The sequence below is a fragment of the Vasconcelosia minhoensis LEGE 07310 genome (genome assembly GCF_015207255.1).
Classification (GTDB): domain Bacteria; phylum Cyanobacteriota; class Cyanobacteriia; order Phormidesmidales; family Phormidesmidaceae; genus Vasconcelosia; species Vasconcelosia minhoensis.
The window spans coordinates 1-112,582 of the sequence record NZ_JADEXG010000002.1 but is presented as its reverse complement, the minus strand read 5'-3'; the positions used below and the strand labels follow the sequence as shown (position 1 = coordinate 112,582).

Genomic DNA, 112,582 nt, shown 5'->3' with positions numbered 1-112,582 from the left:
AAACCCAGCGCAATCGCCGGGAATTTCTCTATCAGGAGGGCGCGATTTCGAGAGAGCAGCTAGACGAATTTTCCTTCGGGGCAGAATCTCTGGAAGCGCGCCTAGATCAGGCCCGCAGCAATCTTCAAGAGCTGCAAAACGGCACTCGCCAGGAGCAAATTGTTGCCCAGCAGGCCCTGGTTCGACAGTTCGACGCCCAAATTGCCGATGTCGATGTCAATATCCGCAAAAGCACCCTGACTGCCCCCTTTGACGGCGTGATATCGACTCGCCAGGTAGACGAAGGCACGGTCGTTAACGCGGGCCAGTCCGTCATCCGTCTGGTCGAAAACGCAGCCCCGGAGGCCCGTATCGGTATGCCTAGCACCGCTGTCAACCGGCTCCAGATCGGGCTGGAGCAGACCCTTAGGCTGGGCGGCAAAACCTACCAGGCAACCGTGAACTCTATCCTGCCAGAGGTAGACCCGGACACGCGCACCCAGGTCGTTGTTTTTACCCTGGAATCATCGGCCATTCCCAGCCTCAGCCCAGGCCAGACTGCTCGGGTTGAGCTAACTGAAACCATTCCCACCGACGGCGTTTGGCTCCCCTCAGAGGCCCTAACCCAGGGCATTCGCGGACTCTGGACCAGCTACGTGATAGTCCCTTCAGAAAATGCTGACGAAGACATCTACACCGCAGAGCCCAAATCCGTCGAGATTCTACACCAAGCCGACAACCGCGTACTCGTTCGCGGCACTCTACAGCCCGGCGAACGCATTGTCGCCACCGGCGTCCACCGCCTGGTCCCCAACCAACAAGTCATCCCCCTCCACCCCTAAGCCATAGGGCATGGCAACCATGCCCCTACCCTATTGCCTTCCCATCACCCCATCACTCCCCTCCCCTCCCCATGGTCCGCCCCTTCTACCAAAACATCCGCCTCCTCATCCTCACCATCATCCTCATCCTCGGCTGGGGACTCTCCTCCTACCAGGGACTGCCCCGTCAAGAAGACCCTGAGCTAGTGGCCCGCACGGCTGTCGTGACAACCGCCTTTCCAGGGGCGAGTGCTGAGCGGGTCGAGGCTCTGGTCACGACCGTGCTGGAAGCAGAAATCGCCGAAATTGAAGAGGTTGACGTACTGTCTTCTACTTCGCGGGTAGGCTTCTCTATCGTCTCCGTCGAACTGGTTGACGCTGTCGAGAACGCCCAGCCGATCTGGTCGAAGGTGCGCGATCAGATGGATGATGCGGCAGCTCGGTTTCCACCAGGGGCAGCAGAACCGGAGCTGGAAGAAACCAATATGAAGGCGTACACCATCATCACGTCGCTCACCTGGAATCTACCCGACGCGCCCAACTACGCCGTGCTGCGCCGCTACGCCGAGGAGCTAGCGGTAATCATGCGGGGCGTAGAGGGCACCGAAGAGGTGGAATTTTTTGGCAGCCCCGATGAAGAGATTCTGGTAGAAATTGACGCGGCAGAGCTGGTGGGCGTCGGACTGTCGCCGCAGCAGCTGGCAAATCAGGTCAGCCTCAGCGATGCCAAAGTCAGCGCTGGACAGCTGCGCAGCCCGGATCGGAACATTGCCATGGAGGTGGAGAGTGAGCTAGAAACCCTAGAACAGATTCGCCAAATCCCCATTCAAACTGGCAATGGACAGTTCACCCGGCTTAGCGATATCGCCCGGGTAGAGCGCGGTGTCCGCTATCCCCTGACCGATCGGGCAATCATCAGCGGCAAGCCTGCGGTAGTAGTCGGCGTGATGATGAAATCGGGATTGCGCATTGACCAGTGGGCGGCAGAAATGCGGGGCGAAATTGAGGCGTTTCGCGATCGCGTTCCTCAGGGCGTCAGTCTCGATATCATCTTTGACCAGAGTGGCTATGTGGCAGACCGGATCAGCACCCTGCTGTCGAACTTGGTGATGGGTGCCGGGCTGGTGGTCGGCGTGACGCTGGTGTCGATGGGCTGGCGATCGGCGATTGTGGTAGGCGCTGCCTTACCGTTAAGCATCTTCGCCGTGTTTGGCTGGATGAGCGTCTTTGGCTTGCCCATTCACCAAATGTCGGTCACCGGGCTGATCATCGCCTTGGGTCTGCTGATTGACAACGCGATCGTTGTTGTCGATGAGATTCAGACGGAGATGCAGCACGGTGAGGACCCGCGCCATGCCGTCACCAAAACGGTGAAGTATCTACAGGTGCCGCTGTTTGCCTCAACGCTGACAACGGTAATGACGTTTTTACCGATTTACCTCCTGCCAGGGGGTGCAGGCGAGTTTGTCGGCTCTATTGCCTTAAGCGTGATTCTGTCACTGGTTTCTTCGCTAGTCATCTCCTTAACGGTGATTGCTGCCCTAGCGGGGCGCATGCTGGGCAATAGCACGCATCACTATGAAGCAGCCCGCCAAAAATCTCAGAAAAGCTGGCGCGACCAAATCGTGATGACGTTAATGAAGCCAGGTGCCTGGTGGAATGAGGGGATTTCGCTGCCGGGTCGGCCCTACCGCTGGTCGATCGGACGAGCTGTCGCACGACCCCGGCTGGCGATCGCGCTTTCCCTCTCTATTCCGCTGCTGGGCTTCATTCTGGCACAAACAATAGACAACCAGTTCTTCCCGCTGCTGGATCGCGATCAGTTTCACATCGAAGTAGAGCTGTCTTCGCAAACTGCCATTGAACAAACCGAAGCCAAGGTGATGCAGGCGCGGCAGGCAATTTTGGCGCATAAAAACGTGCAAAATGTCCACTGGTTCGTGGGCGAGAGCGTTCCCAAGTTTTACTACAACCTGACGGGCAGTCGCCAAAACCAGCCCTACTATGCCCAGGCCATGGTGCAGCTAAAGTCCGAAGACGGCGTGCAGGCCCTGGTACGGGAGCTTCAGGAAGAGCTGGATACGCTGCTGCCTGCGGCCCGGATCATCGTGCAAAAATTCCAGCAGGGACCGCCGTTTAATGCGCCCGTAGAAATGCGTATCTATGGCCCGGACCTCACCGAGCTACGTCGTCTCGGCATGGAAGTCCGAAAGATGATGACCACAATTCCCGACGTGATATCAGTGCGAGATGATCTAACGGAAGGTCGCCCGACGCTGAGCCTATCGGTGGACAACGAACAGGTGCAGCAGGCCGGGCTGAGCAATACAGCCATTGCCCAGCAGCTCGCCGCCTATTCTGAGGGGGTTACCGGCGGTGCTATTCTCGAATCTACCGAAAACTTGCCGGTGCGGATACGGCTCTCTAACCGCGATCGCGCCAGCCTGCAGGCCCTAGCTTCCCTCGATCTGCGTCCCGATCAGGCTCAGGACCGTGAATTTCGCCCGACTTCTGCCCTCGGCGAATTTGACCTGTTGCCCCAACTCGCCAGCATTGCCCGCCGCGAAGAGCAGCGGGTCAACACGGTACAGGCGTTCGTCACTTCTGGGGTGCTACCCGATACGGTGCTCACCGCCCTGCAAGAAAAGCTGGAAGCCGAGAATTTCCAACTTCCCTCCGGCTATCGCTATGAGTTTGGCGGCGAATATGCCGAGCGTCAAACGGCGGTAGGCAACCTGCTGCTGTACGTGCCGATTCTGGCGCTCATTATGGTAACGGCTTTGGTGCTGTCCCTGGGTTCCTTTCGACAGGCGGGCATCATTGCTGCGGTGGCCGTGGCTGCCATCGGCATGGCACTGTTTTCGCTGAAAATCTTCGACTCGCTGCTGGGCTTTATGGCCATCGTTGGCACGATGGGCCTAGTGGGCATCGCTATCAACGACTCCATCGTCGTGTTGAGCGCCTTCAATGAAGACCCAGCAGCGAGCCAAGGTGACCCTAGAGCGGTGCAGCAGGTGCTGCTCAAGGCGACTCGCCATGTTCTCACCACCACCGTGACCACGATAACGGGCTTCATTCCTCTATTGATGGGTGGCGACCCTTTTTGGCGACCCCTGGCGATCGCGATCGCCGGCGGCATTGGGGGTTCCTCGCTGCTGGCACTGTACTTCGTGCCGGCAGCCTATCTGCTGCTGTGCCATCGCAAAAAAACTTCAGCCTAATTGATTGACGTTGCTTTGGAGAAAGTCTCTTGTATTTTTCACTCTGGCGCTATCTGAGTCAGCCCATCGGGAATGACTCTCGTCCGTTCACTTTGAACCCTTGCCGATTCTGGCAGGCCTACAAATTGCAGCATCTAAAGCGCTGCTTGAACAATGTTTATTTAGAAGAATGCTGGAACACTGACTACGAAAAGTTTGTAGAAGCTCACCGCAGCTTTTGCGATCGCACTCATCTAGAAGAAGATCCGGTCTGGCTGATTGAGCGCTGCTGGCATAGTCAAGCTCGTTACTATCATCCCGATTACTTCGAAGATGGCTATCTCAAAGATATCTCTTTCTTTGACCGCGATTCATAGATAGCTTGACGGCCAGGCTCAGCTGCTAGGTCAATCTTTTCCCTATAGACAAACGTTGTATCACAAGGAGAAAATCCATGACTAATCAAACTGATGTTCTCGTGACCGGAGCCGGACCGACCGGCCTCACAGCTGCTGTCGAACTCGTACGACGCGACGTTAAGGTGCGCATTATCGAGCGCCGCAGCCAGCCTTCCACTCGGAGTAAAGCCCTCGTGATTCACGCCCGCACTCTAGAATTTATGGATATTTTGGGCGTGGCTGATGACATGGTGCGTCGAGGGTATACGTCCCCTGGCATTGACTTCAGTGCCAACGCTCAAAACCCACTGCGAGCAAATATGTATGGCCTCGATACTCGCTTTCCGTTTATCCTGATTCTGCCCCAGGCGGAGACAGAAGCTATTCTCGAACGTCGTTTGAATGAGCTGGGTGTTCAAGTTGAGCGGAATTGCAAGCTGACCCAGTTTACTGAAACTCAGGACGGCGTCCGAAGTACGGTTGAAAACGCCGACGGCAGTTCCTTCGAGATTGAGTCCCGCTATTTAGTGGGAGCCGACGGGGCTCACAGCATCGTCCGTAAAACCCTGGGTCTGCCGTTTGAAGGTGCTTCCTATGACTGGACAGCGTTTCTAGGCGATGTTCATCTCCATGGGCATCACGCTGAAGGCGGTACAGAGCAACATTCCAACGATCGCGGCTTAGCTTTTATTGTCCCCTTCGACGACGGCTCTCACCGCATTGTTACCATCGACCGCAAATATCAGGGCGACCCCAAAAAAAGCGATCTCTCCCTTGAAGAACTGCAAGAATCGATCAGCGCTATTTTAGAGAAGCCCGTTGAGCTCAGTGACCCAGTGTGGCTGACCCGCTGGGGCTCTTCCCTGCGGCTGGCATCTCAGTATCGAGTCGGGCGTGTCTTCCTCGGCGGCGATGCTACTCATACCCACAGTCCGGCTGGCGGTCAGGGATTGAATACCGGCGTCCAGGATGCCTTTAACCTGGGCTGGAAGCTGGGCCTCGTGGTTAAAGGTCAAGCTCCGGCTACGCTGCTGGATACCTACAATGCCGAACGGCATCCCATTGGCAAAAAGATATTGCGGACGAGCGATTTTCTCTTACGAAGCCTGCTGCTGCGTCAGCCGATACTGCGATCGCTGCGGGAGCTGCTCTTTCGCCTGCTGATTCCACTGCCGTTTGTCCAGCGCAGCCTAGCGCTCAATCTCTCAGGGCTGGGTATTCAATATGACACAGGCGATGGCGATATGACAGGTCAGCGTATCCCTGATATGGCCCTGATGACCGGTGAGCACGATATTGTTCGGCTTTATGAGCTGCTGCGCTTTCCAGGCTATACGCTACTGCTGTTCATTAACCCAGACCAGGCCCGGGCCACGCGTGGGGCTATTGACACCATCACGGGCTACAGCGATGATGGCCTGCGGCTGCACATAGTTCTAAATAATGGCCTGCCGGAGCTGCACCAGTTTGGGGCTAGCACCCTGGTAGACTATCGCGGTGATTTTGAGACTCGGCTAGGAGCCAAAACCGGGCGGGCGCTGCTGCTGCGGCCTGACGGCTATGTTGCTTTTGACCTGGATCAGTGGGATGAGGGCGCGATCGCTAATTCCTTAGAAGCCTGGAAGCAAAGCCTCTAGACTTCTCAACAAGCCCGCAACCAGCTAAATCATCCTTGATAACAGCTACGGGTGATACGCCCTAAGAAACACGTACACAGCACCATCGGCTACCCGGTCGATTTCCGACTGGGTAAACGACTGGCGAATATGGAACAGCTGCTTATGAAAAATATCGGCCCGGCAGAGCTGCTCAAACTGACTGGCCGCCAGCTCGATGTCGTCAATCTTTAGGTCGCCCCGCGCCACCGCGGCGGCTAAGAACTGAGCCAGACGGCGGACGCCTAGGTCTGGGCCGGAGTCAAAAAAGGTGCGGGCGAGATCCGGGAAGCGAGGCGTTTCGGCGGCGACCAGTCGAAAAATGCTGTGCATCGCGGGCGACGTCAGCAGCTTCGCAATATGCTGGGCAATTTCCCGCAGCGTTGACTCGGTATCCTCAGGATTTGAGATTTCAAAGATCTGGCTGATTTGCCTCTGACATTCGCCTTCGACAAACGCTCTGAATAGGGACTGCTTATCGGGAAAGTAGTTATATAGCGTTCCCTTAGAAACCCCGGCCCGCCTGACGATTTCATCGGTACTCGCACCCTCATAGCCGAGCTCTAAAAAGGCGGTCTTGGCCCCCTCTAAAATTTGACGGGCCTTTGGACTCTTCAGGTCTAGCGGGGTCTTGGCAATCATAAAAGCTAACTGAACCGTTCGGTCACCTTGACAACATCTGAAAGTAATGGTACCACAAGAGTAAATGACTGAACCGTTCGGTCATTTCGGGAAATAATCCGCTTTGGAGGAAAGACAAATGGCCAAGATAGACATCCTGATTGTAGGCGGTGGTCCCTCAGGGCTGATGGCAGCCTCACTGCTGGCAAACTACGGAATCAATATCCGGCTAATTGACAAGAAAGCCGCTTTCTCGGAGAACTCAAGGGCGCTAGTCATTCAGCCCCGCTCGCTAGAGCTGCTAGAGCAGATGGCCATTGTCGATAGCTTCCTGACCCAAGGACGCCGGGTTCGGGGGGGAGTGCTACACGAGCACAGCGGCAAGACCGAAATCAATATCTATGGCGCGGGGGACGGTAAAACGCGCTACAGCTTTGGTCTCATGCTTGAGCAGAGCGAGACGGAAAAGCTGCTCTATCAGCACTTACAGAGCTTGGGTCGCAGTCTGGAGTGGGAAACCGAGCTGACAGCGCTGCAGCAGGACGAGGCAGGCGTCCGAGCCGACCTAACGCGCTTCGATGGGGAAACGGAGACCGTCCAAGCCCGCTATGTGATTGCCGCCGACGGTGCCCACAGCCTAATTCGCAAGCAGGTCAATATGCCCTTTACCGGAAATACGGTCGAGGAAAGGTTTATGGTCATGGATGCCACGGTGAACGGAGAGGTGGGGGACGCGATCGCGCTCAACTTTAGTCGCAAAGGAGACATTGCTCTCTTCCCACTGCCAGCCGACCGGCGCTATCGAGTGATCAGCACCCTGCCGCCCGAATTCGGGGAGGAAGACCCCACCGCTGAGGACTTCTGCGATTTTGTGCACAACAATTTTCCGGGACATCCTGAAGTCAGCGACCCGGCTTGGTATACGTCCTACCGCATCCACAGCCGTAGCGTCGAACATTTCAGCAAAGGCCGTATTTTCTTTGTTGGTGATGCCGCCCACATCCATACCCCGGTTGGTGGCCAGGGTATGAACACCGGCCTGCAAGATGCCCACAATCTGGCCTGGAAGCTGGCGCTAGTGGTGAAAGGTGAGCTGTCCGAGAAGGCCCTCGACTCGTACCATGCCGAGCGCCACCCAGTTGCCCAAAAGCTGCTCAAAACAACCGACCAGATTTTTCAAACGATTAGTGAACAGGCCCCAATGGCCAACTTTATTCGAGCATACCTGTTTGCACCTCTAATCAAGCTAGTCACTCGCCTGCCGGGCGCACAGAAACAGCTCTTTCGGATCGTCAGTCAAACGGGTATTGACTACGATCGCGGCTGGTTAATTCAAGACAAAACTAAAGGGTTTCCCAAGGCTGCCCCCGAACCGGGTAAGCGATGGCCCTACGTCAGCTTTGTTCAAAAAGATAGAACCGTAAGCAGCTATACGCTCCTCGACTATGCCCACCATCATCTTTTTGTATGCACTCGTGAGGGCAATATTGAGCCTCTACTCAAGCTTAGGGAAGCGCTCGAAGCGACCTTTAGCCTCAAAGTCCATATTGTTACGCCCAACGCGCAGCCTAACACGCTAGGCTGTGACACTAAAACTCTCGCCAGGTTTCACGGACGCAATTCCACCGCCTACCTCGTTCGCCCTGATGCTTACCTAGCCCTTAGAACAAACGCGGTTGAGGCTGACGCCCTTCACCAAGCAGTTCAGAGCTATTTCGGTGTATCGCGGACTAAGACCGCTAGTCCCAAAACTACCGACCCAGCCCTGATGCTGCCAAGATAGCTGTAGACAGCGCCTTCCTACGCAATCTGAGATTGCGTAGGAGAACAACAGGCCCATGCTAACTCAGGTAGGGGCATTATTCACCAGGATCAGTTGCTGCCTGGGCGAGCCCATCTAGGACTCCGGCAATCCGGTCGAGCAGCTCATCGCAGCCTTCGACGCTGTGGCGCTGTTTCAAATAGGCAGGCTGGTTATAACCGAGCCAGACGCGATCCTGAGCATCCTGCCAGATCAGGGCCTTCTGCGGCAGATCGATTGCGACGGATTGCTGGCACTGCATCAGTGGCGTTCCCACGGCGGGATTGCCAAAAACAATCAGCTCGGTGGGCCGCAGTTCCAAATCTAAAGAACGCCCACAAACATCCCCAGCCAGCGTTGCCATTTCATAGCCTACCTTCAAAAGATTGCCCCCTAATTCTATGACCCCGGCTGTCGCGCAGGTGAGTCTTTGACCAGTTTAGGCAGGTTGCCAGGTGGGTCGCTGGTAGGTTTTGAGGAACTGCTCAATTTTTCTGAGGGCGCGATCGCAGCCATCCACGGCGGTGCTCGAAAGCGGGTCGCCCAGGTTGTAACGTTCGGTCGCAACCTGCAGCAGCCAGGACTGGGGATGACGTCCGTAGATCCTGCGGGTAAGATTCAGCAAGGCCCAGGGGCTACAGCTGTGGGTGCTGGAAGAAACCGTGTTGGGAACCTGGCTGCCTACTACAATCGGATCAAGTTGGACCGTTTGGGCACAGCGCTCCCCGCAGGCATCGACAAAAATCACGTATTCGGCTGCGGCAATGTCGGCGGCGAGCGCTGGCGTGAGCTGATGCACCGCTATCGGCTTAACCGATGGGAGCTGCCAGTCGGCCACAGCTTTGGCGACCTTGGGACCGACGGCATCGTCGCCGCGCTGCTCGTTCCCGTAGCCAATGACCAGAAAGCGGTATTGGGTAGAAACTTGAGCGGTTGCAGTAGGCATTGCAGTGAGCATGAGAAGCCTCCTAGAGAAATCGGTCTTCAGCTTCAGCATAAAAAGTAGATCTGAGGATCTTATGAAGCCTTGGGTCGGGTCGCTTTCCCAGCCCAGTCGCAGATCCGCAGATACTGGGGTGAAAAAAGCTCAGGGCATGGAATTGAACGATTTGATCCAGGTTCATGACATAGCCATCGAGTCGCGGCAGACGATGGTATTGAGCGAAACATTTTTACTGAAAGAACGCCAGCAGCGCCTGGAGCGTTTCGGCGGGGGCTTCTTCTGGGAGGAAATGGCCGCCGGGGATACTGTAACCCTGAACTTGGGACGCGCGATCGCGCCATACCTCCAGTACGTCATAGCAGCGCTCCATCGCCCCGGCCTGCCCCCAAAGCAGCAGCAGCGGGCATTGAATTTTCTGATCCTGGTCGGCTTCGTCGTGAGCTAGGTCAATGGTGGCAGCAGCCCGGTAGTCTTCGCAGGTGGCGTGGATCGTCTCGGGCTGGCGAAAGCAGCGCTGATACTCAGCCATGGCCTCGGGGCTAAAAGCTTCAAAGCGGGCACTCCAGCGACGCAGCTTGGCAGACAGGTAGTAGTCTGGGTCCTGGCCAATCAGGTATTCGGGAAAGCCATCGGGCTGGATCAGGAAAAACCAATGTTCATAGATCGTCGCCATCTGCTGATCGATCGTGTTGAAAACGTGGCGAGTCGGCACAATATCCAGCAGCGCCGCTCGGCTGACCCGCTGCGGATAGTCAAGCAGCAGCCGATGCAGAACCCGCCCGCCGCGATCGTGGCCGACTGCCCTAAACTGCTCAAAGCCAAGCTGCTGCATCACCGCCACCTGATCCGCTGCCATCCTGCGCTTGCCATAGGCCGCATGGGTCGAGTCGGCGGGTGGCTTGTCGCTATCGCCGTAGCCCCGCAGGTCGGTACAGACCACGGTGAAGCGCTGAGCGAGCTGAGGCGCGACCCGATGCCACATCACATGGGTTTGGGGATAGCCATGCAGTAGCAGCAGCGGCGGGCCGCTGCCGCCTACCCGCGCAAAGATGGTCGCCTCAGCGGTTTTAATCCGCTGGCTGATAAACCCCTCAAACATCTAGGCTTCGATAAACTGAAATAGAGCGGAGATCAGGCAATTGATTATAAGAGCTCATCTGGGTTAAGGAAAACTGCTATGAACGACGCTGATACCATTATTCGTCAGAGCCAGCTGCTGGGTCGCCTGGTAATGGACTATGACACCACCGAAGAAGTCGGCCAGGTGGAGCAGCTTTTAGTCGAGGTTAAATCGTCTCAGGTGAAGGGTCTAACCTGCAAATCGGGCTTTTGGGGCCGCAGCCAGCAGCGCTTCAGCTGGGAGCAGCTGAAGAATATTGGCCATGACGGAATTTTGGTAGAGGGGGAGCGTGACACCCCAGACCTGGACGCCGCCCAGCCCATGATTGGCCTGGAAGTCTGGACAGATGCCGGTGACCGAGTCGGCCACCTGATCGATTTTTGTCTGGATATTCGCACGGGAACCGTGACTCGCTACCTGTTTGCCGCTGAGCGCGACACCATCGAAGGGGTCTATGGCCTCTCGGCGGCGGCCTTGATTAGCGCTGGTCGCAAGCGAATTATGGTCGGGGCCGAAGCCATCGAGCAGGCCGAGCTCTACGCCGATGGCCTCGACCCAGCTACTGCCCAGTCCGAGTTTGACCCCACCGACTGGCGCTCCTTTGCCAAGGGTGCTCAGTCACTGGCCGAGCAGCTCCAGGCTCAGACCGAAAAACTCTCCCAGCAGAACCTGCCTGAACTAGCAGACCAGCTGCGTGAGAAAACTCAGCAGGTCAAAGACCAGATGCAGCAGCGGGTTTCTGAGGCAAAAGATCGCTTGCAGAGCAGTTCGTTTCAGCGGCCAGAACCCTTCTCTCCCAAAGCCTCAAAAGCAAAAGGAAACGCTAAAGAAACAATTGATATTGAAGCGTTTGAAGTTTGGGAAGATGACGAAGAGACTTCCTGACTCAGGCGGCAAAGCTTAGTCCCGCTGGCCCGGCAGCAGGATATTCAAAATTAGCGCGCAGAGGCCGCCGGTGGCGATGCCCGAGGCGAAAATGCTTTTCACGAGCTCGGGCATATTATCCAGCACGTCGGGCGCGAAGGTAACGCCCAGCCCCAGCCCGAGAGACGTGGCGAGGATAATTGACGATCGCTTATTAAAGTCAACCGTCGAGAGAATGCGGACGCCAGCTGCCGCGACGCTGCCGAACATAATAATCGTCGCACCGCCCAGCACCGGCTGTGGAATGGCCTGTAAAACGCCGCCAATCAGGGGAAATAGGCCGGAGATCAGAAAAATTCCGGCGATAAAAAAGCCAACGTAGCGGCTGCCAACGCCGGTCAGCTGAATCACCCCGTTGTTCTGGCTAAAGGTCGTGTTGGGAAAAGTGTTGAAACAGGCGGCAATCAGCGAATTGACGCCATCTCCCAAGACGCCGCCCTTAATCCGGCGGAAGTAGGTTTCGCCCTGAATCGGCTCGCCGGTAATGGCCGAGGTAGCCGTCAGGTCGCCAATCGATTCGATAGTCGTAATTAAAAAGAGAAAGGCAAAGGGGATAAAAGCAACTGGACTAAAGCCAAAGCCAAAGCTGAAGGGAATCGGAAATTCAAAGAACGACAGGTTGCTGAGGCTGCTCAGGTTCACGAGACCCATGAACAGCGCGACGACGTAGCCTACAATCAGGCCAATCGCAATCGAAGCCATGCGCAGAAACGGATTGCGAGCGCTGTTGAGGACGATGATAATCACCAGCACCAGTCCGGCCAGAAAGAGATTCTGAGGGCTGCCAAAGGTACCTGCCTCGCGGGCCGGAGCGCCGCCGCCAATCGCCGTGATGCCGACGTTGATTAAAGTTAGGCCAATCAGCGAGACGACAGTTCCGGTGACGAGTGGTGTAATCACCCGGCTGGCAAACTGAATCAATTGGCTAAAAATCATTTCGATCAAGGAGCCAAAAAAGCAGAGCCCAAACACCGTACCCAAGGCAGCCTCTGGCGACACACCCGCTGAGATCGCGGCACTCCCCGCCCCAATAATCGGTCCGATAAAGGCAAAACTGGTGCCCTGCACGCTGAGCAGCCCAGAGCCCACTGGCCCAATCCGCTTCGCCTGGATAAAGGTGGCGATGCCTGAGACAAACAGCGACATGCTGACCAAATAGGCCGTCGTCGCCGGCTGCAGGCCCAGGGCTCCACCCACAATCAGCGATGGGGTAACAATGCCAACAAACGACGCCAGCACATGCTGTAAAGCCGCAAAGATAGCCTCTCTCAACGGCGGTCTGGCGTCTAAGCCATAAATCAAATCGGAAGAAACGGCTGATGGGGAAGGCTTTTCCTCAGTTGCCGTGCTCGTTTGCCCGACTGCCTCTAACCGGAGTTCTTCATTTGTCATCGGCCTCATCCTCCCCCTCGGAGCGAAATTCAGGTCTATCTAGCTATGCAACCCGATGGTTGAGCCAAAAAAGTCTGAAGCTAGAGCTGTATGCCAAATTACCAAGAAAGGATTTTCGCTGATTGTTCGTCCTGAACAAATGAAGACCTGTTTATTTTTGGGAACTGTTCTCCCAGCTACTTTTTTTAAGCTTTCTATCCTGGTAGCTTAAAACCCGATTAAAGGATCATTAAAACGGTGTGAGGAAAACTTAATATGTCCATAACAGCGGTAGGGCAGCGGCTGAAGCCTCTGCCAAGCGCTTTAGCGTGGGTAATTTTAGCAGCTGGGCTAGCTTTAGCTGAGCGCGCGATCGCGGCTGAACCCATCTTCGAAAATTCAGCCAGCACTGCCTTTGGAACCGAGCTGTCTCCTCTGGACGCTGCCCTAGCAGCGGCTGGGAATGATTCAACAAAAGCTGATGCAGAAGCTGATTTTGCAGAAACGCTGACCAACACCGCACCGGCGGCGACCGAAACTGCGGTCCCAGTTCTAACAGTAGCCACCGATGCTCCCATTCAAGCGGTACCTGCCACCTCGTCTTTAGACGGTGCTCTGGCCCAGGTTACTAGCCTTTCCGAGCTGAGCGACGTGGCCCCCGGCGACTGGGTCTACACCGCCCTACAGCGGCTGGTTGAGGAATACGGCTGCCTAGAGGGATTTCCAGACCGCACCTATCGCGGCGATCGCGCCTTAGCCCGCTATGAGTTTGCCGCCGGGCTGAATGCCTGTCTAGACGTAGTCGTTCAGCTGATCGGTCCGGATGGCGACCTGGATACGATCCGCCGACTGCAAGAAGAATTTGCGGCTGAGCTGGCTGATATCCGGGGTCGGGTAGACATCGTTGAAGCCGACATAGCGGAGCTGGAGGCCAACCAGTTTTCGACCACCACCCGGCTCAGCGGCACCGTATTCGCCCATCTCGATGGTGCCTTTGCCGGTGGCGACGTCACTGCTGAGGGCCTCAATGTCTTCGCCGCAGGCGCCCGCGACCCGATTACGCTAGCGCCCGGCACCCGGGAAATTACCGACGATCCGGAAATTACCTTTAGCTACCTCACCTGGCTGAATCTCGATACCTCCTTCACCGGCTCCGACCGGCTCACCCTACAGCTGGCTGCGGGCAGCGGCAATGCCCCGGCCAATACGTTTGCTTCGGCGGGTCTGTTTAATACCTTTGGGGTGCCCTTTACCCTTCAGCAGGGCGGCAAGGCAGAAGACGCGGTCCTGCTGCGGGAAGCCTTTTACTCTTTTCCGGTCGGCGATCGGCTCTCCATTGTCATCGGGCCGAAAATTAACTGGTATCGGCATTTTGATAACAACCGCTTTACCTTTCTAGTGACCGGGGCCAATACCTTTAACTCCAGCGGCGGCACGCAGGTCAACACGCTGGATCGCGGCTCAGGGGTGATCGCCCAGTTGGACATTACTGACTGGCTCGACCTGCGAGTGGGCTATCTGTCTGAGGCCACCGAGTTTATTCGACGCACCAGCGCCGCTGCCGACCCCAGTCGCGGCATCTTTGGCGGCACAAATATGTTAACGGCCCAGATCGGCCTATATCCTACAGACGAACTAAACCTGAGATTTCTCTACACCCGCTCTGAGCTAGAAGCCAATCAGTCTGGGTTAGTCGGTGGGGCTCTCGGTGAGCCGCTCTATGGCCTGGCAGACGATGGCCTGGGCGGGCCGTTAGATGGCGCGACGGCTGATACTTTTTTGTTTAACTTTGACTGGCTGGTGATGGACTGGCTAGGGCTGTTTGGCCGCTACAGCTACGGCAGTACCGACCTTTCAGCGGCGACACCCGGGCGCGAAGCGGGCGATGTCAACGCGCAGGCCCTACAGCTCGGCGTGGCCTTGCCAGACCTGCTGAAGGAAGGGGCGCTGGCCACAATTTCCTACGTCCGGCCCTTTGCCCTGCTAGACGGCCGCCGATTCTTAGTTTCCGGCGGCGGCGATGGCGGCGTCCAGGAGGAACTGGAAATTTCCTACCGCTACCCGGTGACTCAAAACTTCGCCATCGTGCCCTCGTTCTACCTGATTCGCAATGTCAACAATTTCAGCGACAATCCTGACATTTTTGTATTCAATTTACAAACGCAGCTCTTCTTTTAGATGCTAACTTCTGTAGTGAGACGGGCTGGGCAGTCGCCAATGTTGAGCGGCAAGGGGTATCTATGGACAATCTGAAGGTTGTGATTGTAGGCGCGGGCATGGGTGGCCTGACGACCGCGATCGCGATGCGTCAGGCGGGCTACGAGGTCGAAATCTACGATCGCGTCAGCGAGCTGCGACCAGCGGGGGCGGGCATCTCGCTCTGGTCCAACGGCGTCAAGGTGCTCAACCGGCTGAAGCTGGGCAAAGAGATTGCCGAAATCGGCGGTCAGATGGACCGGATGACCTACGTTAGCAAGTCGGGTGAAACCCTGACCGACTTCAGCCTGCATCCGATTGTTGAGACGGTGGGGCAGCGACCCTACCCGGTCTCCCGGACGGACCTACAGCAAATGCTGTTGGACGCCTACGGAGCCGACCAGGTACAGCTCAACTCTAAATGCGTCGCGGTGGAGCAGGATGCCGACAGCGCCAACGCCATTTTTGAAGACGGGCGGCGGGCGACCGGCGATGTCGTGGTTGGGGCCGATGGCACCCATTCAATTATTCGCAGTCACGTGCTGGGCCAATCGGTTGAGCGGCGCTACGTGGGCTATGTCAACTGGAATGGGCTGGTGCCCGCTAGCCCTGACCTCGCGCCAAAAAATAGCTGGGTCATCTACGTTGGCGATCATCAGCGGGCTTCGATGATGCCGGTGGGGGGCGATCGCTTTTACTTTTTCTTTGACGTGCCGCTGCCCAAGGGGACTGAGAGTCAGGCCGAAACCTACCGGGAAGAGCTGGCAGGCTTTTTCAAGGGCTGGGCCGATCCCGTCCAAACCCTGATCCAGCGGCTCGACCCGGCTAAGACCAACCGGGTTGAAATTCACGACATCGAACCGCTGCCCGCCTTCGCTCGGGGACGGGTGGCCATTCTCGGGGACGCCAGCCACAGCACTGCTCCCGACTTGGGACAGGGCGGCTGCCAGGCGATGGAGGATGCCTGGGTGATGAGCAATGCCCTGCTGACGACTAACCTCGGCGTCGCAGATGCGCTCAAGCGCTACGAGGCAGCCCGCAAAGAACGCACCGCCGACGTGATTCGAAAAGCTCGCGAGCGCTCAAACATGACCCACGGCAAGGAGCCGCAGGAAACCCAGCAGTGGTATAAAGAATTAGAGCATGAAGACGGCACCACCATCATGGACGCCATTTCTAGAACCATTCTGAAAGGTCCGCTGCGGTAGGGCCATGGCCTACTCAATCAATGAAATTAACCAGATGAGTCAGGCGGAGTTCGTCTCGGCTTTTGGGGCAGTGTATGAAGAGACCCCCGCGATCGCGCGCCAGATCTGGTCAAAGCGCCCCTTTGCTGACGGCAGTGCGCTGCAACAGCAGATGGCCACCCACGTTAACCGCCTTCCCCTAAAACAGCAGCTCGCCCTCATTCGAGCCCATCCCGACCTGGGCAGCCAGGCCAAAATGGCGCCGGCATCAGTCCAGGAGCAGTCAGGACTCGGCCTAAATCGCCTCAGCGTACGCGAGTACGAGCGTTTCCAAGCCCTTAACCGAGCCTATAAAGACAAGTTTGGCTTCCCCTTCATCGCCTCGGTCAAGAACCACACCAAAGACAGCATCCTACATGCCTTCGAGCAGCGCCTCAGCCATTCCCCAGAAGAAGAAACCCTCAAGGCCCTAGCCGAAATCAACCAAATCGCCGCCTTTCGCCTAGCCGCTCTGGTCAAATCCCCAACCCCCTAAGACTCTGCCCTACCCCCTACCCTCTACTCACTACTGACTACCCTCCGCCCACACTCACTCCCCCACCCCATCACTCCATCACTCCATCACCCCTTCACCCCTCACCCCAATCTATGCTATACCTAGTAACTCACCCGGACGTATAGCTCAGTTGGTTAGAGCACTACGTTGACATCGTAGGGGTCACTGGTTCGAGTCCAGTTACGTCCATCTATATCATTAACCTCGATGAGCGAATTGCCTACGGGTCGCTGATTACCCAGTGCAATACTGCCAGACTTCAATAGCCTGATTGCAGTTCTAGATGGCTCTCATTCATGCGAACAATATAGACATGTGTAAAGATGCTAATCAGAAACCTGGTCTGGGCATAATTTACTACGGAAAGCTACTTAGGGATTGAGGTAGGCTTTCGATTGCTGAAATCGAGTGGATGGATGGTGGATGTAAGTCAGCTAGATTCAACTCGCCCCGAAAGGCAGCCCACGCATCTAACGGACTATCATGCCAAATATTTCGCTTACGAATTAACGAAACGCTGCTCGTCTGACAGGCTAGAGAAATTGGCTGGGACGTTTGCAGGGGCGCAGGTAGATATCAATCCCTACCAGGTTGACGCAGCACTTTTCGCCTTTAGTTCGACTTTGTCCAAGGGAGCCCTGCTGGCTGATGAAGTCGGGTTGGGTAAAACTATCGAAGCAGGGTTAGCAATTGCCCAAAAATGGGCTGAACGCGCCCGGCGGATTTTAGTGATTACGCCTTCGAATCTGCGTAAGCAGTGGCATCAGGAGCTGACTGAAAAGTTTTTCCTGCCCTGCACAATTTTAGAAACGAAGCTATATAAGGCAAAGGTAAAAGCAGGTAATACGCGTCCGTTTGATAGTGGAGAGTCAATTGTTATCTGCTCGTACCAATTTGCTCGCAATAAGGAGGTTGATGTAAGGAGTACACCTTGGGATCTGGTCGTGATTGATGAAGCCCACCGGCTACGAAATGTGTACAAGCCTACAAATGTCATTGCCAACACCATTAGGGACTCGCTTGAGGGACAGAAGCACGTAAAGGATCTGGAAAAGCAGCGAAATCAAAAGCGAAAATCGCTATTTGAAGCTCAGGATCAGGTCGATGAGCGCAGGGATGAGCTGATTGCCCAAATTGAAGGAAAACTGGAGCAGAAAAGCGAGCTTCAGTTTTTGTTTACAATCCAATGGAAATTAGTTTAAGGCTCTGAGGTACCTATGGCTGCTACTAATTTCAATACCAAGAATGACACTTACCGAAAGCTCATGGGTAATGGGTTAACTTACCGTATTCCGCCCTTCCAGCGGGACTATAGTTGGACAGAGGCGGAGTGGGAAGATCTCTGGCTAGATATTTTAGGCACGCTAGAGCCTGATGGAGAACCCGCCCACTATATGGGCTATCTGGTGCTGCAATCGCAAGACGATAAGACTTTTGATGTTATTGATGGGCAACAGCGGTTGACGACGCTCAGTCTGATCGTGCTGGCTACGTTGAAACACCTTCAGCGACTGATTGAAGCTGCCATAGAGCCAGAGCGAACAAAACAGCGCCTTGAGCAACTTAGACAGACCTATGTAGGGTATCTCGATCCGGTGACTCTGGTCCCTCGCGCCAAGCTTACCCTAAATCGCAATAACGATAATTATTATCAAACCTACCTGATCCCTCTGGTTGATCGGCTACCGCAGCGCGGATTTCGGGCATCGGAGCATAGTCTTCGCAAAGCTTTTTCCTGGTTTGATAAACGTTTAGGAGAGTATCTTCGTAAATCAGGTGAAACCGATCAGGGACGAGTGCTCGCTCAGTTTGTTGATCAGATGAGCGACAAGTTGTTTTTCACGGTGATTACTGTAACGGATGAATTAAATGCCTATCGGGTATTTGAAACCTTGAACGCTAGAGGGGTGCGACTTTCCTCGACCGACCTGCTAAAAAACTACCTGTTTTCGGTGCTGCACCGCCGTCAGCAGCATGAGCACGAGCTAAAGACTTTGGAAGATCGCTGGGAGTCAATGGTGGGGCGTTTGGGCAGCGAAAGCTTTCCAGATTTTCTACGGGTTCATTGGAATAGCCGTCATAGTTTTGTGCGGCAGGCAGAACTGTTCAAAACGATTCGCAGTCGGGTAACCACGCGGGAGCAGGTTTTTAACCTACTGCGGGAGATGGATGAGGATATTGATACCTATCTCGGGTTATCTGAGCCAGAGCTTTCCGCGTGGTCGCGCGAGGCTAAAGACGCGGCGGGGTATTTGCGGATGTTTAGCGTGCGGCAACCTTTCCCGTTGCTGCTAGCCGCGCGTAGGCAGTTTTCTGAGGCTGATTTTGAGACATTACTACGGGCTGGCGTCGTGTTTTCATTTCGGTATAACGTGATTGGTAGCCAACCGCCGAGCGAGCAAGAACGGGTCTACAATCAGGTAGCTCAAAGGCTATCTAAAGGCGAGTTCGCTAATCTGGCAGCCGTTCTGGGAGCGTTGACTAGCATTTATCTGGCGGATGAGCCATTCCGGGCGGCCTTTGCCGATAAGACTATCCGCACGACTCAGTCCAGAAATCGTCGCCTGGTACGCTACCTGCTCTGCCAGATTGAGCGCCATGTGAATGGACCAACTTACGATTTCGACAGCGATAGGTTTAACCTGGAGCATGTTTTGCCGCAAAACCCTGAGGTGGGCTGGGAGGCTTTTAGCGATGATGAAGCCGAGGCGATGGTTTATCGATTGGGAAATATGACTCTGTGTGAAACGAAGCTAAATCGGGATTTGAGCAATGCTGATTACAGCAGAAAACGTGAAGGCTACCAGCGTAGTAATTTTTTGCTGACTCAAAAAATTGCGGTCGAAAACGCAGACTGGACTCCCGAAAGGGTTGCCGCTCGCCAGAGTTGGATGGCAAAACAGGCTACGGCCATCTGGCGAATTCCTCAGCTTTCTGGATAACCTTTGAGGTTAGAAATTATCTGCCTACGACTTACAGTGTGAATCGCCACTTATTTTTGCATAGATTGGGGACTAGTAAGTACGAGGTAGACTAACAGGAGTTAGCAGGAGATGCGCTGGGATGGCTGGGCCAGTGGCAGGGATACAACCAGAGGTGCTCAAGTGGGCCAGGGCAACGGCGGGCTATTCCGTAGACGAGGCTGCTAAAAAGCTCAAGTGCGACCCTACTGAGTTAATAAATTGGGAAACGGGCAAAGCCGCCCCTACCTATGCTCAACTGGAAAAACTTGCCTATCTGCTGTACAGACGTCCGCTAGCACTTTTCTTTTTGCCTGAGCCTCCTCAGGAGCCCGACTTTAAGCAAGAGTTTTTATCTCTGTCAGAAGTAGAGCCGGAGCAACTTTCGCCCGATGCGCTGTATTTGCTCCGGCTGGCCTATGCGCTTCGGCTAACTTTGGCAGAATTGAACGATGGGATAAGCTCAGCTGAGCGCAGGCTATTCGAAGCTCTCAAAATTGCTGACCTTGGCTCAAAGCCCACCTAAGTTCCAAAGATGGGAAAGACCGCAGCTGACGTTTTGTGACAGGAATTGATCGACACATAAACTCAACGATGACCCGTAAGCAGAAACTCGAACTGACCTGGATTGGCAAAGACCATCGGCCTAAGCTAGGGCCGCGAATTTTGCTGGAAGACCCGAAGAAGTCTTACCATGCGGCCCATCGAGTATCAGAGAATGACAGCTTTGACAATCGGCTGATTTTTGGCGACAATCTGCTGGCGCTGAAGGCGCTGGAGGCGGAGTTTGCAGGCAAGATAAAATGTGTTTTATTGACTCGCCCTACAACACGGGAAGCGCATTTGAGCACTATGACGATGGCTTGGAGCATTCGATCTGGCTATCGATGATGAGAGACCGCCTGGAGATTATCCGCTACTCCACCGAGCGCGACTTCATCTACGTCACTACCCAAAATCTCAGCCACGACCAGCTCGCCCAGCTCGCCGACGAAGTTGGCAGCGATCTCACCCTGCTCATCCTCTGCATGGCCTTTCGCAGCAAAGCCGACTTTCCCAACCTAACCATCAAAAAAATTCCCAAACATGTTCTCTACCGCTGCGAATGGGGGCACGATGACTACAGCCTGAAAGTTGAAAACCTCCCCCAAGCCCCGCCCGAACCCGGCCAATTGCAGTTTGACCTGTAAAACCGCTATTGCCCAATCGACACCCCCAAAGGAGCCACCATGCAATCTGCCTTACACATCACAACCAAAGTGCTACCCGGAAATCGTATCGAAGTTCAGCTGCCATCCGGTTCGGAAGGGCAAAAGGTGGATATCTTTGTTGTCTTGCCAATGCCGGGCGTTTCCCCAGACCCGCAAGTCCGCGCTGCTCAGCTCGCCCAAATGGCCGCAGACCCCGATATTCAAGCAGAACTAGCTGATATTAATACTGAGTTTGCGATCGCTCAAATGGATGGACTTGATATTGAATGAGTATTCAGCGTGGGCAGATTTATTTTGTCAATCTCAATCCAGTTAGAGGACGAGAGCAGGCAGGATATAGACCTAGATAGCGGCTTTAAGCCTTTGCCAAACAGGTTCAATTGTAATCTACTCCTGCTTACGGGAATCATGACCAACATTATCCTTAACTTGCCCGATACGGCTTTTTCAGCCCTGCGCAAAACCCCAGATGAATTTGCTCAAGAAATGCGGGTCGCTGCCGCTGTCAAATGGTATGAGCTGGAGCAAATATCGCAGGGCAAAGCTGCTGAAATTGCCGGATTGACCCGTGCTGAATTTATTCAGGCCCTCTCCCGCTATCAGGTTTCTCCCTTTCAGTATACCGAGGCAGATCTTGATAGAGAGCTGAATTATGCAGACTAAAGATTTGGTAGTGAATGCGTCACCGCTGATTGCGCTCTTTAAAAGTCAGCTAGCTGACCTGTTACCACAGATGTTTGACCAAATCCGGGTTCCTCCAGCAGTTTTTCGGGAAGTAACTGCCTACAAAAATGATATTGCAGCTCAAGCTCTGCCTCATACTTCGTGGATATCTCAAACTGAAGCTGTTAATATTAGCTCCCTAGTGTTGGCTTGGGATCTAGGAGCCGGAGAATCAGAAGTTCTCAGCTATGCCATAGAGCACCCTACCTTTACGGCCATGATTGATGACGCCGCTGCAAGACGTTGCCCTGTTAGCTGTAATATCCCCACTCTTGGCACAGCTGGATTGACCGTGCTGGCTAAACGGAGAGGTTTAATTTCATCTGTTATGGAGCCTGTTCAGGCTCTACGGAATGCTGGACTGTGGCTATCAGACGATCTAATACGCCTCCTAAAGCAGAAAGCAGGAGAATAAGTCCTATGAATCGTCATGTTAATGCCATCGCAGGTCGCCTCAGCTTACGTCCTCCCCAGCGGGACTCTTTAGAAATTCTGGATCGCATCTGTGAAACAGACATTCCGCAGGTTGACAGGGAATAAAAGATGAGTGGTATGGCCTAAGCTAAAGCATTGCGCTTTCAGGGATGGAGTCAGCTATTGCGAATTGAGAATTTGGACCATTTGGGCTTAGTAGCTGGGCTGATAGATGAGCTAGGGCTAGTCGAACTCACCGATGAGCTGATAGAGCCGCATTGCCTGCAGCATGTGAGTGCAGGGCAAGTCGTCACAGCAAGGCTCTTAAACGCATTGGGCTTCATCAGCGCCCCCCTGCATTTGTTTAGCGAGTTTTTCGAGAGCAAAGCGCTGACGCTGAGCGGTTCGCTGGTCTCGTCTTCGACGGTCATTTTTCTTTAACGTGCCGATTATTCAGCTTTCAGGCGCGATCGCACCGATCGAGAGAATGCCGCCCTTCTTCCGCTTGCTGTCCTTCTTCGACCCGCTGCGGCACGATGTCAACATCGCCCGCAGCCTCATCCTCAAAGGCGTCGGCATAGAGGTGCTATTGCCAGAAGCTGTTGTACTGGCTGCTTTTAACCGGGCTGCTGCTGGGGATCAGCATCAATCGCTTCCGCGCCCAGCTGGAGTGAACCGACGGTTCTACCGGGAGGCCGTTTCCTGGTCGTCGTACATCGCCTGGAGGATGATACCGGGATCGACCCAGTCATTTTGATACTTGAGCCCCCAGTGCAGATGTGGGCCGGTGGTCCGACCGGTCATCCCGACTCGACCAATCCGCGCCCCAGCAGGCATGTCTTGCCCTTCCACAATGTGCAGTCCACCCTCCCGGTCCACAAAGGACCGACGTCTGCCCTCCTGAGTGACGTAGCCCTGCATATGGCAGTAAATATGCGTCCAGTCACCCGACTCAATCACTATCGACGTACCGCAGGCGCTGTCGTCAGAGACCTCAACCACGCGGCCCTCCCACCAGTTGCGAATATAGCTGCCCTGCGGCGCAGCAATATCCAAACCGTAGTGGAACTGCTCGCCGCCATAGGGCGACTGCCGGTAGCCAAAGGCCGAAGTATAGGCTTGAAAATTTTCGACGGGGAAAGAAGCTGAGCTCCAATAGGCCGTACCGGGACGGGCCGCAACCTGGGTTTCGGTCGTGGCTTTGGCGGCTTCCAGACGCAAGGCTTGAGGCGCTATCTGGTTCAGTCCCAAAGAGCCCAGGGAAAGCAGTCCGCCCGCCAGCATGACGCTGAAGAAGGTTCGCAGACCTGGCAGCGAAGGGGTTGGAGTCGGTTCTGAAGAGGTCTGATAGACCGAATATCGCTGCCAGTCGGAGGGGCGCTTCATACCTGAGGCTGAGTAAACATTGATGGCTAATGTACCCCAGATTGAGGTAAAAAGCACCGTGGAATCGCTGAAGATTTAATAAGTATTCTTAATTCGATCGCGCGGGCTTGAAAAAATTCTAAGCTCCGGGTTGACTAATTTTTAGCATTTGGCGACCGCCTTTTTGGAACTCATAGCTCACCGGCTGTATTTGCGCGTCAAAGCCTTGGAACGTGAATTCTTGAATAATGGGCTCAAGGTACGGCGATCGCTCACTGTTTAGCATTACCAGTGGAAAAATGCGGAGCTCCTGGGAGACTCGGAGGAGTTCTTGGATGGAGGCGAGGTGGAAATTCAGCGATCGCAGTTCCGAATACAGAAAAAGCAGATGAGAACAGAGACACAGCTCAAACTGTCCGTCGGCGAACGCTAGGCTGGGCAAAGCCTGACATTGATAGCGCCCTGCGGCTTTGCCCACTGCATAATCTGATAGAAACTTTTCCATCGTGGCCAGGCGTACCTGACCCAGCTCATCGGCGTCACGAAAGTCTTTCCAAACGTAGCGGTCTGCATTCTGCTTGACCTGAGAGATGACGGGCTCATAGGTGGCTTGGACCCGCTGCCTGATTTGCTCAGCCGAAAACTGGTAAATCGGGTCGATGGACGTCACCGCATAGCCCTGCTCAGTCATTTCAGCATTGAAGCTAGCCGGACCGTCACCGCAGCCAAGGATTTTGGTGTTTAGGTCTGCTTCAGACAGGGCAAACATCTTGCTGTATTCGGCCAGCGATCTGCCCCAGGGCACTAGTTCATCAAGTTTCATAATCGTTTACGGATCCTAAACCGCGTTCTCAGCCTGCATGGTGGGTTCGCAGCGGACTGGAAAGTTCACTGAATTGGCAATGAAGCAAAGGTGATGAGCCTGCTCGTGGAGCCGTTCTGCCTTTATCTGCTCACTGCCAGATGACACGGTTACTGCTGGCCTGAGTATGACTTCGCTGAATCGTCCGCTGCCGCTGTCAACTTCGACCATTGTGCCAACGGCCTGATCCTGGTAATCGACAACGATGACGGATGCCTCTGCGCAAAGGTGCAGATACCAGAGCATGTGGCAGCTCGACAGAGACGCAACCAGCAGCTCCTCGGGATTGTGCTTGGTTTTGTCGCCCCGAAAGGCGGGGTCTGCCGACCCGGTAATGACGGGCTTGCCTTCAATGCGAATTTCGTGCGATCGCGCATAGTCCCGGTAGCTAGCCGTCCCCTGTCCCGTATTGCCCGTCCACACAACCTGAACTGAATAGCGATGCGCCTTTTGACCTACCATCGAAATCACCGGATGTATCTCATTTTTACAGATACCCTATTTGCCCTCATCCCTCAACTCCTTCTCCCAAAAAGGGAGAAGGGGGGCCGGATTCAAAGTTCCTCTCCCGTTCTGGGAGAGAAATTTAGAGTGAGGGCAAGCGCTGGGGTTTTACATCATTATGCTGTGCTCAAATCAACTCTAAAATTAGCTCACTCTACCTGACAGTCATGTCCGAAAATGGCGAGACGGCTGACATGGCAGCTTCTACAATCAGGGAGTTGTGATATCTACCCGCCGACATGGCTACCCAGGACGCCGACTGCTGCTATCAGGCCGTGCTCACCCGAGATTCTCGCTTTGACGGGGTATTCTTCGTCGGCGTTGCCAGTACCGGCATTTACTGCCGCACGGTCTGCCATGCGAGAACGCCCCAGCGAAAAAACTGTACCTTTTATCCCAGTGCTGCCGCTGCTGAGCAGGCTGGCTTTCGACCCTGTTTGCTCTGCCGCCCAGAGCTAGCGCCTGGCCATGCCCGCATCGATGCGGCTGGTCGGCTGGCTGCGGCTGTCGCCCGGCGGATTGAGGCGGGCACATTTGTCGAGCAGCGGTTTGAGACGCTAGCTCAGGAACTGGGGGTCAGCCCGAGACACCTGCGCCGGGTAGTGCGTCAGGAGTTTGGCGTTGCGCCGATCCAGCTCTTGCAAACCCATCGGCTGCTGCTGGCCAAGCAGCTGCTGACGGATACTACGCTATCGATCGTGGATGTTGCCTACGCCAGCGGTTTCGGCAGCCTGCGCCGGTTTAATCGGCTGTTTCAAGAGCGCTATCGGCTACAGCCGACCCAGCTGAGAAAAAAGAAATCAGCGGTTGGGCAAGACTGCATTGTCAGTGAAGTGGCCTATCGCCCGCCGCTGGACTGGCAAGCCTTGTTGAGTTATCTAGCTGGGCGCGCGATAGCGGCTGTAGAAACGGTAGAAGCCAATCGCTACTGCCGTACGGTCCATATCGGTCAGCAGCGCGGCTGGCTCTCGGTTGAGCCCGCCAACAACCGAGCCGCCTTAAAAGTTGCGATTTCGGTCTCTCTGGTTCCCGTCCTGCTGTCTGTCCTGTCTCAGGTAAAGGCGCTGTTTGACCTGGCGGCTGAGCCCCAGCAGATTGCCGCCCATCTGGGAGCGATGGCGCAACAGCAGCCGGGGCTGCGAGTGCCGGGAGCCTTTGACAGCTTTGAAATTGCCGTTCGCACGATCATTGGGCAGCAGATTAGCGTTAAGGCAGCAACCACGCTGATGGGTCGATTTGTCGAAAGTTTTGGGGAACCGATGTCTACCCCCTCAGCCCAGCTCACTCGGCTGACGCCTACGGCTGAGCGGGTGGCTCAGGTAAAGGTCAGCGCGATCGCGTCCTTGGGAATTGTCGAAAAACGCGCCAAGACCATCATTGCCCTATCCCAGGCCATTGCTAATCAAACACTTTCGCTGGTGCCGGGAGGCGCCACCGAAAAAACCGTTTCCCAGCTACAAACGATTCCTGGAATCGGCCCCTGGACGGCCCAGTACATTGCGATGCGAGTGCTGGCTGACCCGGATGCTTTTCCCTATAGCGACTTAGGGATTCGGCAGGCGCTGGGTGAGACGAGTCCGCAGCGAATATTAGCGATCGCGGCTCCCTGGCAGCCCTGGCGTTCCTACGCCGTCATGCATCTGTGGAAATCCCTGGAGCGCAAGCCAGTTTCTGACGCTGTTCCTGTTCAATCTGCTCGCGCTACCGCATAGACCCATGATTTATTTCACGCTGTACGAAAGCCCGATTCAAACGCTGCGCCTCGTCTCCGATGGGCAATCGCTTACCGGCCTATACATGATGTCTGAGAAGCATCACTCTGTTCCTCAAACTGATTGGATAGAAGATGAATCTGCTGCTCCTTTCTCGGAGGTTAAACAGCAGCTGACGGCCTATTTCGCGGGTGGATTAACTCAGTTTGATCTGCCTTTACGGATGCAGGGGACGCCCTTTCAACGGCGAGTTTGGGACGCGCTCAACACAATTCCCTATGGCACAACAGCGACCTATGGCGAGCTAGCCCAGTCCATTGGCCAGCCTAACGCCTCCCGTGCGGTGGGGCTGGCCAATGGCCGCAATCCAGTCTCGATTATCGTACCCTGCCATCGAATCATCGGGGCCAACGGCAACCTCACCGGATATGGCGGCGGCATCGAACGCAAGCGATGGCTGCTCGACCACGAGCGCTGCATTCGGGCAAAGCAGCTGAGTCTTCCTGTATCCTATTGAGCAGTCTGACAGGCATCTGGCGGCGTCAGCGCGACGACGTGGGGCACGGGTCGAGACTCAAAGCCCATCAGAGATGCGCCCTTGTAGACCAGCGAGGTGCTGGCTCCGGAATCTAGCATGACGGCTGCTTGAAAGCCCAACTGTGCCAGCATTCGGCTGAGCGAGACTGAGTCAATTCGGGCGTGGCTCACCCCAACCACCGGCTGCCCCCACTGGTTTATTCCCCAGAAGGCGCGATGGCGAAGGGCGTCAAAGGCAAACAAATTTTTGAAGGTTGCCGCCGTTTGGGCCTCCTGTTCACGGACGAGCCAGGCTGCTCCCACAAAGACATCGGTAACCTCGGGCATCACCTGTTGAATGCCTGCTAGCGTATTGTGCTTCGCCGGTTCAAAGGCCACGAACTGGACGGTCTGTGGGCCGATTAAAACTAGGGGTCGTCCCTCCAGCTTGTTGACATCACCCGGATCGCTGGGCACAAACTTTCCCGTATTTTGACTCATGACGGGGCCAATCATTGTGTTTGAATCGAGATATTCCAAAGAGAAAAAGGCGCCATCTACCGCGGCAACCACTTCGGTATCAGCGACAATCTCAGCCACAGAATAGCGACTCTTCGCATGAATCGTCTGCGGCCGCCCGCCCGCTATCAGCGTCAGCGGAACGTCGTCTATCTCTAGCTCCATCCGCTGAATTGGGGCGTCAAATGTCAATGCAGGCGCTGTTCCTGGTAGCGGCGGCCCACCCCAGGCCGCTTCGGCCACCTCAGCCAGGCGATCCATACCAAAGCGCTCAATCGCCAGCAGATCCGCTGAGCTACCCGCATAGTCGCCGGAAACATTGTTCATCACAAAGCCGGCCACATAATCCGCAGCTTCGGCGGCGGCCACGACGCGCTCATCGTGGTTGCCTTCGGGATAGGTAAAATAGCGAATCGGCATTTCCAGCTTGTTATTGAGCCGTCGCTGAGAGGCTTCTAGCTCATAGCGCAGGTCGGTATCTGAGAGCGTTCTGAGGTCGCTGGGATGGGTGACGCTGTGGGATACAACCGTAATCAGCGGATGGTCAGCCATTTCTTGCAGCTGTTCCCAGGTCAAGGTGGAACGCCCAATAATTTTGCCGTCTAGCTTATCGGTAAAGACCGAAAAAGCACCCGGGTAGCGGTAGCGCTTCAGCAATGGGTAAACGTAGTCGTAATGGCTAGCGTAGCCATCGTCAAAGGTCAGGACGATTGGCTTGGGCGGCAGCGGTACGCCCGTCCGGAGATGAGCCACCAGCTGATCGAGGCTGATAGGCGTCAGGCCATTGTCTCGAATCATTCGGAAATCGGCTTCTAGCTGCGCCTGGGTCCTGTCGAAGAAGATTTCCTGCTCTGGTAGAACGTCGTGATACATCATCACGGGGACTTTGGCCAGCCGCGATCGCGCGTGCAGTTCAGGCCAGACGGCGGGCTGCAGGTAGGCGGCCAGGGTCGATTGCCAGAACGACATCTGGGCCTGGCTGCTGAGGCTGAGCTGCCTGATCCAGGTGGTAAGCTGCTGCTGCACGCCGGGCGGATCGGTGGGAGCCATCGGGCAAAGTTCGGGGACCGACGCGGTTGAGTCAGCATCCTCGGCCGACTGGCGATCGCTGACGGATGCGACCGGCGATAGTTCTATCGCTTTGGGCGCTGTTGGCGCTTTGGGCGCTGTGGGTGCGGCCCCGCTCCCACTCGCAATCAGCAGTCCTAGACCCAATCCTATTCCCACTAACCGAATGCCCATGCCGCTGCTCCTCGTCCCACAGAAACCCTATGCAGGCTATTCGGCCAGGGCTAAGACAGCAATAGCGGCAAATTAAGAATTGGCAGAAACCCGATTAAAACCAGGTTATCTCGGGACGAGAATGACGCTGAATAGCCCCAGGCCCGTATAGTATCGAACAGGGCCTTTAGGCTCGGCGTAGTAGATTCATTGTGACCGAGCAGTGGAATCGGTAGGGTGTGTAGCGGCTCTTGTAAATTAACGGTGTACCAATCGGACTTGAGGGATCGTTCGCTGTTACTGATAAGAATGTGATAGTCGCCTGCCGCCGCTGCGTCTAAGACAGGCATAGGCTGCCAGGCTCTGAGTCGCCCGACGGTGAGCTGAACCGTCAGGAATGCAAACCAGCAGCGAATTACCTTAGCAACATCAAGCCAGATCTAGCTCATCTAGATCCTGGACAGTACAAGCTTGCTCGACTTTCTAGGCCGTAAAGAGTCAGCAAATCGAGTTAAGCTAAAATGATATGGAACCGAATGATGAACAGGCTCAGGGACTTTATAGACTCTGCTACCGATTGACCAACGCGATTTATCCGGTTGGTAGTATAGAGCCATTGAGCTTGTCAGGATTGATGAGCGGACTGGTAACTTGTACCTGCTAGCTGGAGATAGCCTGGATTTAGAGGTTAAACCAACTGGAGGGTTTGAACCATGACAGAGGTTAATTTTAATACCATGGAACGCGATGATCTACGTCAGTACATTCTGACTCATCGGGATGACATGAACGCCTTTCGTCTTTATGTTGATCGCTCAAAATCATCGGGACGTATGATCACTATCAATCCTAGTGATCCCAATTGGGAGGATACTTTGGAGCAAAAGATTCAGAGAGCAACCTTGGGTGAGGCGTAAATTTTCAGAATTAATGACGGCATAGCCTTCAATCTCTCAGACTTTTGTTGATGAGTAGTGCTGTAGCCCATTCATGCTCTGGTTTTGCCAGGGGTGGGCTAGGCTCGCGGCTGTAGTCTACGACATAGTCGAACCCGCTGCGGTGGTAGACGGCATCGAACAAAGCCTGTAAGTTGAGCGTGGCCGATTCATTTTGACCGAGCAGTGGAATCGGTAGGGTGGGTAGCGGCTCCTGTAGGTCAATGGCGTACCAGTCAGCCTTAGGGCGACGTTCGCTGTTGCTGATCAGAACGCGATAGTCGCTTGCTGCTGCCGCGTCCAAGACGGGCATGGGCGGCCAGGCTCTGAGCAAATCGATCTCGACGAGATGAGTCAAGCTTGCTAAGACTTGCTGCCGCTTTTGGATATAGGTGGTTCGCCCCTCGCCAGGGCGTTTATTCACTGGCGACAGGATTTCAATTGCGGTGACTACCTGCCCGGTTTGCAGGTCTCGGATTTCTAGATAAGCCTGCTTGACCGGCTCTGATCTGGGCAAGGTGACTGTTTGGGGCTGACTGGTTGAGTCTTTATCTGCTGCTAGCGTAGCGACCTCGGGTTGTCCAGCCCGTTGGTGAATTGATACGTCAGGGATGCCGACCAGCAGCGAATTGCCATTTCCGCCCTGACCTAGCGAATTGATTTCATAGATTCGCTTTTCAATTGCAACCCGATATTTAGGCCGGACCTGGGGCACCAGCGTTTCGGCAATCAGCGTAATCAGCCAGTGATGCACCTCCGGCCAAAAATCCGGATGTTCAAGATACGGATCCATACCGGGAAAGGGGGAGGGCATAGCGGTCAACGGACCCTGAATGCGATAGCTCAATTGTAGGTCAGCAGCTGCCCAGCCGCAGTGTCAAAGCGCTGAGTTCAGGCTTTCAGACAGGGCGGAGCGAATGGCAGCGGGGTCGAGGGCGTGACCGATGACGACGAGCTTGGTCTGACGCGGTTCGTCGGTCTGCCAGGGGCGATCGTAGAACTGGTCAAACCGCTGGCCGACGCCCTGAAGCACAAGCCGCATCGGCTTCTCTGGCACGGCCACGAAGCCTTTGATGCGGTAGATTTCCTGCTCGGTGACCAGCTGCTTTAGCCGCTGGATCAGGTTTTTAGGGTCGAACTCTCGATCGAAGGTGAGCGGCACTGAGGTAATATCGTCATCGTGCTCGTGTTCCTCAACATCGTCGTGGTGGCTAGGACGAGATTCCAGATCATCTTCTACAGCGGCATTGAAGCCGAGCAGCAGGTCAGGCGCGATCGCGCCACTCTCACAGGGCACAAGCTTCACGCTGGCGGGTAGCTGGGGCTGTAACCAGGCTTTAACCCGGTCTAAGTCCGCATGGCTCATCCGGTCGGCCTTCGTCAACAAAACCAGGTCGGCGCAGCTGAGCTGATCTTCAAACAGTTCCTCAATCGGGGTTTCATGCTCTAGGCTGTCGTCGGCCTGACGCTGGGCTGTCAGCGCTTCCAGGTTACCCACCAGGTCGCCGTTGGCCAGGGCGGCTCCATCGACTACCGTGACGACACCGTCTACCGTAGCGCTGGTACGGATTTCGGGCCAGCGAAAGGCCTGCACCAGGGGTTTGGGCAGGGCCAGGCCAGAGGTCTCAATCACGATGCAGTCGATCTGGTCGCGGCGCTGGATCAGCGCCTGCATGGTAGGCAAAAATTCTTCCTGGACAGTGCAGCAGAGGCAGCCGTTGGTCAGTTCAACAATATTGTCACTCGCTGTTGAAGCAGTGTCTGCATCGTCGCAGACCTGGCAGTCTCGCAGCAGCTCGCCGTCAATACCGACCTCACCAAATTCGTTGACGATTACCGCAATCCGGCGGCCCTGCTGATTTTGCAGCAGATGGCGCACCAGCGTCGTCTTGCCCGCGCCGAGAAAGCCGGTGATGACCGTAACTGGAATCTTGTGCATTGGTTTAATCATCCGTACCGCGCGGATGTTTTGATGAATATGAGACGGCGGGCGTTCTGACTTTACAGCTGCGGGACAGTGCCGGACTTCCACCGAACTTTCCCCCTTAATCTAGAGGCTGACCCCTCCAGAACCGACTCAGAGGTGCTCATCGTAACATGGGGCCCGGGCGAGATTGTGTAGAGTTGTCTTAAGCAAATTAAGCCACCGCTGGCTGGGAGAGGTCCATGCTGCAAGCCGTCATTTTTGATCTGGATGGGACGTTGACCACTAGCGACAACATTCACTTTCAGGTCTGGAAAGCGGTCCTCGCAGACTACGCTATTGACCTGGATGAAGACCTCTACCGCCAGCGGATTAGCGGCCGGCAAAATCCGGCGATTGTGGCGGATCTGCTGCCCCAGCTCAGCCCGGCCGAGGGCGAACAGCTCAGTCAGGATAAAGAGGCAACCTTTCGGCAGCTGGCGGCAGATCAGCTCCAGCCCCTGCCCGGTGTTTTAAACTTAATTCAGTGGATTCAGGCTGAGGGGCTTAAAACCGCCGTCGTCACGAATGCGCCGCCAGACAATGCCCGGTTTATGCTGCAAGCCCTGGGCTTTAGCCAGACCTTCGACCGCGTGATCATCGCCGATGACCTGCCGCGCGGCAAGCCCGACCCGCTGCCCTATCAGGAGGCGCTGCGGCAGCTGGCGATCGCGGCTGACCAGGCGGTGGCCTTTGAAGACTCGCCCGCCGGCATTCGCTCGGCGCTGGGGGCGGGGCTGCTGACGGTGGGCATTGCCTCGACTCATGCAATCGCAGACTTGGAAGCGCTAGGGGTGAAATTTGCGATCGCGGATTTTACCGATTCCAGACTGCGGCAGCTAGGGCTGGGAGCCTAATTTCAAGGCCTAATTTAGGCAAGGTTCCTCATAAACTTGCGGGTTTTGTGTCGAAGTGTTACAAAAATATTAAGATAATTAAAGCAAAACACACGAGCCAGGTTTTTCTATGCTGAAAGCAGCGATTTTCGATCTCGACGGCACCTTGACCACGAGCGACGCCATTCATCTCCAAATCTGGAAGCAGATTTTCAAGTCGAATGGCCTGGCGATTGACGATGCTTTCTTCGAGGAGAATATTAGCGGCCGTCAGAACGACGATATTATTGCCGAGTATTTCCCGCACCTGAATGCCGCTGAGCGACATCAGTTTGGCGAAGATAAGGAAGCGATATTTTTCAAACTGGCCGCTGGGCAGCTGAAGCCCTTACCCGGGCTGTTCGATCTGCTGGACTGGATTCGAGTCAACCAGCTGAAGCTAGCGCTGGTGACCAATGCCCCGCGCCCCACTGCCCTGTTTATGCTAAAAGCACTGGGTCTGGCCGATGCCTTCGACCCGATTGTGATTGCCGGTGAGCTGCCCCGGGCCAAGCCCGACCCCATGGCCTATCGGCAGGCGCTGCGAAGGTTGGAGATCAAAGCCAGCCAGGCCGTCGTCTTTGAAGACTCCCCCGCAGGCATCCAGGCAGCGCTAGGGGCCGACATTCCGACCGTCGGGCTGACAACCACCCACAGCGCTGCGTCCTTGCTCAAGCGAGGCGTCAGCTTGGCCATCGACGACTTCACCGATGGGCGGCTGCTGGAGCATCTGGGCCTGTTTGGTCAGCCTCAGCTGGAAGTGCCCGTCTGCCAGGAGCGGTCTAGCGCTAGCGTATCGCCAACCTTAGTGCCCGTATGGTAGGCCGACAGTAAAACCTCGCTGGTTTTACCCCAGGCGATCGCGCCCGTCTGATCGATCCCAATCGCGCCGAAATCGCGCTGGCGCTGATGGGCTTCCGCAAAGGAACGCTGCATCGCCTCGGGCAGGCTGCTACCGTCGGTCACCCGCACCACGATGCGGGCCGCCAGGCACTCATCGATGATGTCTTCGCCGACGCCGGTGCAGCTAATGCCCGCGTCGGCGTTGGCGTAATTACCGGCGGGCATTGCTGAGTCACTGACTCGGCCAATTCGCTCTAGTCCCTTACCGCCGGTCGAAGTGCCCGCCGCCAGCTGACCGGCGCTGTCCAGGGCGACTACGCCGATGGTGCCATGGCGGTCGGGCTCGGGCGGTTCAGTCGGGTCGGTCTCGGCCACGACACTGGCCATCTCTCGGTGAAAATAGCCCTGGCGCTCCCGCATCCATTCCTGCAAGCGCCGCGTCGTCAGCGGGTCGAAGATCGGCAGCTGCAGCTCGCGAGCCAGCTCGGCTGCCCCATGATCAGAGAGAATGCGATCGCTCTGGCCCTGCAAGAACGCGGCCAGGTCAATGGGATGCTTAATCCGCGAGACGTTGATCACGCCGCTGAGCCGCTGGGCCGCGCCGTCCATCAGGGCGGCACTCATGCGAATCTGGCCGTCTGACTGGAGTACAGACCCCCGCCCGGCATTGAAGCGGGGATGATCTTCTAGCAGCTGACAGCCATAAATTACCGCTTCCCGGGCGGCGGCTCCGGACTCTAGCTTGCTGTATACTGCCATGACGATTTCATGCAGCGTCTCACGGACAATTTCAATTGCCGCCTGATCGTGAATGGCGCGTCCGGCTCCCCCATGGATAATCAGCTTGGGGCAAATCATTTTGGTAGACACTACATTCCTCTCCCGCAGAGCTACTCTGCGCTTGCTTCTCCGCGACGGCGTCGGCACCGCTCGGAACAATACTTTACATCGTCCCAGCAGCCCGCCCATTTTTTTCGCCAGGTGAACGGACGCTGACAAACCGGACAAACTTTGCTGGGCAGATCCGATTTAGAGCGCTGGCGAGCCATAGCTGGGCTAAATCTTGCTTAAAGAAATTGCTCCTTCTAAGTTACAAGGTCTGCTAGCGTTTGGGGCGAAAGCCTTGCAGTAGACTGTCATCATGTCTTTACATGCCTTTGATGCCATTCGGATTGTGCTGGTGGAGCCAGCGGGACCGCTAAATGTGGGCGCGATCGCGCGGGTGATGAAAAATTTTGGCCTCAGCCAGCTGGTGTTAGTCAACCCCCAGTGCGACCCGCTGGGGGAGGAGGCTCGGCGGATGGCCGTTCACGCTAGCGACCTGCTGGTACAGGCCCAATCGGTCAGCAGCCTGCCTGAAGCGCTGGCGGGCTGCCAGCAGGCGGTGGCGACAACTGCCCGCAGTCGTCATTTTGAAGCCCCGCTGCTGCCGCCCGCCGCTGGGCTAGCGCCGCTGCTGGCAACGCCTGCCGTGAGCGCTGCGATTATCTTTGGTCCCGAAGACCGGGGTCTGAGCAATCAGGAGCTGGTCTATGCCCAGCGGTTTATCCGGATCCCGTCGGATCAGGGGTATCCCGTACTCAATCTGGCCCAGGCCGTCGCGATTTGCTGCTACGAGCTGTATGGGCTGACCCTTCCCCAGATTCAAGATGACAGTGCACCTGACGCCGTAACCGCCGAAATCGAATCTTTTTTGCCGAAAACTTTGCCAAATTCGCCAAATTCTGATAAACAATCAGCAACCGCTGTATTAGATGAGCTGGAAGGGTTTTATCAGCAGCTCGAATCGGTGCTGCTGAAAATTGGGTACCTCTACCCCCATACCGCCGCCAGTCGAATGCGCAAATTCAGGCGGCTGCTCCACCGAGCGGCCCCCTCCTCTGGTGAAGTCGCCCTCCTCCGGGGTATCCTCCGCCAGGTTGAATGGGCCAGCCAGTCAGCCCCGACAACCCCTGACCCGCCCTAACTTGCCCTGATCCACGGCCCCCTTGACAGGCCTAACCTATTGGACAGTACCGAGATGCCAACAGATTCACAAATTTCATCGATGGCAGACACGAATAGTTCTTCTAGTGCGTCTACTCGTTCTAAGCGCGGCGGGGCTCAGTTTCCTCCACGCCCGGTCTCAGCGGCTGGGCAGCCCGAACTTAAGCCGTCCGCAGCTTCGGCCCGGCCTCAGGCTCGCTCTCAGGCCAATCCTCGGCGCAGTTCTCGATCCCCATCTAAGGCCCAGGGTCGTCGGTCCCGCTCGTCACGGCTGACACCTGGGGCGGCTACACCTGCTACAGCGGCAGCTCCGGGCCGCGGCGGCGGGCTCTTCGCCGGGCTGCTGCAGCGTCAGGGGTCAGACCGCCGCAGCCGTAAGGGGGCTGCGAAAACCGCAGGACAATCGCGGACTCATTTGAAGTCGGTACCCGAACCCCATGCGCTCAGCCGTAGCGCCGCTCAGGCATCTCCTTCAGCCCTGGTAAGGCCACCGCGTCAGCGCGCCAGCCGCGCCAGCTCGCGCCGATCCCTACCGAAGCTGCCGGCCCCCCTGATCTATACCATTTGGCTGATGGTGCTAGGAATGGGCGTCGCCGTCATTGCCGGTACCCTGCTCTCATGGCTCGAACCCGAGGCCAGCGATTCTGCCATTATTAACGGCCAGACGGCCTCTCGTACCGACTCCGCGCTCAGCACCCCTGAGCCCACCGTGCAGGAGCCGAAAACGCTGCCCCTGCTTCAGTCAGATACGTCGCTCAAAGCCAGCATTGAGGAGATAGCAGCCCTGTTCCCCGGCTTGGTGCAGGAAGTCTTTTTCATCGACCTGGACAGCGGTCAATATGTCGATATTGCGGGGGCCAAACCGACGCCAGCGGCGAGCACGATCAAGCTGCCGATTCTACTCGCTTTCTTTGAAGAGGTTGACGCCGGACGGATTAGCCTGAACCAAACGCTGGTTTTGCAAGCGTCTCAGATTGGCGGCGGCTCTGGCAACATCCAGGATATGTCGCCGGGCACTGAGTTCACAGCGCTAGAAGTGGCGAGTGCGATGATCATCACCAGCGATAACACCGCGACGAATATGATCATTGACCTGCTGGGAGGAGCCGAGGCACTTAACGCCCGATTCAAAGCCCAGGGCCTGACAGCAACCCAAATTCAGAATCCGCTGCCTGATTTGGAGGGCACTAACACGACCAGCCCTAAGGACCTGGTGCAGACGCTAGCGGTGATCAGCGAAGGTAAAACGCTGACAACAGCTGCCCGCGATCGCGTCCTCAATATTTTGCAGCGCACCGAGAGTAAGCGGCTGATTCCAACGGGTGTAGAGGTTGAAGGGGCCATCACTTACAACAAGACTGGGGATATTGCCCTGGCCCTAGGCGATGCTGCCCTGATCGACTTGCCCGATGGCAAACGCTATGCCCTGTCGGTTTTAGTCCAGCGCTCCGACAATGACGGTCGCGCCCGCGAGCTGATTCAGCGGGTCTCACAGCAGGTATTTCAAGCCGTGAACCAGCCCCTACCGGCGACGCCTGCCGCCGCAGAGGAGCCCGGTGAAGCCTTTATCGAATCCGAAAATTAGCGCCTCTCACCCAGTCAGTTCTACTCTCAATCGCTTTACCACAGTCACAATCTGAAAGCAACCCTTATGATGAAAGTTATCGCCTCGTCATGACCAAGCCCGCCTGCGCTGATACCATTGGGCCAGCATTTTGGGTTCAGAGTTCTCCTGGGTAATAATGAGGTGGTTTTGTCTCGCGAGCAGGATGACGGCGGCATGAACGCAGTTCTAGAATCGACTGACTCAGCGGTGAGGCAGCGGGCAGCTGCAGGCCATTTTCGCGCGATCGCGCTCTGGCTGAATCAGCCCCTGGTGCCGCAGCAAGTCTATGCGCAGGTTCAGGCCGACCGTCGGCCAGGCTGCCTCCAGATTCTAGTTGAGTTTGAGCGCCCGCCTCAGCCCGAGCGGCTAGTCAGGTTTCTATGCAGCCGCATTTGCCAGCTTCAGTCAGCGCTGATCGAGGGCATTCATGTGATCGCCCGCCCCGTGGGCCAGGCCGATATTCTCTGGCAGCGGCGGGTGCGGATTCGCCAGCAGACCCGGCCTGCTAACCCCGCGGGCGGATCGACAGTCGCCCGCCCTAAAGCCAGGTCAGCGTGGCTCTCTCTGGTTGAGTATAGGCCAGCCGGGCCGAGCCTTTACGCCGCGTTCCGACGGCTAGTCCGTGACCAGTTTAAATTTTTCCGAGCGGCTGTCCTCAGTGGAGCAGCAGCGACGGCCTTTTTATTAGGCTGCCTGACCGAGCTCATGCTGTCGGCTGAGCAGTCAGCGGCGACGGCTGAGAAGGCTACCCCAGCAGTCACAGACTGGGCGACCGAGGAGACCCGCGCCACCCACGTGGCCTTTAGTCACGACGCTGCGGCCAGCTCAGAGCCGACCGCTGAGCGCAGCAGTATCGTCGAAGCGGCCCTAGAGCCGGTAGCCGTTATTCCCTATGACGAGGTGCTGCACCCAGACGACCCGACGGTAACGCTGCTGTTTGGGGGCGAAGTCAGTCTGGAAGAGCTGGCTTCGATCACCCCTAGCCGAGCGCGCAGTCAGCGCGTTCCTATTCTGGCCAATATTGAAGCCTATCAGCTGGCCGATGTGGCTATGGTTGGCCTCGGCGACCCGCTGGCGACGGCGGGGACGTCTCTGCAAGAGGAGTTTCATAACCGGGGCCGGCCGCAGGCGGTGACCGCATTAAAAGCAGGGGGAGTAGATATTGTGGGAATCAACGGCGATCGCGCTTTAGACTACGGCGAGCAAGGGCTAGCCGAAACCCTAGACACGCTGGACCAAGCGGGCATTTACCGGGTAGGGGCTGGCCGCGATGGGCGTGAGGCTCGACGGCCCGAAATCTTGGATGTGAAGGGGCAGCGGGTAGCCTACCTGAGCTACAGCCCGGATTCGCCCATCGCCGCCCAGGCGGGCAAAGGCGGCGTCAATGACCAAGCACAGGCACAGGTGATAGCCGATATTCAGGCCCTGCGTCATCAGGTTGACTGGGTGATAGTCAACTATCGCTGGCGAGGCGAGCTAGCCGCGACGCCGGCAGACTGGCAAACTGACCTAGCGCGGGCCTCGGTGGATGCTGGAGCTGACCTAGTGGTGGGCTATCATGCCAGCCAGCTGCAGGGCGGAGAAATCTATCAGGACCGGCCGATTGTCTATTCCCTAGGTGACTTTATCTTTGCCGATGCGCCCCTAGATGACCACGATACCGCCGCGCTCAAAGTGTTGCTGCGGCACCGGCAAATGAAGCTTGAGTTTATCCCAATCAGCGTCCGTGATGCTCAGCCTCAGACCGCCACTGGCAAGCAAGCAGAGGGTATTCTCCAGCAGATTCGGCAGGCGTCTGAGTCGTTTCCCCAGCCGCTGGCCTTCCCCAAAATATTCGACGCTAAATCCTACCCAGCGCCGGCCGAGCTGCCAGTTTGGTCAGAGGAACCGACCGACTTTTCAGAACACCCTGACAACCAAGATTTTCCGCGAGGCTTTTCAGAACGCGACTTTACACCCCCCTCAGAGGCCGATTCATGGCCCTCAACATCCTGGGAGCAGGGGGCTTCTACTCCCTCACCGTGGGATGACGGCGAGTTCCAAAGCGAATTTCAAACTGAGCCTCAGGCTGAAGCTGGGGCCGAACGCCAGGCTGAATCCTGGCCTGACTTTCAGCCAGAGACAGAGGCTATTCCACAAGCTGAATCCGCCGATGGATTTAGCACTGCCGCGCCAGGGCTGGCAGACGCTTATCCGGAACTGCCAGACTGGGGACCTAAGCCTTCTGGCCAGGGTGAGGCGACGGCTGAGCCCTACCCTCCGGCGGCAGTAGACGCCTGGCAGGATAATCTGCCCGAGACCTGGCCCGAAATCAGTCCTGAAACCAGTCCCTTACGAGGACCGTCGCCTGCCCTCTATGGCCTTTCAGAAGACTCCCCTATCGATGAACCGACCGGCGGAGCTGGCTCAGCAGTCAACGCGATAGAAGATCCTTCCGAAGAAATTTCAACCGACATCTTTGAGGAGCCGCCCCGCTCGGGCTGGGGCCTGTTTAAGCGGCGACCCTAAACCCGCCTACAATAGGTCAGACCCCTACCAAAGGAGTTGCGCTGTGTACTCAATCGACACCCAAGCGGAGCAATTTGAGACCTATGTGCTGCGCGATCGCGACGCCGATGCCACCCTTAAGCTGGTCCCCGAGCGCGGTGGCCTAGTCACCCACTGGCAGCTGCAAGACCAGCAAATCCTATATTTTGACGCTGAGCGCTTCCGCGACCCGTCTCGCTCGGTACGCGGCGGCATTCCTATCCTCTTCCCAATTTGCGGCAACCTGCCCGACGATCGGTACAGCTACGCAGGCAAAACCTATCCCTTAAAGCAGCACGGCTTTGCCCGTGACCTGCCCTGGCAGGTCCGCGACCAAAATCTGGAAGACAGTGCTCAACTGACTTTGGCGTTGACCCACAGCGAACAGACCTACGCCGCCTATCCCTTCAAATTTGAACTGGTCTTTACCTACCGATTGCGGGGCAATACGCTCGAAATTGAGCAGCGCTATACCAACCATTCGGAACGGCCCATGCCCTTCTCAACCGGTCTTCATCCGTACTTTTGGGTCAATCACAAGCCCGGCCTCCAGCTCGACATTCCGGCGAGCCAATACCAGGATCAGATCGAAAAAACGAGGCATGCCTACAGCGGCGAGCTCGACTGGTCTCAGAATGAGATTGACATTGCCTTTCGGCCCATCAACGCTCAGCAGGCAGCGGCTTACGACCCGGAGCGTCAGCTTCAGCTGGTGCTGAGCTGGGATCAGGCTTACTCCACCGTGGTATTTTGGACCGTTTCTGGCAAAGACTATTTTTGCCTAGAGCCCTGGAGCGCGCCCCGCAATGCGCTTAACACGGGCACCGATCTGCTCACGCTAGCGCCTTCAGAAACCCGACGGATGACCGTCACGCTCACTACGAATCGCCGGTAGCCCCATCTTATAGGTACGGATATTACGGAATCACGGGGGTTAAAAAGTTCGTTCTTCTTGACAAGGCCGGCTGAGGTTCTATGATGGATTCAGGGATTATACCTGTAGCAAACGGCGCGGTTGACTCCGAAGATATACGGGGGATATCGGTAGTTCTTTGGCTAATAAGGTACAACCCAGGGGGCAGCTAACGCTTGCAAACCGCATCTATAGTCGTTTTTGCCCTGCTTAGGGAAGTCGTCGAGCGAACATCACGCAAACATTACCGTCAGGATCGGCGCTAGCCCAAGTGCTAGTGTCCTAAAATAAGAGACCGTAATTTCCCTGAGCTATGCTGAAACTTCAGTATCATTTTGCCAGTATCACTTTGGGGGCAGCTGCATTTTTTCAGGATTACGGGTACTGGCTCAGTATTAAGAAACAGGGGACAGCTGAGCTTATGGGCTATCACTCTGATTCATGCACTCGTTGAGATATTAGTTATGGGAAGAGCAGGAAAAGCGTTGAAGAACGTTCTTCAACAGTACGGCATTAGCCAAAACCGCCTAGCGGTCACCATGGGGGTGGCCCGTTCGACCGTCAATCAGTGGGTTAACGAAGTTAGCGACCCGCTAGCCGATTCGATTCCAGAGGTGATCAATGCGCTGGAGGTGCTTGAACCGACGGCCGCGCACAATTTTCTGCAGCTCTATCTGGAGCGTCAGAGAAATATCGGTGCTGAACCGATTAGTCGCTAGGGCAGCCAAACTGGTCTTAGCCCAGTAAACGGTAGCTGCTGAGGCGGCAGCTGACTGGGCTGGTTGGCCAGCCGCTCCTCAGGGGTAGCAAAGAGGGGCAATAGCCAAAGTCGGCTGGAGGAAACTGCTCGACCCCCTCCGGTCGCCCCTCCGGTCGCCCCTCCGGTCGCCCCTCCGGTCGATTGAGAACCCTCGCTGACCGTCACAGCCTCATCGAATAGAACAGCCAGGCCATCGGGGGCTAAGCTCATACTGACGTTGGGCTGCGGCGGCATCGCCAGCAGTTCCTGAAGTTCCCCAGTGGAAATATTCACAACCATCAGATAAGGCTGTACCTGATAGTTTTCTCCAGGTAAGAGCTGGCTAATCAGGCAGTAAAGTAGCTCATCGGTGGGGTCAAACTGGGCGTCTAAAATGGCGCCAGTGGCGTTGAGTAATGGCTTTTCTTCTCCCTGGCTGGATACCCAAAAGAGAGTTTGGGTATAGCGTTGCTCTGGGTCATTCTGGTTGAAGTTGACCAAGGCAGCAGCGGTACCGTTGCTGGCAACATCGAGCACTAGGCCATACTCGGGTAAAAAGTCTAGGGGCTCTACCGGTCCCACTTGCTCTGTGGTCAGCGTATCCAATCCAATCACGGCGGTACCTTCGCCCTGCTGAAGCAGCAGCGTTTGGCTGTCAGGGGCAATCAAAAAGTCGCCACCTGGGTCAGTCTCCAGCGGTCGCGGTGGCTGATCGGCGTGGAGCACCCAGGGTCCAAAGTCAGCAGGATTGGTTCGATTGACCCGCTGGATCACCACCGTCTCACCGTCAGCGGAGAGGTCAAACTTAAGATTTTGATAGCCTTGGCTGTCCAAAACCAGCGCTGTTTCACCGGCAGGCAGAGCGCTGGGTCGCTGCCAAAATCGCCAGCCCGGCAGCAGGGAGGGCTCACCCATACCGGTCGTGCCCATGCCAGTCGTGCCCATGCCAGTCGTGACAGTGTAGAGCTGCTGGGTTTGCTCACCCTGTTCGTAGTCGGCTCGGCTAACAGCAGAAAATAGAATGCGATCGCCGGCTCGATAGGGCTCAAAGTCGAGTACCACCTGCTCTTTGGGCGTGAGGATGGTTTTGGCCTGCTGGGTGAGATCGTATAGGACTAAACGGCCCGCTTCCTCGCCGTCGATGCCAATGTAGACAAAGCCGCGATCGCGACTTTGAAAGCTGCCGGTGAAGGGCTCAAAGGAGGTATCGCCCGCAGCATTAAAACGACTTTGGGCCTGAGGCAGTGAGACCTGAAAGGTCTGACCATAGGGGGCTGGTGTTTCCAGCGTATAGGCCATGCGGCGACCGGCCCAGCTAAACTTGCCAACTAGCGGCGGCTCGATGGTGAGGTTTTGCTCAACGCTCTCGGGTTTCATCGGGCGGCTGAAAGTGAGCAAAAATGCGACTTCCTCAGCCCCCACTTTTTCACCCTGCCAAGAGAAGTTTCGCACCCGCGCTAGGGCATGGTCGCCCAGCAATAGCAAGGTGGCAATAGCGAGGCTGAGCACGACAATGGCAATGACGGCGGCGCGGTCTAGGGGTTGGATGCGGCGGGACATGGGGGAGGGGAAGAGTGAAGAGCGAAGAGTGGGGGAGTGATCGGGTTATAGGGTAGGCGCATGGTTGCCATGCCCAGGTCGTTTTAGCGTTAGTATTGGTAAGGATTTTTGGGTTCTGGAATGGGAGTAAGTTGGGTAGGGTCGATCACCAGCTGGCGCTTGCCGTCTAGCGTGTCGGTGGCCATTTTGCCGGTGACTTCTAGCCAGCTATCGGTTTTATAATCGGCTTGGGGTGCGGTTAGCTTGACCGGTAGCCCAACCGGATAGGCATCGGCGGCGCAGCAGGTGAGAACAAATCGGGAGATCATCAAATAGTCTGACGGCCAGTCGGGGGGACGGATGACGAAGCCTTGGACCCGGACGTCCTGATTGGTGTAGGCATCGGGCTCGGGGTAGACGTTGAGCTGACGGACCCAGTCGATGATCGTACGCTCTTCTGAAGCAGTCTGGCGGACGAAGCGCTGGGGCTGCGATCGCGTCATCGTCAGCGTGTCGGTAATGCCGCGCTGGAGGGCGGTGTCGCTGGCAAAGGCGCGGGGGGTATAGATCAGGCCAAAGACGGCAACGGCGAGCAGCAGGGCACTGCTGAGCTGGGGCGGCAGCAGGGTGACGTGGGATGGCTGGGTTTGCACCAGGGGCTGGGTCAGGCGCAGGACTGCTTGGAACAGCTTGAAGGCGGCCAGCAGCAAAAGCGCGATCGCGGCGGAGTGGGACAGCCAGGCATAGTCTGGATGCAGCAGTATCAGCAGTTTACCGGTGATCCAGTAGCGCAGAAGCATAGCGCTCCAGGTGGCTAGGGCAATCACGTCTAGGAGATCTCGCCAGGGCAGGCGTGGGCGGCGACGGGCAGCAGCGGGGCGATTCACGGCGCTAAATAATATAGAGGTTGACAAACAGCGTCAGCGCAAAACAGAGCTGGGCTGCTAGGGCAAATAGGTAAAAGACCGCTCGACCGCGGAAGACCGTCAGCAGCAGGCCGATATTCTTCAGGTCGATCATCGGGCCGAAGACCAGAAAGGCCAGCAGCGAGCCGCTGGTAAAGGTCGAGGCAAAAGACAGGGCAAAAAAGGAATCGACGGTGGAGCAGATTGAGACCACCATCGCCAGCACCATCATCGCCACCACGGAGCTGATCGCCCCCTGACCCAGGCTGAGAATCAGCTCACGGGGGGCGGCGACCTGTACGGTGGCCGCGATCGCGCTACCCAAGACCAGGACAGCGCCGAGCTCCCGCAGCTCCTGCACCATATTGTCGGCCACCAGCCTTAGCTTGGCTGGCCAGGGCTTGTCCATAGCCGGATTGGCCATCAGCGTTTGGGCAGCCGGGATATCCAGCTGGACCGACTTGCCGCCGGTGGTGAGAAAGGTGCCCGACTGCAGCAGCGGCGAGCTGCTGCTAGCGGGCCGGGCCGGGGCCGTGAGCATACTGCGGGCCACCATCGGCTGGAGCAGCGGCCGCAGATCGCGCTGGTGGCTGAAGATCCAGCCGACGGTGGTGGCAATCAGTAGCGTCATGCCCACCCGCAGGAAGACGATTTCAGGCTGGTCGCGAAAGGCCACCCAGGTCGCCCAGAAGACGACGGGATTAATGGTGGGAGCCGCCAGTAAAAAGCCAATAGCGACGGCGGGTGGAGCACCCTGCACTAGCAGCCGTCGGGCGACTGGCACGTTGCCACATTCACAGACGGGGAACAAAAATCCGATCAGGCTACCCGCTAGCGAACCGGCCAGCGCATTCTTGGGCAGAATGCTGAGCAGCTTTTGCTCATTCACAAAAAACATCAGCAGGCTGGAAAAAGTGACCCCAATCAGTAAAAAGGGCATCGCTTCTACGAGCAGGCTGAGAAAAAGCGTAAAGACGTTATTCAGCTGAGCCGTCGTCAACATAGTCGATCCAAACCTGGGGATCATGGGAATTCGATATTCTACCGGCCCCTGGCGATTACCACAAGCAGATTTCAGTAATGCTGATATTGCCTTCAAAACAGACTTCGACATCGGCCCCGGCGTCACGCAGCCGACTGGCATAGGCCCCGACATAGCGAAACTGACTGTCCTCCACCACGTAGTCGGTCGGCAGCGGCTGGGTACAGCAGGGACAAAAAACCAGCTCAGGGTCAGCCTCGCTCAGACAGGGCAGGTTGACGTTCCAAAACCGACCCGGCGGGGGCCGCTGACCCATCAGTTTTGCCAGCACCCGAGCCGCCAGCCGAGTGGCCCGCGTCCAGTCAATCGGCTGGCGGCGGTCAATATATTGAGACAGAGCAATTCCCGGCACCCTGAGCAGAGCCGCCTCTCGAACGGCGGCGACCGTCCCCGAAACGTAGATATCCGAGCCCAAATTTCCGCCGGCGTTGATTCCAGACAGCACCCAGTCGGCCTCAGGATGCAGATAGCTGAGGGCCACCCGGGTACAGTCGGCGGGAGTGCCGCCAATGGCATATTCGGTTTTGCTGCGCTGCGCGATCGCGATTGGCCCACCCCGGTTGATCTGATGGCTACAGCCCGAAAGCGGCGCGTCGGGGGCGACGATCAGGCTGGGCTGGCCGTTGAGTGCGGCTTGTAAAGCGCGAATGCCGGGGGCGTCGATGCCGTCATCGTTGGTCAGGATGATCATCTAAGCTGCTGTCTCACCGCTGAAGACCAGCGTCGCCGGGCCGGTCATGTAAACTCGGTTATCTTGTCCCCATTCGATCTGGAGGCAGCCGCCGGGTAGCTCTACCGTAGCGGCGCGGTCAGCCTTACCGTTTAGCACAGCCGCCACCAGCAGCGCGCAGGCCCCCGTCCCACAGGCCAGTGTTGCCCCGGCTCCGCGCTCCCACACCCGCATTTTCAAATAGTCTGGCCGCACTACCTGGACAAATTCGGTATTGCTCCGCTGGGGAAAGGCCGGATGGTGCTCGAACTGTGGCCCCAGGTCAGCCAGGGGGATAGGCTCCACGTCATCAACAAAGGTAATGCAGTGGGGATTGCCCATGTTAACGCAGGTGACGGCCCAGTCCTGACCGGCCACCGTCAGGGGCTGAGCGACGACCTTATCATCGGCAGTGGCCAGCGTGGTGGGAATATCCTGAGCCAGCAGTCGAGGTTCGCCCATATCGACTCTAACCTGACCATCGGGCCGCAGCTGGGGCCGCATGATGCCGCCCAGCGTATGAATCTGATAGGTGTGGGGCAGCTCTGGGGACTGGCCGTCCTGGGTTTCCAGGTCCGCCAGAAACTGGGCCAAACAGCGGATACCGTTGCCACACATCTCTGGCTCTGACCCGTCTGAGTTAAGGATGCGCATGGCGTAGTCAGCTTCGCCCTGACCGGGTAAAGCGAGGATGACACCGTCCGCGCCAATGCCAAAGTTGCGATCGCACAGCTCAATTGCCTGCTGCGGCGACACCTGCAGCTCGACCTGCTGGCGATGATCGATCAAAATAAAGTCGTTTCCCAGCCCGTGGTACTTTCTGAAGGCAATTCCCATGGCAGTCTCCGCAGTCGGTCTCCGCCATTTTAACCAGTTTTGCGCCGGGCTCGGGCGCAGTGCTGACGTAACCTTGGGAATCCAGCTGTTCAACGCTGTAGGACCCAGAAACCGACTGCGTCACCCTGGACTCTCTCCATGAAAACCGCACTTCATGTCCTTTCTCACGCTATTTTTTGGACCTGGAATCTAGGATTTCTAGGCTTTGTCTACCTGTTTGTTTTGCCTGAGACTGGTTTTGCCATTTTTCAGGCCCTGCAGGACGGTACGATTCCACCCACCTTAGTGATTAGCCTGATTGGTATTCTGGTGATTCCATTGGTATGTACCTTGGTGGGTGGGCTGCGGCTGCGGAAGCATCCCATTTTGCTGATGCGGCTGTTTTATGGGGTCGAAGCGCCACTGTTCGCCCTGTGTCTGCTGCGGCTGTTTTTGGTCCGTGAAATGACGCCGGCCAGCGGCTACCTTATGGGGCTGCTGGCGTTTAGCATGCTGATGTTTGCGGTCGAAATCCTCACCGGCTACGCGGCCTACAGGCGCAGCCTGGCCTGGGTGCAGATTGTCAGCCACAGTCTGATTCTGGTAATGGGTCTGTATGCCGGCGCGCTGCTGCTGCTGTATACCGTTCCAGCGCTGTGCGTCTTTTTGTACCACTTCTTCCAGTTTCAGTGGCTGTGGGGCGGATGGGCAATATTTCGGTATCCTTTTCAGTTATTTTTCTTGTTTCTCTTTGGCCTCAGCTGCCTGCTGTTTTTTGCCATGCCCTACGTCATGGCAAATTTCTACGTGCGCTCGTGGCTGCGGATTTTCAACGCATTTGGCAGGCAGCATGGCTATGGGCGCAGCTGGGGGGCAAGCGCGATCGCGCTTACGCTCAGCACGGTCATCTTTCTCGGTTTACAGCCTCAGCCTCAGGCCAAAGCCTTTGACCTGCTGGCTTCACCGCCGCAGACGGTCGAGGCGCGTCAGGCTCTACTCAATCAGTCTGGCCAAATTCGCGCGGGTCTGGTCAATGCCTACCTGTCGAACTATCGCTACCTGAGCCCTTGGGAAGACAGCAACCAGCTGCGGCAGATGTACATGAGCGTGTTTAGCCTGTCGAAGCCCGCCGCCCAGTTCTGGCAAAATCTGCACAACGGGCTGCTGTCCCCCTTCCTCTATCGCGGATCTGACAGTGATGTGAAAAAAGCGGCAGAGCTCTATGCCCAGTTCTTCGATGCACCGATTCAGAAAGCAGAGCGTCCGGCCATTCGCAGCGCCTTGCAGGCAACCGCTAACCGCGATGAGACTCAGGCCGGATTGCTTAATTTAGATCAAAAAGTGGTGCGCCTAGCCAGTCAGTCTGTCACCGTACAGGAGCAGGGCGACTGGGCCACGGTGGAGCTACATGAGCAATACGAGAATAAGACTGACCAGGTGCAGGAGATTTTCTACAGCTTTTCGCTGCCTGAGAGCGCGGTGATTACCGGCCTTTGGCTGGGCGAAACCGCAACGTCGCCGCGGTTTCAGTTCGTCGTCTCTCCCCGAGGGGCAGCTCAGCAGGTTTACCAGGCAGAAGTTGAGCGCAGTAAATGGACGGCCCCCACCGACCCAGCGCTGCTAGAGCAGGTGGGACCGCGCCAGTATCGGCTGCGAGTGTTCCCTATTCCCCAGGCGGTATCTGCTCAAGAGCCGGGGCAGCTGCACCTGTGGATGACCTATCAGGTGATGCAGAAGGATAGCGGCTGGCCCCTGCCTCAGCTGACGGAGAAGCGCAATATCTTCTGGACGGCGGAGACTGAGCACCTGCGGCCAGGTAAAGCCGCCGAGCTCTCTGAGGATAAGTGGTTTGAAGAGCAGATACCGGCTAGGAAGAAATCAGCAGTCGCGCATACTGTAGATCTGGCCGAAGGCTATCGGGTGACGGCGACGCCGCTGGCTGACCATTCGGCGCAGCTAAAAAATCAGCGTCTGGCGGTGATTCTGGATGGTTCTTACAGCATGGCGGCTCATTCTCAAGACCTGAAAAGAGCCTTTAGAGACCTGAAGCAGACCGCAGGCAATAATTCCCTTGATTTCTACCAAGCGACAACAGCCGGAATGTCTGCACCGACTCAGACGCTAAAGCAGTTTGAGCAGACGACATTTTACGGCAGCTTGCAACCCGCCGAGATATTGCAACAGTTCGCACAGCAGCGCCGCCAGACCTACGATGCGGTCCTGCTGATGACCGATGAGGGCAGCTATGAGCTGGCCGAGGAAACAGACCTGCCTACCCTTTCTGCGCCCCTATGGCTGGTGCATCTAGGGGGGAAACTTCCCAATGCCTATGAGGATAGTCTGCTAGAGGCAATTCAGACCAGCCGGGGCGGCATCGCCTCCGATATAGGGTCGGTTTTACAGCGAGTTTCTTCTGATTCGACAGGCGACGCAATTGATGGGTACGACTGGTCAGTGACAACCGTGAAACCGTCAGCAGAATCGGTCGAGACTTCCAACGCTGATGCCTTTGAACCACTTGCCGCCCGGCAGCTGGTGTTGCAGCAGAGCCGCAGCGCCGATATGACGCAGCTGGCGACGCTGGATGAGATTCACGCGATCGCAAAACGTACCGAAATTGTCACGCCCTATTCTTCAATGCTGGTATTGGTGGACGACCGCCAGCGCGATCTGTTGCGTGAAGCTGAGGCCAGCCGCGATCGCTTTGACCGAGAAGTCGAAGACGGCCAGGACGATCTGACCCAGCCCGGCAATCCGCTCAGTTCAGCGGCGTCCGTGCCTGAGCCAGGTCAGCTATTGGGATTAGGCGTCTTTGCTGTCGCCCTGATCTGGCTGAAGCGAAAGCAGCCCCGAGATCAGGACTGAGCGAACAGCGCAGGCAGCTGAAGGGTTGATCCAGTAGCTGCGGTTGTTGCCGTGATCGCACCCACTGACTCAAAGCCCCCAACAACGTTACTGAAGCTGATCAAAATTCTCAGCCGCAGTGCTCTGGTTCTGCAACCAAACCCTCAGCTCATTCACCCCAGAAACCTCTGCTAGAGCAGTTTCCAATAAAGCCAACTGCTCCAAGGATAGCGCCTGAACCTGCTCACTAATCTCAGCAGGTAGTTCACCCAGCTGTCCGCTCAGCTCTCGAAAAACTCTGGCACCCTCAGCCTGCTGATGTGACAGCCAGGATTCCAGCTCTGCCAAAGCTCCAAAGTCCAGCAGCGCCTCTCCTAGCGCCTCTATCTGTACTAGTGAAAGCCTCGCTAGCTGAGCTCGGCTGACTTCAGGCAAAGTTCCCAATCGCCGAGTCAGCTGCCGCTGGATCAGCGCGACCGCTTCCTGCCGTCGGCCTTCCTGGCGTCCCTCCTGGCGTCCCGCGCGCCGCCCCTCAGCGATGATGTCCTGATAGATTACCGACTCCTGCATCGTTTCCTTCCTCAAAGCCTGCTGAATCAACCCCTTGTCCAATACTAGCCCAGCTAAAGTCGCCCCACAGGATTAGCGCGTCGGCTCAGATGGGCTCTAGGGAAAGCTCAGAAGGGCTGAGCTTGCTCAGAGTGACTGACTCACCGAGCAGCCAGCTGGCAAAGTCTGCCGAAAAGGTCTCGGCCAGGAACTTACAGACGGTGTCGAACATGAGCGAGATGCTATCCTACTCAGCTAGGTCATCCCTGACATACAAGCTGGATTGATAGGTATTCTCAGTCTCGGCTGGCTCGGTTAGGAAACTCATGGCCTCGCCGCACCAGGTCATCCAGGCCATCTCATGGCGGATGCCTGCTCTCAAAGTTAGGAACTGAAACCGACGGGCTTCTGAAAGCTGGGCGGGGTCGGAAAAATGCTGCTGGGCAATGGCCTGATAGCCTTCGAGCTTGGCGCGGTGCTGCTGATAGTGCTCTTTCAGCTTTTGCAAAATCGTTTCTCGCGGTGCGATGTGCCCGGAGAACAGCTTTACCAGCAGGTCATCTTTGACCGGGCTGACCTCGGCTGGCTGAGCAATCCACTCCTGGAGCAGCGCTTTGCCTGTAGCGGTAATGGAATACAGCTTTTTATTCGGGCGACCGTCCTGCTCTATTTTTTCAGCCGTGATCTGGCCCTCCGCTTCCAGTCTGGACAGCTCACGGTAGATCTGCTGATGGCTAGCGTTCCAGAAAAAGCCCACTGAGCCGTCAAACCGCTTGGCTAGGTCATAGCCGCTGCAGGGGCACTCGATCAGTGCTGCCAATATTGCATGGGAAAGCGCCATAGGATGAGACTAGGTGACTATGCATCTATTAGCATAGTCGAAGTTGGGGATCGTTAAAAAAGCTGACTATGTCGGGCTGAACTGCCCGGGTCGGTCGCAAAAGCAGTATCTTTTTGAAAAGTATGCTTTTTTGATCCCAGTCGCTGACCTTCCTTAAAATGGCACAATCTTCCAGCATAGAATCGGTCCTGCAAGAGCAGCGAGTCTTTCCGCCTTCGGCAGAATTTGCTCAGCAGGCCCGCATATCGAGTATGGCCGCCTATCAGGCCCTCTATGACAAAGCCGCTGCCGACCCCGCCGCTTTTTGGGCTGAGCTGGCGGAGCAGGAGCTCGACTGGTTTAAGAAGTGGGACACAGTGCTCGACTGGCAGCCGCCCTTTGCCAAATGGTTCGTCGGCGGCCAGCTAAATATTTCCTATAACTGCCTCGACCGCCATCTGACCACCTGGCGGCGGAATAAAGCGGCGCTGATCTGGGAAGGCGAACCCGGCGACTCACGCACGCTGACCTATGCTCAGCTGCACCGCGAAGTGTGCCAGATGGCGAACGTGCTCAAGTCGCTAGGCGTGCAGAAGGGCGATCGCGTCGGTCTCTACATGCCGATGATCCCGGAGGCCGCGATCGCGATGCTAGCCTGCGCTCGAATTGGCGCACCGCATACCGTCATTTTTGGCGGCTTTAGCGCCGAGGCCCTGCGCGATCGGCTCAACGATGCCGAAGCAAAAGTGGTGATTACGGCGGATGGCGGCTTTCGTAAGGACAAAGCAGTTGCGCTCAAGCCCGCCGTCGATCAGGCGCTCGAAGATGACAGCGTGCCCTCGGTGCAGCATGTCCTGGTCGTGAAGCGTACCGGAGCTGAGGTGGACTGGTCTGAAGGCCGCGATGTCTGGTGGCATGAGGTGCAGCCCACCGTCTCTGCGAACTGCCCCGCCGAGCCGATGGACAGCGAAGATATGTTATTTATCCTCTACACCAGCGGCACCACTGGTAAGCCCAAGGGGGTCGTCCATACCACCGGCGGCTACAACCTCTACACCCACCTCACCTTTAAGTGGACCTTTGACATTCAAGACACCGACGTCTACTGGTGCACCGCCGACGTCGGCTGGATTACCGGCCACAGCTACATTGTCTACGGGCCGCTGTCAAACGGGGCCACCAGCCTGATGTATGAAGGTGCGCCGCGACCGTCCAATCCAGGCTGCTTCTGGGACGTGGTGGAAAAATACGGCGTCAGCCTGTTCTATACGGCTCCGACGGCCATTCGCGCCTTTATCAAAATGGGCGACCAGCTGCCCCAGGCGCGGGATCTGTCTTCCCTGCGGATTTTGGGCACGGTGGGCGAGCCAATCAACCCCGAAGCCTGGATGTGGTACCACCGCGTCATCGGTGGCGGTCGCTGCCCCATCGTCGATACCTGGTGGCAAACGGAGACCGGCGGCTTCATGCTGACGCCGCTGCCAGGCGCGACGCCGACCAAGCCTGGATCTGCTACTAAACCTTTTCCCGGCATTCAGGCCGATATTGTAGACAGCGAAGGCAATCCGGTCGGTGATAACGAAGGCGGCTATCTCGTCGTCAGACATCCCTGGCCCAGCATGATGCGAACGGTCTACGGAGACGACGACCGCTTTCGCCGCACCTACTGGGAGCACATTCCACCCAAGGATGGGCAGTATCTCTACTTTGCTGGGGACGGTGCCCGGAAGGACAAAGATGGTTACTTTTGGGTAATGGGTCGGACTGACGACGTGCTGAACGTTTCGGGGCACCGCCTGGGCACCATGGAAATTGAGTCGGCGCTAGTCTCCCATCCAGCCGTAGCTGAGGCAGCCGTGGTCGGGCGCAAGGATGAGGTCAAGGGAGAGGACGTGTACGCTTTTGTGACCTTAGAGGGCACTTACTCTCCCAGCGACGATCTCAAGGCCGAACTGAAGCAGCATGTGGTGAATGAGATTGGCGCGATCGCGCGTCCCGGCGAAATCCAGTTCACCGACGCCCTACCCAAAACCCGCTCGGGCAAAATCATCCGCCGCTTCCTGCGCAACCTAGCCAGCGGCGAAGCGGTTGTTGGCGATGCCACGACAATGGAGGACCAGAGCGTTCTGGAGAAACTACGCCAGGGGGCGTAAGGAAAAACTCCGCCAAGGAGCTTAGTTCCTGTAGGATGCGTTGCTGCTAAGCAAACGCATCCCATAACTTCATCCACCCCAAAGCTGCTTCACTACATCCCAGCGAGAGCAGTCCCAATAGTCAATATGGGCTTCCACTAGCCCCTGCGTATTCAGCCTGAGCTCAGTCCTGCCGGGAATGGAAATGCGCGGTTTCCAGAAGGTCGGCGCGGTGAAGTGGAGCGTCCAGCGAGTCGTAATCCGGTCGGCGACGGGGCGCTCGATCTCGTGGAGCTCCATGTGGGTATCGATAAACCACTGTTCGATAAAGCCGATCATCTGCCGGTAGCGATCGCGCCCCTTAAAATGATTCAGCGGATCTTTGAACTTCACGTCGGGGGTGTAGAGTTCGTAGCTCTGATTCTGGGGAAAGCGGCTGTAGTCTTGCCTGAGCTGTTCGACGATATCCATATTGGTACTCTACAGAATCTCTGGATTAGCCACGTCAACTTCGGGCCAGAGCCGCTCCAGCTGACGCCGCCAGGCGCTGAGGGCGTTCTGCTGATATTCGCCTTCGCCCATTTCGCCCATCACCCCTTCGGCGTAAAAGCGGTCGAGCGTTTGCATCGTCGTTTCTAGAGACTGGCCCTGGAGCTTGGCCGCGACGATGATCTTACGGATTTGGCCCTCAACCATCTGGTTAAAGAAAATTTCAATTCCGCCCTGCTTCAGCTTCAGCAGCTGCGCCGTCGCGGCTTCTAGCTGAGCCGGTTGCAGCGTTGCCAGGTCGTGCTGAAAAACGCCCCAGAGCAAGTCTTCGTAGAGCGCATAGCGGGTCTCCTGGGTGAGGTCAAAATTAGATTCTAAAATCTGGCTGAGAAAGGGCAGCGCGTCAGCCGCGGGCGTAATCGGGATCAGCGCCCGTAGCCAGCTGCCGTCGGCGGACAGCAGCAGCAGCCGATAGTCGTCGGTTTCCACCTGCCAGGAATCGGCAGAGGGCTGCTCATAGCGATCGCCAAACTGGGTTTGTAAAAAGTGATTGATATCGTCAGGAGTCATCGTGAACGCTCAAAAGCGAGCGGCAAAGGGCCTAGCTTTACCGTAGCAGGCCCCAAGCGCAAAGGCGGACTGTCGTTAAACAATCCGCCTTTGGCATGAGGGCAGGAAGTCTGTCACCTTTTAAATGACAGCGTCCTAGTTAGCTTTGTCAGCTGGGCGTTAGTAGTCGAAGTCGCCCATGCCAGCCCCAGCGCCAGCGCCGGCAGCTTCAGGCTCGGGCTTGTCAACCACAATGCACTCGGTCGTCAGCACCATCGCCGCGATCGAAGCCGCATTTTGCAGCGCCGAACGAGTCACTTTGGCCGGGTCTACGATCCCCGCTTCCAGCATATCGACAAAGGTATTGTCAGCCGCGTTGTAGCCCACGTTGAAGTCTTTCTCCTTCACCCGTTCGGCAATCACCGCGCCGTTTTGACCAGCGTTTTGGGCAATTCGCCGCAGCGGTGCAGACAGCGCCCGGGTGACGATCATCGCCCCGACCAGTTCTTCACCTTCCAGGTTGCTGGTGGCCCAGTCCTCTAGGCCAGGGGATAGGTGGGCCAGCGTGGTGCCGCCGCCGGGGACGATGCCTTCTTCCACGGCCGCTTTCGTCGCGTTGATCGCATCTTCCAGCCGCAGCTTCCGGTCCTTCATTTCGGTCTCGGTAGCTGCGCCGACTTTGATCACGGCTACACCACCGGAGAGCTTGGCCAGTCGCTCTTGCAGCTTTTCCTTGTCGTAACTCGACTCGGTTTCCTCAATCTGGCGACGAATTTGGTCACAGCGAGACTTGACCGCGCTTTCGTTGCCTTCGGCAACGAGGGTGGTGTTGTCCTTAGTAATGGTGATCCGCCGGGCCTGACCGAGCATTTCCGGGCGCACGGTGTCTAGCTTGAGACCGGCTTCTTCGGTAATCACCTGACCACCGGTGAGGACGGCAATGTCTTCCAGCATCGCCTTACGCCGATCGCCAAAGCCAGGAGCTTTAACGGCGGCAACATTCAGCACGCCGCGCAGGCGATTGACCACCAGGGTGGCCAGCGCCTCTTTCTCAATGTCTTCAGAAATAATCAGCAGCGGCTTGCCCGAGCGAGCGACCTGCTCCAGCACCGGTACCAGATCCTGAACTAGGGCGATTTTCTTATCGGTGAGCAGAATGTAGGGCTCGTCAAAAACGGCTTCCATCCGCTCGGGGTCGGTGACAAAGTAGGGCGAGATGTAGCCCTTGTCGAAGCGCATCCCTTCGGTAATTTCCAGCTCAGTCGTCATCGACTTGCCTTCTTCTAGGGAAATGACGCCTTCACGGCCCACTTTTTCCATGGCGCTGGCGATCATTTCGCCGACTTCGGCGTCGTTACCGGCAGAGATCGTCCCCACCTGGGAAATTGCGGTTGAATCGCCAACGGGCTGGGCTTTTTCAGCAATCCGCTCAACCAGGTAAGCGGTAGCCTTTTCAATCCCCCGGCGGAGGGAAATGGCATTGGCGCCAGCGGCGACATTGCGCATGCCTTCTTTGACGATCGCGTGGGCCAACACGGTTGCCGTCGTCGTTCCATCTCCGGCTGAGTCGTTCGTCTTCGATGCGGCCTGGCGGATCAGCGCGACGCCGGTATTCTCAACGTTATCTTCGAGCTCGATCTCTTTGGCGATAGTGACGCCGTCATTGATGATCTGAGGGGCGCCAAACTTTTTCTCTAGAACGACGTTGCGGCCTTTGGGACCCAGCGTCACGGCGACCGCCTCGGTCAGAATGTCCATGCCTCTTTCGAGCGCACGGCGGGCGTTTTCGTTGTAAATGATGCGTTTAGCCATAGGTATTGCAAAGGGTGAAGGGACAGCGGAATAGAGTTAACAGCGGGTTAAGACACAATGGCCAGGATGTCTTTCTCAGACAGCAGGACGTACTCGTCGCTGCCGAGCTTGATGTCGGTACCGGCGTATTTGGAATAGAGCACCTTGTCACCGACGCTGATGTCCGGCTTCTGACGACTGCCGTCATCGTTTAACTTGCCAGGGCCAACGGCGGTGATTTCGCCGACCTGCGGCTTTTCTTTAGCCGAGTCCGGCAGTAGGATTCCGCCAGCGGTCATTTCTTCGGACGCGCTGACTTTAACGAAGACGCGATCGCCCAGGGGCTTGACGTTAGAAACGCTCAAAGATACGGCTGCCATACAATTTCTTCTCCGGAAATTTTAAAAACTAAAGAGGTTCACACAGGGTGCCAGACCTGACGCTGCCTGACGCGGGTTGGCCTGGCACTAAAACATCCCCCGGTCTGCTGACCTGGCCAGGCCCCAATTCAGACACCCGCGATCGCAGCAATTCCCAAGGGATATTTGAGGAAACGTCGGGCAGAGTTAGCACTCTCTGCCTACGAGTGCTAATTTATCGAAACTGGGACGCGATCGCAACAGCTAGCCGAGTACGGGTTCCCGAACTCAAGCGCTTTTACCTCTGCCATAAAAGCGGGTGTTCACTCAGGCCAAACTCAGGGCTCGCTCGTTGCGCTGCAAAGGGTCATCTAGTGATACTCTGGAATGTGGCATTTGTTCATAACTCAAGCCACCGTTGCTCAATCTTAAGACAAGGCGCAGGCATGGTCACCACTGCAAAAAAGACGAATACTGGCTACATCACTCAAGTCATCGGCCCGGTTTTAGACATTAAGTTTCCGAGCGGCAATCTGCCCCAAATCTACAACGCACTGAAGATTACCGGGACCAATCCTGCGGGTCAAGATGTTTCTGTGACCTGCGAGGTTCAGCAGCTCCTCGGCGATGGCCAGGTCCGCGCCGTTTCGATGAGCTCTACTGACGGCCTGGTCCGTGGCATGGAAGCCATCGATTCCGGTGCCCCGATCAGTGTCCCTGTCGGCAAAGCAACGCTAGGGCGAATTTTTAACGTACTGGGTGAACCCATCGACCAGAAAGGCCCGGTTGATCAAGAAAGTACCTCGCCCATTCACCGCGATGCCCCAAGCCTGACTGACCTGGAAACCAAGCCTGCGGTTTTTGAGACCGGGATTAAGGTGGTTGACCTGCTTGCGCCCTATCGACGCGGCGGTAAGGTTGGCCTGTTCGGCGGGGCCGGCGTAGGCAAAACGGTGCTGATTCAGGAGCTGATCAACAATATTGCTAAGGAGCACGGCGGCGTGTCGGTGTTCGGCGGCGTGGGCGAGCGCACCCGCGAGGGCAACGACCTCTACAACGAGTTTATTGAGTCTGGCGTGATTAACGCCGACGACCTGGGCCAGTCCAAAGTTGCCCTGGTCTACGGGCAGATGAACGAGCCCCCTGGAGCCCGAATGCGGGTAGGGCTATCGGCGCTGACCATGGCCGAGCATTTTCGCGATGTCAACAAGCAGGATGTACTGCTGTTCATCGACAACATTTTTCGCTTTGTGCAGGCCGGTTCTGAGGTGTCGGCTCTGCTCGGGCGGATGCCCTCGGCGGTGGGCTACCAGCCGACCCTGGGGACGGACATGGGTGACCTGCAGGAGCGGATTGCTTCGACCAATGAGGGGTCGATTACTTCGATTCAAGCGGTCTATGTGCCCGCTGACGACCTTACCGACCCAGCCCCGGCTGCTACCTTTGCCCACCTGGATGCAACCACAGTACTCTCTCGGGGGCTTGCCTCTAAGGGCATCTATCCTGCGGTTGACCCGCTAGACTCGGCTTCAACCATGCTCCAGCCTGACATTGTGGGCGAAGAGCACTATCAGACGGCGCGAAACATTCAGTCCACATTGCAGCGTTACAAAGAGCTGCAGGACATCATTGCTATTCTGGGACTGGATGAACTCTCCGAGGATGATCGTAAGACCGTAGCCCGAGCCCGCAAAATTGAGAAGTTTCTCTCTCAGCCCTTTTTCGTCGCTGAGGTCTTTACCGGCATGTCCGGCGAATATGTCACATTAGAAGAGAGCATTCGGGGCTTCAATATGATCCTAAACGGTGAGCTCGACGATATTCCTGAGCAGGCGTTTTATCTCAAAGGCAGCATCGACCAGGTCATGGCCGCAGCCGAAAAGCTCAAGAGCGAAGAGTAAGGAACTTGCTGTCCAGACTCTGGCCAGCGCCTTACGATGCCAAACTATTGTGTTGAGTCAAGACGATGACCCTAACTGTACGCGTGGTCGCTCCCGACAAAACCGTGTGGGACGCCCAGGCTGAAGAAGTGATTTTGCCCAGTACGACCGGCCAGCTCGGCATTTTGGGTGGCCATGCGCCGCTGCTGACAGCGCTGGATATCGGCGTGATGCGAGTCCGGGCGGAAAAAGACTGGACGCCGATTGCCCTGATGGGCGGTTTTGCCGAAGTGGAGAGCGATGAGGTGACTATCCTCGTCAACGGGGCCGAACGCGGTGACAGCATTGACCGCAGCCAGGCCGAAGCGGCCTACCAGTCGGCTCAAACCAAGATGGAAAACGTTTCCGGTGACGATCGCCAGGCCGTGATTCAGGCAACCCAAGCCCTGAAAAGAGCGCGGGCTCGCTTCCAAGCTGCCGGTGGTATGGCCTAAACCCTATCCAATACAGAAACCCATATAGAAATCCCCACCATCTTGAACGGTGGGGATTTCTATATGGGGGATAGGGCAGAAGCTCAGACTCTCCAGCCGTGGCCGCTATTTCAAGATAGGTGCTATGAGCTACCGGTAAAGGCAACTTCAGGGAACTTGGCCTGAGCTTCAGTCATCGGGCGACCTTTCCCCTCTTCCTGCCAATAGTTGATAATTTCGGTTGCCTTGTTAAGCAGCTCTACTCGCTCTGCTTCTGCAATCCAAGACTTAGACTCAAGCTCAGTCTTCATCTGCTCCCAGGCATCATGGCGAGGCCAGAAGTAGTAAGAAGTCAAAGGGCTGGTTCCTTTCCCAACCACCTGGTCAACCGCCAGGGCGACATCCTTATCCAGCCATAAAACCTTTAGCATAAACCGAGGTTCTGCAGACTCTACAGGTGCTACGGGCTCCAAACGAAAACCTCCAAAATGTCCTAATTTCATAAATTAGGTAAACTACAGTCTCTAATATTAGCATAGCTATATCGCCGCTTGCGCAATCTTAAATGGCCAAAAAGCAAAAGTTTCCCCACCTGGTCGGGTCTAAATGGACTGCCCAGCAAACGACGCTGGGCTGGCGCCACTTTCAGGTTGTCAATCGAAAAAATCAGGGAAAATGGGTCTTTGCAGAACTCGTTGCGGCCTGCGATCCTCAGGTCCGCTTCTGGCTCAATGCAAGTATCCTCAAGAACAGGCAGCTCTGGCAGGCGGGCTGGCAAAGGCTGGCGAATCTTGAGACCTCAGAAGTCATACCCGAGTCATGCCCGAATGAGGTGCATCGAACAAATACGCCGACGTTACGGTCTAAATAGAGAGATCATATTACAATCAAAATAGTGGCTCAGGCAATAATGGAGCTGATAACGACTGTTTAGCAGTCTAGATGCTCTCGAGCTTTGGCTATCAGTTAGCTCAGCAAACCTAGCTCAGCAAGTCTGCTAGACCAATTGCTATCTGCTTTGACTTAAGGCTGGGTCCCAACGTAAGGCCGATTATTTTATCCCACAGCGACTATGCTACACCTGCTCTATATCCTCGCGTTTACGGTTCTGGCGGTTCTGGCCGTCTCCAACCTGATCCGCAATCTCGTGAATCTGGGTATCGAAGCTCGGCGACCCAGCGGGACGTCTGGCAGCAGACGATCCGACAGTAGTCGGCCTGTGCCCCACCCTGAGCTGCTCGACGACGCTGGTCGAGTGATTGACGAGCCGCTGCTGGTGATGCGCTCTGTCTCGATTAAAGATGCCCGCGACCAGCTTGATGCGATGTATGACGCCTCTGGCACAGACGAGCACGAAGACTAGGAATTGCGCCAGAATTTTGGCAATGCTCGGTCTTTAGCCTATGCTCCTCGGCCGATATAGTAGTGCGAGCCAACTAGCGTTACCACCTGGTCATAGAGTTTTTCTAGCTGCGTGATGTTTTTACTGAGGGTATAGCGAGCCAACACCCGCTCACGTGCTTTTTGGCCTAGCAGCAGTCTGAGTTCGGGCTGGTCTCTAAACAGGGTCAGAATAGTCTGAAGCCGAGTAGAAACATGCTGCGTATCTAAGATGATGCCGGCCCCCTGACCCAATACTTCGCCATCGGCCCCGGCATCTGTCGCAGCGCAGGCGACGCCGCAGGCCATCGCTTCGAGGAGTGACAGCGATAGTCCTTCGACCAGCGACGGCAGAATAAAACCATCGGCGCCGCGCAAGATTTCGATGCGACGGGCTTCATTCGCGACAAAGCCCAGCCAGATAATATTGCTATCGGGATAAAAGGCCCGTAGAGATGCCTGAATTGGACCGCTACCGACAATGACCAGCTTATCTTCAGACCCCATTTTAGCTAGCCGCCAGCCTTTCAGCAGCGACTCCACATTCTTCTCAATGGCCAACCGTCCCTGATAGAGGTAAAGCTGCCTGGCCTTGAGCTCGGCCTTAATACGCGAAGGCCCGGGCGAATATTTGGCGGCGTCAACGCCGTTGGGAATCACGGCAACCTGGCTGCTGGGAACGCCGAGTTTGACCAGCAAATCCTGCTGAAGCTGCGAAAAGACGATAACGCGGTCGTAGTGAGCCAGGCAGGAGGCATAGAGCTGATAGGTGAGATGCTGGGTGCTCGAAGTCAGATTGCGTCGCTTTCGATCGAAGGCGGGATGAAAGGTGGCAACGAGGGGAATCCCCAGCTCTTGACAGATTTCGGGCAGCTTGAAATCGAGCGGCGATAGGATCAGCGAGGCATGGACGACGTCGGGCTTGAGCTTGCGCAGAGTCTCGAACAGCAGCCGACCCGAGCGCCAGGATGGAATGGTTAAGATTTGAGACTTGAAAATGAAGGGTAGCGAAACTTCTTCGTAGGCCGTGTGATCTTCAGGGGTATCTTCAGCCTGAGCAAAGTGTAAAAAGGTGACCCGGTAACCCCGGTCTAGTAGAGCATTGGTAATCTCTCGACCATAGGTCACGTTGCCGCAAAAGGGCGATTTTTTACCAAGCCACGCAATATGCATTTAGAGGCCAATAACCAAACGAGTTAAAGATATAGCGCTCATAAATCGGCGATTTTAGAGCACTATAAGACTTTAACAGCATTTATTGACCCCCAGCGGACTCAGTTCCGGCGGTTTTCGCCGCAGTTTCATCTGGAGTAGCGGTAGCATTTGCCACCGACCAGGTCAGTAGGCCGCCAGCGGTTACTAGCCCGGCCAGCAGCCCAAAGACCACCCGTAGCCCTAAAAACGCTTCGGCTAGTCCGGCCACGGCTAGCGGCAGGCTCAGGGCAATATTGACCACGTTGTTTTGCAGGCCAAAGACCTTGCCACGCATCTCCTCGGGTGTCTTTTCTTGAATCGTCGTCTGCATAGGAATGCCGACGATCGCCGCGCAGAGCCCTAAAACGCCAATTAAGAGTAGGCTGGGCCAGAGCTGCTGGGTAAAAAACGACAGCCCGAGCAGCGAGATCGCCATTCCCAACGAACCGCCTAACCCCAGCACAGAGCGAGAAAAGCGCTGGCCAAACTGGCCAATCGACACTGCTCCGATGGCCATCCCTACGCCAGCGGCGGCGAGCAAGAAGCCGAACTGAGACGACTTGAGGTGGGGCATGACCTCAGCCAGGCGTACGGCTAGCACCGCCAGGGCCGCGAATACGGAAAAGAGCACCACCAGCTGAATCACCGCGCTGCGCACCTGGGCCTGACGACCCAAATAGGCCAACCCTTCGCGGATGTCCTGCCAGACATGGGCTTGCTCCTGTACATCGCTCAAGGTTTCATCCGTTCTGAGCAGCAGCAGCAGCAGCCCAGCGACTCCATAGCTGACCCCGACCAAGACGCATTTGCCCACGCCTGAACCACCGTCGAGGGGGACGAGCAGCCGGTCCGCGATCGCGAGCAAAGGTTCACCCACCGCAAAGCCTACAATCACCGAGGCCATCATGGTGGTGGTATAGAGCGAATTTGCCGGAAGCAGATTTCGCTGACTGACAATCAGCGGCAGCGCTGCCTGCTCAGCTGGGGCAAAAAACTGGGTCAGGGTAGAGATAAAAAACGTGACAATCAGCAATATCCAAAAGCCAATCGGCAGACCGGCCAGGGTGAAGCTGTCCTGCGTCAGCCACAGCAGCCCTGGCAGACCAGCTACCAGCCCGCCGCGAATCAGGTTCGTCAGCACCAGCACCGGCTTTTTTGGCCAACGGTCGATATAGACCCCTGCCAGCGAGCCGAAGAGCACCGCAGGAATCGTGAAGGCAATCATAATCCCAGAAACCCAGCCGCTGATGGTCTGCCCTGGCGCCTCGAACTGACTGGAAATAATCGCGATCATGAGCACCAGATAGACTTTGTCAGCGATCTGGGAAAAAACCTGGCCGCTCCATAGGGTCAGAAAGTTACGGTTGCGAAAGATCGGCCCCAGCCCTCGAAAGGACTTCGCGATCGCGGCTTCTCGGTGCGTATCTGAAGCGTTAGCATCCGGACCGCTGGCATCGGGTTGAGCCTCAGCGGCATTGACCCCGTTAGTCGCTGGGGACGGTTCTTGCGCGACGCTATCCTCCCGGCTCTCGCCGCTGAGTACAGACGGGTCAGATTCAATCTCGTGGATAGGTCTGGGCAAAACAGGTCTCAATTAGTGCGGCTGAGCGAATGGGACGGTCTAGATGATACTGAGCATACTGGCGCAAAATTCGCTCGATTCGACGCCATATATGCGAGTCGGCCACTTCTGCCTCTGAGCTGGGCTGGCTCAGCTCAAGCTGAGGCTGGCTCAGCTGCTGCAATTGATTTAGCTCAGCAGCTTGGAGCGGTAGGGTGAGATCCCACCGAGCCGTTGCCGACCCAGGCCGCTCTGGAGCTACAGCATGAGGGTTCCAATCGCGCGCAGTCTCGGCAGTTCGGCCCTTCGCTTTTTGTAATTTTACCGCAGTCGTGGGGCTGCTTCTTCCTAATTCCGACAGATTTACGGTGCCGCCTGCCGCGATACTAAAGCCGACCTGCCCATCTGGATGGCCTCCGCCCAGCTGTAGGGGCGATCGCGACAGGCAGCAGACAAATAGCTCTGGCGCAACACCGGCTAGCGCTAGCAGGTGAAAGGTGGCATGGGCCAGATGGGCCAATACGGTATCAGGTGCGGCGGTCTCCAGTCGGGTCAGGTGTTCCAGCAGCAGGTGAAATAGGTCGGGCTGGGGCTGCTCGCTCAGGGCCTGAGACAGGACAATTTCGGCTAGATACTGGCTAGCGGTGAGCTTGCCCAAATCCTGGCTGAGTCCTGGAAAGGAGCGAATAGTTTCGGCCTGGACTAGCTTATCGAGAGACTTACCCTGGGCAAACAGCAGCTCGTTCACCACAAACAGGCCGCTGCGCCCCGCTAGCCGGGAGCTGTGCTTGCGAGCACCGGGCGCGATCGCGCGCACCAGCCCATGTTCAGCTGTCAGCACCGTCACCAGACGGTCAGCTTCCCCCATCGGCATCGCCTTGAGGTTAATGCCGGTAGCTTTATAGCTGCGACTCATACCGGCCTCATACGGATAGCGATGGGTTTTCTGGCCGACTGGCCTGCAGCCGCAGCAGTTCGGGGCCGCGAGAGGTGCCCAGGCGAATCGCCCCGGCCTCGATCAGAGCGATCGCCTGCTCCGGCGTGCGAATGCCGCCCGAGGCTTTAATTCCAACCTGGCCCCGGGCCGCCGTTCGCAGCAGCTGTACATCGGCCACGGTAGCGCCTCCATTCCAGCCGGTACTCGTTTTTAGAAAGGTGACGCCCGCATCGATGCAGACCTCTGCTGCAAGCTGCTTCTCGGCCTGGGTGAGCAAGGCCATTTCTAAAATCGCCTTCACCGGCTGACCGGTGGCCTCGCAGATTTCTGCAATTTCTCGGTGCAGGCGTGAGGTCTCACCGGTCTTGAGCCAGCCCAGATTGATCACGACGTCGAGTTCGGTAGCGCCGCCGTCAGCCGCCTCCTGTGCTTCATAGCGCTTGACCGCCGAGGTCGTTGCCCCAGTAGGGAAGCCGACTACTGCACAGACTCGGGGCGACTTACCCTGTAGGCATTCGGCGGCCTGGCGAACATGGACTGGATAGACACAGACCGAGGCAAAGCCGTAGCGCTCTGCCTCGCCACACCACTGCGCCACCTGCTCTGGTGTCGCCGTCGGCAGCAGCAGCGCGTGGTCGATAAAGGGAGCTAAATCAATTGAGTCAGCAGTCGAGGCCATAGGATAATGCGTAAAGAAATATTTTTATGACGTTTTTATGGGAGATTATCCAAACTTGATGTTCTTGTCAGGACGGGTAGGGTTACATAGAGTACGGAGATAAGATAGTCAGCGCTGCTTCCCCATTTTTCCTGAACTGTTCGTCTGAGGCTAAAGCGCGCGTTAGTGCACTAACGTAATTTCGCGCTGTCAGGCGGGCATCTTAAAAACGCGACCTCCTGGTACCCAACCCTATGGCCGAGCCGCTCATTTCAGCCATCATCTGCACCCACAATCGGGAGCAATATCTGGGAGCTGCCATCGACAGCCTGCTGGCCCAGACCTTCGACGCCTATGAAGTTCTCATTGTAGACAATGCCTCTACCGATCAGACGGCCGAGGTGGCAAAAGCCAGAGCGCATCATCCAAAAGTCCGCTATCTCTACGAGCCCACCCTGGGCCTCTCGGTTGCTCGCAACACCGGAGCCCGCGAAGCTAAAGGCGAAATCTTAGCCTATTTAGATGACGATGCCGAAGCTAGCCCGGGCTGGCTCCAGGCCCTCTACGAGGTCTATCAGGACAATGACCGAGTTGCGATCGCGGGTGGCAAGGTCACCCTGATCTGGCCCCCGGCAATCCAGCCGCCGCGCTGGCTGTCGGCCGAATTGGCTAGCGGCTTAGGCGCCTATGACCTGGGGCCAGAGCGAATCTATATTGAACGTCCTCAGCTGACTCCCCGGGGGCTAAACTATTCCATTCGCAAACAGTTTCTAGACGAGGTCGGCGGATTCGACGCTAGCCTGGGCCGGGTCGGCAAAAATTTGCTATCCAACGAAGAGCTCTACATGACTCAGCTCGCCCTAGGTCGAGGCTGGCAGGTCGTCTACGAACCTACTGCCCTGGCTGCCCATAACGTTTCTCCAGCTCGCCTGAAGCCGACCTGGTTTCTCAGCCGCAGCTGGTGGCAGGGCATCAGCGAGCATTACGGCGAGCAGATTAGCGGTCGCGCCGGCGTCGGCCAGTTCCGTCGCGGCGGAGAACGGCTGGTGCGGGGGCTGTATAAATCCGTCAAGTACATTCGTGACCCGGCCCTGCGATTTGAGAATCTGGTCTACGCCTACGGCCAGATTGGCTACCTCGGCCGCGCCCTGGGCAATCTAGTCCGACCGAGCAAACCGGCCTAGTGGTTGTTGAGTTTCAGCCTTGTACAGCCCAATTCATCTAATCCATCCGATCCACTCTATCCACTGCACCTTAATCTGACCTTAGCCATGACTGCTTCTACGACCGTTCCCGTCTCCGTGCTGATTCCAGCTAAGAACGAAGAAGAAAATTTGCCCGCATGCCTCACCAGTCTAGAGCGGGCTGATGAAATCTTCGTCGTCGATTCTCAAAGCAGCGATCGCTCCGTTGAGATTGCCGAAAGCCGGGGGGCTCAAGTCGTTCAGTTTGATTTCAACGGGCGCTGGCCTAAGAAGAAAAACTGGTCGCTCGATAACCTGCCCTTTCGCAACGACTGGGTGCTGATTGTTGACTGCGACGAGCGGATCACGCCTGAACTCTGGGACGAAATTGCTGAGGTGATTGAGCGCGGTGACCAGGACGGCTACTATCTGAATCGACGGGTCTTTTTCCTCGGTCAGTGGATTCGCCACGGGGGCAAATACCCCGACTGGAATCTGCGCCTGTTTCGCCATGCCAAAGGCCGTTACGAAAACCTCAACACCGAAGAAATTCGCAATACCGGGGACAATGAGGTACATGAGCATGTCGTTGTCGAAGGGGGCGTTGGCTATCTCAAGCACGACATGCTGCACGAGGACTTTCGCGACCTGTTTCACTGGCTGGAGCGTCACAATCGCTATTCCAACTGGGAGGCGCGGGTCTACTATAATCTCCTCACCGGTATGGGCGACGACGGCACAATCGGGGCCAACCTGTTTGGCGACTCGGTGCAGCGCAAGCGCTTCTTGAAAAAAATCTGGGTACGGCTGCCCTTTAAACCAACGCTGCGGTTCATTCTTTTCTATTTCATTCGGCTCGGCTTCTTAGACGGCCAGGCTGGCTATATCTATGGTCGGCTGCTGAGCCAGTACGAGTACCAGATCGGCGTTAAGCTCTACGAGCTCAAACACGGCGGTCGCCTCAACATCAGTCAGCCAGAGTCTATCCAGGCTCCACTGGCCTCGCAGCTGGCCGGTTCAGCCGATGTCAAAGGATAGTTTACCCCCGTCGGAGTCTGAGCCAGAGACTGCGGTCGTAGCTGGCCCGGTCCTCGATTCTGATGCTGGACTGGAGCTGAGTCCAGACCTAGGAACCGAGCCGCTGATGGACCTCCGTCAGTATCATCAGCCGGGCTATGTGGCCGGTCGCTCTAAGGCAATTATGCTGCTCTGGTGGCTGGTGCAGGCGGTTGTCTTTCCGCTCACCCTACACGCTTCCCACGCGCCTCGGCGGGCGCTACTGCGGCTATTTGGGGCTAAGATTGGGCGGCAGGTAATGATTCGCCCAACGGCGCGGTTTACTTACCCCTGGAACGTTGAAATTGGCGACTACAGCTGGGTCGGCGATGACGTGGTGTTCTACAGCCTGGCCCCGATTCGAGTGGGTCAGCACTGCGTGATCTCGCAGAAAAGCTACCTCTGTACGGGCAGCCATGATATCCTCGATCGCCGATTTGGTCTGATTACGGCCCCCATCGTGATTGAAAACGGCGCTTGGGTTGCGATTGACTGCTTCATCGCCGCCGGTGTTCGGATTGGTGCAAATGCGGTGATTGGGGCTCGCAGCAGTGTGTTTGGCGATATGCCAGCGCAGCAAGTCTGCTTTGGCAGCCCCTGTCGGCCCATCAGGCCGCGCCCGGCTGAGCCTGACAGACGTTAGCTGGGCAGCAGCGATCGCTGGCAGGTGGGACAGACCGCGTGGATCAAAAGCTGGCAGTCGAGCAGGTGGTATCCCGACTTGTCGGCCATCTTAGCGCCCGCTTTTAGGACGGAATCGTTCTTAAACTCCACCGTTTTATTGCAGCGCACGCAGATCAGATGGTGATGATGGTGGGGCGCAGGCTGGTTTAGCTCGTAGCGCTTGTGGCCCTCTGCCAGCTCCAGCTCCCGCAGAATGCCCATCCGCGCCATCATCTTCAGGTTTCGATAGATGGTGGAAAGGCTGACCCGGTCATCTTCCTGAGCGAGTAAATCACGGAGGTCTTCAGCGCTGAGATGCTCCCCTTTCTCTAAGTTTTGAAAGGTCGTCAAGATTGTCTCGCGCTGGGGCGTCATGCGCCAGCCCCGCTCGTGCAGCTCTGCCTTCAGTGCGGATGGAGTATAGGCCGCCATGATTCTTATCTCAATAAAGCTGTCTTAATGCGAATAATCTTAGCGCACTTAGCTTGCAATTTTCAAGAGGAAAGGCTTATTGAGAATAGTTGGCTATAAAATTTGCTTACTCGGCGATTTTGTCCCCAGAATGCTGGGCGATGCAAATTTTTTTAGGGGAAAACCGGGCTTGCGCTTGGTTTAATCGGCCTTGGCTTCATAAATTCGACGAATTGGACAGCGCGGCAGGGTCAGAAGGTCAATTGTTCAAAAGGTCAAGGGTAAATAAGTAGAGTTATTAAGCATAGGGGTTAAGTATAGGTATTGAGAATCCCCTGCAACTGTGGCCCTTATTCGTTCATATTTTTGTAGGTGGCGACGGCGGAAGGCGAGATCCGGTTGAGGTAGCGGAAAATCCAATATTTAAACACCGTATCGAGAATGACCGGGAACGTGGCGATGAACAAAAAGATGAAGTTGTGATTAGCCGAAAACCCCAAATGTCTGGAAAGCCCTTCTAGCAAAACTTCCCAGCCGTGGGGGGAGTGAAACCCGACGAACATGTCAGTGAATAAAATGATGATAAACGCCTTGGCGCTATCGCTGAGCCCGTAGACAATCTCATCCATAAAGCCTTTGAGCGCGGCAACCTGACGCCCACAGGCAGACAGCAGCAAGCCAAAGGCCAGGGCCGCAATCATATCGGAGAAAACATTTTTAACCGCATCGCTGCTGCGCTGGCGGTAGGCTTCCTCAATTTCGAATGCCTTTTCTCGCACCTGTTCCTCAATTCTCAGCTCATTCAGCGGCGGTGCCTTGCCGATCAGGACTTCGAAACGCAGCCGCTCCTCAAACTGCTGAAGTTCGTGCAGGGCTTCTTCCTCCATCTCCATATTTAGGAAAACTTCGGCATTGGTGCTGTCTCGCACATAGTTGACGACCGGGCCAACGATGAAGTTTTTACTCACCTGCTGGGTAATCAGCGGCACGATGATCAGAAATAGAATAAACCGCAGCGCCATCGTTGTCTTGGTCTTGGAGCTGCGAAAGTTACGGACAACCTGGTCTTCGGCCTCGGGGTCGAGGTCCTGCCGAATTCGATCGACGGTCCGCAGGATTGACCGGGGCAAAACGCTGCTCTGGGCAGATAGGCCTTCGTTACTCGGCGCGGCGGCGTCAGCCTGCGGGGTCCTTGCTACTTCCCGCAGGCTGCTGTCTTTGACGATCTCGGAACGCTTCAGAGCCCGGTTGGACGTGGGGTTGGGCACAGGATTGGACGTAGTCGCTAGGGTAGAGTCAGCCTTGGCAGAACCGGGAGCATCGGCATAGCGCGCCAGGACGTCGTCAATCACTCGCAGCTTTCTAAAGAACGCTGCTGGCCGGTCGATGAGGTCTAAGGCGTAGTCATCATCGACATGCTCTGAAAGCTGCACCTCCATGACCCGCTCATTGTCAACGCGGAAGATGGAAGAGCTGGAGCGGAATTCGCCCATCCGCATCCGAATCAGATTGAGATATTTCTTCAGCTCGGTCTCAAAGTAAGCCTGGGCGCTCTGTCCGTAGTCGCCATAGTCTGCCGAGATCGGGTTGCCGTCAAAGTAATCGACCTCGATCTGCTGAATTTTTAGCGCTGCTTCATAGGCCTGATCGAGAGCTCGCTCCGGCGTTTTGGTAAACCATTGCCGAGCCGTGCGAAATAGCCCACCGAGCCGGATTGAGTTAGACATTGCTGGGTCAGCCTTTGAAAGGGAGCCCGCTCCAAACAGCAATGAAGCGAGTCGGAAAAATGATGTTGATCTATTCTGGATGGCGAATCCTATCTTATCAAGGCTGATTTAGACCGATTAGCGCTAATTATCCCAATCCTGTCCCAAGTTAGACTACGGCTCGTCGGAGCAAGACTGCTGCCAAATTTCAGTTTGCCTGACGGTCTGCTCCTGCCCCGGCGGTACCGTTTGCTCATCCATGAAGTAAAGCGTGACCGACTTTAGCGGCAGCTCAGGCTGCTGGCGGCAGAGATAGCGGCCATAGCCCGGCAGAATTCGCTGACCCGCATTGCGATTGAGGTTAATAAAGAGGGTTCGCCATTGCATATTGCGATAGAGGCGTCCGCGATCGCGCAGGCTAGGTTTCTCAAAGCCGACCTCGCGGCCTTCGCGCAGCAGGTCAACCTCGCGGCCGTCCGCGAGCTGCCCCACTGCCACATGCCAGCCGTCGTCTTTGGGCGCACCGGGGGCAAAAATACTCCAGGACTGATCCAGCCGGGTCAGGCGGCTGAGCCAGTCTACCCGCTGCAGCGTGCGGCTATTAGTGACCTTGCGAACGACCTTAGCCGCCGGGTTTTGGCTATCAACGAAGGCACGGTGGGTAACGATGCTGCGCAAATTCCATAAAAAGGTCAGCCCCAGCAGCGCGATGACAGCGCCGTTGAGCAGCCAGGAAGAGCCCACCTGAAACGACCGATAGCTAAACGGACGAGTCAGTCGTCCGGCAGCCCGCCGATTGTTAGCAATCATTTGATAGAACCGCGTACCGACCGCCATCACCGGACGCCAGCGCAGCAGCGGGGCCAAAAAGCAAAACACCGGTGACAGGCTAACGACATAGGCAATGCCCTCAAACTTGTAGTGGTGACGCTGCTGCCAGTCAACCACCACCCAAGAATTCTGAGTTTCCATGGCGGCGTTGATCACCGGATCGCTCTGAGCCGTCTGGAGCGGCGTCTGGGGCAGCAGCAGAAAGGTGCGAATCAGATGCACGACTTTTTTACAAAAGCCGCAGTCGGCATCGTAGTAAATCGTTAGCCCCTGCTGCGCGGGGCCATAAGCCTTTCGAGCCCAGCCTTCCCAGACTGAAGTCGGGATAAATGCTAGCCAGGTGACAATACTCAAAAATGGAAAAATGCCAATATTCAGCGTCAGGCCAAAGCCCGCGTGCAGCGCAATAAATAGGATCACCGCCAGCATCCGAAAGAAGTCCGTCCGGATCGGCACCCACAGCAGCAGCGGCCCAACCCATTCAACCACCAGCGTCACCAGCGTTAACACCGTCAGCAGCGGCCCTAGCCCCAACAGCAGATGTCCCAGCGGCGTTGCGTACTGGTCATAGCTCAGGGAATAGTAAACGGCAGAGCCGCTTGGCCACCAGTCTGGACTGGTCGTTTTAAACAGGGCTGAGAACCAATAGATGAAGCACTGCTGCACCATCAGCGCCACCGTCGCCGCCGTGAAGATGCGCCTGGGCAGCGGCTGAGACGACGTATTCATCGCCCGGTCAATTGAGTAGGCCGCCCCCAAGGGCAGAAACATGGCCCAAAACATCACTGCCCGCAGCACGTCATCGGCGGCAAAAATCAGCAGCGGATTGCGGTTGTGCAGCGACACCAGCAGCGCCCAGGAGGCAATCGTCGCCAGCCGCGTCTGATAGCCGACTAGCATGGCTAGGGCAAAGAAAGCCGCCGCCGCAAACATCAGCCCCTGCACCAGCGGCTGACCGCTGAGCAGATGGAGAGACCAGTACCAGGGCTGTAAAACCTCTTCTAGTAAAAGCTGCCGGGGCAGAACGCCCGCATCGCTGTAGAGGGCGGTGACGTCGCCAAACCGAATTCCCAGATCGGCTAGGATGACCAGCGCAAGTCCCATCCGCAGCAGGGCCAGCGATCGCAGATCGAGCCCATAGCGTTTCGACAGGGGCTTTACCCAGCGGGTCGTAGTGGCTCGGTCAGTTACCATGGCGGGTCCTATGGGGTTGGCTGAGGCAGATTGGGAAGGGTTTCGAGCTGAAGGGCCAGCTGCTGCGATCGCAGCCGTCGCCCTTCAGCCTGGAGATGGTAGTGGGTATCGGCAAACAGATCGGGGCTAGCCTGAATATTGAGCGTTTCAGGATCGTATAGCAGCGGCGCGATCGGGCTCAGGGCATCGACTGTTTTTCGAACATTTTCGACCGTTTCTGGATTGGGCTCGGCATAGACCCAGGGTAGCGACAGCACCAGCTGGCCCCCGCGCGCCTCCACCTGATCGCGAAACTGCTGAATTCGCCGCACCGAGTGGGCCGAGACCGGCTCTCGAATCTGCTGTGGCCACCACTCGCCCAGCCGGGGCTTATCTAGGGTCGGATCGCCACTCTGGGTCAGCGGATCGTCATAATAGCCGGTGAGCTTTCCGGTTTCAATCAGGTCCATCGAAGATTTGACGATGCCCCGCAGCGAAGGTATCCCCAGCTGAAGCGTATCCAGGGCCAGCTGCTCCGCCGGAATCTGCCCCAGCCCAGGCCGACCAATTGCGAGGCTAAAAGGACCAGAGCGATCGCCTAGCCCATCCTCATCCAGCAGCAGCAGATATTCTGGAATCAGCAGTACCGTATCTCCCGGTTGCACCTGGTCCAAAACGCTAGGCAAAATCACATCCAGCCCCACCGGACCATCGATTCCCAGGTTGATCACCGGCTGCCCCAGCTCGCGGGAGAGCAGGTCGGAATTAATCGTGTAGTGAGCTCCCGAACCGCCGGTGACGATTAGCTTGGGCTGGTCGATCTGCTGAGCCAGGGCAATCTTGCGCTGATACATCGCCTTCAGCCAGTAGGTCTCTCCGCCCAGGTAGACGTTGTAGACGACGCCAGCGCCCCAGGCTAGGCTGGCGACCGCTAACCAGGTTAGAAACTTGGGTCGTTTGGTCATACGCTAAAAGTCGAAATAGATAAATTCAGAGGGCAGGTTCGCCGCCAGCAGAATCGTCAGACCCAGCAGCAGTTTAGACATCCAGGGAGACGTCAGCAGCTCGTATTCTGACGGGCGCTCCTGCCAGACGGCAACATGTTCCAGGAGTAAAAACGCGATCGCCAGCAGCAGCACCAGTCCCAATGCAACCCCCTCGTTCACGCTAAAGATGCTGAAGGCCCCTAGTAGATTTGCTGGAGAATAGGCCCAGGGCGTGACCAGCGTTCTGAGCTTAGCGACTAGCCGCCCCGTATCCGTCTCCATAAAGAATAGACAACCTAGAATGACGGCACCAAAGGTCAGCGCCCAGGAGATGAACTGAGGTCGTTTGACGTATTGTCCTATCAGCCGGGAAAAGGGACGTCCGGCGTAGCGCAGCAGCAGCAGCAGCGCCCCGTGATAGGCCCCCCAGATCATAAAATTCCACGCCGCCCCGTGCCAGAAACCCGACAGGGTAAAGGTGATGAATAAAAAGAAGGCGGCCCACTGCTTGCGTTTGCCCATCAGCGGCAGAAACACATAGTCCCTAAACCAGGTACTCAGCGACACGTGCCAGCGTCGCCAAAACTCATTGATGCTCTGCGAGGTGTAGGGTGCGAGAAAATTGACCGTTAGCCGGACGCCAATGATCTGGGCAATTCCCAGCGCGATGAAGCTGTAGCCCGCAAAGTCGAAATAGATCCGCAGGGTAAAGAGAAAGGCATAAAACCAAACCAGCCAAGGATTTCCCATTTCCTCTAGCTGAATATAGGGGGCAATATTGTCGGCTAGAACGAACTTCATAAATAGTCCCAGTGACAGCCAGCGCAGCCCCAAATCTAAATTCTCCAGCGTGAATTTAAATTGAAAAGCTTCCAATTGGGGCAGCAAGGCGGAGCGACGTTCGATTGGCCCGGCGACAATCTGAGGGAAGAAAGAAACGAAGTTGATATAGTCGATAAACCTGATCGGCTTTTTCCGGCGGGCTTTGAACGAGTCCACCACAAAGGCCACCATCTGAAAGGTATAGAAAGACACGCCCGGCGGAATCTGCCTGAAAATGGGTAGAGGAAAACTCGCCTGCCAGTTTTCAGGAGCGCCACCTGTCGCTAAGCCCACCATGTCCTCGATAAAGAACGTCAGATATTTAAAGTAGGCCAGCACGCCAATATCAAATACGATCAGCGCTGTCGCAATCGCGCGAGCCTGCCACCCTTGACGGCTCAGCATCCACTTCACCATCAGGTAGTTGAAGAGGATCTCAAATCCGAAGACCGCAAAGCTGGTGCGGCTGGCGTTTGAGAAGAGAAACAGGGAGAGCGCGGCTAAACCTACCGTGTCGAAGCTGGAACGCCAGAGATTCAAGGACCTGCTGACATAGCGGGCCGTAAAAAACGGCACGCTGGTCAGCAACAATACCCACCAAAAGGAAAACTCAGAAAAGTTCAAGGATCGACGTCCTGTCCTATTTCAAATCGGCCTATATCTAGCCCGGTGCCGTAAATCAGTTCATCTGCGAGGGCTAAACCGAGACGTCAAACTCCTGCACCAGGTAAGTCGATGCCTTCTCGATGGTGGGATAGTCCCATAGCAGGGTCGAGGGTAGCTCAAGATCGAGCCAGTCTTCAAGGTCGCCGACTAGCGTTACCGCATCGATTGAGTCCAGTCCATAGCGGGTCAGCGGCTGCTTGACGTCAATCGTGCTGGAATCGATGGAAAGGACGTCTGAGAGCTGGCTGACCAGCCAGGACTGAATTGCAGTAACTGGGGACTCAGTCTGATTAGAGGAGCTGGAGTTCTGGAGCTGTTGCATGATTGTGGGTCTCCTGTGTAGACGATTTAGCGAGCTGAAAGGGAACAATTGAGAACAGTTTGTCCTCGGCATGAAGCCGCAGGAGCTCTTGAGCAGCGTGCTCATAGTACACCGGCGGCATTGGCTTGAGAGATGCGCGTAGGGGGGCTAGCAGGCGGTGTAAAGCCAGCACCAGCCACTCACCCTGAGCAAAGAAATCTCCCAAAACTTGGCGGTTATGCAACCACATGAGCAAGCAGGCCGTTGCCGCATGCAGGCGGCAGTACTGCTTAGCTAGCTCAAAACTTTCAAATGACTGGTCGTGGCCATGCTCAAATGCAGATTCAGCAATCAGCGCATCTTGGGCATCTAGCTCTTCGAGAATAATCTGGCCGAATGAGCGCAGCTGATTTAGGATGTCCGGTGCTACGCCGCCAGCCTGAAGCTGACCTAGCTCTTCCAGCATGGTTTCCAGACCCTGTAAAACGTCGTCAGCGCCCCGACTGAAGAGCTCAAGCTTTTGGGGGACGAAGGTTGGCAATGGCTGAGTCAGAGAAAAGCTCTGAGCTAAGCGAGCTTGAATCGCTGCTATTTGTTTAGGCTGACGTCGAGCCCGCTTTTTTGCTAGCTGACGCCGCTGGAGAATGAGCGCGTGCAGGTTAACGACGGAGCTGCCGTCGAACATGCTGATAATGGCATTGTCCCGCAGCATTTTTTGGAAAACGCCCCAGTCGTGCTCATCCCGCATGTAGAAGCGAGCTCCTAGCACGACTGAAACATCATTCACAGCCCGCTCTAAGGTATCTGGCACGAAGTATTTATCGACGGCGGACCAAACGCTGAACTGCTCAGGTGCGACGTGAAACCCGCGGGCCGCACCGATGTTGACACAGTCACAGGTGAGGATATCAATAAAAGCATTAGCCAAGGTGCGACGGGCGTGAGGCATCTCAACAACGGTCTTGTTGTATAGCCGGCGACTCAATGCAAAATTCAACGTTGTCCGCAGGGCTGTATCGGTAGCGCCCTGAGCAAAGGCCGCACAGAGCGACCGGGTAATCTGGAAGCCCTCTAGCGCAAATTCCAACCCCTGCCCCTCCTCTCCCAGACGTACTGATTCAGGAATAAAGCAGTTATTAAAGCCGATTCCACTCATATCAGCAGCGCGAATCCCAAGGGTTTTGATCTTGGGGAGGTTGTAATACTGGCTGGGATCTAGCTGCCGTTTGTCCACCATGAACAGGGTCAGCCCGCGGTTTCCGCCAGCGGGATCGGTCCGACCCAGGACGAAGACAAACTGCGAAATAGTAGCGCGGTTGATGGGCCACTTTTCGCCGTTGAGCAGATAGCCTCCTTCAACTTTTTGGGCAGTGACTGAGCCTCCGACAAGGTCGCTACCGTGATCGCGCTCAGAGTAGGCCAGACACATGGCCACATGCTCTTTCTTCATCGCTTCAGCTAGCGTCTGCTTTTGCGCTTCAGTGCCAGCCATCCAAGCCAGATTAGACCAGAATAGAGTGGTGAACGCGATCGCAATATTCAAGTCGCGGCGAGACAGCACTCGGACAAAGGCCACAAACTCCTCAAAGGATTTGAACCTGCCACCGCAGTCCTCAGGAATGTAGTAATGCTGGAGCTGCCAGTTGTAAAGCCAATCAATCTCCTGTTCGGGAAAGCTTTCGGCTTCGTCTAGCTGAGCCGTCTGATGAAAGGACATCCGGCTTTTTGGATCGCTGGGATTCCCCAAAGCCTGCTCTAGTCGTTCTGCCAGCTGGTACTGCTTGAGTTCTTTCATAGGACCGATACGGTTACGACTGGGAAACTTCTAACTGCTTGGCCAGGGTCTCGACCTCGCTCTGGAGATGGCGCACCTTGGCGGTAAGCCGAGGATTCTCACTCCAGTCAGCCAGCACTTCCAGATTGCCGCTGAGGAAGCGCTCCCGGCAGCCCCGCCGCTGAATTTTACCGCTGGAGGTCTTCAGCACATTGCCGGACTTGACCAGCGCGATCGCGTAGACCTGAAGCTCGTGGGCCTCAGAAATGGCCTGTCGAATTTCGGCAATTAGCTCCTCGGCGGCTAGGGATTGCTGATGCTGCCGCTCCACTTCCTGCACGACGATCAGCCGTTCTTCGCCCTCTTCGATGATAGAGAAGGAAGCACCGTAGTCGGGCCGCAGCGCTGGATCAATTTGCTGCACCGTCCATTCAATATCCTGGGGATAGTGATTGGTACCGCGGATGATGATCAGATCTTTAATCCGTCCGGTGATATAGAGCTCACTGCCTTTCATGAATCCCAGATCCCCCGTTCTCAGGTAGGGGCCCGCTGCCTTGAGATGGGCACCAAAGGTTTCCTGAGTGGCCGCTGACCGCTGCCAGTAGCCGTGGGCGACGCCCGCATCGGCCACCCAGATCTCACCAATTTGATTGGGCTGACAGCGCGTTGCTCGCTCGGGATCGACAATCACAACCTCAGTTTCGCAGACCAAGGGGCCACAGCTCACCGTCTGCCGAACGTTGCTCTCCCCATCCGCGGGGCTTTCGCGCACCTGCCCCTGCTCTAGCGCATTGGCGTCCAGAGACAAAATCACCGGGGCCCGACCGACCGGCGTAGCCGAAACCAGCAGCGTTGCTTCGGCTAGCCCGTAGGCGGGTGAAAACGTCTCCCAGCGAAAGCCGACATCTTTGAAGGCGTCATAGAACTCCTGCATGATGCGAGGATTGATCGGCTCGGCGGCGTTACCTGCACTCTGCCAGCAGCTGAGGTCAAGACCTTCGCGCTGGGCAGGCTTAATCCGGCGGATGCAGAGATCGTAGGCAAAGTTGGGCGCTTGGGAATGGGTCGCACTGTACCGGGCGATCGCCTCTAGCCAGCGCAGGGGTCGTTTGACAAAGGCCAGGGGAGCCATGATGTAGCAGGGCGCGCCGTTATAGAGCGGCTGAATCAGCCCTTCAACCAGCCCATAGTCGTGAAAGTAGGGCATCCAGGTGACGGTCGCGCTCTCGGTGCTGTAGCCGCAGGCCCGTTGGAGGTAGGCCGAATGGTGCAGCAGATTGTAGTGGCTGAGCATGACCCCCTTAGGCGTAGAAGTCGAGCCGGAGGTGTACTGTAGGTAGGCCAGGACGTCTTTATCGACGCCGGGATCTTCCCACTGCGCGGCCAGGTCTGGCTCGACTGCTTCGGTATCGATCCAGCGCATGGCTTCAAATTCAGGAAAGTCTAGATCAGAGCCTTGAATCAGCTCGATAATCCGGGCATTGCTCAGCACCAGGGTCGCTTCCGCGTCTTTGACGATCTCCCGTAGGCGGGGCAGCGTCCGCTTCAGCCGCCCGGCGTCGGGGGGCGGTACGGGAATTGCAATTACCCCAGCGTAGAGACAGCCGCAGAAGGCTGCAACCACTTCTACCCCCTGGGGATAGAGGAGCAGGGCACGTTCGCCCTTGACCTGCTGCTGCTGTAGCTGAGCCGCGATCGCCTGAGCCAGCTGATCCAGTTTTCCATAGGTGTAGGCCGTACCCTCGCGCTTGCCATCGATTAAAAACTGATAGGCCAGGTCATCAGGCTGGGTCTGAGCTCGATAGCGCAGCAGTTCGATCAGCGTTGAGAAGCGGGGAGCTGAGCTAGGGGATGGAGTCATGCTGAATATAAAACCTACTCAAATACCGATGTTCAGACTGCACTATGGCGAGAAGCCGGAAGCCGAAAAGATTCAAACTGTGAAGAAAATTCGGTTGGAGCGCTTCAATGTGTATGTTGGCACAGCCTTTCCTGAGTCTGAATGCCTGCTTGAGTCTCTTTACACAAAATACAAACTCCTGCGCCAGAGCATAAATTCAACCGTTTAGCTTGCGGAATCTAGCCTACGGAATCTGGGCGTAGATTCTGAGGGATGATAGCCCTAGGGTAAAGGAGAACGCAATGGGCGCTGTCCAGGTTTGGCAAATACCGCTGACCGTTTCTTCCCATGAGTTACAAGCATATTTACAGATTCTTGCCGACGATGAGCGAATCCGGTCGCAGCAGTTTCGGTTTGAGGCCGATCGGCGGCGCTTTATCGCAGCTCGGGGTCGCCTGAGGCAGCTGCTAGGCCGCTGTCTACAGCGGCCGCCTGAGAGCCTATGCTTTGAATATGGCCCCTGCGGCAAACCCAGTCTAAGCGCCGATTCTAAAACGAGTTCCTGGCAGTTCAACCTATCCCATTCGCAGGACCTGGCCGTCTGCGTGCTAGCGGAACGCGGTCGGGTGGGAATTGACCTGGAACAGGTGCGGTCGCTCAAGCAGCTAGCGGGGCTCTGCGATCGCTGCTTGACCGAGCGGGAGCAGTCCCAGCTAGCGGGGGCGGAGCGCGATCGCGCCTTTCTCCAATACTGGACCTGCAAAGAAGCTTACCTAAAAGCCATCGGCCTGGGGCTCACCCAGTCTATGCAAGCCGTTGAAGTGCAGCTATCGCCGCCGCGGCTGCTCCAGGTGCCCCAGTCCGCCGCCTGGCAGCTCCAGCTCTTGAATCTGCCCCCCGGCTACGTCGGGGCGCTAGTCATTGAAGGAGAGGCCCAGCCGGATTTCTACCACTGGCAGCAGGTTCAGGAAACACCACCAAAACCTCGCTGATTTTGCCGCGCCTGTCAGCATGGGAGTTGATCGCTCGGGCAGCGGTAATCGACTGAATCGAAAAATCGGCATAGAGCTGCCGGATAAAATCACAGTCCGAATTGGACAGCAGCATTTGCACCTGCCGCTGGGCCAGGGATGCGAAAACCTGCTGAAGCTGACGCTGCTGATCGGCGGCAAACCGATAGCGGCTGTAGGCAGTAAAGCTACTGGTGGGGCTGATGGGGTAATAGGGCGGATCGAAATAGACAAAATCCCGACGGCTGTGGGCATCGTTTAAAACTCTGGTAAAGGGGCGCACGTCGATCTCAGCAATTTGCAAGGCTTGGGAAGCGGCCTTGAGCAGCGGCGGATTGCAGATTTTCGGATTTTTATAGCGGCCCATGGGAACATTGAACTGGCCTTTGGAATTTTCTCGGTAGAGCCCGTTGTAGCAGGTTCTATTTAAATAGAGCAAACGTGCGGCTCGGGGCGCCGGCGCTAGATCGGTTTGCGCTCGCATGGCGTAGTAATAGTCCGGACGGTGCCGCTGCTGATGGACAGCTAAGCAATCTAAGACCGCATCAACCTGATCGCGCACGCACCGATAGACATTCACCAGCTCGGGATTGAGATCGCTAAGATAGGCAGACTTCAGCCGGGGAGCCAGGTAAAAAAATAGCGCGCCGCCGCCCAGAAAAGGCTCATGGTAGGTGACGAACTCTTGGGGAATAAAGTCCGCATACTGCGCGATCAGTTTGGCCTTGCCCCCAGCCCATTTGAGAAAGGGGCGGGGACTGAGAGTAGAAGGGGGCGTCATTTCGGTAGTGCCAGTAAGACTCGATTGAGGAGGGCCTGCGATAAGATGAGGGGAGCTTGAATCAAGCTTTTGCGATCTGTTCGCCGTGCCTTCGGCCCTGCCCACTATGCAAGAATTTTTCGACAACGTTTCGCGCTACCCCCGCTACCTAATCAGCTTTACCCTCGGCATTTTATATGGCGTAGTTGAGCCGCTGCTGCCGCTGCTGAAGCGCCCCTCGACCGCGATCGCTCTGGTTGGCGCAGTAATAGCCGGGTTCTTGTTTATCAGCTTTACCCTGCGGGCGATGCTGGGACTAGCCGGGAGCTGACCCGGTTTGACTTGGCCAACTCAAATCTAGCGCATTCAGCGCTTTCCACATTTATTTGCACGTTTAATAGAGGTCAGCTATGGCAACCAATCGAAGAGTCGCCCGGGTATCGGCAATGGTCAAGCGCGAAGTTAGCCAGATGCTGCTCCACGGGATCAAGGACGACCGGGTCGGGGCTGGCATGGTCAGCGTCACCGATGTTGACGTTTCGGGCGATCTGCAACATGCCAAAATTTTTGTCAGCATCTACGGCACTGAGGAGGCCCGAGCTGAGACCATGGCCGGGCTCGCTGCCGCTACCGGCTATGTCCGCAGCGAGCTGGGGCAGCGCATGCGGCTGCGCCGGACGCCGGAGGTAAGCTTCCGCGAAGACCGCTCCTTCGAGCGCGGCAGCCGGGTGCTGTCGCTGATCAATCAGCTCAGTCAGGAGCGTCAGGACGATGAGAGAACTGAGTCGTCTGAATCAGAACAAGCTGGGCCGGAGTCCGAGCTTGAATCTGAATTTGAGTCTGGGCGCTAGCGGTTAGAACATGTCGCTGCTCCCCAGCCCAGATCAGCTATCGCTCTCTGAACAGGTGGCCCAAATGGTAGTCGCCCGGACGACCGGCCATCTGTTCGACCACGAGATTGAATATCCCCAGTGGGAAGCGACCCAATCTACCCTGGAGCGCTGTCTAGGCGATCTGGGCATAGGCGGCGTCATCCTACTTGGCGGCAGTGCGGCGGAGGTGGGTCTGCGATCGCAGCAGCTCCAGTCCCTAGCCAAATATCCCCTACTGATTGCGGCAGATATCGAAGAAGGTGTCGGCCAGCGCTTTAGCGGCGCTACTCGGTTTCCGCCGCCGCTGGCCCTGGGTGAGCTGACCCGGCGCGATTGGGCTGAAGGCATCGCCGCGGCCGAACAGATGGGTCGCTATACCGCGCAGGAAGCCGCCGCGATTGGCCTCAACTGGCTGCTGGCGCCGGTCGTCGATGTCAATAATAACTCGGCCAATCCGGTGATTAATGTCCGCGCCTTTGGCCAGTCGCCGGAGCTGGTGACGCCGCTGATTCAGGCCTTTATTCGGGGAGCACAGGACTTCCCGGTGCTCACCACAGCCAAGCATTTTCCTGGCCATGGCGATACGGCGGTCGATTCTCACCTCAGCCTGCCCGTGCTGAACCACGACTATGAGCGGCTCAGGCAAATTGAGCTGGCGCCGTTTGTGGGCGCGATCGCGGCTGGGGTTGACAGTGTGATGACGGCTCATCTGCGGCTGCCCGCCATCGATCCGCAGCGGCCCGCGACCCTGTCCAAACCGATTTTGACCGGCCTACTGCGGCACGACCTGGGCTTTGACGGCCTGATTGTCACCGATGCCCTGGTGATGGGCAGCATCACCCAGCACTATGGCCCCTCCGAAGCCGCCGTGCTGGCAGTTGAAGCCGGAGCCGATATTTTGCTCATGCCCGCCGATGTGGAAGGTGCGATCGCGGCAGTCTGTGAAGCGGTACAGGTCGGTCGCATCGCCGCCGAGCAGGTTCGCGCTGCCGTTGAGCGCATCTGGCGAGCCAAGCTCAAAACTTCTACCGTTCGGCTGCCCCAGGGCGAGACCTGCCATGCCTGGGAGCAGATTGAGCCGCCGCCGGTTCGGCTCACCCAGTTGGCGACTGCTCCGGCCCGTGCCGCTGCCGCAGATTTGACTCAAAGTTCGATGCGGCTGCAAAATTTGCCGCTAGCGGCCCGTTCGGGCGGACACAATCTCATTCTTGTCGATGACATGCTGAACAACCCCGCGCTGGTCCGGACTGCGCCCGCCGTCATTTTGCCCGCCCAGCATCGCTACCAGCTCAGGCCGATAGACCCGCACTGGGCCGAGCCTAAACTGCTCAAAGACAATCCCCAGCCGACGCTGCTACAGCTGTTTATCCGGGGCAACCCTTTCCGCAGCAGCGCCCAGCTAACCCAGCTGGCGCAGGACTATTTGCAGATTTTGCTAGCGCTGGACTGCTTGGCCGCACTGGTGCTCTACGGTAGCCCCTATGTCTGGGAGCGCTTCCAGCCAATGATCCCAGCCGATCTGCCGGGCATTTTTACCTATGGGCAGGACGGGATGGCTCAGGCTTTGGCACTGCGATCGCTATTCGGCACTGCATCGGCTAGCAAACCGGTAGACCTAGCGTTCACTGACTGAGCCCGTTGGGTCCTACATCCCCATAATTTCGTAGCCCGCATCGACGTATAGGATCTGGCCGGTAATGCCGCTAGCCAGGTCGCTGGCTAAGAAAGCAGCGGCATTGCCGACCTCGACCTGAGTGACCGTGCGCCGCAGCGGCGCAACTTCCTCAACGTGATGGATCATATCTAAAATACCGCCGACGGCTGAAGAAGCCAGGGTGCGGATCGGGCCAGCGGAGATGCCGTTGACGCGAATCTTCTGCGGCCCTAGCTCGGCGGCCAGATAGCGGACGTTCATCTCCAGGGCCGCTTTGGCAATGCCCATGACGTTGTAGTTGGGAACTACCCGTGCCCCGCCCAGGTAGGTCAGCGTGATCATGCTGCCGCCTTCTGTCATCAGGGATTTGGCCGCCTGAGCGAGCCGCACTAAGGAATAAGCGCTGATGTCGAGGGCGGTCTGAAAGCCGTCGCGGGAGGTCTCGCTAAAGTCGCCGGTGAGGTCGTCGCGCTTGGCAAAGGCCAGGCAGTGAATCAGAACATCGAGCCGTCCCCACTTCTCTTGCACAGCGGCAAACGTAGCTCTGACCTGCCCCTCGTCCTGCACATTGCAGGGCAGGAATAGGCTGGGACTCAGCGGCTCCGTCAGCTCGCGCACCTTCTTCTCCATCCGCCCCCGCTGGTCGGGCAGGTAGGTGACGCCGATATCGGCTCCGGCAGCGTGCAGCTGCTGAGCGATGCCCCAGGCAATGGAGCGATTATTGGCGATACCGGTGACTAAAGCGTGTTTCCCAGTCAGGTCTAGCATAGGTTTAGATTATCTGGCCCCAGATGAGTCAATCCGATGAGTAAAATAGCGCCTTCCCAGCTTTCAGCATATTATGTAACTGAGGACACAAAAAAAGCGTGCCAAGTCGGGTTTATTGATTTAAAGTCAAGCGCTCATCATAATTGCACAATTTTTTGCTTACCACAAATTCTGAGCCCTCTGTATGGTAGTCACACAGGACAAGCCGCTAGCAACAATGTTTCGGACCCTGTCGGGAGGGTCGTTTCCGCCCGTGGTCGAAGCCTACGATCGCGGTAAAACAATATTTTTCCCCGGAGATCCGGCGGAACGGGTTTACTTTTTGCTCAAGGGTGCCGTCAAGCTATCTCGTGTCTATGAGGCGGGCGAAGAAATTACCGTAGCGCTGCTGCGGGAAAATAGCGTTTTTGGCGTCCTCTCGTTGATTACGGGTCATCGCTCTGACCGGTTCTACCACGCCGTTGCCTTTACGCCGGTAGAGCTGCTGTCGGTACCGATCGATCAGGTCGAACAGGCGCTGGAAGAAAGTCCCGACCTTTCGATGCTGATGCTGCGGGGGCTGTCATCGCGGATTCTGCAAACCGAAATGATGATCGAGACGCTGGCCCATCGGGACATGGGCTCTCGTCTGGTCAGCTTTTTGCTTATTCTCTGCCGCGACTTTGGCGTGCCCGGTCAGAACGGCATCACCGTAGACCTAAAGCTGTCGCACCAGGCGATCGCCGAAGCGATCGGTTCGACCCGCGTCACCGTCACCCGGCTGCTCGGCGACCTGCGCCAGGACGGTATGATTTCAATCCACAAGAAAAAAATCACGGTTCACAACCCGGTCAGCCTGAGCCAGCAGTTCACCTAATCCTGGCAGCGTGCAGTAACCTTGAAACTAAACTGCGTTTAGCTGCTGATGCCGACTGGATACATTTTGATTGTGGCAGTCCTCCTGTTGGGAGGTGTGATCGCGACCGTCGGCGATCGCATTGGTATGCGAGTGGGCAAGGCCCGGCTCACCCTGTTCAATCTTCGTCCCCGCCAGACGGCGACCTTAGTCAGTGTATTTACCGGTAGCGTCGTATCAGCTTCGACATTGGCGCTGCTGCTAGGCGTTAGTAGCGAACTGCGTAAAGGCCTGTTCGAGCTCGACGATATTCAGGAGGATCTGGCTCAGGCCCGAGACGATTTGACCGAGGCTCAGGCGACCAAGGCTGAGATTGAGACCGAGCTAGAAAGCGCTACTGAACGTCAGCAAGAGGCCCAGGCGCGACTGCGGGAGACCAACGAATCGCTGCGGGTTGCGGTGGGGCGGGAAGAGGAAACGACGGCCCGATTGCAAAATACCCAGCAGCAGCTCGCAGGCGTTTCTCAGCAGGCCGAAAACCTGCGCTCTGAAATTGGCGGTCTGCGGTCTGAACGGCAGGCGCTGATCGAGCGCCAAAACCAGATCAGGGCCCAGATTGCCGAACGAGACCGGCAGATTGAGCGGCGCAACCAGGAGCTGACGGAGCGCTCTCAAGAGCTAGCACAGCTCAATCAGGAACTGTTAGAGCGCGATCTCGAAATCGCCGAACGGGAAGACCGACTCAGCCGGCTCCAAACCCAGCAGACGTTTTTAACTCAGGAAATTACGCGGCTAGAGGATGAATTTGAGAGCCTCCGCCAGGGCAATGTCGCCCTCAGCCGCAACCAGACGCTGTGGCTGCGATTGGCCAGTCCCACATCCGAGGAAGAGGCTCGTCAGGCCGTCGATCAGGCGCTGGGTGAGGCCAATCGGGTAGCGATTCAAACGATTCTGCCGGGTACCTCTGAAGTGACGAAGCGGGCGCTGCGGGTTGACCCAGAAGCGGTCGAGCGCGTTGTGGAGCGGATTCAGGATGGCCAGAATTACGTGATTCGAGTCGCCTCGACCGGCAACTATGTGGTCGGCGAACCTTGCGTTCAACTCATAGAAGACCCGCCCTGCATTCAAGTCAGTATTGAGGCGGCCGTGAATCAGGTCCTGTTCCGGCCAGGTGAACGGCTGGCTGGCGTACAGCTCGACTCTTCCCCCACAAATGAACAGCTGATTGAGCGTTTCCGGCTGCTGATCGCAACGGCTCAGTTTCAGGCTCGGCGAGCCGGGGTGATCATTGCCGATCCGCTGGTAGCAGGCGGCCTTACCGAACCTGTAATCCAGTTTCTAGAACGGGTTCAGAATTCTGGTGAAGCGTTAGAGATTCAAGCGATCGCGGCTCAGCCCGTGTTTACAACCGGCCCGATCAACCTGGAGCTAATCGCGGTCCAGGACGGCCAGGTTCTATTTGGGACAGACACCAGGACCAACCCCTCGTTAGACGAGCTGATTCAGCCGCGTCAGAGCCAGGACGATTAGGCTATGCGCATAGCCAGCGACGTCGAACTAAAAGAGGCCTAAGATTAAGAAGTTCAACAAAAGGTTTTCGGATAGTTACTAAATCTAAAAAAACTAAACCAATCTAATGCGGAGTGTTTAGAATAAATTTGGTCGCTATTTATTTGTTAGCTTAATCAAGAACATTTGTGAATTTTTGATAGCTGCGGAAACTTAGCCTGTAAGGCCAATTGGATTGGAGCATTAATGGCTTATGTAGCCCGACAGCAAGTTTTAGCAGAACTATAGGGTTTCCTAAAAGGTTTAACTAGGCTTCTGGCAATGCTCAGCGTTAATGACCCCATCGCTTCTAACTCAATATATTTAGATGTCGCAATTGGTTTCTCATGTTCTTAGCAACCGGTTGGCAGGTTTAGTAAACCAATACGCTACGGAGCCCTTTTATGAAGTTCGAAGATATTTATCAATTCTTTGAAGATCCGCCGCCGATCTATCTCAATAAAGAGCTTGCGGTTTGCTATGTACTTTCGGTGCTGGTGCGACGTGACTCCTATGGCACTGAGCTAATTCAGGCGATTGAGCAAGACTATCCTGACTACCGACTGTCGGATACGGTTTTGTACAGCGCCTTAAAGTTTCTGGAGCATCAGGGCGCGACCATGGGCTATTGGAAAAAGGTCGAAGGCCGAGGTCGCCCGCGGCGAATGTATCGCCTACGTCCTGACTGGCAGACAAAAGCGCGAGAGCTATCGGCGCTTTGGCAAAGCTATATGCTCGGTCAGCTAGCCTCTCAACCCCAATCTAGGCGGATGCTGTCCTCTTGACCGCTGCCCTTTTGACTGCTGGGGCTGCTGCCGACTGTCACCTGGCCGGTATCTGCATGGCTGCAGAAGATTAGAACTGATACTGGATGACTAGGTTCAGAGCAAGTCTAAAGCGGGGCCGGAAACAGCATGACCGGGGTAAAATTGGTTTGTCGGTAGCCGGATTCTTCGTGCTGCCTTTCTGACCTTACCCTACCTGCCGTGGCTCCTCCTGTCCTCTCTTCTACATTGCTGCTCACCGGACTGCTGACGGTCGGGCTAATCTTTTTTATCCGGGCCTCAACCAAAGACCGGATTCAGACCGCTCAGTTCACTTCGCAGCAGACTCCGTCCGATCTGTATCAAACGGTCGCACATCATCTTCAATCTAGAGCCTACCGCCTGAAAGCAGATGCAACGTCTGAGCGAGAGACGGTTACTTTAGTCGGCTTTGTCCGGCCCAGCCTTTTCTTGGCCGTCTTTCTGACCGGATTGGCTGCAATCGGCTGGCTTTGCCTGGCCCTAGTCCTATCAACCCTTTTCTCCGAGTGGAGGGGGTTGTTTTGGGGGCTCTTAGGTCTGTCGCCGCTAGCCGGCCTCTTTTACTGGCGTCGGTCGGCACGACCTGAAGAAATTTCATTTCGGGTCAGCCCAGCCGATGATCTAAGCTCGGCTCAGTCGTCCCTAAAAGTCAAAGGACATCGAGATGAGATTGCCCAGCTACAGGCCGAGCTGCCTCTCATCGAGCAAGCTTAGTCTGTAGCTGGGCTGTCGCTAGTCTGTCTATATGAGTGTTAAAGCACTAGTACCAAAGCACTATCTGCTTGCTCCAACCGCAGCGACTTCTTCTTCGCCTAAGAGGACTCGTAAACTTGGAAAAAGAAAGTGATTTTCTTCCACATACTGAGCGCCAAACAGACCCTTTTCGGCCCAAAAATAGCGGTCGGTGGTATGCTCGTTACGTTTGACTAGCAGCAAGGCCGGCGGATGGATTCCCTCAGAATGAATGTAATTGCGAGCGGCCGTGACCGGTTTTTCATCGCCGCTTTCAATACTGTACTGGGGAACGGCTTCAAGGATGCGGCGTCCCTCCAAGCGACGGCGGCTCTTACGTTTACGTCTTCGTGCCAAGTTATCTACCTCCTGTGTATCCTGCGGATCGCCATTTATGTGTAGTATTAGCTACAAAAAATGTGAACCTGAAAAGTATATCGGTTGTAATTTTGATTTACAACCCTTCTTCAAGAAAACACACAAATTCTGAAATCCTTTTGGCTGAGCTGTTCATCCCGCTTTTGGGATGTCTAAAATGGATTGAGCAGTTCCCCATACTTGACAAAAGTCCAAGTTTCATCGCGAACTAGGTATTCCCCTAGCAGTGTTTTCAGAGGCTATGCATGACAGTAGTCGCCAGTCCAGAATTTATGGCCCTTTGCCAGGCTCAGCTAGCGCTGCTGGCCCAGCGATTTGAGCAGACGACGGCGGCAATCTATTTAGCCCAGCAGTCTTCTGAACAGTCCCAGCCCAACTTTGTTCCCTTTGTCAGCTATCCCGATTCTTTTGAGGCTTGGGCGGCTCCACAGGCAGAATCTAGAACGAGTTCGGTCGCACTCCCCGCCAGTGGGTCCGGACCGACTCAGCCCAAGTCGATGGCCGACGCAAGCGTTCAGCAGGCTGGCTGGAAGTCTAACTCAGGGCAGCATCCAACTGAACGGTTTTCGAGGCTTTCTCGCGATCGCCAATTCGTTGTCCCGCTGGTCTATACCGATGTAGTGGTTGGACTGCTTGTGGCGATTCGTCACGACCGGCAGTGGCGCCCCGAGGAGGAGCAGCTCGTTGAGCAGGCTGCTGAAGCGCTAGCAGCTGGCTGTGTGCTAGAGCGGCGGAATCAGTGGCTCCAGCAGCGGCTCCAACGTCACCGTGATTTCCGCAGCCGCCAGTCTGAGGTATTTCATAATCTGCTGCATCAGTTTCGCAATCCGCTGACGGCGCTAACGACCTTTGGTCGGCTCCTAACCCGACGGCTGAATGAGGAAGACCCCAACTATGGGGTCGCGACTAGCCTATTGCGTGAAAGTCAGCGGCTACGAGAGCTAGCAGCAGACTTCGACGCAACGGTCAGGCTAGGCGATGTCAATCTCAGCGAAGCGGATACCTCAACCTCGTCAGCAGAAGACCTAGCCCATCATCTAGAACTCCCTGCTGCTGAAAGCTCAGCCGGCTCCCCACCGCTACTGCCCATGAAGGGACTGGGCCGGACGCTTAGCCTATCACCGCAGTTTTTACCCCAGGTTTTGGAACCTCTACTGGCGGTAGCACAGATGATGGCAGCCGAAAAGCAGATTACCTTAATGGCTCGAATTTCTGCCGATACGCCCCCAGTGATGGGGGATCCGGAAGCGCTGCAGGAAGTGCTAAACAATTTAATTGACAATGCCCTGAAATATGCTGATTGCGGTGCCTGGGTTTGGGTTCAGACGGGTTTGAGCCAGACTACGGAGGCGGGACATTATCAGGGTGTCGTGATCGGCGACACCGGGCCAGGGATTCCCTCGGGAGATCTCAGCCAGCTGTTTCAGCGCAGCTATCGGGGCGTCCAAGCCCAGGGACGGATCCCAGGAACTGGACTGGGACTGGCTATTGTCAAGGACCTGATGACTCAGATGCAGGGAACGATCGACGTCGTCAGCCCGGTGGTCGGTACCCCCTGGATACCCGAGCGGGTCGAGCGTCAGCTAGCGTTGGATAGGCATCAAAAACAGGGTCCAGGGACCGCCTTTATTCTTTGGCTGCCCGAGTTGACCGCCTAGGCAGTACCGTGCCGCTAGGCAGAGATTCAGGTTTATTGCCCGATGTTCTGACAGAAATTACTTTCCGCAGTAGGTCAAACCAGAAGTTGGCGCCCATAGAAATGGCAATGCCCGTCAGAATCCAGCCCAGCCAGTACCTCGGTAGCAACAGCGGCCAGTTCGCTTCAGCAGCGGCCTGAGCAGTTAAGGTGGCCTGGTTCCGGCCCAAAGGCAAAGGATACTGTTCTAAGGTCTCGCTGACGGCAGCGCCGACGGACTGTAGCTCAATGGAGATACGCTCTGAGATCTCGTCTGTCCCCAGGTCGGCTGCCAGGTCGTCAGCACTGTTAATCCCTCGCGTCTCTAACTGTTCAGCGGCTTGGACAATGCTGCTGCGGACCGCTTGGTCAACGCTGAGCCGATGGACCATATGAAACGTATCGGCATTGATCAGGGCCGCGATCGCAATTCCAATCAATATTCCTACCGCTTTGGCATTGCGACGATATACACCACTCGCCCGGTCCATCGCTCGGTCAAACCAGGCTTCGATTTCCGCTTCCAACTGCTGCAAGCCTGCCTCGGTCGCCACAACTTTGGCCTGGGCTCGCATTGCTAAGGTATCTAGGCTTTCGCGCAGACGATCGGGAAAGACCGTCTGTTGCAACTGCGCCAGCGCTAGCTGGGCGGGGCCACCTTTCTGAGTCGCAATATTCACCACCTCGCGATAGATTATGCTCTGATTGTCGAGCAGCAGCAGCAGCTCTGAAAGGGTGGGTTGAATTCGCTGGCCGCCCTCCCTACCGTCATCGAAGCGGTCTACCAGCTGGGCACGGAGATATTTCACCCGGTTGTGAAAGGTCTGGGTCAGATGAGAATCGGGTAGAGAAAGCAGTGCCATCTGAGTGAATTCATCTAGCTGAGCTGTGAGCCGGTCGAGCGATCGCGCTAGGGTGACCCGCCGTTCTTTGAAGTCGCCCACGATCTGCTCAATGGCCGTCTCTAGATACTGCATTTCGGCATCGAGGATGGTTTCATTGGCTAAGCTAGCCTTCAGATCGCTGACGATCCGGTGAATAGGCCGGCTCAAGCGCTGTTCGATAAACTGCTGGAGCCGTGACTCCGATAGAACATATTGCAAATTTTCCAGCTGGAGTCCTTCCAGCAAACTTGTAGCGAAGGTCTCAGCTGGAATATAGGACGGGCCACTGGTCTTCTGCCCAAAAACATTGTGAGTTCGCGTCAGGAATCGATAGGCGCGGCCAACCCCATGCAGCAATCCCCGAAAAAACCTAGCAATTCGGCCCCGAGCCTCATAGTTGAGGTCACGAATCAGCGGGCTATCGTACAGCTGGTTGGCCAGCTGCCTAGCCGACTGCCAATCCTGCTCGCGGTCACCGGCGAGCAGCTGCTCGATAGACTGTTTGAGATGCTCGGCTCGCCATTGAAGAAGCGTACTGACCAACTCTTGAATTTCGCTGGCAATCAGGCTGAGAATTAGATAGATGAAGATCAGCCCAAGGGCAATTTCCAGGACGACGGGTAGGCTCATGTCGGATGCGGCTTTTCGGCTAGTTTTGTGAGGCGATGGGAGATAGGGCTGGAATTAGGCTACACCGTAGCACCTAACGGTTCGTTCGAATAGGTAAAGGCGCTCTGCTGAAGCCCTGCTAGCGCTGTTCGCCCCTCTAAACATTTCTCAACTGACAAAATGAAGATTGGAAACCGAGAATTTGAAGCGGTAAAGAACGATTTCTTTAGGCAGAGACACCCAAATCAAACCCCCGCGATGAAAATTTCATCGCGGGGGTTAAGTGCTTAAGTTTGAATAGCAGTGGAGCAGATTGGTGCTACTCTTCCTCATCGAACTCTGAATCGTCAGAATCAAGCTGCTTCAGCCGAATATGCTTGCGCCCTAGGGAAATCTCAAACTCATCTCCGGGTTTTAGCCCCATTTGCTTGGTATAGGCGGAACCAATGAGCAGGTTGCCGTTGGACTGTACCGTAATTCGATAGCTAGCGCTGCGGCCACCGCGACCATTGCTGCTTTGGGTACTATCGAGCTGAATGCCCTCAGCGTCAATCAGAGCATTCAGAAACTTCATCATATTGACTCGCACAACGCCAGCTTTGGTTAGCGTATAGTAGCCACAGGCCTTGGCCTTTTCCTCTTTGGAGAGATGCTCCAGCTCTTTGACTTTCTTGAGCAGCGCTTTTCCTGTTAGCACGTCTGTCTTTAGATCTTTAGCCATTCACTCAGTTCTCTGCTTTTCCTAGATATGCCTGAACTTGGGGTTGCTATGCCATGGACATGAGACAAAGGACCGGGAACAAAATATTGTTAAACGCTTTGTCGTCTTGAACCACCCCTTCTAGCATAAACAATTTCATGCAAAATGATACTACATCTAACTGCTTTTTGCATTTTTATAAAATCTTTTCTAATTCATCCTATTTTTTCAGCGCAAGCCAATATTTGATAGGCAGAAGAATGGCGTTGCTAACGATGCCTACTCATCCTGCTAGCTAATAGGATGAGCCAACCCCGTGAAGCAAATTGATAGGATAATAATTGATGAGATGATGTAAGGCTTAAGCGCAGGCTCATTAACTGTCAAACGCGCCACTCCGACTGCCTCCCGATGAAGCTGACTACCCGCGGCCATTACAGCGTAAAAGCCTTGCTAGACCTAAGCTTGCAGCCTGCTCCAGGGCTGGCCTCAGTCAGCGCGATCGCCGATCGTCAGGCGCTACCCGCCGCCTACCTAGAAAAGCTGCTAATTGAGCTGCGGCGCGCCGGCCTGGTTGAAGCGGTGCGCGGGGCTCACGGGGGGTATCGACTGGCTCGACCCGCGGCTGAAATTTCGCTGGGCCAAATCTTAGCCGCCGTGGGCGAGACCGTGCAGCCCTTGGGCGACTATCAGGCGGCTAACCAGGCCGAAGACTGGGTGACCTTTAGCCTGTGGCAGCGCCTGCATCAGAAACTCAAAGAAGCGCTCTACAGCATTTCGCTGGAAGATCTATACTTTGACGCCCGCAGCTGGCAGGCCGCACAGGGGGAAGATGCCAGCTTCATTGTATGACCCCTCCACTGGCTATTCCGGGTGGTGACTGAGACGCCTGTGGCATCAGCGCTCGTTTTGGGTGCGGCAGCTCTGCTGGACTATAGCCTCGGCGACCCCCAGGACTGGCTGCATCCGGTCCAGATCATGGGAGCCGTTATCCAGGCCTATACCCAGCCGCTGCTCAAAGGTCAGAACAGGCTCGTACCGCGCTGGCGGATGCGACTGGCGGGCATTGGCTTAGGGCTCATACTGGTCGGGGGGACAGGGCTGCTGAGCTGGGGTATTCTCACAGCCTTGAATCGCGACGGGCTGACTTTACTCAGTCAGGGGCTGGCGATCGTCTGGCTGGCCAGCTGCTTTGCCGGACGCAGCCTCAGGCAGGCGGCGGTGACCGTTCTAACGCCGCTTAGCCAGGGACAGCTGGCCTCAGCGCGGCAGCAGCTGCGGGGCTACGTGGGCCGAGATACCGATGCGCTTTCAGCAACAGAAATGCTACGGGCGGTGATGGAAACCGTCAGTGAAAACGCAACGGACGGCGTCATGGCGCCGCTGTTCTATGCCATTTTGGGAGCGCTGCTGGGCCTGGGGCCGGTGCCGCTGGCCCTAGCTTATAAAGCCGCTAGCACCCTTGATTCGATGGTGGGCTACCGCGAGCCGCCCTATACCGACCTGGGCTGGTTCAGCGCCCGGCTGGAGGATGGCCTTACCTGGCTGCCCTGTCGGCTCACCGTGCTGACGATCGCACTGCTTTCTGGCCGACCGGGTCGGGTGATGCAGCGCTGTCGCCGAGATGCGCCTCAGGATCCGAGCCCCAATGCCGGTTGGAGCGAGTGCGCCTACGCCGCCGCGCTGGGGGTACAGCTGGGCGGCGTCAACTACTATCGCGGTCAGGTTAAGGACAAGCCAGCGCTGGGCGATCCCGACCGGCCCATCACCCCTGAGGTCGTTCACCAGGCGCTGCGGCTGACTCGGTACAGCTTTTTGCTTTGGCTCAGCCTGGCCCTGGGAGGGCTAATCGCGCTGCCCCCATCCGCTATGCTGTAATTTTCCAGCTCTGGCCATGACTGCTAAAGTTGTCGAAATTCTATCGGCTGAAGAGATCCGTCGGACGATCAACCGACTCGCTTCAGAGATTGTCGAGCGCACTGGCGATCTGAGCAGCCTGGTGCTGCTGGGCATCCATACTCGCGGCGTTCCCCTGGCCCACAGCCTAGCGGACTATATTCAGCGGCTAGAGCAGGTGGAAGTGCCGGTGGGCGCAATTGACATTACGTTTTATCGGGATGACCTCGACCAAATTGGCATGAGAACCCCGGCCAAGACCGTCATTCCACCCGGCGGGCTAGCGGCCAAAACCGTCGTCCTAGTTGACGACGTCATCTACAGCGGCAGAACGATTCGAGCCGCCCTCAACGCGGTCAACGACTATGGCCGACCAGAACTGATTCGGCTGGCGGTGCTGATTGACCGGGGACATCGGCAGCTGCCGATCCATCCCGATTTTGTCGGGAAACAGCTGCCGACCGCGAAGGAAGAAACCGTCAAGGTGTTTTTACAGGCCACCGATAGTAGGGATGCGATTGAGCTGGTCAGCCCCTACTGATGTGCTTGAAGTGCGATACCGAACTCGGTTTTACTAAAGAGAAGTCTATTTCGCTGTATTCCAGTGAAATTTCTGTATTTCATGCCCCCTATTGAGAGGCCAGCGGTTTTGACACAGTCCCCTCCCAGCGCCGAAACTCAAGGACGCAAGGCCGACCACCTGCGCATCTGCCTAGAGCAGAACGTGCAGAGCCAGCTGACAAACGGCCTGGAGCGCTATCGGTTTACCCACTGCTGCCTGCCCGAGCTCGACCGCGACCAGATTGACCTCAGCACGACGTTTCTAGGTAAGGCACTCGCAGCCCCACTGCTGATTTCCTCGATGACCGGCGGCACCGAGCAAGCCCGCCTGATCAACCAGCGGCTGGCGCAGACGGCACAGCGGTACGGCCTGGCGATGGGGGTCGGGTCGCAGCGGGTGGCAGTGGAAAATCCAGACCTGAGCCCGACCTTTGCGGTTCGGTCCTGCGCGCCGGATATTCTCCTGCTGGCCAATCTCGGCGCGGTGCAGCTGAACTATCGCTATGGCCAAGCCCAGTGCCAGCGAATCGTAGACTGGCTGGAGGCCGATGCCCTGATCCTGCACCTGAACCCGCTGCAGGAATGCGTGCAGGCGAGTGGCGACACGCAGTTTAAGGGCCTGCTGCAAAAAATCGAGCAGCTCTGCCGCGCCTTGCCGGTGCCTGTGATCGCTAAGGAGGTGGGCAACGGCATCTCGGCGTCGATGGCGCAGCGGCTCATCGACGCGGGTATCTCGGCGCTGGATGTGGCCGGGGCGGGAGGCACCTCCTGGGCCAGGGTAGAAAGCGAGCGCGCCCCGGACGAAAAGCAGCGGCGGCTGGGCAATACCTTTGCTGACTGGGGCATTCCGACGGCAGACTGTATTACAGAAGTGCGCGCGATCGCGCCTCACATTCCCCTGATTGCCTCCGGCGGCCTGCGCGACGGCCTAGAAATCGCCAAAACCTTGGCTCTGGGCGCTGACCTGGCCGGTCTGGCAATGCCCTTCTTACGGGCGGCCAGCGAATCCGAAGCTGCCCTGGCCGCCCTGACCGACGTACTGATAGCCGAAATGGTTACCGTCCTTTTCTGCACCGGCACGGCCAATTTGCGAGAACTGCGCGACAGTCAGGTCTTACAGCGAATACCATAGGAACAGATGAGCTTGTGACAATGCGTCGGCTGGCAGCCGAGGTGGGGACTATGCGTGATTTTCTAAAATATGCGGCAGCGAGCGCCCTGGGGACGCTGATTGGCCTATTTACCCTGGTCGTGCTGCTGGGAATGGGAGCGGTGGGGCTGGTGAGTGTGCTGATTGCGACCAGCAGTTCGGAAGCAGAGCCAGAACTCGCTGAGAAATCAATCCTGGTCTTCGATCTTTCGACTAACATTACTGACAGCGTCCCCTACGACGGGGCTGGGGCGCTGTTTGAAGGGGCTTTGGGCGGCGGCGACTACCGCTCGGTCTCGCTGTACTCGGTCTTGCAAGCGCTAGCGGCGGCGGCTGAAGATGACAACGTCGTCGGCCTCTATCTGACCGGCCATACCGACGAAGGCTTTGCCACGCTACAGGAGGTGCGGCAGGCCCTGACTAGCTTTAAGGAATCGGGCAAGCCGATCTGGGCCTACGAAACCGACCTCAACGAACGGGACTACTACCTCACCTCAGCGGCCGATACGCTGGTGCTCAACCCGGCTGGAATTATTGAGGTAAACGGCTTCCGCGCCGAAATTCAGTTTCTAGCAAACGCGCTGAAAAAGTACGGCATTGGGGTTCAGGTGCTGCGGGTGGGGCGGTTCAAGTCAGCTGTAGAGCCCTTCATTCGAACGGAAAGTAGTCCGGAAGAGCGGCAGCAGACCCAGGATCTGCTGAGCGGCCTCTGGCAAAATTTTCTCCAAACCGTGTCTGCCGACCGCGAACTGACGGCGCAGCAGCTCCAGCAGATTGCCGATGCGGGCGGCCTGGTTGAAGCAGAGCAGGCTCAGGCCGCCGGGCTGGTCGATCGGGTGGCTTTCTACGACGAAGTCCTGGCTGAGCTGCAAGACCTGACCGAGGCCCGCGATGAAGATGATTTTCCCCAAACGACGCTCTATGCCTATAGCCGTCTAGTGAATGAGCGTAGCTCCGGTGGCGGCGGTGATGAGATCGCGATCGTCTACGCTGAGGGCAATATTATCAGCGGTGAAGGGGGCGTCAGCGACGTGATTACTGACCAGGGGCTGACCGAAACGCTGCGTCGAATGCGTCGAGACGATGACGTAGGGGCGGTGGTACTGCGGGTTAACAGCCCCGGCGGCAGCGCTCTGGCGTCTGAAATTATTGCCCACGAGGTCGAGCTGCTAGCTCAGGAAAAGCCCGTCGTGATTTCGATGGGGGATTTTGCCGCCTCTGGCGGCTATATGATTTCGGCCCCAGGAACCATAATCCTGGCAGAGCCGACGACGATTACCGGCTCGATTGGGGTCTTCGGCCTGTTGCTCAATATTAAGGAGATTGCCAACCGCAATGGCATTACCTGGGATGTGATCAAAACGGCCCAGTTCGCTGATATTGATACCATTGCTCGGCCCCAGTCTGAAGCCGAGCTGAAGATCCAGCAGGACTATGTCAACAGCCTCTATGACCGCTTCGTAACGCTGGTGGCTGAAGGCCGTGACGTGACTAAAGAGCGGGTCAACCAGGTGGCCCAGGGCCGAGTTTGGACCGGCATGGATGCCGTACAGGCCGACCTGGTCGATCAGCTGGGCGGATTGGGAGACGCGATCGCGGTTGCCGCGGAAGCGGCTGAGCTAGAAGACTGGCAGGTTGAAGAATATCCCAGACCGCTTTCGCTAGAGGAACAGATTTTCGGCCGCCTGTTTAACAGCGAAATCACGTCCCGACTGCCCTGGAAGCAGGACCCGCTGACGGACGAAATTATCGAGCTGCGCCAGAATCTCCAGGTGCTCGAGCAGCTCAACGACCCCAACCATGCCTATACGCGACTACCGTTTACGACGGAGATTGAGTAATCTGAGTATGCAGAACCGCTAGATAGGCTTGAACGGCTTTCGCCATGCCCATTTCCAAGGCGTCTGCGGTCAGGGCATGGCCAATTGAAACTTCTAAAATATGGGGAATGGTACAGAACTGAGGCAGATTTTCTAGATTCAGGTCGTGGCCGCCGTTGACGCCGAGTCCAATCGATTGGGCCATTTTGGCGGCGGCGGCATACCGCTCTAGGCTAGCCGCCGCTTTTCCCTGGCGATAGGCAGTGGCATAGGGCTCGGTGTAGAGCTCTATCCGGGTCTCCATCGGCGCTGTTGCACCCATGCAGCCCAGATCTTTGAGCCGGGCAATCTGAGCTGGGTCGGGATCCATAAACAAACTAACCCGACAGCCCAGCGCCTGGAGTTCCTGAATAATTGGCTTTAGCCGTTCTCCATCCTGGCGAATGTTCCAGCCGTGGTCTGAGGTGGACTGACCGGGCGCATCCGGCACCAGAGTCGCCTGAGCGGGTTTGACCTGGCGGACAATGTCCATCCAGGGAGATTCCAGCGGGTTGCCCTCAATGTTGAACTCAATCGCGTGAAAATCCGTCAGCAGCTCAGCCAGCGCGTAGACATCCGCGCGGCGAATATGGCGTTCATCCGGCCGGGGATGGACGGTAATGCCGTGGGCTCCCGCCTCTATACAGACCTGAGCCATGCGGGTAACGCTGGGAATATCTAGAGGCCGGGCATTGCGTAGCAGTGCGACCTTATTGAGATTGACGCTGAGATGGGTCATGCAGACGAACAAAATTCACATACCGTTTCAGCCTACCAGCAGCTCACCCCGCAGCGTCGTCACCGCCTGACCGCTGATGAAAACGCGATCGCCCTCGCAGCGCAGCTGCAAAACGCCGCCCCGGGCAGAAATCTGGTGGGCGACCAGTTCGGACTTACCGAGCTTTTCCTGCCAGTAGGGTGCTAATACTGTGTGGGTGGACCCGGTAACCGGGTCTTCGTTGATCCCGACCGCCGGAGCAAAATAGCGTGAGACAAAATCGACTGACTCGGCCTCGGCTGGAGCCGTCGCGATGACGCCCTGGACCGGCAGGGCTGCGACCTTAGCAAAATCAGGTTTTAGCTTTTGAACTACCGCTTCGGACTGGAGCTCAATTAGGTAGTGAGACTCATCTTTTGCGACATAGCGAATGTTGCCGCCGCAGCAAAGCGCCCCGATTAGCTGCGGCGTCACGTGGGTGGCGTGAACTGACTGAGCTGGAAAATTGAGCTCAATCCAATCGCCCTGACGCCGGGCGGTCAGCAGACCGCTGCGGGTGTGAAACCGAGCCTCCTGGTCGGCAGCCAGATGGCCGTCGCTCCAGAGCACGTGGGCACTGGCCAGGGTGGCATGGCCACAGAGGTCAACCTCTGCCGCTGGAGTAAACCAACGCAGGCTATAGCCGTCTTCGAGTGGATAGAGAAAGGCCGTTTCTGACAGGTTCATCTCCATCGCAATGGCCTGCATCAGCCCGTCGTCGAGCGGCTGTGCCACCACGCAGACCGCCGCTGGATTGCCCTCAAACGGTTGGGCCGCAAATGCGTCCACCTGAACTATGGTTAATCCCAACTGATCCTAAGCCCCCCTAAGCCTCAAACCAAAACTCAATTTCTGATGTCGCCTGCTCAAACCGGGCCGAATGCACGACCTGCGCCGGCACGTGATACCAATCATCCACGCCAACCCGCCGGGTCTCACCAGCCATTTTAGGGCTATCATCGCCTAGATTGTGGCCACTCGTTATCGAGCTTGGCCATCGCGTCCATTTTATCGCTAAACTCCCTGCCGCACGGATTTTGGCCGAGCCTGCCTTTGTCCGCTTGATTTTTGTTCAAACTTAATTAAGAATAGTTCTTAACAAGATTAGGGCTTTACGATGTCGCTTTCAACTCCCTCCCAGTTTGCCCCAGTTAGATCAGCCGTTCATTGTCGCTTGACCTGCGTCTGCTGTAGTCGAACCTATGAGTTTTCCTCCGATTTAATCACCGATCTAAGCCGACATCAGACGGTGTTGCAGGGCTATCAGCTGTTAGAACAACAGCTCAGACTGTCGGGCATTTGCCCAGAATGTCAGACCGATTAGCGCTACACCAGACCTGATCGGGTTCTGGCGGAGGCTAGCAGACCCGAAAAGTTTTCAAAGGGACCTTACCCGAGCTATGCTGTCATTACCGTTATTGACAATAAAAGTCATTAAATAGCATTAGACGCCGTTGAGGATACTATGGCCGATTCTCCAGACACGCTTTGGCTCAGCGCCAGCCCCTATCTCAAATGTCTCGATCGTCCGCTTTTACAGGAGCTCTGTCGGCGCTCCAAGGTCTACCGCTGGGACTATTTTCAGTCGATGGATGAGCCCTGCTGCCTGGAGACTGCTCTGACGCTGCTGCATGACTATTTAAGCCAAACCGAGCGGCCGATGCATCTGGTTGGCCATGGTATTAGCGGGGTGATCGGGTTGCTGTACGCCCGCCGCTATCCAGAGCGGGTCAGCTCGCTGGCGCTGCTGTCGGTGGCTGGCCTACCCGCCGTCACTTGGCAGGCACATTATTATCAGCTGCGGCAGATTTTGCCCTGTAGCCGTACGGTTTTACTGGCGCATATGGTGCGGCTGCTGTTTGGTGTACAGCCCCTCGCGATCGCAAAACACCTCACCAGGCTGCTAGAAAAAGAGCTAGACGCTGGCCTTTCGCTGCATTCGCTCTATCAGCGTGGGCAGATTGCGCCGGGCGGGGTCTCGGTGCCGCTGCTGGTGTGCTGCGGGCAGCAGGATATAATTGTGGCTGAAGAGATGCGCGATCGCTGGCGGCAGTGGCTGAAAGCAGAAGACCGGCTGTGGCAATGCAAAAACGGTCAGTACTTTTTCCATCAGCGCTATGCCAAAGCCGTGGGATGCGAAATAACGATGTTTCAGCGCGGTTTAGCAGCGCCCCGAAAATATAGGCTGCCGTCTTCAACATCAAACTGAGCGTGGGATGACAATGAGGAGTAAGGCGTACAGGTTCACTAGCTTGAATCGGCTGGAGGCTAAAGCCATATACCGACACATTATCTACTGACCCGCTTGAGGCTTCGGGTCAATCGCTGTTCGGCTTGTCGAGCCTGTCTGATTTAGAAACCGAGATGACAGCTGGGGCCAATAGGTGCTCTTACAACTGCTCAAATACTAGCTCCATGCGATCGCCTCTAAACCGTGCGACCCCATATTCAATTAAGCGTCCCTGCTGGTCTTCGTTAATTGCCTCAGCGAGAAGAATCGGCTGATTCAGCGGCAACTCCAGCAGCTTGGCGTCATGGGGTTTGACCAGACGAGCTGAAACACAGGTGCTACGGCGAATATGGTCACAGTCATAGCGCTGTCTGAGCCATTGGGAAATGGAGCCGGTTTCCTGTAGCAAAGCGAGGCTAGCGTCAGAGAGCAGGTCGGGGAAAAGTCCCAGCGGAAAGTAACCTGTCCCGACACTAATCGGCTGACCATCGGCCGAACCCAGTCGCTCGATCAGCGCCACCGGGTCTCCCGGCTTCAGGGCCAAGTCTTTGGCTACGGATGGGTCAGCGGGAATCTCTAACGCTCTCAGCAGCGTGAACTCGGCCGTGTGGCCGTGGGCTCTCAGCGCCTCGTTGTAGCGGACGCGCTTGCCAATCGCATAGCGAATCGGGGCTGCCGTGACGAAGGTCCCACGCCCCCGCTCTACCCGCAGCAGACCCTCCTGCCGCAGCAGCGCGATCGCCTGGCGCAGCGTGTGCCGATTAACGCCAAAGCGCTCCGCCAGCTGAGCCTCCGTCGGCAGCCGATCGCCCGCCTGGTAAACCTGGTCGCGGATACTACGGCGCAGGACTTCAGCAATTTGAATGTAAAGCGGTAGAGCAGCTTGGGTCATCAATGACAGCTTTATCACAAAATAGGGGTTGTCATCTAAGATAAACCCCGGCATAATTTGTCTAGACATCTAGATTTATTTAAGAGCAGGTTAAGGTGATGGTGGACCTGACAGCAAGGCCCGTGTGGATGGCGACGCTTGCCCAGGCTGAGCCCACTGAGCTAGCCGAGCATCTAGCTACTTTAGGAGAGCTGCCAGACCATACTTTCCTGCGATCGCCCGAGATGGGCCTGACGATGGTGCGGGGTCGAGCCGGGGGAACCGGGCAGGTGTTTAATCTGGGAGAAATGACCCTAACCCGCTGCGTGGTGCAGATTGAAGCTGGGGCCGAGAAAATTGCCGGGTTTGGCTATGTGGCCGGGCGCGATCGCGTCCACGCCACCCAGGCCGCCCTCTGCGATGCCCTGATGCAGCATCCCGCCTGGTATGAAACCGTCCAGAACACGGTGATTCAGCCCTTACAGGCTTCAGCAGAACAGCAGCAAACCCAGCAGCAGCGACAGACGGCGGCCACCCAGGTGAACTTCTTTACGATGCAGCGAGGTGAGTGATGCAGACAACCCAGCTACCCGGCTTTCGTTACCCGGTATATGACGCCCAGAAGACCTTTCGGGCTTTGCTGGACGCGATCGCGCGACCCGGCACCCTTTACCCAATCCCCGCCAAACTCCAGCCGCCCGCGGGTCTGACTCCAGCCTGCGCTTTGGCCAGCCTGACGCTGCTCGATCTTGAAACTCGGGTATGGCTCCCGCCGGATTGGCCCGCTGAAGTAGAAGCCTGGCTGCGCTTCCACACCGGCTGCTCGTTTGTGGCCGAAACGAAATCGGCTGACTTTGCCTTGCTTAACGCTAACCAAGTCCAGCTCAACGCCTTTAGCCGAGGTACCACGACCGATCCAGAAACGTCGGCGACCCTACTAATTCAGGTTGCGGATTTTTCCTCGGGGCCAAAAGTAGAGTTACGGGGACCTGGAATTCAAACCCGCGAAGAGATTCGACCAGCAATTTCAGCCCAGTTTTGGCAGCAGTGGCAGCGCTATCAGGACTATCCCTTAGGCATCGATGTCTTTTTGTTCACGGCAGATGGCGTTTTGGGGTTGCCGCGCTCAGTGAATGTTGAGTTAGCTCAGGAGGTGCGCTGATGTCCTACGTTGCGGTTAAAGGGGGCGCGAAAGCGATCGCGAATTCCGAAGCCCTACTTCAGGCCCAGCGACGCGGCGAGCAGACCGTCCCGGAGCTGAGTTTAGAGCAGATCAAGCAGCAGATGGCGCTGGCAGTAGACCGGGTGATCAGCGAAGGCAGCCTCTATGACCGTGATTTGGCGGCCCTGGCGATTAAGCAGTCCTGGGGAGATCTGGTCGAAGCCGCCTTTTTACTGCGGGCCTATCGGACAACCCTGCCCCGGTTCTACTACAGCCAGCCGGTAGATACCGGGCAGATGCAGCTCCAGCGGCGAATCTCTTCCATCTTCAAGGACTTGCCGGGCGGCCAGCAGCTCGGCGCGAGCTTTGACTACATCCATCGGCTGTTGGACTTTAAGCTGGCGGCTGAAGACAATCAGTTCCCAGCGCCAGAGAGCGAGACCGACAATCAGCCGGTGCCGAGAGTCGTCGATGTCTTAGGTAAAGAAGGTCTGATTCAAGCAGAGAATCCCATACAGCAGCCGAACAATGGCGCAACCCAGTCTGAAGAAAATGTCTTTGACCTGACCCGACAGCCACAGCAGCTTCCGGCAGGGCGAGATGCCCGACTGCAAAATTTGGCCCGGGCCGATGAGGGCTTTCTCCTCAGTCTGGCCTACTCCTCGCAGCGGGGCTACGGCAACAGTCACCCCTTTGCAGGCGAGATTCGCGTCGGTCAGGTGGAAGTGGTGATTTGTCCTGAAGAGCTGGGGTTTGAGGTCGCGATCGCGTCCATCACCCTGACCGAAGTCCAAATGGTCAACCAGTTCAAAGGCAGCTCAGCCATCCCACCGCAGTTCACGCGAGGCTACGGCCTCACCTTTGGCTACAACGAACGCAAAGCGATGGCCATGGCACTCGTCGATCGGTGCTTACGCGCCGAAGAATTTGGCGAAACTGTCCAGGGACCGGCCCAGGACGAAGAATTTGTGCTCTCCCACTCCGACAACGTCGCCGCCCAGGGCTTTGTTCAACATCTGAAGCTTCCCCACTACATCGACTTCCAAGCCGAACTGAATTTAGTTCGCAAACTGCGCCAAGAGTATCAACAGTCCAATCAGGCGACTCAATCGACCGAAGTCGAAATAAAACAAGCGGAGAACTTCGACAGCGCCAACATAGAAAATAACAGCGTGCCCACGCCTATTAGCCCACCACTCGATCACCCGACCACTCCCCACCACTCCCCCACCCCATGACTTCCCTAACTCAAAACTTCAACTTCGCCTACCTCGACGAGCAGACCAAGCGCACCATTCGCCGAACTTTGCTAAAGGCGATCGCGATTCCCGGCCATCAAATTCCTTTTGGCTCACGCGAAATGCCCCTGTCCTACGGTTGGGGAACCGGCGGGATGCAGGTGACGGCAGCGGTGATCGGTCAAGACGACGTTTTCAAAGTGATTGACCAAGGGGCCGACGATACGACTAACGCGGTCAACATTCGCCGCTTTTTTGAGAAAGTCTGCGGGGTTGAAACAACAGAGAGTACATCCGCCGCAACCCTGATCCAAACCCGCCATCGGATTCCTGAAACGCCATTGCAGGAAGGACAAATTATGGTCTACCAGGTGCCGATTCCAGAACCGCTGCGCTGGCTAGAGCCCTCTGAGGTAGAAACTCGCAAAATGCACGCCCTGTCAGAGTACGGTCCAATGTATGTGCGGCTCTATGAAGACATCACCCAGTTTGGGCAGATCGCGACTGCCTACGACTATCCGGTGATGGTGAATCAGCGCTACCTGATGCGACCTAGCCCGATTCCTCGGTTCGACAATCCCAAGCTGAATATGAGCCCGGCAATCCAGCTGTTTGGCGCGGGGCGAGAGAAGCGAATCTATGCCGTACCGCCCTATACGGAAGTTAAGAGTCTAGATTTTGAAGACTACCCTTTTCAGGTTGAAACCTGGGATAAGGCCTGTGAATTCTGCGGCTCGACTGAGAGTTATTTGGATGAGGTGGTGACGGACAATGATGGGGGGCGGCTGTGGATTTGTTCGGATACGGATTTTTGCCGGAGTCGTGGGAAGAGGGAAGAGTAAAAAGGGAAGAGGAAAGAGGAAAGAGGGATGATAACAGATTGTGATGAGGCTCGATTAATTACAATGCAGGATCGGCTTGTGCCGCTGCTGACAGTTGAGCGGCTGAGTAAGGCTTATGGGGCGGTGGTGGCCTGCGATCGCGTTTCTCTCTCGCTCTACCCCGGTCAGGTTTTAGGCATTATTGGCGAGTCGGGGTCGGGGAAGACGACGTTGCTGAAAGCGATCGCGACTCATCTGCCGATTGATAGCGGACGGGTTTGCTATACCTCTACAGCGGGTCAGGCGCTCGACCTGCACGAGCTACCGCTGCCTCGACGGCGTCAGCTGATGCGCACCGAATGGGGCTTTGTCCAGCAGAATCCCCGCGATGGATTGCGGATGAATGTGACGGCGGGGGCCAATATCGGTGAGCGGCTGATGGAGGTGGGCGGACGGCACTATGGCCAGATTCGCCAGACAGCGGGGCTCTGGCTAGACCAGGTTGAAATCTCCCAAGCGCGGATGGACGATTTTCCCCACACGTTCTCCGGCGGGATGCAGCAGCGGCTTCAGTTAGCCCGGGTGCTGGTGACGAGTCCCCGGTTGGTGCTGATGGATGAGCCCACGGGGGGACTCGATGTTTCTGTTCAGGCCAAGCTGCTTGACCTGATTCGCTCTCTGGTCAGAACGCTTCAGCTCAGCGTCATTTTAGTCACCCACGATATTGGCGTGGTGCGGCTGCTGGCCCATCGGCTGCTGGTGATGCAGGGCGGTCAGGTGGTTGAAGCGGGCCTGACGGATCAGGTGCTAGACGATCCTCAGCATCCCTATACGCAACAGCTCGTGAGTGCCACCCTTGTTCCCTAACCCCAGTCTTAGAAAATGACTTCTACCGCGATCTCGCCTTCGCCCGTCTCCACCAACAGCCTGCTCTGGGCCGACAATCTCCATAAGCGCTTTATCCTACACGCCCAGGGCGGAATCTGTCTGCCCGTGCTCAAGGGGACTTCACTAAAGGTTAAGCCCGGTGAGTGCGTCATTCTTCAGGGACCGTCGGGCTCTGGCAAATCGACTTTTATGCGCTCCCTCTACGCCAACTACCGCGTAGACAGCGGCGCGATTTGGGTAAAGCACGGGGAGAACCGGATCGATCTGACGCAGTGCCAGCCCCATGAGCTGATGGCGATTCGACAAAAGACAATTGGCTACGTCAGCCAGTTTCTGCGGGTGATTCCTCGCGTTCCGGCGCTGGAAGTGGCGGCAGAACCGCTGATGGAGCTGGGTTTAGAAGCAGCAGCTGCCCGTGACAACGTGAGATCATTATTTCGCCGATTGAATCTACCCGAGCGGCTGTGGAGCCTGTCTCCAACCACGTTCTCCGGGGGCGAAAAACAGCGATTAAACATTGCTCGGGCCTTCTCGGTAGACTTTCCGATTTTGCTGTTGGATGAACCCACGGCGGCATTAGATGCGGCGAATCGAGAAGTTGTGATTGAGCTAATCGAGGAGAAAAAGGCCCGGGGCTGCGCCCTGATTGGGATTTTTCACGATGAGCAGGTCTGGCAGCGAGTCGGTAACCGTGTCTTAACCTTCGGCAGAGAAGATGAAACCGCATTAGGTGAATCCCATGAATGAACAAGTCTATACCAACTATCGGCTTCAGCTGCCTGAGCAGGAGCTGCTTGGAACGCTGGTTGTGAGAGATGGAGCGATCGCGGACATCCAACCCGGTATCCAGCCCAGCGGACAGGATGGTGAAGGGCAATATCTGCTGCCAGGGCTGGTTGAGCTGCATACCGATCACCTAGAGCGGTGCCTGTCTCCCCGACCCAAGGTGCGCTGGCCCTTGGATGCCGCTACCGTACAGCACGATCGCGACCTGGCGGCGGCAGGCATTACTACGGTCTGCGATGCCATTGCCATCGGCGACGTAACCCCAACTTCACTGCGGATGACCCAGTACGACCCGATGATTCAGGCGCTGCACCAGCGGCAGGAATCGGGCCAGTTTGCGATTGAGCATCGTCTCCATCTGCGCTGCGAGCTGGCCTACGATGCCGTGGCTGAGATCGCCCAGCGCTACGCCCAGCATCCGCTGCTTTCTCTAATTTCGCTGATGGACCACACGCCCGGGCAGCGGCAGTTTGCCAAGCTGGATAAGTTTCGCGAATACTACATGGGCAAGCATGGGGTCTCAGCAGCGGAAATTGATGATTTCATTCAAGAGCGGCTCGATGCTCAGAAAGCTTTTGCCGTGATTAGCCGCACGGCCCTGGTTGAGCTAGCGCGGTCCCAAAACCTGGCCTGGGCCAGCCACGACGACGCCACAGTCGAGCATGTGCAGCAGGCCATCGCGGAGGGCGCAACAATTGCCGAATTTCCGACGACCCTGGAAGCGGCCAAAGCGTCGCATCAGCACGGCCTACAGGTGCTGATGGGCGCGCCTAATTTGGTCTTGGGGGGCTCCCATTCCGGCAATGTGTCGGCGATGGAGCTGGTGATGGCTGACCTGGTGGATATTATTTCTTCTGACTACGTGCCCCACAGCCTGCTCCAGTCCGTCTTTATCATCGCCGCTGCCACCGGGAAGCCGATTCACGAAGCGATGCGTCCGGTGACGATTAATCCCGCGATCGCAATCCAGCTCGACCGCGATCGCGGCAGTCTAGAATTGGGCAAGCGCGCCGACCTGCTCACCGTCTGCGCGGAGGATACCGTGCCGCGCCTAACCAGTGTGATCTGCGCGGGCCGCCGGGTCGCCTAGCGCGGTCGAGCAATGCCCTACAATATGAATTCCTCCAGGAGTCCGGCTCGCCATGCGCCAAATTACTCATCTCATTTACGATTTCGATGGTCTCCTGCTCAATACCGAACCGATCTACTGCCAGGTCAATCAAACCCTAGCCCAGCGCTATGGGAAAGACTTTACTGATCAGCTCCATGCCCAAACCATGGGACGGCAGGCGCTGGTCTGCGCTGAAATTGTCACGACGCAGCTGGCGCTGCCGCTAACGCCAGAAGAGTACATCGCGGCAAGAGACGAGCTGATCTATGACCTGTTTCCCACCGCTGAGCCGATGCCAGGCGCGATCGCGCTCACCCAGCATTTCCATCGACAGGGCATTCCTCAGGCGATTGCCACCAGCTCGGCCCGGCGTTCCTTTGGCTGTAAGTCAGCCCGCTATCAGGACTGGCTGGCCCTGTTCGATTGCATTGTCGTAGGTGACGATCCTGCCGTTAAGCAGAGTAAGCCAGAGCCGGATAGCTTTCTGGTGGCAGCTAGTCGCCTAGGGGCACCGCCGGAGCGCTGCCTGGTGTTTGAAGATGCGCCTGCCGGGATTGAGGCAGCAAAGCAAGCGGGCATGGCGGTGGTTGCGGTCCCCGATAAAGATATGGACTGGCAGTCTTACCAGGAAGCTGACCTGATTTTGCCGATGCTCTCTAAGTTTGACCCGCAGCCCTGGGGGTTGCCCGCGTTTGAAGTTGCGAATTGACCTCACTACGCTAGCGCCAGAAGATCTGAATGCAGGTTTGTAAGGTGGCGCAGTGCGAGGGGCGTTGACGCTCTGATTGTTATCTAAGACGCCGAGATCACCTGGCTGCTCGACTATGCCGACAGTCACATTGTGTCGTATGACCAGCTCTCAAAAACACAATTATTCTCCAATCTGAAGCCTGAAGTTTGGCAGGACGGCTTCACCTGACAAGGCTGCTGGGAAGGGAATGACTTCTACGGGCTGATTTGGGCGATAAACCTCAACTTGGCGGTTTTGTGGATCGATCAGCCAGCCTAAACGCAGGCCATTTTCTAGATATTCCTGCATTTTCACCTGTAGGGGCCTGATGCGATCGCTAGGTGAACGCAGCTCAATCACGAAGTCTGGACACAGAGGGAGAAAGCCCTTCTGCTGCTCTGGCGTCAGGTCATCCCAGCGTGCTTGGGAAACCCAGGCCGCATCCGGCGAGCGATCGGCTCCGTTGGGTAGGCTAAAAATAGTGGAGGAGCTAAAGACCTGTCCTAGACCAGTCAACCGGTTCCAAATGCTCAAATCAGTGATTAGACCGGCTTCTTGTCTCCCACTTTCGCCGCCGACCGGTGACATGATTACTAGGTCTCCTTGCGCAGTACGTTCCATTTGCAGGTCGGGGTTGGCCTGACAGAGGGTGTAGAACTGTTCACGGGTGAAGCGGGTGATCGGCTCCAGGTTTAACACTATTGAGGTCATCAGGTATCTCCATAGGTAAAGCGTAACCCTTGCTGACTTGATTTTAATCGAAAGGCGATCGCGGGTACCATCTACTTATGTTATGAAGGAAGCTTACGCAGTATGATTTAGGCTCTGTTTGTTTGAATATCCACTCCTAATAATCTCACAAGCACCATAGACTTCATTCATCAATCTCTGAGAAGATACGGGTACATAACAAGTTTCAAGCATTTTGACATCGTTCACTCTGTGCAAACAGTTAATTTGTTTGTTTTCTTAGTTAGTGAAAGCTATGGCGGTTAAAGGTTTCAGAAGAATGCAGATTTTGAGAGCGCTTGCTGCTTTCTTTTTTGCTTCTTCGGGAGTGTCAACCGTGGCAAGAGAATCGGAACTGTAGTAAGGCAGACGTGACCGAGTTTAGAGCATGTATAGGCAGGGAATTCCCTCCAGGGACTGACTACAGTGAGCTAAAGACATTTTTAGAGGAGAAAGGCGTTAAAGAAATACCTCCCGAATTGATTGAAGATGAAAACAAGTTTATATTCAGGTGGGGACCTCCGAGCATAATCAACATATCGAACTATTCAATAACTGTCGTTGGTCGATATAACAAAGATTTCGAAATTAACGAAGGCGGTCAACCATAAGCAAAATTTTGATTGAAGGAACGTCTGTTACATCGCTATCATTTTTTGTTCCCACAGTAGATTCGGTCGATGACCGTATCTGCTTGAACCTGATAGATCAGAGCGTCTAGAATTTGGAGGGCCGGGGCGTTCATAGTAAGCCATTTTTTCATGGCCAGCTTCCGGAAGGCAGGAGGATTCCACCCAAGTCTTTTACCCGCTGAGGTTTCATAAAATAGGCCCAGGCTTGACCTAGGGGCTGATGGTCTGGAGTAAACACGGTAATCTCCTGACGCTGATACTCGTTTTCATGGTCGGGCCGATGCTCGTCATAATCTTCCAGATAGTCCAGATGGGCCAGGGTTTGCCGGTTTGAGAAGGTCAGCAGGTCACCCTGCACCCAGCCGTCGCCTTCGGTCATGGCGGGATAACCGAGCTGGGGGAAGTCGTAGAGGGTGCCCTGCGCGATCGCGCTCACCGCCTCCACCAAATGCGCCACACAGTACTGCTGATGGTAAAGCCCCCCCGGTTTGAGGGTGCCGTAGACAAAAACTCGGAGTAAAGCCATCGGATTTGCAAGCGCCGATTAAAATTATCTAATGGTAATGAACTATGTAAGAGGGGTCTGGACGTGGAGTCCCGATACAATCCGGCAGAAATCGAATCGAAATGGCAGCAGACCTGGACTGAGCAGGGCCTGGATCAAACCCTAGAAAGGGCGGAGCGGCCCAAGTTCTATGCCCTGTCGATGTTTCCCTATCCCTCTGGCAATCTGCACATGGGCCATGTGCGCAACTACACCATCACCGACGTGATCGCCCGCGTCCGGCGGATGCAGGGCTACCGTGTGCTGCACCCCATGGGCTGGGATGCCTTTGGCCTACCGGCAGAGAATGCAGCGATTCAGCGGGGCGTCCCCCCGGCCCAGTGGACCTTTCAAAACATTGACCAGATGCGCCAGCAGCTCCAGACGCTGGGGCTATCCTACGACTGGGACCGCGAAATCGCCACCTGCTCGCCCGACTACTACCGCTGGACCCAGTGGATTTTCCTCCAGTTCTTCGACGCGGGCCTAGCCTACCGCCGTGAAGCCGCCGTCAACTGGGATCCGGTAGACCAGACTGTCTTAGCTAACGAGCAGGTCGATAGCGAAGGCCGCTCCTGGCGATCAGGGGCCAAGGTGGAGCGCAAGCTGCTGCGCCAGTGGTTCTTGAAAATTACCGACTATGCCGAGCAGCTACTGGCGGACCTCGACCAGCTGACCGGCTGGCCCGAGCGAGTGAAGCTGATGCAGGCCAACTGGATTGGCAAATCGACCGGGGCCCAGGTGACGTTCAAAACTGAGGCGGGAGACAACCTGGTTGTTTACACTACGCGCCCGGACACGCTGTGGGGAGCTACCTTCATGGTGATTTCGCCCGAGCATCCGCTGGCAGAAAAGCTGACGACGGCAGCCCAGGCCGAGGCCGTGAAAGCCTACCAAACCCAGGCCGCGGCCATGAGTGAAATCGACCGCACCGCCGAGGGTCGGGAGAAGACCGGCGTCTGGACGGGCAGCCAGGCTGTGAACCCGGTCAATGGCGAAAAAGTCCCCATCTGGATGGCCGACTACGTGCTGATGGACTATGGGACGGGGGCGATCATGGCCGTTCCAGCCCACGACCAGCGCGACTTTGAGTTTGCGAAAAAGTTTGACCTGCCAATTGACCTAGTCGTGCAGTCGCCCGCAGGCGACCTGGACGTCGCGACCATGACGGCAGCCTATGCCGGGGAAGGCGTGATGGTCAACTCTGGACCGCTGGACAGCGTACCAGCGGGCAAAGGGCCGGGCCAGAGCGTAGAAGCTGCGGTGAAGTGGCTGGAGGCAAAGGGCAAGGGGCAGGGGACGACCAACTATCGTCTACGCGACTGGCTGATTTCGCGTCAGCGCTACTGGGGCGCTCCGATCCCGGTGATTTACTGCGCTGACTGTGGCTGCGTGCCCGTGCCCGAGGCTGACTTGCCGGTAGCGCTACCAGAGCAGGTTGACCTGAGCGGACGCGGCGCTTCTCCGCTGGCAAAAATTGAGAATTGGGTCAATGTTCCCTGTCCCCAGTGCGGTGCCGCCGCTAAGCGCGAGACCGACACGATGGATACTTTCATCGACTCGTCCTGGTACTTTCTGCGCTATGCCGATGCCCAGAATGAATCGAGGCCCTTCGCTTCCGATCAGGCCAATGACTGGCTGCCGGTTGATCAGTACGTCGGCGGCATTGAGCATGCCATTTTACACCTGCTCTATTCGCGCTTTTTTACTAAAGTGCTGCGAGACCGGGGCTTGCTCAACTTTGACGAACCCTTCCAACGGCTGCTCACCCAGGGCATGGTACAGGGGTTGACCTACCTAAATCCGAAAAAGGCCGATAAGGATAAATGGGTGCCGGCAAGTTCGGTCGATCCGGAAGATCCCCGCGATCCCACCACCGGCGATCCGCTGGAAATGGTCTATGCCACCATGTCCAAGTCGAAGGGCAATGGCGTCGCCCCGGGTGACGTGATTGCTAAGTATGGAGCCGACACGGCTCGCATGTTTATCCTGTTCAAAGCACCGCCCGAGAAAGATCTGGAGTGGGACGATGCCGACGTGGAAGGCCAGTTCCGCTTTTTGAATCGGGTCTGGCGGCTGGTGACGGCCTTTGCCGAGTCCGGTCAGTCGCTCAAGGGCGACGCCATCCAGCAGGACCAGCTCGGTAAGGCGGAGAAAGACCTGCGCCGCGCTGTCCACACCGCGATTAAGGCAGTCACCGAAGACATTGAAGGCGACTACCAGTTCAATACGGCGGTTTCGGAGCTGATGAAGCTGAGCAATGCCCTCGGCGATGCGCCTGACCCAACTACGCCAGCCTACGCCGAAGGAATTCGTACGCTGATTCTGCTGCTGGCCCCGTTTTCACCCCATATTACAGAGGAGCTGTGGTCACAGCTGGGCCAGTCCGACTCGGTGCACCGTCAGCCCTGGCCAACGGTGGAAGCAGCGGCACTGGTCGCCGATGAGATGACCCTAGTGATTCAGATTATGGGCAAGACCCGCGGCACCATCCAGGTTCCCGCCGGTGCCGACAAGGCGGCCCTGGAGAACTATGCTCGGGAATCGGAGGTGGCGCAGCGCTACCTGGAGGGCAAGCAAATCAAAAAGGTGATCGTCGTCCCGAATAAACTGGTTAATTTCGTAGCAATGTAGCAATCGGTTAAGGTTAGGGTTCTAGAATCTGGTTCCCCTTCTCCCCGGGGAGAAGGGGCTGGGGGATGAGGGTCTTTGGAATGTTATCTATGCGCAGCTCCCTCAGGGCTGCCAAGGCTGCCAGTGCCAGTAGTGTTTTCGGATCTGCGCGGCAGGCGTTTTCGAGGTTTCAATCGTCGAAAAGGGTTCGTCGGGCAGCCCCGGCACCTCGGCCTCGACCTCGTAAAGCCAGTACTGAGTCAGCAGGCCCGGATAGGACTGAGAGTCTCGGGTCGCCTGTCTCGGCTGCTGGGCGGACTTCAGAATCTTGACCTCGGGGCTATCGACACCAAGCTCCTCTTCAATGCCCCTAATCGCTGCCGCTGCCGCACTTTCTCCGGGCTTCATTTTTTCGGCGGGCGGAATGCCGCGCCTGCGAATCCGGCCAGAGTGGTATTCCTGCTTTTCCTCAATCAGAATTTTTGCGCCCTGGCGAATAATAATATGGACTACCGAGACTATTCGCATCGGCGGCGGTGACTGAATTACTGCCTCCCCCGAGACCAGCTCCTGCCACAGATTCTCAACCGACTTAGCCCCACCCCTATTCCAGCTTTGCAAGTCGATAGCCTGACTTTCTAACCAGTGCATCAGCTGATCGATCGTCTCAAAGCTAACGGGGTTACTCACTAGGTTCCATACGGGTCCTTCTCACTCTGCCAGCGGCTGACGGCAATGAGATAAATTCAAAAAGCAATAGGTGAAAGACCCCCTGAACAATGCTCCAGGAGGTCTTCGGATGACAAAGCTAGCGCGATCGCAGTCCAGCCCCAAGCCAACTGCATCCAATAGTGAATTAGGCCTTCCTGGAGTAGTACTCCACCACCAGCAGCTCATTCACGTTCAGGGCCACCCATTCGCGCTCGATCGTGCCGTTGACCTTACCTTCCAGCTTGTTTTTGTCAAACTCCAGGTGAGACGGCAGGTTGGCCAGGCCCGGAAACTCTAGGTTGGCCTCAGCCAGGGTGCGAGAGGCCGCGCGATCTCGCACCGCAATTACGTCGCCCGGCCGACATTGGTAGCTGGCAATATCCACTACGCGACCGTTAACGGTAATATGCCCGTGGTTCACCAGCTGCCGCGCCGCCGGAATCGTAGGGCCTAACCCCATGCGGAAAATTGTATTATCCAGACGCATCTCCAGCTGCTGGAGGATCACCTGACCGGTCGAACCGCCCGCCTTACGCGCTTTTTTTACATAGCGCAGCAGCTGCCGCTCGGTGACGCCGTAGTTAAACCGCAGCTTTTGCTTTTCTTCAAGCCGAATGGCGTATTCAGATTTTTTCTTGCGACCTTGGCCGTGCTGCCCGGGTGGATAGGCTTTGCGAGCAGATTTGCGGGTAAGCCCCGGCAGATCTCCCAGACGACGCACGACTCTCAGGCGAGGTCCTCGATATCGCGACATGAAAATTGAGTCTCCGTTTTTTCAGACATACCATTGTACATCTTTTGGCGGGGATGGGTAGGGGGGAGTGATCGGGGTGATCGGGGTGATCGGGTAGGGG

108 protein-coding genes, 1 tRNA gene, 6 pseudogenes and 1 riboswitch (1 of these 116 cut by a window edge) are annotated in these 112,582 nt (G+C 56.5%); of the genes and pseudogenes, 64 read left to right on the top strand and 51 right to left on the bottom strand.

The genetic code is table 11. The features are described 5' to 3' along the window. The 4 genes from IQ241_RS01570 to IQ241_RS01555 form a co-directional block, all read left to right on the top strand. On the top strand, positions 1–821 hold the 3' portion of the coding sequence (locus IQ241_RS01570) for an efflux RND transporter periplasmic adaptor subunit (protein WP_193904656.1). It extends 538 nt beyond the left edge of the window; 821 of the gene's 1,359 nt are visible here — the last part of the coding sequence; its start codon lies off the left edge, out of view; its stop codon occupies positions 819–821. A 71-nt stretch (positions 822–892) separates the two neighbouring features. Next, positions 893–4,021 (top strand): efflux RND transporter permease subunit, encoded by a 3,129-nt coding sequence (locus IQ241_RS01565; RefSeq protein ID WP_193904655.1) that lies wholly within the window; start codon positions 893–895, stop codon positions 4,019–4,021. A 125-nt stretch (positions 4,022–4,146) separates the two neighbouring features. Continuing rightward, the gene (locus IQ241_RS01560) at positions 4,147–4,377 is read left to right on the top strand and encodes a hypothetical protein (RefSeq protein WP_228021270.1); all 231 of its coding nucleotides are present in this window, start codon (positions 4,147–4,149) and stop codon (positions 4,375–4,377) included. Positions 4,378–4,454: 77 nt separating this feature from the next. Beyond that, positions 4,455–6,035: an FAD-dependent monooxygenase gene (locus IQ241_RS01555; protein ID WP_193904653.1), complete on the top strand. Its 1,581-nt coding sequence runs from the start codon at positions 4,455–4,457 to the stop codon at positions 6,033–6,035. Positions 6,036–6,080: 45 nt separating this feature from the next. Here the strand turns inward: IQ241_RS01555 and IQ241_RS01550 are convergent, their stop codons facing one another. Beyond that, positions 6,081–6,695 (bottom strand): TetR/AcrR family transcriptional regulator, encoded by a 615-nt coding sequence (locus IQ241_RS01550; RefSeq protein ID WP_193904652.1) that lies wholly within the window; start codon positions 6,693–6,695, stop codon positions 6,081–6,083. Positions 6,696–6,813: 118 nt separating this feature from the next. Here IQ241_RS01550 and IQ241_RS01545 point away from each other — a divergent pair, with 118 nt between their 5' ends. After that, a complete protein-coding gene (locus IQ241_RS01545) occupies positions 6,814–8,457 on the top strand; it encodes an FAD-dependent monooxygenase (protein WP_193904651.1) in 1,644 nt (547 codons plus the stop codon). Between the two features lie 76 nt (positions 8,458–8,533). Here the strand turns inward: IQ241_RS01545 and IQ241_RS01540 are convergent. From IQ241_RS01540 to IQ241_RS01530, 3 genes and pseudogenes are all read right to left on the bottom strand, one after another. Continuing rightward, a pseudogene (locus tag IQ241_RS01540) lies at positions 8,534–8,806 on the bottom strand (DUF302 domain-containing protein); the annotation flags it as partial. Between the two features lie 108 nt (positions 8,807–8,914). Beyond that, complete coding sequence (locus IQ241_RS01535; RefSeq protein ID WP_228021269.1) at positions 8,915–9,433, bottom strand: hydrogenase maturation protease; 519 nt, start codon at positions 9,431–9,433, stop codon at positions 8,915–8,917. 214 nt (positions 9,434–9,647) lie between these two features. After that, complete coding sequence (locus IQ241_RS01530) at positions 9,648–10,517, bottom strand: alpha/beta fold hydrolase (RefSeq protein ID WP_193904648.1); 870 nt, start codon at positions 10,515–10,517, stop codon at positions 9,648–9,650. A 78-nt stretch (positions 10,518–10,595) separates the two neighbouring features. On the opposite strand from IQ241_RS01530, the gene IQ241_RS01525 reads away from it, so the two are divergent. Next, entirely contained in the window at positions 10,596–11,423 is an 828-nt protein-coding gene (locus IQ241_RS01525) for a PRC-barrel domain-containing protein (protein WP_193904647.1), read from the top strand. Between the two features lie 15 nt (positions 11,424–11,438). On the opposite strand, the gene IQ241_RS01520 is transcribed toward IQ241_RS01525, so the two are convergent. After that, on the bottom strand, positions 11,439–12,854 hold the full coding sequence (locus IQ241_RS01520; protein ID WP_193904646.1) for a uracil-xanthine permease family protein: 1,416 nt from the start codon (positions 12,852–12,854) through the stop codon (positions 11,439–11,441). Between the two features lie 255 nt (positions 12,855–13,109). Here IQ241_RS01520 and IQ241_RS01515 point away from each other — a divergent pair, with 255 nt between their 5' ends. The 13 genes and pseudogenes from IQ241_RS01515 to IQ241_RS01455 form a co-directional block, all read left to right on the top strand. Next, positions 13,110–15,011 carry an iron uptake porin gene (locus tag IQ241_RS01515; protein ID WP_193904645.1) on the top strand — a complete coding sequence of 634 codons (1,902 nt, stop codon included), beginning with the start codon at positions 13,110–13,112 and terminating at the stop codon, positions 15,009–15,011. A gap of 62 nt (positions 15,012–15,073) precedes the next feature. Beyond that, positions 15,074–16,237 carry an FAD-dependent urate hydroxylase HpxO gene (gene hpxO, locus IQ241_RS01510; protein WP_193904644.1) on the top strand — a complete coding sequence of 388 codons (1,164 nt, stop codon included), beginning with the start codon at positions 15,074–15,076 and terminating at the stop codon, positions 16,235–16,237. A 4-nt stretch (positions 16,238–16,241) separates the two neighbouring features. Next, entirely contained in the window at positions 16,242–16,751 is a 510-nt protein-coding gene (gene uraD, locus IQ241_RS01505; protein WP_193904643.1) for a 2-oxo-4-hydroxy-4-carboxy-5-ureidoimidazoline decarboxylase, read from the top strand. Between the two features lie 136 nt (positions 16,752–16,887). Then, positions 16,888–16,961: transfer RNA gene (locus tag IQ241_RS01500), tRNA-Val, on the top strand. Positions 16,962–17,167: 206 nt separating this feature from the next. Further along, positions 17,168–17,974, top strand: coding sequence for an SNF2-related protein (locus tag IQ241_RS01495; protein WP_228021268.1), 807 nt, complete (start codon positions 17,168–17,170; stop codon positions 17,972–17,974). Positions 17,975–17,989: 15 nt separating this feature from the next. Further along, complete coding sequence (locus IQ241_RS01490) at positions 17,990–19,714, top strand: DUF262 domain-containing protein (protein ID WP_193904641.1); 1,725 nt, start codon at positions 17,990–17,992, stop codon at positions 19,712–19,714. Positions 19,715–19,835: 121 nt separating this feature from the next. Further along, positions 19,836–20,258, top strand: a complete 423-nt coding sequence (locus tag IQ241_RS01485) for a helix-turn-helix domain-containing protein (protein ID WP_193904640.1) — start codon at positions 19,836–19,838, stop codon at positions 20,256–20,258. A 68-nt stretch (positions 20,259–20,326) separates the two neighbouring features. Beyond that, positions 20,327–20,653 (top strand): annotated as a pseudogene (locus IQ241_RS01480) (site-specific DNA-methyltransferase); the annotation flags it as partial. 308 nt (positions 20,654–20,961) lie between these two features. Continuing rightward, the gene (locus tag IQ241_RS01470; RefSeq protein ID WP_193904700.1) at positions 20,962–21,213 is read left to right on the top strand and encodes a hypothetical protein; all 252 of its coding nucleotides are present in this window, start codon (positions 20,962–20,964) and stop codon (positions 21,211–21,213) included. Further along, a pseudogene (locus tag IQ241_RS26270) lies at positions 21,210–21,287 on the top strand (type II toxin-antitoxin system PemK/MazF family toxin); the annotation flags it as partial. The gene IQ241_RS01470 and the pseudogene IQ241_RS26270, both read left to right, overlap by 4 nt. A gap of 64 nt (positions 21,288–21,351) precedes the next feature. After that, positions 21,352–21,606: a UPF0175 family protein gene (locus tag IQ241_RS01465; protein WP_193904639.1), complete on the top strand. Its 255-nt coding sequence runs from the start codon at positions 21,352–21,354 to the stop codon at positions 21,604–21,606. Next, the gene (locus IQ241_RS01460; protein ID WP_193904638.1) at positions 21,596–22,081 is read left to right on the top strand and encodes a DUF3368 domain-containing protein; all 486 of its coding nucleotides are present in this window, start codon (positions 21,596–21,598) and stop codon (positions 22,079–22,081) included. The genes IQ241_RS01465 and IQ241_RS01460 overlap by 11 nt, the downstream gene beginning before the upstream one ends. Before the next feature lie 182 nt (positions 22,082–22,263). Beyond that, positions 22,264–22,476 (top strand): annotated as a pseudogene (locus IQ241_RS01455) (DUF4277 domain-containing protein); the annotation flags it as partial. Between the two features lie 288 nt (positions 22,477–22,764). Here the strand turns inward: IQ241_RS01455 and IQ241_RS01450 are convergent. From IQ241_RS01450 to IQ241_RS01440, 3 genes are all read right to left on the bottom strand, one after another. Next, positions 22,765–23,364 carry a M23 family metallopeptidase gene (locus IQ241_RS01450; protein WP_193904698.1) on the bottom strand — a complete coding sequence of 200 codons (600 nt, stop codon included), beginning with the start codon at positions 23,362–23,364 and terminating at the stop codon, positions 22,765–22,767. Between the two features lie 220 nt (positions 23,365–23,584). Then, entirely contained in the window at positions 23,585–24,268 is a 684-nt protein-coding gene (locus tag IQ241_RS01445; RefSeq protein ID WP_193904637.1) for an SAM-dependent methyltransferase, read from the bottom strand. A 15-nt stretch (positions 24,269–24,283) separates the two neighbouring features. Further along, positions 24,284–24,769 carry an OsmC family protein gene (locus IQ241_RS01440; protein ID WP_193904636.1) on the bottom strand — a complete coding sequence of 162 codons (486 nt, stop codon included), beginning with the start codon at positions 24,767–24,769 and terminating at the stop codon, positions 24,284–24,286. 281 nt (positions 24,770–25,050) lie between these two features. Here IQ241_RS01440 and alkA point away from each other — a divergent pair, with 281 nt between their 5' ends. Both alkA and IQ241_RS01430 read left to right on the top strand, forming a co-directional pair. Further along, entirely contained in the window at positions 25,051–26,523 is a 1,473-nt protein-coding gene (gene alkA / locus IQ241_RS01435) for a DNA-3-methyladenine glycosylase 2 (protein WP_193904635.1), read from the top strand. Positions 26,524–26,527: 4 nt separating this feature from the next. Beyond that, positions 26,528–27,040: a methylated-DNA--[protein]-cysteine S-methyltransferase gene (locus IQ241_RS01430; protein ID WP_193904634.1), complete on the top strand. Its 513-nt coding sequence runs from the start codon at positions 26,528–26,530 to the stop codon at positions 27,038–27,040. Here the strand turns inward: IQ241_RS01430 and IQ241_RS01425 are convergent. Next, entirely contained in the window at positions 27,034–28,800 is a 1,767-nt protein-coding gene (locus IQ241_RS01425) for a polysaccharide deacetylase family protein (protein WP_193904633.1), read from the bottom strand. The genes IQ241_RS01430 and IQ241_RS01425 overlap by 7 nt on opposite strands. Positions 28,801–28,850: 50 nt before the next feature. Then, a complete protein-coding gene (locus tag IQ241_RS01420) occupies positions 28,851–29,174 on the bottom strand; it encodes a DUF4058 family protein (protein ID WP_228021279.1) in 324 nt (107 codons plus the stop codon). 131 nt (positions 29,175–29,305) lie between these two features. On the opposite strand from IQ241_RS01420, the pseudogene IQ241_RS26265 reads away from it, so the two are divergent. Together IQ241_RS26265 and IQ241_RS01415 are read left to right on the top strand one after the other, a co-directional pair. Beyond that, positions 29,306–29,496: pseudogene (locus tag IQ241_RS26265) on the top strand (DUF6888 family protein). After that, positions 29,493–29,696, top strand: coding sequence for a DUF6887 family protein (locus IQ241_RS01415; RefSeq protein ID WP_193904631.1), 204 nt, complete (start codon positions 29,493–29,495; stop codon positions 29,694–29,696). Before IQ241_RS26265 ends, IQ241_RS01415 begins: the two are co-directional and overlap by 4 nt. 28 nt (positions 29,697–29,724) lie before the next feature. On the opposite strand, the gene IQ241_RS01410 is transcribed toward IQ241_RS01415, so the two are convergent. Together IQ241_RS01410 and cobW are read right to left on the bottom strand one after the other, a co-directional pair. Next, positions 29,725–30,528 carry a DUF4058 family protein gene (locus tag IQ241_RS01410; protein ID WP_193904630.1) on the bottom strand — a complete coding sequence of 268 codons (804 nt, stop codon included), beginning with the start codon at positions 30,526–30,528 and terminating at the stop codon, positions 29,725–29,727. A 63-nt stretch (positions 30,529–30,591) separates the two neighbouring features. Next, positions 30,592–31,653, bottom strand: coding sequence for a cobalamin biosynthesis protein CobW (gene cobW, locus IQ241_RS01405; RefSeq protein WP_193904629.1), 1,062 nt, complete (start codon positions 31,651–31,653; stop codon positions 30,592–30,594). Positions 31,654–31,682: 29 nt separating this feature from the next. Beyond that, positions 31,683–31,806, bottom strand: a riboswitch (cobalamin riboswitch). A 74-nt stretch (positions 31,807–31,880) separates the two neighbouring features. Between cobW and IQ241_RS01400 the strand changes: the two genes are divergently transcribed. Beyond that, positions 31,881–32,534: an HAD family hydrolase gene (locus IQ241_RS01400; RefSeq protein ID WP_193904628.1), complete on the top strand. Its 654-nt coding sequence runs from the start codon at positions 31,881–31,883 to the stop codon at positions 32,532–32,534. Positions 32,535–32,643: 109 nt separating this feature from the next. Continuing rightward, complete coding sequence (locus IQ241_RS01395) at positions 32,644–33,375, top strand: HAD family hydrolase (RefSeq protein WP_193904627.1); 732 nt, start codon at positions 32,644–32,646, stop codon at positions 33,373–33,375. On the opposite strand, the gene IQ241_RS01390 is transcribed toward IQ241_RS01395, so the two are convergent. Together IQ241_RS01390 and IQ241_RS01385 are read right to left on the bottom strand one after the other, a co-directional pair. Beyond that, positions 33,303–34,253 carry an isoaspartyl peptidase/L-asparaginase gene (locus IQ241_RS01390; RefSeq protein ID WP_193904697.1) on the bottom strand — a complete coding sequence of 317 codons (951 nt, stop codon included), beginning with the start codon at positions 34,251–34,253 and terminating at the stop codon, positions 33,303–33,305. The genes IQ241_RS01395 and IQ241_RS01390 overlap by 73 nt on opposite strands. Positions 34,254–34,285: 32 nt before the next feature. After that, entirely contained in the window at positions 34,286–34,444 is a 159-nt protein-coding gene (locus IQ241_RS01385; RefSeq protein ID WP_193904626.1) for a DUF2256 domain-containing protein, read from the bottom strand. A gap of 92 nt (positions 34,445–34,536) precedes the next feature. Between IQ241_RS01385 and IQ241_RS01380 the strand changes: the two genes are divergently transcribed. The 5 genes from IQ241_RS01380 to IQ241_RS01360 all read left to right on the top strand — a co-directional run bounded on the left by IQ241_RS01380 (position 34,537) and on the right by IQ241_RS01360 (position 41,145). Next, a complete protein-coding gene (locus IQ241_RS01380) occupies positions 34,537–35,361 on the top strand; it encodes an RNA methyltransferase (protein WP_193904625.1) in 825 nt (274 codons plus the stop codon). A gap of 54 nt (positions 35,362–35,415) precedes the next feature. Continuing rightward, positions 35,416–36,966, top strand: a complete 1,551-nt coding sequence (locus IQ241_RS01375) for a serine hydrolase (RefSeq protein ID WP_193904624.1) — start codon at positions 35,416–35,418, stop codon at positions 36,964–36,966. Positions 36,967–37,128: 162 nt separating this feature from the next. Then, entirely contained in the window at positions 37,129–39,495 is a 2,367-nt protein-coding gene (locus tag IQ241_RS01370; protein WP_193904623.1) for a CapA family protein, read from the top strand. 43 nt (positions 39,496–39,538) lie between these two features. Then, complete coding sequence (locus IQ241_RS01365) at positions 39,539–40,408, top strand: aldose epimerase family protein (RefSeq protein ID WP_193904622.1); 870 nt, start codon at positions 39,539–39,541, stop codon at positions 40,406–40,408. A 482-nt stretch (positions 40,409–40,890) separates the two neighbouring features. Next, on the top strand, positions 40,891–41,145 hold the full coding sequence (locus tag IQ241_RS01360; protein ID WP_193904621.1) for a helix-turn-helix domain-containing protein: 255 nt from the start codon (positions 40,891–40,893) through the stop codon (positions 41,143–41,145). Here IQ241_RS01360 and IQ241_RS01355 read toward each other — a convergent pair. The 5 genes from IQ241_RS01355 to dapF all read right to left on the bottom strand — a co-directional run bounded on the left by IQ241_RS01355 (position 41,142) and on the right by dapF (position 46,197). After that, positions 41,142–42,725 carry a hypothetical protein gene (locus IQ241_RS01355; protein WP_193904620.1) on the bottom strand — a complete coding sequence of 528 codons (1,584 nt, stop codon included), beginning with the start codon at positions 42,723–42,725 and terminating at the stop codon, positions 41,142–41,144. The genes IQ241_RS01360 and IQ241_RS01355 overlap by 4 nt on opposite strands. An 89-nt stretch (positions 42,726–42,814) precedes the next feature. Then, the gene (locus tag IQ241_RS01350) at positions 42,815–43,591 is read right to left on the bottom strand and encodes a TIGR03943 family putative permease subunit (RefSeq protein WP_322743534.1); all 777 of its coding nucleotides are present in this window, start codon (positions 43,589–43,591) and stop codon (positions 42,815–42,817) included. Positions 43,592–43,595: 4 nt separating this feature from the next. Beyond that, entirely contained in the window at positions 43,596–44,612 is a 1,017-nt protein-coding gene (locus IQ241_RS01345; protein ID WP_193904619.1) for a permease, read from the bottom strand. 55 nt (positions 44,613–44,667) lie between these two features. Beyond that, a complete protein-coding gene (gene surE, locus IQ241_RS01340; protein WP_193904618.1) occupies positions 44,668–45,342 on the bottom strand; it encodes a 5'/3'-nucleotidase SurE in 675 nt (224 codons plus the stop codon). Continuing rightward, on the bottom strand, positions 45,343–46,197 hold the full coding sequence (dapF, locus tag IQ241_RS01335; RefSeq protein ID WP_193904617.1) for a diaminopimelate epimerase: 855 nt from the start codon (positions 46,195–46,197) through the stop codon (positions 45,343–45,345). Between the two features lie 138 nt (positions 46,198–46,335). On the opposite strand from dapF, the gene IQ241_RS01330 reads away from it, so the two are divergent. Beyond that, entirely contained in the window at positions 46,336–49,041 is a 2,706-nt protein-coding gene (locus IQ241_RS01330; protein WP_193904616.1) for a TIGR02921 family PEP-CTERM protein, read from the top strand. Positions 49,042–49,128: 87 nt separating this feature from the next. Here IQ241_RS01330 and IQ241_RS25290 read toward each other — a convergent pair whose 3' ends face one another. The 3 genes and pseudogenes from IQ241_RS25290 to IQ241_RS01320 all read right to left on the bottom strand — a co-directional run bounded on the left by IQ241_RS25290 (position 49,129) and on the right by IQ241_RS01320 (position 50,410). Next, positions 49,129–49,590 carry a DUF4351 domain-containing protein gene (locus IQ241_RS25290; protein WP_228021264.1) on the bottom strand — a complete coding sequence of 154 codons (462 nt, stop codon included), beginning with the start codon at positions 49,588–49,590 and terminating at the stop codon, positions 49,129–49,131. Positions 49,591–49,678: 88 nt separating this feature from the next. Continuing rightward, positions 49,679–49,801: pseudogene (locus IQ241_RS25930) on the bottom strand (Rpn family recombination-promoting nuclease/putative transposase); the annotation flags it as partial. A 15-nt stretch (positions 49,802–49,816) separates the two neighbouring features. Next, positions 49,817–50,410 carry a PadR family transcriptional regulator gene (locus tag IQ241_RS01320; protein ID WP_193904615.1) on the bottom strand — a complete coding sequence of 198 codons (594 nt, stop codon included), beginning with the start codon at positions 50,408–50,410 and terminating at the stop codon, positions 49,817–49,819. 158 nt (positions 50,411–50,568) lie between these two features. Here IQ241_RS01320 and acs point away from each other — a divergent pair, with 158 nt between their 5' ends. Next, on the top strand, positions 50,569–52,542 hold the full coding sequence (acs, locus tag IQ241_RS01315; RefSeq protein ID WP_193904614.1) for an acetate--CoA ligase: 1,974 nt from the start codon (positions 50,569–50,571) through the stop codon (positions 52,540–52,542). Between the two features lie 69 nt (positions 52,543–52,611). On the opposite strand, the gene IQ241_RS01310 is transcribed toward acs, so the two are convergent. The 4 genes from IQ241_RS01310 to groES form a co-directional block, all read right to left on the bottom strand. Continuing rightward, complete coding sequence (locus tag IQ241_RS01310; protein WP_193904613.1) at positions 52,612–52,992, bottom strand: DUF2358 domain-containing protein; 381 nt, start codon at positions 52,990–52,992, stop codon at positions 52,612–52,614. Between the two features lie 9 nt (positions 52,993–53,001). Further along, positions 53,002–53,580: a hypothetical protein gene (locus tag IQ241_RS01305; RefSeq protein WP_193904612.1), complete on the bottom strand. Its 579-nt coding sequence runs from the start codon at positions 53,578–53,580 to the stop codon at positions 53,002–53,004. A gap of 159 nt (positions 53,581–53,739) precedes the next feature. Further along, positions 53,740–55,371, bottom strand: a complete 1,632-nt coding sequence (gene groL / locus IQ241_RS01300; RefSeq protein ID WP_193904611.1) for a chaperonin GroEL — start codon at positions 55,369–55,371, stop codon at positions 53,740–53,742. Positions 55,372–55,418: 47 nt separating this feature from the next. Continuing rightward, positions 55,419–55,730 carry a co-chaperone GroES gene (groES, locus tag IQ241_RS01295; RefSeq protein ID WP_193904610.1) on the bottom strand — a complete coding sequence of 104 codons (312 nt, stop codon included), beginning with the start codon at positions 55,728–55,730 and terminating at the stop codon, positions 55,419–55,421. Between the two features lie 425 nt (positions 55,731–56,155). Between groES and atpD the strand changes: the two genes are divergently transcribed. Both atpD and atpC read left to right on the top strand, forming a co-directional pair. Continuing rightward, entirely contained in the window at positions 56,156–57,610 is a 1,455-nt protein-coding gene (gene atpD, locus IQ241_RS01290) for a F0F1 ATP synthase subunit beta (RefSeq protein WP_193904609.1), read from the top strand. A gap of 65 nt (positions 57,611–57,675) precedes the next feature. Then, a complete protein-coding gene (atpC, locus tag IQ241_RS01285) occupies positions 57,676–58,083 on the top strand; it encodes an ATP synthase F1 subunit epsilon (RefSeq protein ID WP_193904608.1) in 408 nt (135 codons plus the stop codon). A 122-nt stretch (positions 58,084–58,205) separates the two neighbouring features. Here atpC and IQ241_RS01280 read toward each other — a convergent pair whose 3' ends face one another. After that, positions 58,206–58,535, bottom strand: coding sequence for a 30S ribosomal protein PSRP-3 (locus IQ241_RS01280; RefSeq protein WP_265579867.1), 330 nt, complete (start codon positions 58,533–58,535; stop codon positions 58,206–58,208). A gap of 92 nt (positions 58,536–58,627) precedes the next feature. Here IQ241_RS01280 and IQ241_RS01275 point away from each other — a divergent pair, with 92 nt between their 5' ends. Together IQ241_RS01275 and IQ241_RS01270 are read left to right on the top strand one after the other, a co-directional pair. After that, entirely contained in the window at positions 58,628–58,933 is a 306-nt protein-coding gene (locus tag IQ241_RS01275; protein WP_193904606.1) for a TIGR02450 family Trp-rich protein, read from the top strand. Positions 58,934–59,134: 201 nt separating this feature from the next. Further along, positions 59,135–59,425, top strand: a complete 291-nt coding sequence (locus IQ241_RS01270) for a DUF2973 domain-containing protein (RefSeq protein WP_193904605.1) — start codon at positions 59,135–59,137, stop codon at positions 59,423–59,425. A 38-nt stretch (positions 59,426–59,463) separates the two neighbouring features. Here the strand turns inward: IQ241_RS01270 and IQ241_RS01265 are convergent, their stop codons facing one another. From IQ241_RS01265 to deoC, 4 genes are all read right to left on the bottom strand, one after another. Further along, positions 59,464–60,615, bottom strand: a complete 1,152-nt coding sequence (locus IQ241_RS01265) for a glycosyltransferase family 4 protein (RefSeq protein ID WP_193904604.1) — start codon at positions 60,613–60,615, stop codon at positions 59,464–59,466. Between the two features lie 82 nt (positions 60,616–60,697). Then, positions 60,698–62,218, bottom strand: a complete 1,521-nt coding sequence (locus IQ241_RS01260; protein WP_322743533.1) for an MFS transporter — start codon at positions 62,216–62,218, stop codon at positions 60,698–60,700. Next, complete coding sequence (gene recO, locus IQ241_RS01255; RefSeq protein ID WP_193904602.1) at positions 62,193–63,113, bottom strand: DNA repair protein RecO; 921 nt, start codon at positions 63,111–63,113, stop codon at positions 62,193–62,195. Before recO ends, IQ241_RS01260 begins: the two co-directional genes overlap by 26 nt. 7 nt (positions 63,114–63,120) lie before the next feature. After that, positions 63,121–63,813 carry a deoxyribose-phosphate aldolase gene (deoC, locus tag IQ241_RS01250; protein WP_193904601.1) on the bottom strand — a complete coding sequence of 231 codons (693 nt, stop codon included), beginning with the start codon at positions 63,811–63,813 and terminating at the stop codon, positions 63,121–63,123. A gap of 233 nt (positions 63,814–64,046) precedes the next feature. Here deoC and IQ241_RS01245 point away from each other — a divergent pair, with 233 nt between their 5' ends. The 3 genes from IQ241_RS01245 to hpsU all read left to right on the top strand — a co-directional run bounded on the left by IQ241_RS01245 (position 64,047) and on the right by hpsU (position 66,675). Next, the gene (locus IQ241_RS01245) at positions 64,047–64,976 is read left to right on the top strand and encodes a glycosyltransferase family 2 protein (RefSeq protein WP_193904600.1); all 930 of its coding nucleotides are present in this window, start codon (positions 64,047–64,049) and stop codon (positions 64,974–64,976) included. Positions 64,977–65,063: 87 nt separating this feature from the next. Beyond that, positions 65,064–66,014: a glycosyltransferase family 2 protein gene (locus IQ241_RS01240; RefSeq protein WP_193904599.1), complete on the top strand. Its 951-nt coding sequence runs from the start codon at positions 65,064–65,066 to the stop codon at positions 66,012–66,014. 106 nt (positions 66,015–66,120) lie between these two features. Then, positions 66,121–66,675: a hormogonium polysaccharide biosynthesis acetyltransferase HpsU gene (hpsU, locus tag IQ241_RS01235; RefSeq protein WP_390622410.1), complete on the top strand. Its 555-nt coding sequence runs from the start codon at positions 66,121–66,123 to the stop codon at positions 66,673–66,675. Here hpsU and IQ241_RS01230 read toward each other — a convergent pair. The 8 genes from IQ241_RS01230 to IQ241_RS01195 all read right to left on the bottom strand — a co-directional run bounded on the left by IQ241_RS01230 (position 66,672) and on the right by IQ241_RS01195 (position 77,229). Continuing rightward, on the bottom strand, positions 66,672–67,127 hold the full coding sequence (locus IQ241_RS01230; RefSeq protein WP_193904597.1) for a Fur family transcriptional regulator: 456 nt from the start codon (positions 67,125–67,127) through the stop codon (positions 66,672–66,674). The two genes, hpsU and IQ241_RS01230, sit on opposite strands and share 4 nt — an antisense overlap. Before the next feature lie 329 nt (positions 67,128–67,456). Then, a complete protein-coding gene (locus tag IQ241_RS01225; RefSeq protein WP_193904596.1) occupies positions 67,457–68,833 on the bottom strand; it encodes a proton extrusion protein PcxA in 1,377 nt (458 codons plus the stop codon). Positions 68,834–68,986: 153 nt separating this feature from the next. Further along, a complete protein-coding gene (locus tag IQ241_RS01220) occupies positions 68,987–70,837 on the bottom strand; it encodes a DCC1-like thiol-disulfide oxidoreductase family protein (RefSeq protein ID WP_193904595.1) in 1,851 nt (616 codons plus the stop codon). A gap of 8 nt (positions 70,838–70,845) precedes the next feature. Further along, a complete protein-coding gene (locus IQ241_RS01215; protein WP_193904594.1) occupies positions 70,846–71,781 on the bottom strand; it encodes a hypothetical protein in 936 nt (311 codons plus the stop codon). Positions 71,782–71,784: 3 nt separating this feature from the next. Then, positions 71,785–73,248 carry an MBOAT family O-acyltransferase gene (locus tag IQ241_RS01210; protein WP_193904593.1) on the bottom strand — a complete coding sequence of 488 codons (1,464 nt, stop codon included), beginning with the start codon at positions 73,246–73,248 and terminating at the stop codon, positions 71,785–71,787. A 73-nt stretch (positions 73,249–73,321) separates the two neighbouring features. Continuing rightward, positions 73,322–73,612: an acyl carrier protein gene (locus IQ241_RS01205; protein WP_193904592.1), complete on the bottom strand. Its 291-nt coding sequence runs from the start codon at positions 73,610–73,612 to the stop codon at positions 73,322–73,324. After that, positions 73,581–75,386, bottom strand: coding sequence for an acyl-CoA dehydrogenase (locus IQ241_RS01200; RefSeq protein WP_193904591.1), 1,806 nt, complete (start codon positions 75,384–75,386; stop codon positions 73,581–73,583). The genes IQ241_RS01205 and IQ241_RS01200 overlap by 32 nt, the downstream gene beginning before the upstream one ends. 13 nt (positions 75,387–75,399) lie before the next feature. Continuing rightward, the gene (locus tag IQ241_RS01195) at positions 75,400–77,229 is read right to left on the bottom strand and encodes a fatty acyl-AMP ligase (RefSeq protein WP_193904590.1); all 1,830 of its coding nucleotides are present in this window, start codon (positions 77,227–77,229) and stop codon (positions 75,400–75,402) included. Here IQ241_RS01195 and IQ241_RS01190 point away from each other — a divergent pair. Both IQ241_RS01190 and IQ241_RS01185 read left to right on the top strand, forming a co-directional pair. Further along, positions 77,228–77,437, top strand: coding sequence for a hypothetical protein (locus IQ241_RS01190; RefSeq protein WP_193904589.1), 210 nt, complete (start codon positions 77,228–77,230; stop codon positions 77,435–77,437). The genes IQ241_RS01195 and IQ241_RS01190 overlap by 2 nt on opposite strands. Before the next feature lie 73 nt (positions 77,438–77,510). Then, positions 77,511–78,200, top strand: coding sequence for a 4'-phosphopantetheinyl transferase family protein (locus IQ241_RS01185; protein WP_193904588.1), 690 nt, complete (start codon positions 77,511–77,513; stop codon positions 78,198–78,200). Here IQ241_RS01185 and IQ241_RS01180 read toward each other — a convergent pair. Beyond that, complete coding sequence (locus IQ241_RS01180) at positions 78,127–78,999, bottom strand: DNA adenine methylase (RefSeq protein WP_193904587.1); 873 nt, start codon at positions 78,997–78,999, stop codon at positions 78,127–78,129. The two genes, IQ241_RS01185 and IQ241_RS01180, sit on opposite strands and share 74 nt — an antisense overlap. A 106-nt stretch (positions 79,000–79,105) precedes the next feature. On the opposite strand from IQ241_RS01180, the gene IQ241_RS01175 reads away from it, so the two are divergent. From IQ241_RS01175 to IQ241_RS01165, 3 genes are all read left to right on the top strand, one after another. Continuing rightward, positions 79,106–79,309, top strand: a complete 204-nt coding sequence (locus tag IQ241_RS01175; RefSeq protein ID WP_193904586.1) for a DUF751 family protein — start codon at positions 79,106–79,108, stop codon at positions 79,307–79,309. A 79-nt stretch (positions 79,310–79,388) separates the two neighbouring features. Then, on the top strand, positions 79,389–79,829 hold the full coding sequence (rbfA, locus tag IQ241_RS01170; RefSeq protein ID WP_193904585.1) for a 30S ribosome-binding factor RbfA: 441 nt from the start codon (positions 79,389–79,391) through the stop codon (positions 79,827–79,829). A 10-nt stretch (positions 79,830–79,839) separates the two neighbouring features. Further along, the gene (locus tag IQ241_RS01165; RefSeq protein WP_193904584.1) at positions 79,840–81,483 is read left to right on the top strand and encodes a glycoside hydrolase family 3 N-terminal domain-containing protein; all 1,644 of its coding nucleotides are present in this window, start codon (positions 79,840–79,842) and stop codon (positions 81,481–81,483) included. 12 nt (positions 81,484–81,495) lie between these two features. On the opposite strand, the gene fabI is transcribed toward IQ241_RS01165, so the two are convergent. After that, on the bottom strand, positions 81,496–82,272 hold the full coding sequence (gene fabI / locus IQ241_RS01160; RefSeq protein ID WP_193904583.1) for an enoyl-ACP reductase FabI: 777 nt from the start codon (positions 82,270–82,272) through the stop codon (positions 81,496–81,498). 184 nt (positions 82,273–82,456) lie between these two features. Here fabI and ntcA point away from each other — a divergent pair, with 184 nt between their 5' ends. From ntcA to IQ241_RS01140, 4 genes are all read left to right on the top strand, one after another. Further along, a complete protein-coding gene (ntcA, locus tag IQ241_RS01155; protein ID WP_193904582.1) occupies positions 82,457–83,128 on the top strand; it encodes a global nitrogen regulator NtcA in 672 nt (223 codons plus the stop codon). Positions 83,129–83,176: 48 nt separating this feature from the next. Then, positions 83,177–84,637: a DUF3084 domain-containing protein gene (locus IQ241_RS01150; protein ID WP_193904581.1), complete on the top strand. Its 1,461-nt coding sequence runs from the start codon at positions 83,177–83,179 to the stop codon at positions 84,635–84,637. A 422-nt stretch (positions 84,638–85,059) separates the two neighbouring features. Then, on the top strand, positions 85,060–85,440 hold the full coding sequence (locus IQ241_RS01145) for a PadR family transcriptional regulator (protein WP_193904580.1): 381 nt from the start codon (positions 85,060–85,062) through the stop codon (positions 85,438–85,440). A 201-nt stretch (positions 85,441–85,641) separates the two neighbouring features. Next, a complete protein-coding gene (locus IQ241_RS01140) occupies positions 85,642–86,175 on the top strand; it encodes a cofactor assembly of complex C subunit B (RefSeq protein ID WP_193904579.1) in 534 nt (177 codons plus the stop codon). 60 nt (positions 86,176–86,235) lie between these two features. On the opposite strand, the gene IQ241_RS01135 is transcribed toward IQ241_RS01140, so the two are convergent. Next, a complete protein-coding gene (locus IQ241_RS01135; protein ID WP_193904578.1) occupies positions 86,236–86,550 on the bottom strand; it encodes a DUF3155 domain-containing protein in 315 nt (104 codons plus the stop codon). A 266-nt stretch (positions 86,551–86,816) separates the two neighbouring features. Between IQ241_RS01135 and IQ241_RS01130 the strand changes: the two genes are divergently transcribed. Further along, positions 86,817–88,229 carry a sensor histidine kinase gene (locus tag IQ241_RS01130; protein ID WP_193904577.1) on the top strand — a complete coding sequence of 471 codons (1,413 nt, stop codon included), beginning with the start codon at positions 86,817–86,819 and terminating at the stop codon, positions 88,227–88,229. Here the strand turns inward: IQ241_RS01130 and IQ241_RS01125 are convergent. Together IQ241_RS01125 and IQ241_RS01120 are read right to left on the bottom strand one after the other, a co-directional pair. Continuing rightward, complete coding sequence (locus tag IQ241_RS01125) at positions 88,198–89,760, bottom strand: hypothetical protein (protein ID WP_193904576.1); 1,563 nt, start codon at positions 89,758–89,760, stop codon at positions 88,198–88,200. The two genes, IQ241_RS01130 and IQ241_RS01125, sit on opposite strands and share 32 nt — an antisense overlap. A gap of 298 nt (positions 89,761–90,058) precedes the next feature. After that, complete coding sequence (locus IQ241_RS01120) at positions 90,059–90,460, bottom strand: AbrB family transcriptional regulator (protein WP_193904575.1); 402 nt, start codon at positions 90,458–90,460, stop codon at positions 90,059–90,061. Positions 90,461–90,850: 390 nt separating this feature from the next. Here IQ241_RS01120 and IQ241_RS01115 point away from each other — a divergent pair, with 390 nt between their 5' ends. The 5 genes from IQ241_RS01115 (at position 90,851) to sppA (ending at position 95,887) form a co-directional block, all read left to right on the top strand. Then, complete coding sequence (locus IQ241_RS01115; RefSeq protein WP_193904574.1) at positions 90,851–91,291, top strand: Rrf2 family transcriptional regulator; 441 nt, start codon at positions 90,851–90,853, stop codon at positions 91,289–91,291. Positions 91,292–91,330: 39 nt separating this feature from the next. Further along, a complete protein-coding gene (gene cbiB / locus IQ241_RS01110) occupies positions 91,331–92,317 on the top strand; it encodes an adenosylcobinamide-phosphate synthase CbiB (protein ID WP_193904573.1) in 987 nt (328 codons plus the stop codon). 16 nt (positions 92,318–92,333) lie between these two features. Beyond that, positions 92,334–92,876, top strand: coding sequence for a bifunctional pyr operon transcriptional regulator/uracil phosphoribosyltransferase PyrR (pyrR, locus tag IQ241_RS01105; protein WP_193904572.1), 543 nt, complete (start codon positions 92,334–92,336; stop codon positions 92,874–92,876). Between the two features lie 108 nt (positions 92,877–92,984). Beyond that, the gene (gene fni, locus IQ241_RS01100; protein WP_322743532.1) at positions 92,985–94,028 is read left to right on the top strand and encodes a type 2 isopentenyl-diphosphate Delta-isomerase; all 1,044 of its coding nucleotides are present in this window, start codon (positions 92,985–92,987) and stop codon (positions 94,026–94,028) included. A 50-nt stretch (positions 94,029–94,078) separates the two neighbouring features. After that, complete coding sequence (gene sppA / locus IQ241_RS01095; RefSeq protein WP_193904570.1) at positions 94,079–95,887, top strand: signal peptide peptidase SppA; 1,809 nt, start codon at positions 94,079–94,081, stop codon at positions 95,885–95,887. On the opposite strand, the gene IQ241_RS01090 is transcribed toward sppA, so the two are convergent. Together IQ241_RS01090 and IQ241_RS01085 are read right to left on the bottom strand one after the other, a co-directional pair. After that, a complete protein-coding gene (locus IQ241_RS01090) occupies positions 95,868–96,644 on the bottom strand; it encodes a pyridoxine 5'-phosphate synthase (protein WP_193904569.1) in 777 nt (258 codons plus the stop codon). The genes sppA and IQ241_RS01090 overlap by 20 nt on opposite strands. 27 nt (positions 96,645–96,671) lie before the next feature. After that, positions 96,672–97,472 (bottom strand): PhzF family phenazine biosynthesis protein, encoded by an 801-nt coding sequence (locus IQ241_RS01085; protein WP_193904568.1) that lies wholly within the window; start codon positions 97,470–97,472, stop codon positions 96,672–96,674. Positions 97,473–98,127: 655 nt separating this feature from the next. Here IQ241_RS01085 and IQ241_RS01080 point away from each other — a divergent pair. Beyond that, on the top strand, positions 98,128–98,871 hold the full coding sequence (locus tag IQ241_RS01080) for an alpha/beta fold hydrolase (protein ID WP_193904567.1): 744 nt from the start codon (positions 98,128–98,130) through the stop codon (positions 98,869–98,871). 181 nt (positions 98,872–99,052) lie between these two features. Here IQ241_RS01080 and phnF read toward each other — a convergent pair whose 3' ends face one another. Then, complete coding sequence (gene phnF, locus IQ241_RS01075) at positions 99,053–99,784, bottom strand: phosphonate metabolism transcriptional regulator PhnF (protein ID WP_193904566.1); 732 nt, start codon at positions 99,782–99,784, stop codon at positions 99,053–99,055. 98 nt (positions 99,785–99,882) lie between these two features. Between phnF and phnG the strand changes: the two genes are divergently transcribed. The 8 genes from phnG (at position 99,883) to IQ241_RS01035 (ending at position 106,478) form a co-directional block, all read left to right on the top strand. Continuing rightward, positions 99,883–100,335, top strand: a complete 453-nt coding sequence (phnG, locus tag IQ241_RS01070; protein ID WP_193904565.1) for a phosphonate C-P lyase system protein PhnG — start codon at positions 99,883–99,885, stop codon at positions 100,333–100,335. Continuing rightward, positions 100,335–100,925 carry a phosphonate C-P lyase system protein PhnH gene (phnH, locus tag IQ241_RS01065; protein ID WP_228021263.1) on the top strand — a complete coding sequence of 197 codons (591 nt, stop codon included), beginning with the start codon at positions 100,335–100,337 and terminating at the stop codon, positions 100,923–100,925. Before phnG ends, phnH begins: the two co-directional genes overlap by 1 nt. Then, positions 100,925–102,163, top strand: a complete 1,239-nt coding sequence (locus IQ241_RS01060) for a carbon-phosphorus lyase complex subunit PhnI (RefSeq protein WP_193904563.1) — start codon at positions 100,925–100,927, stop codon at positions 102,161–102,163. The genes phnH and IQ241_RS01060 overlap by 1 nt, the downstream gene beginning before the upstream one ends. Further along, positions 102,160–103,005 carry an alpha-D-ribose 1-methylphosphonate 5-phosphate C-P-lyase PhnJ gene (locus tag IQ241_RS01055; protein WP_193904562.1) on the top strand — a complete coding sequence of 282 codons (846 nt, stop codon included), beginning with the start codon at positions 102,160–102,162 and terminating at the stop codon, positions 103,003–103,005. The genes IQ241_RS01060 and IQ241_RS01055 overlap by 4 nt, the downstream gene beginning before the upstream one ends. 63 nt (positions 103,006–103,068) lie before the next feature. Next, positions 103,069–103,851, top strand: a complete 783-nt coding sequence (gene phnK / locus IQ241_RS01050) for a phosphonate C-P lyase system protein PhnK (protein WP_193904561.1) — start codon at positions 103,069–103,071, stop codon at positions 103,849–103,851. A 15-nt stretch (positions 103,852–103,866) separates the two neighbouring features. Further along, positions 103,867–104,619: a phosphonate C-P lyase system protein PhnL gene (phnL, locus tag IQ241_RS01045; RefSeq protein WP_193904560.1), complete on the top strand. Its 753-nt coding sequence runs from the start codon at positions 103,867–103,869 to the stop codon at positions 104,617–104,619. Further along, positions 104,612–105,748: an alpha-D-ribose 1-methylphosphonate 5-triphosphate diphosphatase gene (locus IQ241_RS01040; RefSeq protein ID WP_193904559.1), complete on the top strand. Its 1,137-nt coding sequence runs from the start codon at positions 104,612–104,614 to the stop codon at positions 105,746–105,748. Before phnL ends, IQ241_RS01040 begins: the two co-directional genes overlap by 8 nt. A 52-nt stretch (positions 105,749–105,800) precedes the next feature. Further along, complete coding sequence (locus tag IQ241_RS01035; RefSeq protein WP_193904558.1) at positions 105,801–106,478, top strand: HAD-IA family hydrolase; 678 nt, start codon at positions 105,801–105,803, stop codon at positions 106,476–106,478. A 162-nt stretch (positions 106,479–106,640) separates the two neighbouring features. On the opposite strand, the gene IQ241_RS01030 is transcribed toward IQ241_RS01035, so the two are convergent. Both IQ241_RS01030 and IQ241_RS01025 read right to left on the bottom strand, forming a co-directional pair. Continuing rightward, positions 106,641–107,210 (bottom strand): Uma2 family endonuclease, encoded by a 570-nt coding sequence (locus tag IQ241_RS01030; protein ID WP_193904557.1) that lies wholly within the window; start codon positions 107,208–107,210, stop codon positions 106,641–106,643. A 777-nt stretch (positions 107,211–107,987) separates the two neighbouring features. Further along, positions 107,988–108,386 carry a gamma-glutamylcyclotransferase family protein gene (locus tag IQ241_RS01025; protein WP_193904556.1) on the bottom strand — a complete coding sequence of 133 codons (399 nt, stop codon included), beginning with the start codon at positions 108,384–108,386 and terminating at the stop codon, positions 107,988–107,990. Positions 108,387–108,449: 63 nt separating this feature from the next. Between IQ241_RS01025 and leuS the strand changes: the two genes are divergently transcribed. Then, positions 108,450–111,038 carry a leucine--tRNA ligase gene (gene leuS / locus IQ241_RS01020; RefSeq protein ID WP_193904555.1) on the top strand — a complete coding sequence of 863 codons (2,589 nt, stop codon included), beginning with the start codon at positions 108,450–108,452 and terminating at the stop codon, positions 111,036–111,038. A gap of 102 nt (positions 111,039–111,140) precedes the next feature. Here the strand turns inward: leuS and IQ241_RS01015 are convergent, their stop codons facing one another. Both IQ241_RS01015 and rpsD read right to left on the bottom strand, forming a co-directional pair. Further along, positions 111,141–111,707 (bottom strand): NUDIX hydrolase, encoded by a 567-nt coding sequence (locus IQ241_RS01015; RefSeq protein WP_193904554.1) that lies wholly within the window; start codon positions 111,705–111,707, stop codon positions 111,141–111,143. Between the two features lie 166 nt (positions 111,708–111,873). Further along, entirely contained in the window at positions 111,874–112,482 is a 609-nt protein-coding gene (gene rpsD, locus IQ241_RS01010; RefSeq protein ID WP_193904553.1) for a 30S ribosomal protein S4, read from the bottom strand. Positions 112,483–112,582: the final 100 nt, after the last annotated feature.

Bases quoted from the DNA above. Each gene is read 5' to 3' on its own strand.
- cobW (WP_193904629.1), bottom strand. From the start codon at position 31,653: ATGCACAAGATTCCAGTTACGGTCATCACCGGCTTTCTCGGCGCGGGC.
- IQ241_RS01270 (WP_193904605.1), top strand. From the start codon at position 59,135: ATGCTACACCTGCTCTATATCCTCGCGTTTACGGTTCTGGCGGTTCTG.
- IQ241_RS01090 (WP_193904569.1), bottom strand. From the start codon at position 96,644: ATGACCCATCTCAGCGTCAATCTCAATAAGGTCGCACTGCTACGCAAT.
- alkA (WP_193904635.1), top strand. From the start codon at position 25,051: ATGGCTACCCAGGACGCCGACTGCTGCTATCAGGCCGTGCTCACCCGA.
- ntcA (WP_193904582.1), top strand. From the start codon at position 82,457: ATGGTAGTCACACAGGACAAGCCGCTAGCAACAATGTTTCGGACCCTG.
- IQ241_RS01025 (WP_193904556.1), bottom strand. From the start codon at position 108,386: ATGGCTTTACTCCGAGTTTTTGTCTACGGCACCCTCAAACCGGGGGGG.
- IQ241_RS01330 (WP_193904616.1), top strand. From the start codon at position 46,336: ATGAAAACCGCACTTCATGTCCTTTCTCACGCTATTTTTTGGACCTGG.
- phnH (WP_228021263.1), top strand. From the start codon at position 100,335: ATGCAGACAACCCAGCTACCCGGCTTTCGTTACCCGGTATATGACGCC.
- IQ241_RS25290 (WP_228021264.1), bottom strand. From the start codon at position 49,590: ATGCAGGAGTCGGTAATCTATCAGGACATCATCGCTGAGGGGCGGCGC.
- IQ241_RS01515 (WP_193904645.1), top strand. From the start codon at position 13,110: ATGTCCATAACAGCGGTAGGGCAGCGGCTGAAGCCTCTGCCAAGCGCT.
- deoC (WP_193904601.1), bottom strand. From the start codon at position 63,813: ATGGCCTCGACTGCTGACTCAATTGATTTAGCTCCCTTTATCGACCAC.
- IQ241_RS01345 (WP_193904619.1), bottom strand. From the start codon at position 44,612: ATGTTGACGACGGCTCAGCTGAATAACGTCTTTACGCTTTTTCTCAGC.
- IQ241_RS01445 (WP_193904637.1), bottom strand. From the start codon at position 24,268: ATGAAACTTGATGAACTAGTGCCCTGGGGCAGATCGCTGGCCGAATAC.
- IQ241_RS01080 (WP_193904567.1), top strand. From the start codon at position 98,128: ATGGCCGATTCTCCAGACACGCTTTGGCTCAGCGCCAGCCCCTATCTC.
- phnK (WP_193904561.1), top strand. From the start codon at position 103,069: ATGCAGGATCGGCTTGTGCCGCTGCTGACAGTTGAGCGGCTGAGTAAG.
- fabI (WP_193904583.1), bottom strand. From the start codon at position 82,272: ATGCTAGACCTGACTGGGAAACACGCTTTAGTCACCGGTATCGCCAAT.
- rbfA (WP_193904585.1), top strand. From the start codon at position 79,389: ATGGCAACCAATCGAAGAGTCGCCCGGGTATCGGCAATGGTCAAGCGC.
- atpD (WP_193904609.1), top strand. From the start codon at position 56,156: ATGGTCACCACTGCAAAAAAGACGAATACTGGCTACATCACTCAAGTC.
- IQ241_RS01060 (WP_193904563.1), top strand. From the start codon at position 100,925: ATGTCCTACGTTGCGGTTAAAGGGGGCGCGAAAGCGATCGCGAATTCC.
- recO (WP_193904602.1), bottom strand. From the start codon at position 63,113: ATGAGTCGCAGCTATAAAGCTACCGGCATTAACCTCAAGGCGATGCCG.
- IQ241_RS01220 (WP_193904595.1), bottom strand. From the start codon at position 70,837: ATGGTAACTGACCGAGCCACTACGACCCGCTGGGTAAAGCCCCTGTCG.
- phnL (WP_193904560.1), top strand. From the start codon at position 103,867: ATGACTTCTACCGCGATCTCGCCTTCGCCCGTCTCCACCAACAGCCTG.
- acs (WP_193904614.1), top strand. From the start codon at position 50,569: ATGGCACAATCTTCCAGCATAGAATCGGTCCTGCAAGAGCAGCGAGTC.
- IQ241_RS01245 (WP_193904600.1), top strand. From the start codon at position 64,047: ATGGCCGAGCCGCTCATTTCAGCCATCATCTGCACCCACAATCGGGAG.
- IQ241_RS01425 (WP_193904633.1), bottom strand. From the start codon at position 28,800: ATGGGCATTCGGTTAGTGGGAATAGGATTGGGTCTAGGACTGCTGATT.
- IQ241_RS01555 (WP_193904653.1), top strand. From the start codon at position 4,455: ATGACTAATCAAACTGATGTTCTCGTGACCGGAGCCGGACCGACCGGC.
- IQ241_RS01305 (WP_193904612.1), bottom strand. From the start codon at position 53,580: ATGACTCCTGACGATATCAATCACTTTTTACAAACCCAGTTTGGCGAT.
- IQ241_RS01400 (WP_193904628.1), top strand. From the start codon at position 31,881: ATGCTGCAAGCCGTCATTTTTGATCTGGATGGGACGTTGACCACTAGC.
- IQ241_RS01385 (WP_193904626.1), bottom strand. From the start codon at position 34,444: ATGGCTCGCCAGCGCTCTAAATCGGATCTGCCCAGCAAAGTTTGTCCG.
- IQ241_RS01470 (WP_193904700.1), top strand. From the start codon at position 20,962: ATGCAATCTGCCTTACACATCACAACCAAAGTGCTACCCGGAAATCGT.
- IQ241_RS01440 (WP_193904636.1), bottom strand. From the start codon at position 24,769: ATGGTAGGTCAAAAGGCGCATCGCTATTCAGTTCAGGTTGTGTGGACG.
- IQ241_RS01395 (WP_193904627.1), top strand. From the start codon at position 32,644: ATGCTGAAAGCAGCGATTTTCGATCTCGACGGCACCTTGACCACGAGC.
- IQ241_RS01165 (WP_193904584.1), top strand. From the start codon at position 79,840: ATGTCGCTGCTCCCCAGCCCAGATCAGCTATCGCTCTCTGAACAGGTG.
- IQ241_RS01320 (WP_193904615.1), bottom strand. From the start codon at position 50,410: ATGGCGCTTTCCCATGCAATATTGGCAGCACTGATCGAGTGCCCCTGC.
- hpxO (WP_193904644.1), top strand. From the start codon at position 15,074: ATGGACAATCTGAAGGTTGTGATTGTAGGCGCGGGCATGGGTGGCCTG.
- dapF (WP_193904617.1), bottom strand. From the start codon at position 46,197: ATGGGAATTGCCTTCAGAAAGTACCACGGGCTGGGAAACGACTTTATT.
- IQ241_RS01485 (WP_193904640.1), top strand. From the start codon at position 19,836: ATGGCTGGGCCAGTGGCAGGGATACAACCAGAGGTGCTCAAGTGGGCC.
- IQ241_RS01195 (WP_193904590.1), bottom strand. From the start codon at position 77,229: ATGACTCCATCCCCTAGCTCAGCTCCCCGCTTCTCAACGCTGATCGAA.
- IQ241_RS01450 (WP_193904698.1), bottom strand. From the start codon at position 23,364: ATGCTGGCGGGCGGACTGCTTTCCCTGGGCTCTTTGGGACTGAACCAG.
- IQ241_RS01410 (WP_193904630.1), bottom strand. From the start codon at position 30,528: ATGCCCTCCCCCTTTCCCGGTATGGATCCGTATCTTGAACATCCGGAT.
- IQ241_RS01215 (WP_193904594.1), bottom strand. From the start codon at position 71,781: ATGACCAAACGACCCAAGTTTCTAACCTGGTTAGCGGTCGCCAGCCTA.
- IQ241_RS01310 (WP_193904613.1), bottom strand. From the start codon at position 52,992: ATGGATATCGTCGAACAGCTCAGGCAAGACTACAGCCGCTTTCCCCAG.
- IQ241_RS01360 (WP_193904621.1), top strand. From the start codon at position 40,891: ATGGGAAGAGCAGGAAAAGCGTTGAAGAACGTTCTTCAACAGTACGGC.
- IQ241_RS01465 (WP_193904639.1), top strand. From the start codon at position 21,352: ATGACCAACATTATCCTTAACTTGCCCGATACGGCTTTTTCAGCCCTG.
- IQ241_RS01530 (WP_193904648.1), bottom strand. From the start codon at position 10,517: ATGTTTGAGGGGTTTATCAGCCAGCGGATTAAAACCGCTGAGGCGACC.
- uraD (WP_193904643.1), top strand. From the start codon at position 16,242: ATGGCCTACTCAATCAATGAAATTAACCAGATGAGTCAGGCGGAGTTC.
- IQ241_RS01430 (WP_193904634.1), top strand. From the start codon at position 26,528: ATGATTTATTTCACGCTGTACGAAAGCCCGATTCAAACGCTGCGCCTC.
- surE (WP_193904618.1), bottom strand. From the start codon at position 45,342: ATGATCATCCTGACCAACGATGACGGCATCGACGCCCCCGGCATTCGC.
- IQ241_RS01490 (WP_193904641.1), top strand. From the start codon at position 17,990: ATGGCTGCTACTAATTTCAATACCAAGAATGACACTTACCGAAAGCTC.
- pyrR (WP_193904572.1), top strand. From the start codon at position 92,334: ATGACTGCTAAAGTTGTCGAAATTCTATCGGCTGAAGAGATCCGTCGG.
- phnG (WP_193904565.1), top strand. From the start codon at position 99,883: ATGGTGGACCTGACAGCAAGGCCCGTGTGGATGGCGACGCTTGCCCAG.
- phnF (WP_193904566.1), bottom strand. From the start codon at position 99,784: ATGACCCAAGCTGCTCTACCGCTTTACATTCAAATTGCTGAAGTCCTG.
- IQ241_RS01390 (WP_193904697.1), bottom strand. From the start codon at position 34,253: ATGATTTGCCCCAAGCTGATTATCCATGGGGGAGCCGGACGCGCCATT.
- IQ241_RS01565 (WP_193904655.1), top strand. From the start codon at position 893: ATGGTCCGCCCCTTCTACCAAAACATCCGCCTCCTCATCCTCACCATC.
- groL (WP_193904611.1), bottom strand. From the start codon at position 55,371: ATGGCTAAACGCATCATTTACAACGAAAACGCCCGCCGTGCGCTCGAA.
- IQ241_RS01225 (WP_193904596.1), bottom strand. From the start codon at position 68,833: ATGTCTAACTCAATCCGGCTCGGTGGGCTATTTCGCACGGCTCGGCAA.
- rpsD (WP_193904553.1), bottom strand. From the start codon at position 112,482: ATGTCGCGATATCGAGGACCTCGCCTGAGAGTCGTGCGTCGTCTGGGA.
- IQ241_RS01115 (WP_193904574.1), top strand. From the start codon at position 90,851: ATGAAGCTGACTACCCGCGGCCATTACAGCGTAAAAGCCTTGCTAGAC.
- sppA (WP_193904570.1), top strand. From the start codon at position 94,079: ATGCGTGATTTTCTAAAATATGCGGCAGCGAGCGCCCTGGGGACGCTG.
- IQ241_RS01125 (WP_193904576.1), bottom strand. From the start codon at position 89,760: ATGAGCCTACCCGTCGTCCTGGAAATTGCCCTTGGGCTGATCTTCATC.
- IQ241_RS01205 (WP_193904592.1), bottom strand. From the start codon at position 73,612: ATGCAACAGCTCCAGAACTCCAGCTCCTCTAATCAGACTGAGTCCCCA.
- IQ241_RS01380 (WP_193904625.1), top strand. From the start codon at position 34,537: ATGTCTTTACATGCCTTTGATGCCATTCGGATTGTGCTGGTGGAGCCA.
- IQ241_RS01535 (WP_228021269.1), bottom strand. From the start codon at position 9,433: ATGCTCACTGCAATGCCTACTGCAACCGCTCAAGTTTCTACCCAATAC.
- IQ241_RS01550 (WP_193904652.1), bottom strand. From the start codon at position 6,695: ATGATTGCCAAGACCCCGCTAGACCTGAAGAGTCCAAAGGCCCGTCAA.
- IQ241_RS01230 (WP_193904597.1), bottom strand. From the start codon at position 67,127: ATGGCGGCCTATACTCCATCCGCACTGAAGGCAGAGCTGCACGAGCGG.
- IQ241_RS01545 (WP_193904651.1), top strand. From the start codon at position 6,814: ATGGCCAAGATAGACATCCTGATTGTAGGCGGTGGTCCCTCAGGGCTG.
- IQ241_RS01145 (WP_193904580.1), top strand. From the start codon at position 85,060: ATGAAGTTCGAAGATATTTATCAATTCTTTGAAGATCCGCCGCCGATC.
- IQ241_RS01130 (WP_193904577.1), top strand. From the start codon at position 86,817: ATGACAGTAGTCGCCAGTCCAGAATTTATGGCCCTTTGCCAGGCTCAG.
- IQ241_RS01415 (WP_193904631.1), top strand. From the start codon at position 29,493: ATGACAGAGGTTAATTTTAATACCATGGAACGCGATGATCTACGTCAG.
- IQ241_RS01520 (WP_193904646.1), bottom strand. From the start codon at position 12,854: ATGACAAATGAAGAACTCCGGTTAGAGGCAGTCGGGCAAACGAGCACG.
- atpC (WP_193904608.1), top strand. From the start codon at position 57,676: ATGACCCTAACTGTACGCGTGGTCGCTCCCGACAAAACCGTGTGGGAC.
- IQ241_RS01030 (WP_193904557.1), bottom strand. From the start codon at position 107,210: ATGACCTCAATAGTGTTAAACCTGGAGCCGATCACCCGCTTCACCCGT.
- IQ241_RS01180 (WP_193904587.1), bottom strand. From the start codon at position 78,999: ATGACGCCCCCTTCTACTCTCAGTCCCCGCCCCTTTCTCAAATGGGCT.
- IQ241_RS01120 (WP_193904575.1), bottom strand. From the start codon at position 90,460: ATGGCTAAAGATCTAAAGACAGACGTGCTAACAGGAAAAGCGCTGCTC.
- IQ241_RS01200 (WP_193904591.1), bottom strand. From the start codon at position 75,386: ATGAAAGAACTCAAGCAGTACCAGCTGGCAGAACGACTAGAGCAGGCT.
- IQ241_RS01460 (WP_193904638.1), top strand. From the start codon at position 21,596: ATGCAGACTAAAGATTTGGTAGTGAATGCGTCACCGCTGATTGCGCTC.
- IQ241_RS01185 (WP_193904588.1), top strand. From the start codon at position 77,511: ATGGGCGCTGTCCAGGTTTGGCAAATACCGCTGACCGTTTCTTCCCAT.
- IQ241_RS01240 (WP_193904599.1), top strand. From the start codon at position 65,064: ATGACTGCTTCTACGACCGTTCCCGTCTCCGTGCTGATTCCAGCTAAG.
- IQ241_RS01040 (WP_193904559.1), top strand. From the start codon at position 104,612: ATGAATGAACAAGTCTATACCAACTATCGGCTTCAGCTGCCTGAGCAG.
- IQ241_RS01355 (WP_193904620.1), bottom strand. From the start codon at position 42,725: ATGTCCCGCCGCATCCAACCCCTAGACCGCGCCGCCGTCATTGCCATT.
- IQ241_RS01265 (WP_193904604.1), bottom strand. From the start codon at position 60,615: ATGCATATTGCGTGGCTTGGTAAAAAATCGCCCTTTTGCGGCAACGTG.
- IQ241_RS01190 (WP_193904589.1), top strand. From the start codon at position 77,228: ATGCTGAATATAAAACCTACTCAAATACCGATGTTCAGACTGCACTAT.
- IQ241_RS01525 (WP_193904647.1), top strand. From the start codon at position 10,596: ATGAACGACGCTGATACCATTATTCGTCAGAGCCAGCTGCTGGGTCGC.
- IQ241_RS01375 (WP_193904624.1), top strand. From the start codon at position 35,416: ATGCCAACAGATTCACAAATTTCATCGATGGCAGACACGAATAGTTCT.
- groES (WP_193904610.1), bottom strand. From the start codon at position 55,730: ATGGCAGCCGTATCTTTGAGCGTTTCTAACGTCAAGCCCCTGGGCGAT.
- IQ241_RS01275 (WP_193904606.1), top strand. From the start codon at position 58,628: ATGGCCAAAAAGCAAAAGTTTCCCCACCTGGTCGGGTCTAAATGGACT.
- IQ241_RS01055 (WP_193904562.1), top strand. From the start codon at position 102,160: ATGACTTCCCTAACTCAAAACTTCAACTTCGCCTACCTCGACGAGCAG.
- IQ241_RS01150 (WP_193904581.1), top strand. From the start codon at position 83,177: ATGCCGACTGGATACATTTTGATTGTGGCAGTCCTCCTGTTGGGAGGT.
- hpsU (WP_390622410.1), top strand. From the start codon at position 66,121: ATGGACCTCCGTCAGTATCATCAGCCGGGCTATGTGGCCGGTCGCTCT.
- IQ241_RS01035 (WP_193904558.1), top strand. From the start codon at position 105,801: ATGCGCCAAATTACTCATCTCATTTACGATTTCGATGGTCTCCTGCTC.
- IQ241_RS01175 (WP_193904586.1), top strand. From the start codon at position 79,106: ATGCAAGAATTTTTCGACAACGTTTCGCGCTACCCCCGCTACCTAATC.